The 87046-nt window shown below is 52.2% G+C and carries 57 protein-coding genes, 1 tRNA gene and 4 pseudogenes; 29 read left to right on the top strand and 33 right to left on the bottom strand.

Annotated features, from left to right (window positions below; all coding sequences use genetic code 11):
- Positions 1 to 605 precede the first annotated feature (605 nt).
- Positions 606 to 2618 carry a glycoside hydrolase family 127 protein gene (locus BITS_RS08180; protein WP_026642314.1) on the bottom strand — a complete coding sequence of 671 codons (2013 nt, stop codon included), beginning with the start codon at positions 2616 to 2618 and terminating at the stop codon, positions 606 to 608.
- A 119-nt stretch (positions 2619 to 2737) separates the two neighbouring features.
- Here BITS_RS08180 and BITS_RS08175 point away from each other — a divergent pair, with 119 nt between their 5' ends.
- Complete coding sequence (locus BITS_RS08175; protein ID WP_238556581.1) at positions 2738 to 3811, top strand: LacI family DNA-binding transcriptional regulator; 1074 nt, start codon at positions 2738 to 2740, stop codon at positions 3809 to 3811.
- Between the two features lie 42 nt (positions 3812 to 3853).
- Positions 3854 to 4618 (top strand): SIR2 family NAD-dependent protein deacylase, encoded by a 765-nt coding sequence (locus BITS_RS08170; protein WP_026642316.1) that lies wholly within the window; start codon positions 3854 to 3856, stop codon positions 4616 to 4618.
- 246 nt (positions 4619 to 4864) lie between these two features.
- Here BITS_RS08170 and ilvA read toward each other — a convergent pair whose 3' ends face one another.
- The 5 genes from ilvA to BITS_RS08145 form a co-directional block, all read right to left on the bottom strand.
- On the bottom strand, positions 4865 to 6130 hold the full coding sequence (gene ilvA, locus BITS_RS08165; RefSeq protein ID WP_162177544.1) for a threonine ammonia-lyase: 1266 nt from the start codon (positions 6128 to 6130) through the stop codon (positions 4865 to 4867).
- A gap of 210 nt (positions 6131 to 6340) precedes the next feature.
- On the bottom strand, positions 6341 to 8170 hold the full coding sequence (locus BITS_RS08160; protein WP_026642318.1) for a glycoside hydrolase family 13 protein: 1830 nt from the start codon (positions 8168 to 8170) through the stop codon (positions 6341 to 6343).
- Positions 8171 to 8460: 290 nt separating this feature from the next.
- Positions 8461 to 9318 carry a carbohydrate ABC transporter permease gene (locus tag BITS_RS08155; protein ID WP_034534066.1) on the bottom strand — a complete coding sequence of 286 codons (858 nt, stop codon included), beginning with the start codon at positions 9316 to 9318 and terminating at the stop codon, positions 8461 to 8463.
- 5 nt (positions 9319 to 9323) lie between these two features.
- On the bottom strand, positions 9324 to 10238 hold the full coding sequence (locus BITS_RS08150) for a carbohydrate ABC transporter permease (RefSeq protein ID WP_026642320.1): 915 nt from the start codon (positions 10236 to 10238) through the stop codon (positions 9324 to 9326).
- Between the two features lie 21 nt (positions 10239 to 10259).
- Complete coding sequence (locus BITS_RS08145) at positions 10260 to 11504, bottom strand: ABC transporter substrate-binding protein (RefSeq protein ID WP_238556583.1); 1245 nt, start codon at positions 11502 to 11504, stop codon at positions 10260 to 10262.
- 295 nt (positions 11505 to 11799) lie between these two features.
- Between BITS_RS08145 and BITS_RS08140 the strand changes: the two are divergent.
- A pseudogene (locus BITS_RS08140) lies at positions 11800 to 12987 on the top strand (ROK family protein).
- Between the two features lie 160 nt (positions 12988 to 13147).
- On the opposite strand, the gene BITS_RS08135 reads toward BITS_RS08140, so the two are convergent.
- A complete protein-coding gene (locus BITS_RS08135) occupies positions 13148 to 15382 on the bottom strand; it encodes an alpha-galactosidase (RefSeq protein WP_044259774.1) in 2235 nt (744 codons plus the stop codon).
- A gap of 186 nt (positions 15383 to 15568) precedes the next feature.
- Positions 15569 to 16021, bottom strand: a complete 453-nt coding sequence (locus BITS_RS08130) for a nucleoside deaminase (protein ID WP_026642324.1) — start codon at positions 16019 to 16021, stop codon at positions 15569 to 15571.
- Between the two features lie 116 nt (positions 16022 to 16137).
- Here BITS_RS08130 and BITS_RS08125 point away from each other — a divergent pair, with 116 nt between their 5' ends.
- Positions 16138 to 18213 carry a cation:proton antiporter gene (locus tag BITS_RS08125; protein WP_026642325.1) on the top strand — a complete coding sequence of 692 codons (2076 nt, stop codon included), beginning with the start codon at positions 16138 to 16140 and terminating at the stop codon, positions 18211 to 18213.
- Between the two features lie 266 nt (positions 18214 to 18479).
- Here BITS_RS08125 and BITS_RS08120 read toward each other — a convergent pair whose 3' ends face one another.
- Both BITS_RS08120 and BITS_RS08795 read right to left on the bottom strand, forming a co-directional pair.
- Positions 18480 to 19217: an alpha/beta hydrolase gene (locus tag BITS_RS08120; protein ID WP_026642326.1), complete on the bottom strand. Its 738-nt coding sequence runs from the start codon at positions 19215 to 19217 to the stop codon at positions 18480 to 18482.
- 96 nt (positions 19218 to 19313) lie between these two features.
- Positions 19314 to 20132 (bottom strand): hypothetical protein, encoded by an 819-nt coding sequence (locus tag BITS_RS08795; RefSeq protein WP_051264363.1) that lies wholly within the window; start codon positions 20130 to 20132, stop codon positions 19314 to 19316.
- Positions 20133 to 20945: 813 nt separating this feature from the next.
- On the opposite strand from BITS_RS08795, the gene BITS_RS08110 reads away from it, so the two are divergent.
- From BITS_RS08110 to dcd, 7 genes are all read left to right on the top strand, one after another.
- Positions 20946 to 22430 (top strand): BglG family transcription antiterminator, encoded by a 1485-nt coding sequence (locus tag BITS_RS08110; protein WP_026642327.1) that lies wholly within the window; start codon positions 20946 to 20948, stop codon positions 22428 to 22430.
- Positions 22430 to 22840, top strand: coding sequence for a PTS sugar transporter subunit IIA (locus BITS_RS08105; protein WP_026642328.1), 411 nt, complete (start codon positions 22430 to 22432; stop codon positions 22838 to 22840). Before BITS_RS08110 ends, BITS_RS08105 begins: the two co-directional genes overlap by 1 nt.
- 77 nt (positions 22841 to 22917) lie before the next feature.
- Complete coding sequence (locus tag BITS_RS08100; protein ID WP_026642329.1) at positions 22918 to 23379, top strand: PTS sugar transporter subunit IIA; 462 nt, start codon at positions 22918 to 22920, stop codon at positions 23377 to 23379.
- A 94-nt stretch (positions 23380 to 23473) separates the two neighbouring features.
- On the top strand, positions 23474 to 23785 hold the full coding sequence (locus BITS_RS08095) for a PTS fructose transporter subunit IIB (RefSeq protein ID WP_026642330.1): 312 nt from the start codon (positions 23474 to 23476) through the stop codon (positions 23783 to 23785).
- 44 nt (positions 23786 to 23829) lie between these two features.
- Positions 23830 to 24948 (top strand): PTS fructose transporter subunit IIC, encoded by a 1119-nt coding sequence (locus BITS_RS08090; RefSeq protein ID WP_026642331.1) that lies wholly within the window; start codon positions 23830 to 23832, stop codon positions 24946 to 24948.
- A 63-nt stretch (positions 24949 to 25011) separates the two neighbouring features.
- Positions 25012 to 25728, top strand: a complete 717-nt coding sequence (alsE, locus tag BITS_RS08085; RefSeq protein WP_026642332.1) for a D-allulose 6-phosphate 3-epimerase — start codon at positions 25012 to 25014, stop codon at positions 25726 to 25728.
- A gap of 407 nt (positions 25729 to 26135) precedes the next feature.
- Positions 26136 to 26717: a dCTP deaminase gene (gene dcd, locus BITS_RS08080; RefSeq protein ID WP_026642333.1), complete on the top strand. Its 582-nt coding sequence runs from the start codon at positions 26136 to 26138 to the stop codon at positions 26715 to 26717.
- Between the two features lie 221 nt (positions 26718 to 26938).
- On the opposite strand, the pseudogene BITS_RS08075 reads toward dcd, so the two are convergent.
- A pseudogene (locus BITS_RS08075) lies at positions 26939 to 29860 on the bottom strand (cation-translocating P-type ATPase); the annotation flags it as partial.
- 372 nt (positions 29861 to 30232) lie between these two features.
- Between BITS_RS08075 and BITS_RS08070 the strand changes: the two are divergent.
- Positions 30233 to 31255 (top strand): LacI family DNA-binding transcriptional regulator, encoded by a 1023-nt coding sequence (locus BITS_RS08070; RefSeq protein ID WP_081693552.1) that lies wholly within the window; start codon positions 30233 to 30235, stop codon positions 31253 to 31255.
- 59 nt (positions 31256 to 31314) lie between these two features.
- Here the strand turns inward: BITS_RS08070 and BITS_RS08065 are convergent, their stop codons facing one another.
- On the bottom strand, positions 31315 to 33846 hold the full coding sequence (locus BITS_RS08065; RefSeq protein ID WP_026642336.1) for a beta-L-arabinofuranosidase domain-containing protein: 2532 nt from the start codon (positions 33844 to 33846) through the stop codon (positions 31315 to 31317).
- Positions 33847 to 34222: 376 nt separating this feature from the next.
- On the opposite strand from BITS_RS08065, the gene rlmB reads away from it, so the two are divergent.
- Positions 34223 to 35218 (top strand): 23S rRNA (guanosine(2251)-2'-O)-methyltransferase RlmB, encoded by a 996-nt coding sequence (gene rlmB / locus BITS_RS08060; protein ID WP_026642337.1) that lies wholly within the window; start codon positions 34223 to 34225, stop codon positions 35216 to 35218.
- A 254-nt stretch (positions 35219 to 35472) separates the two neighbouring features.
- Here the strand turns inward: rlmB and BITS_RS08055 are convergent, their stop codons facing one another.
- Together BITS_RS08055 and BITS_RS08050 are read right to left on the bottom strand one after the other, a co-directional pair.
- Positions 35473 to 36867 (bottom strand): DUF4032 domain-containing protein, encoded by a 1395-nt coding sequence (locus tag BITS_RS08055; protein ID WP_026642338.1) that lies wholly within the window; start codon positions 36865 to 36867, stop codon positions 35473 to 35475.
- A gap of 171 nt (positions 36868 to 37038) precedes the next feature.
- Positions 37039 to 38165: pseudogene (locus BITS_RS08050) on the bottom strand (ABC transporter ATP-binding protein).
- 571 nt (positions 38166 to 38736) lie between these two features.
- Between BITS_RS08050 and BITS_RS08045 the strand changes: the two are divergent.
- Positions 38737 to 40056, top strand: a complete 1320-nt coding sequence (locus BITS_RS08045; RefSeq protein WP_026642341.1) for a sensor histidine kinase — start codon at positions 38737 to 38739, stop codon at positions 40054 to 40056.
- A 396-nt stretch (positions 40057 to 40452) separates the two neighbouring features.
- On the opposite strand, the gene BITS_RS08035 is transcribed toward BITS_RS08045, so the two are convergent.
- The 7 genes from BITS_RS08035 to BITS_RS08005 all read right to left on the bottom strand — a co-directional run bounded on the left by BITS_RS08035 (position 40453) and on the right by BITS_RS08005 (position 50693).
- Positions 40453 to 41355, bottom strand: a complete 903-nt coding sequence (locus BITS_RS08035; protein ID WP_026642342.1) for a cysteine ABC transporter substrate-binding protein — start codon at positions 41353 to 41355, stop codon at positions 40453 to 40455.
- 170 nt (positions 41356 to 41525) lie between these two features.
- Entirely contained in the window at positions 41526 to 42389 is an 864-nt protein-coding gene (locus tag BITS_RS08030) for an amino acid ABC transporter ATP-binding protein (RefSeq protein WP_034534059.1), read from the bottom strand.
- Complete coding sequence (locus BITS_RS08025) at positions 42382 to 43056, bottom strand: amino acid ABC transporter permease (protein ID WP_026642344.1); 675 nt, start codon at positions 43054 to 43056, stop codon at positions 42382 to 42384. The genes BITS_RS08030 and BITS_RS08025 overlap by 8 nt, the downstream gene beginning before the upstream one ends.
- Positions 43043 to 43696, bottom strand: coding sequence for an amino acid ABC transporter permease (locus tag BITS_RS08020; RefSeq protein ID WP_026642345.1), 654 nt, complete (start codon positions 43694 to 43696; stop codon positions 43043 to 43045). The genes BITS_RS08025 and BITS_RS08020 overlap by 14 nt, the downstream gene beginning before the upstream one ends.
- A gap of 622 nt (positions 43697 to 44318) precedes the next feature.
- The gene (locus BITS_RS08015; RefSeq protein ID WP_026642346.1) at positions 44319 to 45776 is read right to left on the bottom strand and encodes an FAD-dependent oxidoreductase; all 1458 of its coding nucleotides are present in this window, start codon (positions 45774 to 45776) and stop codon (positions 44319 to 44321) included.
- 167 nt (positions 45777 to 45943) lie between these two features.
- A complete protein-coding gene (locus tag BITS_RS08010; protein WP_026642347.1) occupies positions 45944 to 48256 on the bottom strand; it encodes a heavy metal translocating P-type ATPase in 2313 nt (770 codons plus the stop codon).
- Between the two features lie 442 nt (positions 48257 to 48698).
- Positions 48699 to 50693, bottom strand: a complete 1995-nt coding sequence (locus BITS_RS08005) for a S1C family serine protease (protein WP_051264364.1) — start codon at positions 50691 to 50693, stop codon at positions 48699 to 48701.
- Between the two features lie 401 nt (positions 50694 to 51094).
- Between BITS_RS08005 and tgt the strand changes: the two genes are divergently transcribed.
- The 4 genes from tgt (at position 51095) to BITS_RS07985 (ending at position 57109) form a co-directional block, all read left to right on the top strand.
- On the top strand, positions 51095 to 52453 hold the full coding sequence (gene tgt, locus BITS_RS08000) for a tRNA guanosine(34) transglycosylase Tgt (protein ID WP_026642348.1): 1359 nt from the start codon (positions 51095 to 51097) through the stop codon (positions 52451 to 52453).
- Positions 52454 to 52655: 202 nt separating this feature from the next.
- On the top strand, positions 52656 to 53351 hold the full coding sequence (locus BITS_RS07995; protein ID WP_026642349.1) for a nitroreductase family protein: 696 nt from the start codon (positions 52656 to 52658) through the stop codon (positions 53349 to 53351).
- A gap of 214 nt (positions 53352 to 53565) precedes the next feature.
- Positions 53566 to 53651, top strand: a tRNA-Leu gene (locus BITS_RS07990).
- Between the two features lie 407 nt (positions 53652 to 54058).
- Complete coding sequence (locus tag BITS_RS07985) at positions 54059 to 57109, top strand: glycosyl hydrolase (protein WP_044259768.1); 3051 nt, start codon at positions 54059 to 54061, stop codon at positions 57107 to 57109.
- A gap of 116 nt (positions 57110 to 57225) precedes the next feature.
- Here BITS_RS07985 and BITS_RS09160 read toward each other — a convergent pair whose 3' ends face one another.
- Complete coding sequence (locus tag BITS_RS09160; protein ID WP_154568816.1) at positions 57226 to 57366, bottom strand: hypothetical protein; 141 nt, start codon at positions 57364 to 57366, stop codon at positions 57226 to 57228.
- Between the two features lie 174 nt (positions 57367 to 57540).
- On the opposite strand from BITS_RS09160, the gene msrA reads away from it, so the two are divergent.
- A complete protein-coding gene (msrA, locus tag BITS_RS07980) occupies positions 57541 to 58596 on the top strand; it encodes a peptide-methionine (S)-S-oxide reductase MsrA (RefSeq protein WP_081693555.1) in 1056 nt (351 codons plus the stop codon).
- Positions 58597 to 58706: 110 nt separating this feature from the next.
- Here the strand turns inward: msrA and BITS_RS09275 are convergent, their stop codons facing one another.
- Positions 58707 to 58955 (bottom strand): hypothetical protein, encoded by a 249-nt coding sequence (locus BITS_RS09275; protein WP_026642350.1) that lies wholly within the window; start codon positions 58953 to 58955, stop codon positions 58707 to 58709.
- 144 nt (positions 58956 to 59099) lie between these two features.
- Here BITS_RS09275 and BITS_RS07970 point away from each other — a divergent pair, with 144 nt between their 5' ends.
- A complete protein-coding gene (locus BITS_RS07970) occupies positions 59100 to 59906 on the top strand; it encodes a hypothetical protein (RefSeq protein ID WP_051264365.1) in 807 nt (268 codons plus the stop codon).
- A gap of 2 nt (positions 59907 to 59908) precedes the next feature.
- Positions 59909 to 61627: a hypothetical protein gene (locus BITS_RS07965; protein ID WP_026642352.1), complete on the top strand. Its 1719-nt coding sequence runs from the start codon at positions 59909 to 59911 to the stop codon at positions 61625 to 61627.
- Positions 61628 to 61711: 84 nt separating this feature from the next.
- Here BITS_RS07965 and BITS_RS07960 read toward each other — a convergent pair whose 3' ends face one another.
- The gene (locus BITS_RS07960; protein ID WP_044259765.1) at positions 61712 to 62386 is read right to left on the bottom strand and encodes a DNA alkylation repair protein; all 675 of its coding nucleotides are present in this window, start codon (positions 62384 to 62386) and stop codon (positions 61712 to 61714) included.
- Between the two features lie 210 nt (positions 62387 to 62596).
- On the opposite strand from BITS_RS07960, the gene BITS_RS07955 reads away from it, so the two are divergent.
- On the top strand, positions 62597 to 63238 hold the full coding sequence (locus BITS_RS07955; RefSeq protein WP_202961139.1) for a GDSL-type esterase/lipase family protein: 642 nt from the start codon (positions 62597 to 62599) through the stop codon (positions 63236 to 63238).
- 175 nt (positions 63239 to 63413) lie between these two features.
- Here BITS_RS07955 and BITS_RS07950 read toward each other — a convergent pair whose 3' ends face one another.
- From BITS_RS07950 to BITS_RS07930, 5 genes are all read right to left on the bottom strand, one after another.
- The gene (locus BITS_RS07950) at positions 63414 to 64472 is read right to left on the bottom strand and encodes a LacI family DNA-binding transcriptional regulator (protein ID WP_026642354.1); all 1059 of its coding nucleotides are present in this window, start codon (positions 64470 to 64472) and stop codon (positions 63414 to 63416) included.
- Between the two features lie 172 nt (positions 64473 to 64644).
- Positions 64645 to 66813, bottom strand: coding sequence for a beta-galactosidase (locus tag BITS_RS07945; protein WP_026642355.1), 2169 nt, complete (start codon positions 66811 to 66813; stop codon positions 64645 to 64647).
- A 109-nt stretch (positions 66814 to 66922) separates the two neighbouring features.
- Positions 66923 to 67924: a carbohydrate ABC transporter permease gene (locus BITS_RS07940; RefSeq protein ID WP_026642356.1), complete on the bottom strand. Its 1002-nt coding sequence runs from the start codon at positions 67922 to 67924 to the stop codon at positions 66923 to 66925.
- A 99-nt stretch (positions 67925 to 68023) separates the two neighbouring features.
- The gene (locus tag BITS_RS07935) at positions 68024 to 68995 is read right to left on the bottom strand and encodes a carbohydrate ABC transporter permease (RefSeq protein ID WP_238556580.1); all 972 of its coding nucleotides are present in this window, start codon (positions 68993 to 68995) and stop codon (positions 68024 to 68026) included.
- Between the two features lie 147 nt (positions 68996 to 69142).
- Positions 69143 to 70492 carry an ABC transporter substrate-binding protein gene (locus tag BITS_RS07930; RefSeq protein ID WP_026642358.1) on the bottom strand — a complete coding sequence of 450 codons (1350 nt, stop codon included), beginning with the start codon at positions 70490 to 70492 and terminating at the stop codon, positions 69143 to 69145.
- Between the two features lie 746 nt (positions 70493 to 71238).
- Here BITS_RS07930 and BITS_RS07925 point away from each other — a divergent pair.
- Both BITS_RS07925 and BITS_RS07920 read left to right on the top strand, forming a co-directional pair.
- Positions 71239 to 74136: a beta-glucosidase gene (locus BITS_RS07925; protein WP_026642360.1), complete on the top strand. Its 2898-nt coding sequence runs from the start codon at positions 71239 to 71241 to the stop codon at positions 74134 to 74136.
- 298 nt (positions 74137 to 74434) lie between these two features.
- Positions 74435 to 75349, top strand: a complete 915-nt coding sequence (locus BITS_RS07920; protein WP_044259762.1) for a LysR family transcriptional regulator — start codon at positions 74435 to 74437, stop codon at positions 75347 to 75349.
- A gap of 115 nt (positions 75350 to 75464) precedes the next feature.
- Here the strand turns inward: BITS_RS07920 and BITS_RS07915 are convergent, their stop codons facing one another.
- From BITS_RS07915 to BITS_RS09785, 4 genes and pseudogenes are all read right to left on the bottom strand, one after another.
- Positions 75465 to 75794 carry a glutaredoxin family protein gene (locus BITS_RS07915; protein ID WP_026642362.1) on the bottom strand — a complete coding sequence of 110 codons (330 nt, stop codon included), beginning with the start codon at positions 75792 to 75794 and terminating at the stop codon, positions 75465 to 75467.
- A 317-nt stretch (positions 75795 to 76111) separates the two neighbouring features.
- On the bottom strand, positions 76112 to 80290 hold the full coding sequence (locus BITS_RS07910) for a Rib/alpha-like domain-containing protein (protein WP_026642363.1): 4179 nt from the start codon (positions 80288 to 80290) through the stop codon (positions 76112 to 76114).
- Between the two features lie 351 nt (positions 80291 to 80641).
- Positions 80642 to 81505 (bottom strand): LacI family DNA-binding transcriptional regulator, encoded by an 864-nt coding sequence (locus BITS_RS07905; protein WP_238556579.1) that lies wholly within the window; start codon positions 81503 to 81505, stop codon positions 80642 to 80644.
- 48 nt (positions 81506 to 81553) lie between these two features.
- A pseudogene (locus tag BITS_RS09785) lies at positions 81554 to 81676 on the bottom strand (LacI family DNA-binding transcriptional regulator); the annotation flags it as partial.
- A gap of 265 nt (positions 81677 to 81941) precedes the next feature.
- Between BITS_RS09785 and BITS_RS07900 the strand changes: the two are divergent.
- The 5 genes from BITS_RS07900 to BITS_RS07880 all read left to right on the top strand — a co-directional run bounded on the left by BITS_RS07900 (position 81942) and on the right by BITS_RS07880 (position 86739).
- Positions 81942 to 83189: an ABC transporter substrate-binding protein gene (locus BITS_RS07900; RefSeq protein WP_026642365.1), complete on the top strand. Its 1248-nt coding sequence runs from the start codon at positions 81942 to 81944 to the stop codon at positions 83187 to 83189.
- Between the two features lie 133 nt (positions 83190 to 83322).
- Entirely contained in the window at positions 83323 to 84273 is a 951-nt protein-coding gene (locus tag BITS_RS07895; protein WP_081693554.1) for a carbohydrate ABC transporter permease, read from the top strand.
- Positions 84273 to 85127, top strand: a complete 855-nt coding sequence (locus tag BITS_RS07890; RefSeq protein WP_034534063.1) for a carbohydrate ABC transporter permease — start codon at positions 84273 to 84275, stop codon at positions 85125 to 85127. Before BITS_RS07895 ends, BITS_RS07890 begins: the two co-directional genes overlap by 1 nt.
- 18 nt (positions 85128 to 85145) lie before the next feature.
- Positions 85146 to 86228, top strand: a complete 1083-nt coding sequence (locus BITS_RS07885) for a family 43 glycosylhydrolase (RefSeq protein ID WP_238556578.1) — start codon at positions 85146 to 85148, stop codon at positions 86226 to 86228.
- 94 nt (positions 86229 to 86322) lie between these two features.
- On the top strand, positions 86323 to 86739 hold the full coding sequence (locus tag BITS_RS07880) for an arsenate-mycothiol transferase ArsC (RefSeq protein ID WP_026642368.1): 417 nt from the start codon (positions 86323 to 86325) through the stop codon (positions 86737 to 86739).
- Positions 86740 to 87046 lie beyond the last annotated feature (307 nt).

Below are 87046 nucleotides of genomic sequence, written 5' to 3'. Positions count from 1 at the left end.
GCATCGGACTGGCAATCAAAAAAATTGACCGGACGGACAACGCACCAAAATGCGAAGCCATCCGCGTAAAACGTAGTACAACACGCTCTTGAGTTCTCAAACCACCACCACACACAAGAGCGAAACAACCGGACCCCGTCCGGCCCACCCGCTCAGCGGCAGCAAGAGAACAACCTACACCACCACCCCCACCCAACACAACCCACCGGCGTGTCGCACACACGGGAACACCACCAAAAGCCAACAAAAAAAGCCCAACACACCGAATATCGCGCTCACACCCAAAACAACAGAGCAAGTTTGAAAATGAGGCCTCACAAAGGCAGTTCACCAGTCACAGTGTGTATGTTTCTTTGAGAATCGACATGCAGTCTGCATGACAAGGTCGGTTCCGTTCCGGAATCTTCCCTCCGGAGCGAAACCGATCTTGTGGGCATAGCACTCGATCATTACAGCGGAACCCGCATTCATTCCGACATTAATTCCTGCAATGTTCGACATTCCTGCAATATCAGTATTCATCACTATTACCGGTTAGGCGGCAAATGCTATGCATTGTTTAGCACGCGAGTCCAACCCATATTTCAGCAACAATGCTTCAGAGTTCAATGCATCTCATCGAACCACACCTGCATCGCATTCTTCCCTCGGTTTGCCCAAGCCTGATATGGGATCATCGTCAACCTCGTATGCTGTTCAACCGCATTGAAACGTTCATTGGCCAGCGCATATAACGGAGCCTGCGCATCGTCATCAACCCGGCGAACGGCTGGGACCCTCAGAACCTTCAATCCGTCAAGAATTCCTGCGCCGCCTTCAACCTGGATATCTTCTTCAAGATTCCTATCGATGCGGTAATTCCACAATGGCTCATAATTATCAGTTCCTTCGGCGCAGTAGACCACAGGACCCCTCATAACCGCAATCTTGCCTGCATCATGTCGTACTGACGTATGTGCTCTCATCAGACGCACTGACATATCCAAGGACAATGTGATAACGGCAGTCTGCTGCACAGGAATGGCCACGAAGCCGTCAACAGGCTGCACAGCATCCTTCATATCGACGCCATTGACCAACAATGAATACGAGCCATAGCACCACGATGGTATGCGGATCATAAAGGTCACAGGGCGCGAGCCTTCCGGCACGTCTATGGCGAATCGAATCTCACCGCTATTGGGGAAATCGGATTCCTGCCTCACATGTACGCCGTCAAGCAGCTCAGCGTCATTGGCAATGAACTGATGCGCCGCAATAACACGCTCAGATTCGCGAACGGTGTACAAATACTGGTCCACAGAAGCGATCAGCCGCGCGATATTGGCCGGACAGCAAGCACAACCGAACCATTCGGCACGTTCACTGAGCACATGATGCCGATCTGGATTACGCTCACTCGCGTCTGGATCAACCTCCAGAGCATTCACATAGAAGAAATGCTTGCCATCCAGTGCGATGCCCGAAATCGCACCATTGAACAGCTCTTTTTCCAAAACATCGGCATATTCGCCACGAATCTCGTGCTCAAGCATCTCCCGAGCCACAAAACACATACCCACCGAAGCACAGCTCTCCGCATACGCGGTGCCATTCGGCAAGTCATAGTCATAGGTGAATGCTTCGCCAATATGCGTCGAGCCGATACCGCCGGTGATATACATCCTGGTTTGCACGATATTGTCCCATAGCCGCTGAGCTGTCTGTGCAAGTTCTTCATCACCACTCAATCGAGCCACATGCATGATGCCGGCAATCAGATACACCACGCGAACGGCATGACCTTCCGCCGTTTGTTGCTGCTGAATAGGCCGCGCCGAGAGGGTGTATTCGCTGCTCCAATTGTCCATTCCGGGAAATATCGAAGTTGCTCCGTTGGCGTGAAGCTGAGTATTTTGCTTGACATAAAATTGCGGATCCTTGCCTCGAACATCAATAAAATACTTCGCAAGGTTCAGATATCGCTGCTCTTGAGTCGCCTCGAACAGTCTCGCGAGCGCAAGCTCGATTTCGGGATGGCCGTCCGCCCCGGGAATCTTCCCCGGCTCATCACCAAAATATTGGTCAAGGCAATCCGCCATGCGTCGGGCCACATCTAGCGCCTTTTCATTGCGGGTCACCTGCCAATATGCAACTGCCGCTTCGATATAGTGCCCCATCACATACATTTCGTGACTTTGCTGGAGCTGGCCGAATCGTTCCCTATTTTCATATTCACCGGTTTTGATCTGGTATGGCGTATCCAGATACCCGTCTTCTGCCTGGGCCCGGGCAATGAGCTCAACCAGTCCGTCGCACAGTGTTTGCAATTGCACATTGGGCTCATATGCGAGCACATATGCCGCCTCTTCTAGCCACTTATACACATCGGAATCCTGGAACACCATGCCATTGAAAACGGCCTGTTCCTCCCCTGCGGCCACTCGGAGATTGCGCACGGCATGACTCCATTGACGCGACATCCCCTCACTTTCGCCGCCTTCATTCCCGGCTGATTCGAATGGAAGCTCAACAGCCCGTTCATCGTTGATGACTTCCCATTGATAGGGAACCATATCATGGGCCACACTGTCGCGATAGCGCTTCCAAAATGGGGATTGAATGGTTATGGCTGACATATTTCCGCCTTTCGCCGCCTTATTGCCAAATCGACTTCCTTGGCTTTAGGCTATGTCGATTTCCGGCGAGCATTCACCACGCATTGAGGGTGGGAAAATTTCCCCACTACTATGAAATCATGCGGAACAAAATAACCTTGTCTGATGTGGCTCGGGTAGCACACGTATCGCTATCTTCCGCGTCCAAAGCACTCAATGACAGTGGCAGGCTGAGTCAGACCACACGTAATCGCGTACAACAAGCGGCGCGCGAGCTTGGATATCGCAAAAGCAACAACGTATCAGCGAATCAAAGCGCCCCATCCCGCAATGCTTCCCAACGAAGTGGTCTCATCGGCATAATCACGAGTGACCACAATGGCCGTTTCGCACTCCCCATGCTGTCAGGGGCGGAACGCACTCTGAGGGCTTCTCACCGTGCCGCTTTGCTTATGCTTTCCCAAGGCGTGCCAGCCATTGAACGCAGCCATATCGACCGACTTATTGCACAAGGTGTTGAGGGCCTGATATTGGCAGGCGATACCGGAAATATCCGCGCTCCCCTAGCTAATGAAATAACCAATCAGCTGCATGTTGTGTATGCGTATGAAGCTTCTGTAAACCCTGAGGATTGCAGCGTTGTTTGCGACAATGTGGGTGCTGGCAGACAAGCGATTGAGTATTTGATCGGAATGGGACGCAGCAATATTGCCGTAATTGGCGGCAACGACTCCTTCCGCGCAGTCCAAGACAGAAGTCGCGGGGCTTTGGATGCCTTCCGATTGGCGGGTTTGCAGCCTTTATGCATGCTTAGTGATTATTGGAGCGAGGAATGGGGCGAGCGCGCCGCACGGCTATTGATCGAACGATACGAAGAGCTGGATGCCGTGTATTGCCTCAGCGATGAGATCGCCCGTGGCTGCGCGCGAGCTTGGCAGCCTTCGGTTTTTCCGTGCCGCAAGATATCGCCGTTCTTGGCCATGACAACTGGGGAGTACGTATGCCTGAATGCGCATCCGACTTTGACAACATTTGATAACAATATTGAACTTGTCGGCCGCAAATCTGCGCAGCTGCTCTTAGACAAGATCCACGGCAAAACCCGCCAAGGCACCACAACTGTGGAATGCACTCTGGTCAGACGCGAGTCAACTGATGCGCATATCCACAACGCGCTCCACGGATCTGGTTGGAGAATCGGTTTGGAGAATTGAGTTACGACGTCCTTCTTTGCAATTCGTGGTAAGCCTGTACTTATGAGCAGATCTATTGTTGTTCTTACCGGAGCAGGCATTTCAACTTCGGCCGGCATTCCTGATTTTCGTGGTCCGGATGGCGTATGGACCAAGCATCCCGAACAAACAAGCGTCTACGATATTGATGCTTTCCTTTACGACCAAGAAGCCCGTGAATATTCATGGCGTTGGCAGAAGGAATCTCCTGTGTGGAATGCACAGCCAGGGGTTGCGCATAAAGCATTGGTTGATTTAGAGAATGCTGGGATGCTGTCATTATTGGCGACGCAGAATTTCGACGCCTTGCATGAGAAGGCCGGAAATAATCCGGATCTCATCGTTAACCTTCACGGCACAATCGGCACTTCGCACTGCATGTCCTGCCATGCCAAATACGACACCGCGGACATTATGGCGAATCTGGATAACGAGCCGGATCCCCATTGCCGTCGAAAGTTGCCTTACAAAAGCAATATGCCTTGCAATGGCTTGATAAAAACCGATGTGGTGTATTTCGGTGAAGCACTTCCTGAAGGTGCCATGGAACGTTCAATGAGTGCAGCGGCAAAGGCAGACGAATTGTGGGTCATCGGCTCGACACTCGAAGTGTTCCCTGCGGCATCAATCGTACCGGTGGCTGCGCAGGCTGGGGTACCCATAACCATCATGAATATGGGCAGCACGCAATATGACCGCCTTGCCACCAATCTGATTCATGAGGATATTGCGGTCGCTTTGCCTCGACTTGTTGAGGAAACCGTGCAACGATATGGAAATCAACAGTAATCCGAAGGCAGCAACCAGCGCCGAAATCGGCGTGGCCTTAAACGACTCCGCAACTATGCAATGATCCTGCGGTGAGCGCATGGGGCATTTCAAAGCAACAAGCGACGGGACGATGTTGGCTTGTATCTGATCGACGGACAGAAACAACGCAGATTCGGCGACCCTTAAGGGCGGCGTGGAAAGTCATTCCCGCGCCGCCCCGACGCAGTTTGAAGTTATGATACTTATTTCGTGCCGCCAGCCCAATTAATATATGCGCTTTGGTTGGAATCCAGCATCAACCAAGGCCTTGAGTATGCGATCAATATGCTCTGGGCCGTTGGTTTCCACGGTCACGCCCAGAGACACCGCATTCGTATAGTGCCCCGAAGCCTTGAACTGATCGTGATCCAACTCGATGACATTTGCACGCTGTTCGGCCAACAATGTTGCCACCTTCACCAATTGGCCTGGCACATCCGGCAGCTCCACTTCAAAGTTCATAATGCGTCCGCGTGCGATCATGCCCTTCTGAATCACAGCGCCGATGGTAACCGTGTCAATATTGCCACCTGACATAATCGGCACCACCACATGCTTGCCCTGAGCCGCCGCAAATTTACGCGAACGCAGGCTCAAATGCTCCAAAGCAGCCAGGGACACGGCACCAGCCGCCTCAACAACCATCTTGTGCTTCTCGAGCATCAGCAGAATCATCTCGTTGATATCGCGCTCGCTGACAGTGACCAGATCATCAAGGAATTCATTCAGGATTGCAAAGGTCAGATCGCCTGGTCGCTTGACTGCCACGCCTTCCGCAGATGTCAGAACATGATCCGCAGGGACTACCCGACCAGCTGCGAATGAATCCTTGAATGCCGGAGATCCTTCGGGGATAGCGCCGATTACCCGCACTGCCGGACGGAACATTTTGATGGCAAGCGCCACGCCTGCACCCAGTCCTCCGCCACCCAACGGCACCACAACATCGGTGACATCGGGAACGTCATCCAAGATTTCCAAGCCGATCGTGCCTTGGCCGCACAACACCTCATAGTCGTCGAAAGGCGGCACGTACACCATATTCTGTTGCTCGCTCAGCTGGGGCGGCATATGCAGCCGATTCATCGAAGACATCGCCATGCAGCACCACATTGGCACCGTATGCTTGGTGGCATCCACCTTCAGAGGTGGAGTGCTCTGCGGCATAACGATGGTGGCTTGAGCCCCACGCTCCCGTGCCGCGTAGGCCACGCCTTGTGCATGATTTCCGGCCGAAGCGGTGACGATGCCTCGTGAAAGTTCATCTTCAGAAAGCGATGCGATTTTGTTGTATGCGCCGCGGATTTTGAAGGATCCCGTCACCTGCAGGTTCTCCGGCTTGAGCAGCACTTCATAACCAGTCATCGCCGATAAAGTGTCGGAACGAATGATATTGGTATGACGTGCAGTACCGCTCAAACGCTCAGCGGCAAGCTTTAATTCGGCGCTATGATCGCGCTGCAATGCGCGCAAGACTTCTTGTTGCTCCATGTTCAGCATTGTATGAGCCTATCCACCCGCTTTGCATCGGATGACCACATGTGGAACATATGAATGAGTTTCATCGCGCATTCATTACGGTAACGAGTGATTATTACTTGAGTTTTGAGCGAAATACCTCAAATAAGCCGTGTACACCATACGCAAAAGGCCGTCGCCCAAATCAGCAACGGCCTTTTGTATCGCGGAGCAATTCTCCGGTCACAACCGGACGGCAACGCCTTCCCAAGGAGAAAGACCGAGCTTGGCAAGAGATGCCGCGGCATGGACCGTTCCGTGCGTACCGATAAGCGTTTGCCGCTCGAAATCACCGCGTTCGAGACCTTCAATCAAGGCTGCGCTTTGTGCGGGCACTTCCGCTTCTTTGCCCGAAAGATTGACCATTACCAGCAATCGTTCGTCTCCAAGGCTGCGGGTGAAGGCATACACGCGTTCCGCCTGTTCGTCGATAACCTGCCAATCGCCTGCCGCGACCACTTGATTGGTGTGGCGCAGTTCTATTAGCTGCTTGTAGAAGGAATAGACGGAATCCGGATCATCGAATTCGGCTGCAGCATTGATATCCACATGATTTGGATTGACACTGATCCAAGGCTCTCTGTGCGCTTGAGCATCAGTAAATCCTGCATACTTTGAGCCATCCCATTGCATAGGAGTACGTGCATTATCGCGCCCGATCAGAGCCAAGGCATCCATCATGGATTCTTCGCTCTGCACCTTCGCCTCTTCTACGCGCTGCCGATATGCGTTCAATGCCTCGAGGTCACGATATTGGTCAAGTGTCGTGAAATGAGCATTGGTCATGCCCAATTCCTCTCCCTGATACACATACGGCGTGCCACGGTGCATATGCAACAGCAAAGCGAATGCCTTGGCAGAGGCAGCGCGACTTTCCTCGGTCGAGTCGTCGCCCCAACGCGAAACCACACGTGGCTGATCGTGGTTGCAGAAGAACAAGCTCGCCCAACCCGCATTCGCGACAGCCTTCTGTTGTTCACTCATTTCGCGTCGCAGATTCTTCACCTCAAAGGGCACGGTATCCCATTTGGATCCGACCTGATCAACGCCGACATGATTGAACTGGAACAGCATATCCAGCTCCTTGTTTGCAGGATCTGTAATATGCTCATTACGCGATGGAGTAACTCCCGGAGCTTCGCCCACATTGAGATATCCTTCGCGATTCTCGAATACCTCTCGCCTCATTTCAGCGAGGAATTCATCCACACGAGGACCGTCTGAGCAGAAGGGGAATGGGCTGGAATAGCCTTCAGGGCCGACCGGCTCATCCGCAATAAGGCTTCCTTCCTCGCCTGGCAGCTTCCCATTCTCGTCGATAACCTTCGAGATCTGGGTTATGACATCCATGCGGAAACCATCGATGCCACGATCCATCCACCAGTTCATCATCGCGTACACAGCCTTGCGCACCTCAGGATTCTCCCAGTTGAGATCAGGCTGCTTCTTGGAATACTGGTGGAAGAAATACTCGCCGCGCTTGGGGTCGTATTCCCAAGCCGAGCCACCGAAGTACGAACCCCATTGATTTGGCTCCGCCCCCGGCGTTCCAGGCTCATGGCCCGACTTCGCCGGCCGCCACCAGTACCAATCCGCATGAGGATCGTCAGAGTCACGGCTGGCTTGGAACCATACGTGTTCATCCGAAGTGTGATTCACAACGAGATCCATGATTATTTTGATGCCGCGCTTATGAGCCTCGGCAAGGAGCTCATCCATATCTTCCAGGGTGCCGAACATCGGGTCGATATCCTGATAATCGGAAATATCATAACCATTGTCATCCTGCGGCGATTTGAAAACCGGGCTCAGCCAGACCACATCGACACCCAAATCAGCCAAATAATCCAAACGGCTGGTGATGCCTTTGATATCGCCGAAACCATCTCCATTCGTATCCTGGAAACTCCGTGGATACACCTGATACACCACCGCATTCGACCACCATGGATTGGGGGTCGCACCATTGGTGCGGACGGCGTTGGATATGAGAATGCGTTGTGCAGTAACCATGAGTATTCCTTTCGCCAATTTCTTGTGCCGCTGATCAGCTGCGTTGCATCATCGCTAATGCACAACATGCCATCGGCGGGGCTCTGCCCCTTTGCTTGCTGCTCTTATGCTAAGAAACTCATGTTTATATTCCCATTTCGGGCGAGCCCACCCAGAATGGAAACAAAGTATGTGTGCGTTTGATGAATTGCCTGCCGTAATGAAAACGGGTCGCGACACCAGCCGCGACCCGTAGTCATATTGTTGAGACTCGAAAGCCTCATTTCGGAACCATTACTATTGCGGAACCATTACTTCACAGCGCCGCGCATAACGCCGCCAATCACCCACTTCTGTGCGAGGACATAGACGACGAGCACAGGAGCCATTGCCATGAGATAGCTAGCGAAAGCCATCGGATAATTCGTGGCGAACTGCGAGCTGAACACATACTGTGCCAAAGGAATGGTCTGGCTTGATTGATCGGTCAGGATAATCAATGGCAACAGGAAGTCGTTCCATGCCCACAACGCCGTCAGAATGGCGATCGTGGCGTTGATGGGGCTCATCAATGGGAAGATAATCTTCCAGAAGATGCGCCATGTGCTCGCTCCGTCAATTCGCGCTGCCTCTTCCAATGAAATCGGAATCGAGCGGATGAATCCTGTGGCGATGAACAAGTTGGTTCCCAGGCCGAGTGTCATGTAAAGCAGTATCAAACCAAGCTGGTTATCCAGATGCCACGACCCCATCTGCTTGGCAATCGGCAGCATGACCACGGGGAACGGCACGAACATGGCCGCGATGAAGAAATAATAGAGGAAGCGGAAGAATCGCTTATCCATATTCCTTGCCACGGCATAGGCCACGAAGGTGTTCGTCAGCAGGGTGAGCACGACTGCCGCCACCGTGATGATGGCCGAATTCAGGGCCGCTTTCGGATAGTTCACCTTTGCGGAAGCATCGGCGAAATTATGCCATTGCCAAGCTGTGGGCAGACTGAAGGTTCCAGCTTCGGCTGGTGTCTTCAAAGCGGTGACTATGGTGAAATACAGTGGAACCAGAACCGTAAGCGACAGCACTGCCACGGCGGCGGTAAGCCACCAATTGATATTGCGGTCCTTACGATATTTCTTCACCGGACGAGTGGATGTTATTGCAGCGGACATCGTTATCACACCTTTTCCTTGCTACCGAAGAACTTCAGCTGTACGAAGGCGATAATCGCCAATACGATGAAGAACAACACTGCGTTGGCCGTTTGATAGGCGTATTCGCCGCCGGTAAGGCCGCCCTTCCAAATCAGATAGGTCACCGTCTCCGTCTTTGAATTGGGACCTCCATCGGTCAAAGCGACCACCTGATCGAAGGTTCCCAATGCATTCTTCATTGTCAACACAAGGTTGATCGTGAAGAACGGCCCGATCAGGGGGAAGGTGATCTTCCAGAAATTCTGCCAAGGATTGACGCCGTCAATGGCAGCGGCCTCATAGATTTCCGAATCAATGGTTTGCAGACCTGCCAGATAAATCAGCACCGAGTATGCAACGCCTTGCCATACTGCCAAGAACACAATCGGCACCCAGGAATACTGCTCACTGGTGAGCAATGATTCGGAAAGCCAACTGATATTCAAGGCCTTGCCCAAAGCCGGCAACGGTGTCATGAAGATGTATTTGAACACATAGCCGATAACCAGTACCGCCAAGGTGTATGGCACGAAGAATATGGCTCGGAATCCATTCTTGAATGCTATTTTCCCATTCAACGCCACAGCAAGGAACATTGCTATGACATTGATCAGCACTGTTATGAGGATTGCGATGAAGAAGGTGAAAATATACGCATTCCCGACTCGATCATCCTGGAATAATGCGATGTAATTATTGAATCCGATCCACTTGAAATCGCCATATCCTTGCGAATTCGTAAAGGAATATGCAACGCCTTGGATGAATGGCACATACAGGAAGATGGCAAAGATTACAGCGGCTGGAACAGCCATCCAGTAGTATGCACGGTCAACTTTTCGGTTCGAGAACGTGGACACGCGCTTTTTCTTGGCACGTGTGGTGTTGGCACTTGACATGGTATTCTCCTTCCCTTGCTCTCAGAACGTCCTGGCCTGGACTTTGTCCCATTCGGACTGCATTGAGTTGATGAACTGCTGCACATTGCCACTGGTCACCGCACTCTGCAGATATCCGCCGATATTGATGGATGCGGGAATGTAGTGATCGCAGAAATCAACCACGCGGCTCTCTTCAAAGAAGGGACGCACGCCTTCAAGAGCCTCGCCGCCGAAATATGTGTCCTTCAATGGAGTGATGGCGTACTGTGCATCGGCGTATGCGTCCAGCTGCTCTTTTTGCATGAGGAACTTGATGAACTTCATGGCTTCCTCAGGGTGCTTGGTATTCGCACCCATGGTGAGCATGACATCATCGCCTGCGGTGAGCATCTGTTCGCTGGCATCATCGGTGGCCGGCATCTGCGCGAATCCTATTTCAATATCGGGATTGATCAGCGTTATCTGCGGAATGGCGTAGGTGCCGAGCGGAATGATGGCGGCCTCGCCCTTGGCGAAGTTCTGTGTGCCCTGCTGGTAGGTAACGCCCTTCTCGTTGTCGGCATAGGTGTAGAGTTCGATCTCTTTTTCTATGGTGTCGGTCCAGATGGTTTCGAAATTGGTTTCACCTGTTTTCAGCTTGGTGTATTCGCTTTCGGGCACCAAGGTTCCTGCCAAAGAAGACAGCGGCGCCTGAGTCGTCCAAGCATCAGCCAAAGTGGCTTGCACCGGATTGATGCCGGCGTCACGGAATTTCTGCAACATGGCAATAAATTCGCTCCAAGTTTGCGGAGGATTGTCTGGATCGACTCCTGCTTGCCTCCACAATGCCTTGTTGTAGATATATCCCGAAGCATTTCCGGCAAATGGCAAACCATACAAACGCTTCTTTGAAGTGTCGGTAGTTTGGACCAGATTCTTGGCGATCTGCACCATGCCTGGGTTGAGTTCGTCGACGATGGGATCGTCAGTGAAATCGTGGAACACTCCAGAAGCGGCGAACATGCCGAAATTGATATCGCCATTGAAGGTGATCACATCAGGCACTCGGTTCTTCACAAACCGTGTTCTCAAATCCGTCTGCGCATTGGCGGAGTTGTTGACATTGATGCGGATGCCGGGGTTTTGAGCCTCAAACTCCTGAGCCATCTGCTTGAACTGGTCGGCGGCTTCAGCCTTGAACTGGAAGAAGTCCAAGGTCACCACCTGAGCGCTTGAAGCACCGCATCCCGCGATGCCGATCCCGATGGCAGCTGCGCATATGGCCGTCACCGCTCGGCGCAACATCCGCGTTATCGGACGGCGCCCAATATGGGAATCTGCTGTCATTTCATAGACTCCTTTGCCTCTCCTTGTCTACAGCATCCTCGCTGTATTTCGTTGGCTCTTCGAGGGTAACGCTTCGCACATTTCATTCCCACCATCTGCGAGTCCAGTAGCCCCAGCAAGAAAATGCAGGTATTTTTTATATTGAGGAAAGAAATTAGCAGAAACTCGTCGCACAAGATGCATGATTCCCTGTGGAATCAAGGATATGTTCGGAATGGGCCGTCATATTGCACCCTGTCGCGGAAAGGATCCTATGAGCGAGCAGTCAACACCACAATGGTTCACCGGTTCCGAATACACACACCGCGTGGCTCAAGCCATTGCACAATATGGTCCTATTGCACGCACCACGCTCTCGCAGCTTCTCGGGCTTTCGCAAGGAGCGCTTTCCAGAATAACCAGCGATCTGATTTATGCCGATGTCATAGAAGAGACGCCATCTCAGCCCAATACTTCAAACAAACTCCCCGCCGGATTCACGGCCAAGGAATCCACGGAACGCAGAGGCAGGCCGCAAACCGCCTTGCGTCTGCGTGCGGAACAACGATCTTTCATAGGCGCGAATATCCACGGCAGCGATATCAGCATGATCGTGACCGACGCCCTGTGCAATCCGCTATGCGAATGCATAACCGAAGCCTTGACTTCCACCAAGCCAAATGATGTGGCACAGCAGCTGAGCGATCTCGCGAGGCGATGCAGTGCTGGAATCGATCCCAGTCCGGTAGCCATGGGGCTGAGCATCGGCGGGCATGCCGATAAGGATCGTTTCGTCACCTATGCGCCTTTTGCATTGGGATGGCAGCATCGATCTGGGTGGCATGATGGAGGAATATGGCGGGATTCCGTGCGCTATTTTCAATGATCTGGATTCTCTGCTGTTCCATGAGAGCTGGTTTGGCGAAGGAGTAGGCCTGTCTCGTTTTGCGTGGTCACCATTGGTTCCGGCGTCGGGTACTCGCTCTCGGAAAATGGGCGACCAGTCGACTATCCGGATAAAAGCTATGGTCTGGCAGGACATGTGCCACTGGATCCCGAAGGACCGCGTTGCTATGCAGGGCATATCGGATGCTCGCAATGCCTTACGAATGATTCCCTCGCGGAGGAATATTCGACCATGATCGGACATCTTGCCAGCTTCCAGCAATTTGCCGACGACGCCATGGCCGGTGAGGCACAAGCGAAGCAATTGGTGAATAAGCTGTGCTTCCGCCTGGGAACCCTGATCGCAACCGCATCGAATTTCGCCATGCCTTCCAAGGTATTGATTAGCGGCGAATCCTCATTCTTGGCACGGCTGAATACGGAATCCATCCGCAATGGAATCAGTTGGTACCGTCCCAGCCAGGCCGCCAAAATCGATTTCGAGATATTGGATTTTGATTGGGCGGACTGGGCTGAAGCTGCGGCAGCTCGTGCGATAGCAAGATATATCGGCTGACTTTTCGCATATATGAAGTGACCGTCACCGCATGCACGGATGCACTGCAATGACGGTCACTTCGCGCGTGAGGGTTATGTCCGCCCGGGACAGTCACTCATCCCACCAAGGGAAGGCTACTCATCCCCGCTTTGCACAATCCCGCAAAGCACAGTGAAGCTTACACGCGCTCAACGCTGAACAACACCGCCTGAGCCGGATGCAAACTTGGCAAGCGAACACCATACGATTGCAATGTTGCGCCTGACAGGACGGTGCCAGACTCATTCCACCACCCCAGCGGGGTTTGTCCATTCGCAATACCGCTCGCTTCCAGATCGATATTCACAGACAAAGGCACGATTTTGTAGGTCGCCTGAGCTTGCAGACCTGGCAATCGCACCGGTGCAGCAGGATAGCTCACCGATGTGGTCAACTGGGTAAAGCGATACACAGCGCGGCTGCCATCCTCGCTCACCACACCGTCCACACGCACTGAAGGATCGGCGCAATCGGCATGCACGGCAGTACCTGCGGCAAAGTCGGAACGATACTGCTTATACGCATCCACCCATGTATGGAGTTTGTCGATATTGGCCTGTGGCTCCTTGAGCAGGTTCCACTCAATGCCCATATGTCCGAAGAACGTCATGGCCATGCGCATTTCCTGGCTCGTGGCACGATGGGTCGAGTGCGCAGGGCTTGCACCCACATGTTCACCAATCATCTCCGGTGGAACTAGAAGCGAGGTATACCGCTGAATATCGGCGCGTTCCACAGGATCAACGCAATCCGAAGCCCAGATACGATCAGCAACCGCCAGAATGCCCAGATCCACGCGACCGCCACCTGAGGAGCAGCTCTCGATTTCCAATCCGGGATGTGCAGCCTTCAAATCGCGGAATATCTTATACACTGCCAAGGTCTGGTTATGCACCGCAGGACGGCCGGAATAAGGAGACACCGCTTCGGTAACCAGCTTATTGTGATCCCACTTGATGTAATCGATTCCTAAATCGCTGACCAAAGCATCCATTGCCCCATATATGTATGCAAAAGCCTCAGGATTCGTCAAATCCAGAACCTGCTGCATACGGCCCTGCATAGGCAGACGGCTAGCGGTGGGCTTGAGCACCCAATCAGGGTGGGCACGATAGGTATCGGAATCAGGATTGATCATTTCCGGCTCAAACCACAGGCCAAACTCCATGCCACGACCATGCACATATTCGGCCAAGGACTTGAGGCTGCGCTCGCCATCAGGCCAGGCATCCTGAGCAACCCACCAGTCGCCCAGACCCGAACTATCATCTCGGCGGGAGCCGAACCATCCGTCATCCACTACGAAACGCTCAACACCGCTTTCCACGGCCTTATCGGCAAGCGCCACCAATGTGGCATAGTCGTGGTCGAAATACACAGCTTCCCACGTGTTGAGAATTACAGGCCGGGGCTTAGCTGCAATACCCAATCTTGCACGTTCTTCTTCATGTACGCGGCGCAAATAGGAGTGGAAGCGAGCTGCCACTTCGTTCAGGCCTTCGCCATAGGATCCGTACACCCATGGAGTCGTGTATGCATCATCTGCGGAATTCAGGACTATTTCCCACCGACGCAGCACCTCTCCGCCACCGATAAGTCCTTGGGTGTATGGAAGTCGCTCTGCTGACAGCACGCTATTGCCACTCCACCCCACATGCACGGAATACACATCTCCATGCTCAAAACCGAAACCCGGTGCGCCTGCGCTGAGCAGCAACGATGCGTCAAAATCAGGACGTCCGACCATCGTCGGTTTCTCAAAACGGCCGACATTGAGCATCTGGCGCTGCGGCGAGCGCTCACGCAGATGATGACCGGTTGTAGTCATGATTTCCACGGCATTTGCCGGCACTGGGAAACCGAGCTCGACTTTGCCGACCTGTAGTTCTCCTGCCTCGCGATTCTGGATCGTGGCATGCTGGCGTACCAAGCCGGAAGGATCCAGTTCACATTCCCATTGCAGAGCAACGCCCTGCTCCACGTCCAGCGCGTCTACACTGATCCGCGCATTGTCAGGATCAATGCGGATGTCCTTTACTTCAAAGGAGCAGAATGCTTCGATGCCGTTACGGCGAAGTTCCAGTCGCGGTGCGCCGATCCAGGATTCCGCCTGGGTGGGGAGCACACTGGGCCATGGGGTTTCATCCAATGCACCTGACACTCGTTGAGGGCGCAAGGCATCATACAAATTCACAATGGTTGAGCTGTCAGCCAGAGGCCGTCCCCAATGCACGATGTGAGGAAGCTTATTCCCCGCAAAAACCAAAGCAAATGCCACTTGAACATCCGCACGTTCGATATAAAAAGCTTGTAATGCGGTACCGTCAGCTGCGACCGCTTCATACTGGTTCAATGTTGCTGCATGTATTGTCATGGGCGCATCCTTGCTCCTCATTATGGATTCTTTTTCGGTACAAGCGTGAACTTGTAACTAAGAGCCAGCATATCCATGCGATCTTTTATTGACCGAGGCAAGCGTGTTTGCATTTCAGGCAAGAAATAACGGCATGATTGCGCTATCACGATTTTGGGAAGCCTGCGTATTGCTTGCTCTATTGCATTACTTGCGTCGTTGGGCAAAAAACTCTGCCAATTGCCTGCTGCAAGCACCTTCGTGCACGCCGCCTATCACTTCAGCGCTGTGTCCGATATGAGGGTCCCGAAGCAAATCCCATACCGAGCCACAAGCCCCTAGCTTGGCATCCCATGCACCGAATACCACACGTCCCACATGCGCTTGCAACACTGCTCCTGCGCACATCGGGCAAGGTTCCAGAGTCACTACCAGAGTGCAATCCTGCAAATTCCAACTATGATGATGCGCTGCTGCCGTGCGCATTGCCTCAACCTCTGCATGAGCCAGCGGATCATGTTGCGCTTCGCGACGATTGCGACCGGTGCCAGTCACTTTGCCCTGAGCGTCCAGGACTACGGCTCCTACGGGAACCTCTCCATATGAGGCCGCCTCATCGGCCAAATGCATTGCCTTTTCCATAGCCTCAGCCACGTTCATGCGAACCTCCTATCCATATACGCATTATGGTATGCGGGCATCGATAACAGCGTAATCGAATCCGTCTTACTGACCCGGCAATATAATGCAAACTGGGCCTGGCGGGAGGTTTGTGCGTGGAAGTATTCAATCTGGTGCTGTGCATTATCGGCGCTGTCGTGGTTTCCTCATTTCTCAGCCGCTTCATTCCCAGAATCTCCACCCCGCTTGTGCAAATCGCACTGGGAGCATTGGTTACCCAACTGCCCATTTTCTCCAGTGTCGAGCTTGATCCTACGTTGTTCATGGAGTTATTCATTGCTCCGCTGCTCTATCTGGAAGCTCGAGAAATCGATAAATCCAGCCTGCTGAAGACCCTGAAGGTATCCCTCTCTCTTGCCATCGGGCTTGCGTTGGCCACTTTATTTGCAGTCGGTTTCGTTCTGCATGCCGTGTGGCCAATGGTCCCTTTGGCCGCGGCTTTCGCCCTGGGCGCAGCACTCGGCCCCACCGATGCGGTTGCGGTGACATCACTCAGCAATGAAGCCTCGCTGACGAAGAGGCAGCATAGCGTATTGCAAGGCGAATCCCTGTTCAATGACGCTTCAGGCATCGTGGGATTCCAGTTTTCCATAGCCGCAGCCGTCACCGGCGTATTCTCACTTACCGAGGCCGCAGAAGAATTCGCCTCTGCTTTTATTGGCGGCATTGCATTAGGCCTTGTGGTCGGCATCATTATCAACTGGGTTTTTGAGACCATGAGATCCTTGGGTTGGGAAACCACAACCAGCCGAGTGCTTATGGAGCTCTTCCTCCCCTTCCTTATTTATATCGATGCGGAAAATATCGCGCATGTTTCCGGCATTCTTGCCGTAGTTGCCACAGGATTGATCACGCAATTCGACCGCACAGGCATTGGTCCTAATGTGGCCCGCACCAATATTGTGGCCAGCAGCGTATGGTCTGTGCTGTCATTCAGTCTGAACGGCATGGTTTTCGTGCTCTTGGGGATGCAATTGCCCCGCGTGACCAATGCCAGCTGGGGAGACCCGAGCGTGAGCAACAAACTGCTGGTGATGATCATCCTGATCGTTTCGGCAGTGGTGATACTTATGCGGTTCGCATGGGTGGCTGCCACGTTGAAACTGACCAAGGACGCCACAACCAGAAAGCGCCGGCCCATGACCAAAGGGCGCTGGATCTCCGCTGCCGTGATGACTTTCGGCGGCCCCAAAGGCACCATCACCCTGTCTTTGATGTTCACCATCCCCTACACCATCGCATCGGGCGAAGCCTTCCCCTTGCGTGACGAACTCATTTTCGTCGCATCCGGCGTCATTCTGGTGACGTTGTTATTGGCCAATTTCCTGTTGCCGCTATTGGCGCCAAATACCGACAACGTCAGCGCCAAAGAAGTCAATTCCATCACGATAACCGTGCTTCGGCGCACTATCGAAGAACTGACCAGCCGTGTGACTCAGGAGAACAGGCGTGCCATTCTCAGGGTTATCGATTCCTATACCAAACGCATTACGCGCCTGAAGCATCTCGTAGGCGATGACATTGACCCTCAATCCTTGGAACGGCTGCAGATAGAAGCGTTGCACTGGGAGAAGGACTATCTCAAGGAACGACTGACCCAAGCAAAACAGCTGCCAGAAGGAACGGTTGACCGCGAATTGCGCATTGAGGCCTGCGAGCGCATGCTCGATCAGCTCATGAACACTTTGCGGCATATCAGCGCCATCCGCTCGTATGGGAAGACCGTTTCCCAAGTTCGCGGCCGTCTACGTGCCGTACAACGGCGTATCACGTTACTCGCCAGACGGGTCAGCGCCAAGATTCGACGCACCACTCCTTTGGTAACCGAAGATCAGATTTTTGCATACATTCGTCGAACCCAGATCGAAACCATGGATTATGTGATCGACAGATTGTATGAAGAAATGGGACGCAATGAATACAGCACCGAATACTGCTCGGCTCTGATCCTGGATTACCGTCGCGCAGAAGCCTCTCTGCGTATGCTGCCGGATGTCGGCGAAAGCGCTGCCGCCATCGCACAGATAGAAGAGGTCAAGCGTGAAAGCTATGCCATTGAGCTCAGCGTTATTCGAGACATGCTTGATAACGGCGATATCACGCGATTGCAAGCCAAGGAGCTGCGCAAGAACGTCTATGTGATGCAGGTGGATGCCGATTCAGAAGCATAGTCGCCGCGGGGCATACGCCTATGGACGGCAGCCCATTACTATCTCGCAACGGGAAGCGCTGCATGCGAACCGTTATGTCAAGAGCCTTGCCCGCACAACCTACATACGCGATGGCACGCGTCTGCATACGAATCGTTAAGCTAAGTACTTTTTCTCCGCACAACCAGCATATGTGACGGCAAGCGTCTGCAAGCGACGTGTATTGCCATGAACTTCCCACACTATCCATGCGTGCGAGGGCAATATTCCTCAGGCCAATCGTTCCGTTAGATAACGCCTGAAGAGATGTTATTCATAATAAGCCACTGCTTAATATCGTTGAATTCCGGCACACTTACGGCATGGTCCAGATGACGGTACGTCTTCATGGTCAGCCACGTATGCTCCTCCAACCATGCCGCAGCGGCGTTGAGTTCATATCGAGGAATGACCGCATCGGCCTCGCCATATCCATAGAATACGGGTATTTCCAGTTCTTCGAGCTTCTGATCGGCAGGCGCGGCGCCCTTGACCATCCCCGGAGCCAGAAATCCTGACAGGCTCACCGCCGCGCGATACCGTTGAGGATTCACCCTGAGCAGGTGAACCGCCAAAGCGCCGCCTTGCGAGAATCCCAAAGGAACCACATCACGGTCTTTGGCAATATGCGCATCAACCCACTCGTCGATGGCGACGGCGGCGGCATACATATCTCGATCCAGATCCTCTCCGACAGGGACTGAATCATGGAACCAGCTATATGCCCCCGGCATGATGCCCTGTTCCTGCAATACCAAAGGCGCACGAAGCGAAGCAAAATCGTTGAAAGGAGCGACATATCGCATAATCTGCGCGATATCATCCTCATTGGATCCCCATCCGTGCAGGCACAGGAATATGGGCCGCTGAGGGTATGCCCCGCCATCTTTGGGCGACATGTAGGCATACGTGACCTCTAACGGCTCACCAAAACGCCCCGGAACCACAGTGGACTCGCGACCGAGGAAATCTCCAGCTTCATTCATACCCACAATATACGGCACGATTGTGCACTTTGTTCGGGTATGGTCAAACCTGCGCCAAGTGTTTTGCCGTTATTCGCCAATAGCGTCAGGAAACGTCTACTGGATGTCCTCCAGCGTGCCACCCCACTGTTCTTGGAGCTTTTCCATCACATCACGTTGGCCGACGACCATCCAGGTATCGCCGTTCACTACGCTCCATTCGCCTTGCGCCTCTGCGTTATCGGCATTCTGCGAAAGCAGGTTCTGGACCTGCGATATCACCAAGCTTCGGTACATGCTCGCAGCCGCGACGGTATCGAAGGTCACATATGCCACTTTGGCGTCAGTGCACAAGGCCACTGATTTGACTCCCGGATAGCCGCTGACATTCTGCTCCTGCCATGTGCTGCAGGTTGCTCCCGCTACCTGTTCCAAGCCTTGCTGCATGGATGAATCATCATCCGCGGGCGCTTCGTCACGGACACTTGGAGTCACAATGCCATCGGGGAACATATTCGACGCCAAAGCCACTCCGCCCGATAGCACAGCCGCGAATACCAGAGCTACCACAGCACCGGAGGCGACTGCCCTTCTGCCGATCCTACGACGTCCCATCACTTTGGCCACGATCGTGAGCAGCAAAGACGCTGCCCAGCAGACTATGGCAGCAACAGTCCATGCCAAAGTCGACCCCTGTTCCAATGCTGGCACCATTCCCGGTGCAAGCAGCAGTATGCCGATGACGACTACACCTGCCACACTCAGCCAGCCGAACAGCGTGGCAAAACGACCGATCCAACGAGCAGCGGAGCTGACAGGCTGCCCGCCGCCCGGAGCCGGGGCATAACCCTGCGCAGTCGGGGCGTAACCTTGAGTGGGCTGATTTTCAAAGAAATCGTAGTTGCTTTCCCCATGCACATCATTTGAGCGAGCCATATGCAGACCTTTCGCCGGGACTCAAGCTATTCATCAGCTTTGGATTCATGCGTCCTCAATAACCTTACCCTCTTCGGTTGGGGTTCTCTATGCGCAGCAATAGTTCTCGACCATCTCATCTGCATCGACCTAAGACCTTCTTTACCGCTCGTCGCGCTCGGGATCGATGCACGGGAAGGCGGTTTCGGCATCAGAATAGGATGAGCGGGACAAGCATACTGACACGCCGCATTAGACACACATTTTGTCCATTAACCTCGAAAATCAGCCTAAAGCACCACAAAAGTTCCTATAGGCTACATTGTCCATTAACACCACTGAGACGACGTTACGAAGGATCGAAAAGCAAAACCCCGACGGGGTTGCCGCCGGGGTAGAGAAAGGAGAGAAGAAGGGTTCAATTGTCGGAAACTGCTGCTGCTTCCGGTCAGCTTGTGCTGATGTCTTAATATAATCACCCATTCCTTGACGACAATAGAGTGTTATCTGATAAATTCCTGAGAATCTAGATTGCTGCCTCAACATCCAGCATATTTATTTGATAAGAGGCATCCGATTGAATATATCAGCACACTTCAACAGCCATAGAGTACACGAATCAGCTGCCCCAAGAATCCACTCACACATATCGAGTTTGATGCGTAATCCCAATATTCATAGTATTGGATATCCCAGCATTGGCATCTTTCATCGAATGTTCGGGTTCACCGGATATGTTGCCATTGTCCGTTGCCAACGGACTTTTTCATGTGCAAAGGACAGGCTTTTCTCCGCCGCGCCACATTAGCATGGAATATGCAAGGAGGCACGGCAATGACGAACGACTACATGGACTCGATGGTGAACTACCTGTTGAACCGTCGCGATTTCGTGTCCGGCCAAGAACTTGCACAGGTACTCAATGTTTCCACAAAGACCATTGCACGCGCGGTAAAACAGGCCAATGAATCCGCCGGAGATGTGACCATAATCGAATCTCAACGCGGACGCGGATACCGATTGAACTTCCAAAACTATTTCAGCCAGCGCGACAATATGCGTCGACCTGAAGGCATGGGCGGCATCACTTCCGCCGAGCGACGAGATGAAATCATCAAGCGACTGTTGATCACTTCTCCTCAGCAATACAGGATGGATGATATCTGGGGAAAGTTCTATCTCAGTGACTCTGCCATCGCTTCGGATATGCGTGCTCTGAGAGTCATGCTGGACAAGTTCCGCCTCACACTCAACCGCGTTGGCGACCGCGTTTGGATAGAAGGAACGGAAACCGATGTGCGTCGAGCCATCGCGCAATTGGTGAAAACGGACGATGTTGCCACCGATCGTTTCCTCCAGCCAAATCAAACCATCAAACAGCGTGACGCTTCTTTCGTCACTATGCAATTGGATTTGGTGGAACGCATGATGCACGCGGATATTCCCTATCCTTACAGCGTCAACCTGTTCACCCATCTGTACATTCTTATTGAACGCTTCCGTAATTCAGTGGCTCTTTCCGATGGCGAATTCACCGAAGCAATGCGGTCACAGATGGAAGAGCACCCGTCTATCCGCGAAGTGTGTGAGAAGGTCGTTGAAAATCTCAGCACTTATCTGGGAACGACTTTGCCAGCTGTGGAAGTGTATTTCCTCTATCAATACCTGACTTCCTCCAGAATTCATCACCATAATGCAGACTCGCATGAAATCACCGACCAAGTGCGCGTTGTCACCGAATTCCTTATCGACAAGGTCATTGAGGATCCGGAATATCGCTACATTAATCGTCAGAGCCTGCTTATCAGCCTGTCAAAGCATATGAAGCCATTGATGAACCGTTTGGAGAACAATATCAAGGTCAATAACGCATTGCTCGAGCAGATCAAGCTTGAATATTCCCACTTGTTCAATGCGGTCACCAAGGCGACGGTCCAACTGTCGGAACATTTCCACTTGGCAACCATCGATGATGAAGAAATTGGCTTCATCACTGTGTATTTTGCTCAAGCCGTGGAAACCAGCGCAGCCCCACTGAATGTGCTGCTCGTATGCACCACGGGCTTGGGTACTGCGCAGTTGCTCCGCTCCAAAATCGAGAAACGCTTACCGAGTTTCCATGTGGTCGAAACACTTGCAGCCCGCAATCTTGATAGTGAAATTGCGAGGTATCCGCATGTGGATATGGTGATATCCACCATCCGTCTGCCTGAAACCGTGACCAAGCCAACCGTCGTGGTAAGCGCCATGCTTACCATCGAAGATCAGGAGCGTCTCGAGGAAGAGGCCGACCGCGTAAGGCAGGGGGCGATGCTGTGATGGAACGCATTATCCTATGGCATCCAAAGCCGGCACATACTAAGGCTGAACTGCTGCGTAAGGTCGTGCAAGAACTCGAAAGTCGTGGCTTGGTCACTGATTCTGCTGAAATCATTACTTTGCTGCACGAACGCGAGAACTTGGGAAGCACGCTGCTTACCGAACGCCTTGCCATTCCACATGCACAAAGCGAGGCAATAACCAAGGCTGCGATAGTGTATGTCGCCACCGAAGATCCCATAGCAGATTGGCAATCGGCATCACGATTCATCTTTACTTTCCTGCCTGAAGCACCGGATCGTGGCGATGCCTATGCCATACGAGATTTCTTCATACGTCTTGCCGATGATGACGTTGCCGAAGCACTTGGTGAATGCGATGAAGAACAGGTGCTGGAACTACTGACCTAAATCCACCGCCCCAGTCCTCTTTCCACATGAAAAAGCCTCGAATTTTACAGATTGTTTAGCAAAAGAAAGGAAGAACCATGCCCGAACTCACCCTGAATGACGTGCTGGATCGCTCAACGATCCTTACGGACGTCCATGCAGAGAGTAAAGAGGAAGTATTCAATATCCTCATTCAACGCCTTTTCGATCAGGGCTATATCGGCTCTATCGATGAGTTCACCGAAGCAGTGCATAACCGTGAAAAGGAGGGAGCCACCGGCATAGGCGGTCATATTGCCATTCCACACGGCCGCAGTGAAACCGTGACCAAGAACGGCGTGGCCATCGCGATTCTCAACCATGAGATTCCGTGGGAATCACTGGATGACACCGGTGCCAAAATCGTCGTGCTCTTCACCGTGGGCGCCAGCGGAGAAGGATCCAATGACCACTTGCGTCTGCTTTCGCTATTCGCACGCAAGATGGCGAAGGCGGAGGTTGTCACCGCATTGCAGCAGGCGACTTCCATTGATGAGGTCATAGAAGCCTTCCAAGACTGATTTCACGACGTTGCTGTCGAAGATTCGGCCATATTCAATCCACATTTAACAACCCCAATTATCAAACTGCACACCACTACAAAGGAGTATCACCATGTTTATTGCAGGAGTCAGCGCATGCACCGTCGGCATCGCACACACCTATATGGCTCAGCAGAAGCTCGAGGACGCCGCCAAGGCTGCTGGTGACGATATCAAAATCGAAACCCAGGGCACGATCGGCATCGAAAACGCTCTGACCGCAGAAGACATTGAGCGCGCAGACATCATCATTCTTGCCGTCGATATCAAGATTGCAGGCGACGAGCGCTTCGAAGGCAAGAAGGTGGTCAAGGTATCCACTGAAACCGCCATCAAGTCACCGAATAAGTTGATTGCCAAGCTCCACGAGATCGCTGGCAAGTAAAGAGCCAATAAGCATCCACCAATTTCAAAGAAGAAAGAACAACCATGAAAGACTTTTGGAAGAAAGCCAATTTTAAGGGCCATTTGCTCACCTCCATTTCATACATGATTCCTATCGTGTGTGGAGGCGGTTTCATCATTGCCATCGGCATGGCATTCTCCGGCACCGCAATGGATACGCTTGTTTTCGGCCAATTCAGCTTCTGGCAGGCGTTGGCAACGCTCGGCGGCAAGGCGTTGGGCATGCTCCCAGTGATTATCGCTACGGGCATCGCCTTCTCCATCGCAGGAAAGCCCGGTATCGCACCGGGTTTTATCTCCGGACTGGGTGCAATCGCCATTAGCGCCGGCTTCATCGGCGGCATCCTCGGCGGTTATATTGGCGGTTGGCTAGCCTTTGCAGTTCTGCACTATGTCAAGGTTCCTAGCTGGGCCAAGGGCTTGATGCCTACTCTGATCGTGCCATTCCTTGCTTCACTTGGTTCCGGTCTCATCATGGTGTACATCATCGGCACTCCTGTCGCATGGTTCACCGAATGGCTGACCGGTGTGCTCACCAGCCTGAGCGGAACCTCCAATGCAGTATTCGGTGCAATCGTCGGCGGTCTGAGCATCGTCGACTTCGGAGGGCCAATCAACAAGACCATGTATGCTTTCTCTCTCACCTTGCAGGCACAGGGCATCAACGGTCCGGTAACCGCTTTGCAGCTGACCAACACCGCCACCCCAATCGGATTCGGTTTCGCCTATTTCGTCGCAAAACTGATGCGTAAGAATATCTTCACCCATGAGGAGCGCGAGACCCTGAAGTCAGCAGTGCCCATGGGCGTGGTCAATATCGTCGAAGGTGCCATCCCGATCGTGATGAACGATCTGGTTCGCGGCATCGTTGCAGCAGCCTGCGGCGGCGTGGTTGAAGGCGCTCTGTTGATGGGCTTGGCCAACGGTGACGGCGCAACCGTTCCATTCGGCGGATTCCTGATGCTGCCAACCATGGGCGCCAATTGGTGGGTCGGCCTTGTGGCCATCGCCGCCAACATCTTGGTAACCGGCACCGTGTACGCAATCATCAAGAAGAATGTTCCGGAAAACGAGGCACCAGTAGCCGTCAATGCAGCCGATGCCGAAGAGGAACTCGATCTGGACGATATCCAAGTCATGTGATCCCGCGCTCAATAGAGCGTATCTCTTCAACCAACTCAAATCCATACTGAAAGGACATCGACGATGAATCGCCAAATATCTCTGTCCCCGTCATTGATGACGATGGACCTTGATCAATTCAAGGAGCAGATCACCTTCCTCAATTCACGAGTGAATTCCTACCATATCGACATTATGGACGGCCATTTCGTGCCGAATATCACGCTTTCTCCTTGGTTTGTGGAGCAGGTTCGCAAGATTTCCGACACTCCCCTTTCCGCCCATATGATGGTGAATGACGCTCCCTTCTGGGTCAAGGAACTCATCAAGGTGAAGTGCGATTACATCTGCTTCCCGTCTGAGGTCGCCAACGGTGTGGCGTTCAGCATGATTGACGATATTCATGCCGCAGGCCTAAAGGCTGGTGCCGTACTGAATCCAGAAACCCCGATCAGCATGATTGAGCCATACATTGATTTGCTCGATAAGGTCACCATTATGACCATCGATCCAGGTTTTGCCGGTCAGCGCTTCCTCGAAGGCACACTGCGCAAGATCGTGGAATTACGCAAGATGCGCGAAGAGCATGGTTACGGCTATGAAATCGAGATGGACGGCTCGACCAACAAAGCCCATTGGAAGATGATTTCCGACGCCAACCCCGATGTGTATGTCATCGGGAGGAGCGGCCTGTTCGGTCTCACCGACAATATCGAAGATTCCTGGAATCAGATGGTTCGGGAATACGAGGAGTGCACAGGCTTCGCATTCGACAACGGACTTGTCCAGAGCGCACGTTGATCGAGGTAAGGCTACAGCGCTGAACCCACCGTATTCCCGATGATTGCGCAATACGCAATCCGGACGGCATTGAAGCGATTTGGGAGGATTGCTTCAATGCCGTCCTTTTGTATTATCCCTCAATCGTACGAGGGATGCATGCGAGAGGTTCTCTGGAAATGATTTCATTGGCTTGAAGTCGTTCCCTGTCGTTGGATTTTCCATGTCGGCAATTGCATTTGTCCATATATTCAGGGTCGTTCTCAATCGTTGCATTCCTTTCATGTGCAACCCCCGTGCAACTTCAACTCTGTGATTGTTTTCCTTGCGATGCTCGTATCGAACTACTTCTTGCTAGACTGAACAATAGTTAGTCCTCAATGAAAACCAGCCAAGACGGCGCGAAAGCCGTCAACCAAGGAGATGCCATGCTGCTATCCGACCGCGATATTCTTGCCGCACAAGCAGACGGTCATATTTCGCTTGATCCGTGGACCCCTGAGATGGTGCAGCCAGCGTCAATCGATGTTCGTTTGGATCGTTTCTTCCGACTCTTCAATAACCACGCATATACCTATGTGGATCCGGCAGAGAATCAGGGTGCTCTCACTGAGCAGTTCGAGGTCGCGCCTGATGAGCCTTGGATTTTGCACCCCGGAGAATTCGCTTTGGGTTCCACGTGGGAATATGTGAAACTTGATGCGTCTATCGCCGCACGACTTGAAGGCAAGAGCTCTTTGGGACGTTTGGGCATTCTGACGCATTCCACTGCCGGTTTCATTGACCCGGGGTTTGAAGGTCACATCACTTTGGAACTGTCAAATGTGAGCACTTTGCCAGTGAAACTCTGGCCTGGCATGAAAATCGGTCAGATGTGCTTCTTCAAGCTGAGCTCCCCTGCAGAGCATCCTTATGGCTCGCAGGGCACCGGCTCGCATTATCAAGGCCAACGCGGACCGACTCCGAGCCGCAGCTATGAGAATTTCTATCGCGCTGAAATTCGTGACTAATATTATTCGGCCAGCATGATTATTCGTCATGCTGGCCGAACTGTTTATACAAACGCTCTGTTGGGTATCGCGATGGTATCGAAGCTGCAGCAATACCCAGATAATGTCCTTGCTTCGGTATGATTGCAATCTCATAAATGGCTGAAGGCCTCCACGGAATTCACCGTAGAGGCCTTCAGCCATTTATGTCACCGAGACGATGACTCATGCCATATCAGCGCTTATGCCTTGTTCTTAGCCATTGCCCTGAGCACGACCTTTCGCAATTCGGATGCAATCAGTACGAATAGCGCCAAGTCGATGCACTCAAGCCAAGCCCAACCCGGCAACGGAGTGGTGCCGAATGCCTCGTTCAGGAATGGCACATAAATCACCACAACCTGCAGTAGCGTCGACAAGCCGATCGCTCCCCATAGCCACTTGTTGGAGAACAGGCCGACGAACACGCTTTGCAAGTGAGAACGTGAGGACAATGCATTGAACATCTGAGCGAATACCAGAATGGTAAAGCCCATGGTACGCGCCTCGACCATTTGCGCCTCATGGCCAATTGCTTCCACAGAACGGTCTGTGAACAAGCCACCTGCCAAGTGCAGATCCATGCCAATCAAGGTCACCACAGCCATAATGATGCCGATGAAGATGATATCTCCCCACATTTCGCGGTCGATCACTCGATCGTTCACGCCTCGCGGCTTGCGGTTCATCACATCGTCGGTTTGCGGATCCACGCCCATTGCCAATGCAGGTGCCGCATCGGTGAGCAGGTTGATCCATAGCAGCTGAGTCGCCAACAGCGGCACCGTCACGCCTACGGTTCCCGGTTGGGTAATGCCCAAGAATCCAGCGAGCACAACGCCGAAGAACACGGTGAATACCTCGCCCACATTCGAGCTGAGCAGGTACCGCAGGAACTTACGGATGTTGTCGAAGATACCGCGTCCTTCACGCACTGCCGCAACGATTGTGGAGAAGTTATCATCAGCCAGAATCATCTTGGCCGATTCCTTCGTCACCTCGGTTCCGGTAATGCCCATGGCGACGCCGATATCGGCGGATTTCACAGCCGGTGCATCGTTGACGCCGTCACCGGTCATGGCCACGATATTGCCTTGACGCTGCAGGGATTCAACAATGCGCAGCTTGTGCTCAGGAGCCACTCGTGCATACACGGAGACTTCAGAAGTCGCCTTATCGAAGGCATCCTTGTCGGTCAGCGCATCCAATTGGTCACCGGTCAGGGCCTTGCCGCCCTTGTCGATAATGCCCAAATCAGTGGCGATACGAGCCGCGGTAAGCGGGTGGTCGCCGGTGATCATTACGGTGCGGATACCCGCGCGGTGCGATTCTGCAACGCTGTCACGAACCTCGGTACGTGGAGGATCGATAATGCCTACCATACCGGCCCAGATCAGGTCAGATTCGATGGTTTCGCTTTGGTCGGCGATATCAGTGACTTGACCGGCGGCATTGGACATAATGCCCGGTATTTGCGCGAGCGAATTCACCTCCAGCGGACGATATGCCTGACCCAAGGTTCGATACGCTTCATTGGACAAGCGCTCCACAGAAGCCAGAATCGACTGACGATCTCCCTCGGTCATTGGGCGAACTGCATCATTGACCAAAATGCGCGTACAGTAAGAGAGCAGCACATCTGGCGCACCCTTGGCAAAGACGCTCAGGTTGCCTGCGTCGCTTTCGTCCTTGGCGATTATGGACATACGCTTGCGTTCGGAAGTAAATGGCACTTCAGCCACACGGGTGAAGTGGGCGTGGCTGCGATCAGCCTTGGTCTTGCGAGCGGCAACGATAAGCGAGACTTCCGTCGGATCACCGACGCTTTCCCACATGCCTTCCGCGTCCTGACGCAATTCGCCATCATTTGCCAGAGCACCGGCACCCAAAGTGGCGATGACCTCGGTACGGATATTAGTGGGCACATGAACTTCGCCCTGCTCATCGGCATTGGGAGCCACCATATGGCCGCTTGGTTCATAACCTGTACCGGTGATCTGCACTTCACCACTGGCGGTAACCACGCGCTCGACCGTCATCTCATTACGGGTCAAGGTGCCGGTCTTATCGGAGCAGATAACAGAAGCAGATCCCAGGGTTTCCACCGATGACAGCTTCTTGACGATGGCATTGTGCTGAGCCATGCGCTGCACGCCCAGGGCAAGTACCACAGTAAGAATAGCGGCAAGACCTTCAGGCACCGCCGCCACGGCCAAAGACACTGACAACAGCAGGGAGTCGATAATATCGTGAACACTATGGAAGCCCTCGAGGATTGCCAGAGCGGCAAGCACAACCACTGCAATAATGCAGACGGCAATACCGAGGATCTTGGAAACTCGGATCATTTCCTTCTGCAGCGGTGTGGCTTCATCCTCCGTTTGGGAAAGCATATCGGCGATCTTGCCGACCTGAGTGCTCATGCCCGTGCCGGTTACGATTGCGCGGCCGGTTCCTTGAGTGACCGAAGTACCGTTGAACACCATATTGGCACGGTCACCAAGAGCTTTAGCTTCTGCCAAGGTTTCAGGCTTCTTACCCACTGCAACGGATTCACCTGTCAAGCTCGCTTCGGCAATGCGCAATGAAGCGGCAGCAAATAAACGGCCATCCGCTGAAACCGAATCACCTTCGGCAAGCACGAGAATATCGCCGGGAACGATCTGTGAAGTGTCAATGCGTTCCACTTTGTCGTCGCGCAAAACGGATGTTTGCGGCGCGGTCATTCGTGCCAGAGCATCGACGGCTTGCTCCGCCCTTGCTTCCTGGATGTAGCCCAGAACAGCATTGACGATAAGAATAAGCACAATGACGATGGCGTCAAAGGGAAGCGCTTCCCCACCCTCTGCGCCGGGTTGCGCATTGGCACGTTCAATGAACCATGCCACTAATGAAATGCCGGTAGCCGCCAGCAACAGATACACCAGCGGATCTTGGAATTGTTGCAGGAATTTCTTCCACTTCGGAACAGGCGGCGCGCCTGCAAGCTGATTAGGCCCAAATTTCTCAAGACGACGAGCTGCTTCCTCTGAGCTCAAGCCACGCGCAGGATCAACATTCAGCGCCTTGGCAACATCTTGGGAATCAGTGAGCGAAGGATCGGCATTGGCCAGCAATGCTGCCTGCTCATCGGGCGAAGTGGATTGATCAAGATTCTGATCAACCATAATGGTATTCTCCTCAGTCAGCCGCGGAGTAGTCAGCCCTCGCAACGCTTCTCACATTGCTTTGACTGCGCGGTTATGGACGTTCCGACACCGGTCCCACCGGTGCGTACTTGACCCATTATTCCATAAGCCACAAACGAAATACGCGGATTTGACGAAGTTTTGTAGTTGGCGGAATTCGCGAAATTATGCATACCGTGAATCTCGAATGAGAATACTTGAACCGGGAATATCACGCTTCGATCTACGCATCGAAGCTCATTCCAGCAACGTCTCATGCTTGATGCCACCCGTATAATCGAAGCTATTGGCTTTAGACAGTAAGGGGTTATGATGCCCACGCTTGACGATGTTGCACGACTGGCCGGCGTATCGCGGATGACCGCGTCCAATGCATTACGCGGAAAATCGTATGTTCGACCCGAAACGGCGGAAAAGGTGCTCCAAGCTGCCCGGCAGCTCAAGTACCGCCCCAATCTGGCCGCGAGGCAGCTGAGTTCCGGCAAAACAAATGTCATAGGCTTTTCCACCGTTGAACTTGATTATTCGCCATTTTCCGCCGATCTCGCAGCAGCGATATCAGACCAGGCACTGGCGATGGGTTACCAAACGCTTATCCAGCAGACCAGACACGAATTCCGCACCGAAATGTCCATGATGTCGGAAATTTCTACGCAATTTTGCGATGGCACCATTCTTGCCGCGCCCACTTTGCCGGTGAGCCACATCATAGAACTCAACCAGCATTACCCTCTGGTGATATTCGACGGCCCTGATCTCAATGGTGAAGTGGACAGCGTGCTCAGCCCTAGCGAAGAAGGCAGTATCGCCGCTGTCGAACACCTGATTTCGCAAGGATGCAGGCATATTCTTGTGCTTGGCGCTCAATCCGGTGACGAAGCGGCACTGAACCATAATGCTGACAACGGGTCACTTCGCCTTCGAGGAGCCATCCGAGCCATGGATAAACACGGCTTGAAGCTATCCATGGAGTATGTTCAAGCCTGTTCCTGGAAATACGAAGATGGATATCAGGCATTGAATGATTGGTTGGACTCGCATCCTGATTTAGAAATCGACGGAATCTATTGCATAACCGACGTGGTTGCAATAGGAGCAATGCTGGCTTTGCAACAACGAGGCATCCGCATTCCACAAGATGTGGCGGTGATTGGATTTGACGGTCTCGAGGAATCCCGCTTCACCAATCCACCGCTCAGCACAATTGCGGTTGACGTCCAAACCGTGGCCGCTCAATGCCTAAGGCTGCTGACCAATCGAATGAATGACGGCCCTCGCGAACAGGTGACTTTACCCTACGGACTCATTGTGCGCGACAGCAGCACTCGATAATTCGACGTTCTTGCGAACGTCACGGTTCTCCGGTTCCAACACTCAGGATGCGGGCATATTCACGCTTCGCTTTTCATCACGGCAACGGATATGAAAAGCGGGGTTGCCGCATCTACTGCTTCAATGCGAATACGGGAAGCCATTTCCTCTCCTCGACCGACGTTCCCGCGCTCAATGGCATATCTGTCAACAGTTACGCCGTTCTCCTTCACCCGTTCCGTGCGCCTCATGAGATTATCGTTGATGAACAGCTTGTATTCATTGCCGACACGTTCACTATCCGCATCCGCAACGCTTCCGGATCCAGCCATCCATCGCACTCGGATCGAGTCACCACGCCGTTCCCAATCTCGCAGCATATATGAGAAATGACCACTAGACAGCGCTTTTCGATAGCGGATTTGCCCTTGATGCCCTTGCTCGTCATGCTCTCCCTGATATTGGTGATCGACTTCGGATTGCTGCTCGCCACAACGCACTTCATCGCATATCAAAAGCTCCTCGGAGGATTCCGCGGCGTCAATCTCCTGAAGATTTTGCATGACAGATTGTACATCCCCATTCTTCGCCCAAGGAAGGTACACCGAATATCGGGACGCCTCGATTGAACTGAACGGCACTAAGCGGAGCACACGGTTTTTCATCGCACCCGCGAGAAGGTCCCGCTGCACAGCTCGCACATCAACCGTTCCATCCGATCGCGATTGCGGAGCAACAACCTCTTCACCTGAGCCTGATATCACAGGCAATCCACTCATCGGACGCATCGGGCCTGAGGCAATATGACCAGCGCGAGAGGAGTCGCTGACCAATCCATCCAAATCCATATCATCACCACGAAATGCCATGACTTTCGGACCGCGCAGCACGCTTGCCCACGCCGAGCCATCGGGTAGCGGCTCAAACGACACCGCCACGCAGTGACGCACAATCACCCGAGCCGCGCCCTTACCCTGCCACTGCAATCGCACGGTGTCATAACGCACAGGTCCGGTATGTTTCGCCACTTGATAACCATCATGTTCTGCATGCGATTCGGTTCCCATTGTCACGGCACCTTCGCAACCTTCGAAAGCGTATTCTGTCTTCTGGCACCACCAAGGTCGACGAATATGCACTGTTATCAAATGCTCACCCGCATACTCGCTCGTGAAGCTCAGCATGCCTTCATTGCACTGGCCTTGACGAGGAGCATACCGTTGGACCACCGTCATCCCCTGAGAACGCCACAAGAGCTGTGAATCCATGAATAGATTGACCGACAATTCATTCTCACCATATTGCGCATCGTCATTTTGCCTGTCCTCATACGCATAAATCAACCGGCCATATCGCGCATGATTTTCCAGACCCGAGCCCACGCAACACCAGAAGCACTCCTGCGCCGACGAATACACTCGATAATGCTGCGGTCTCATCGGAGTGAAATACACGAATCCCTTTTCATGCACACCAATGGTCGATACCAGGTGGTTTTCCAATACCCTCTCATAGAAATCCAAATATCGACTCTCACCCGTCTGCATGAACAATCGCTCGGCAAGTTTGCTCATATTGTAGCTATTGCAAGTCTCCACACCTTGTCTGGATGACATCATCTCGCCGAAGTCATCGACCGCATGGAAATGCTCCGCCACCGAATGCGCACCAATCGACACGGACCGTCTGCCGGTTACCGAATTCCAGAATGTTGCTACCGCATTGCTGTATCGAGAGTCATCCTCTATTTCGGCAATACGCTCGTAACCCAATACTTTGGGGATTTGCGTATTGGCATGAAAGCCTGTCAACTCATCTTTGCCATCGGCCAGGGGATCAAAAAACACTGCATCGGTAAATCGCTTGGCTTCCTCAAGATATCGTTGCTTTCCGGTGAGCTCATAGAGTTGCGCGAAGGACTCATTCATGCCACCAAATTCGCAGGTCAGCATGCGCTGAAATGCCTCATCGCTTACACGATCGAAGAGCTCGCACCACCAATGCGCGAGGTTGAGCACGATGGCCTTCGCTCTCTCACTCACCGCTTGTGCCCGAGAAACCACATCCGGCATGACTGGAGTCCGGCGCATCTCGAGATCAGCATCGCCTTGTTCACTATTCTGCGGCGCAAAGGCCGTCCAGCAATCAATCAAGCCCGCAAACAGCTTATGGAGGTTATACAGCGGCACCCAACTGCCATTCAGATCGAAGGATTGCGCACGAATATCACCATTTGCAAGCTCTGCAAACAGCTCTCTGCTCTGTGGAATTCCACCCACATAACCATTTTTGCCGGCAGTCTGACATTCCAGCAATCCCCTGGTCATCCGTTCAGCTCGTTCAAGAAATTCCAGACCTTCCGTTATGCCCCAATATCCTGCAAGAGCAGAAAGGTAATGGCCACCGATATGACCGCCCATGCCCATGCTTTCCCAATTCGGATACGGTTTCGCTTCGCCAGAGACCCCGCTTTCCTGACGATATGGGGCAAGCAAACGTTCAGGATCCAACGACAACACATATGCGGCTCCCGCATCCTGTGCATCCGCATATTCGCTTCCCGGAAGCAGCGTCACATCGCGGTCGGGGAATCGGTGAATCTTGCGAAGCATATTTCCTCCTAGTCACAACGTTGCGTTGGCAAGCCGCCTTGTATGGTGCCCTTCATCGGGCATGTGCTGAAGCGACTCGACTTCAATCCATGCGACCGCTTTATGCGCACTTTGCCTGCGCGATTCACATCTCATTTCCACACAATATTATTATAGCGCTACAATACAGTAATACAGCGGATAATACAACATGACATATTTATCATGCTGGGAAATTCTTTCGCAATATGACTGGCCGGTTCTCGTACGCTTTGCGATGTCAAACAACGATATTCACTCAAGATCGGTCCATATTGGCATATCGACGTTATGCTGCCCGCTTCACGCCTTATTCCCTGCATCCTATTGGTTGGGGGGTGCTGGGACAATATCGGATATGGCATTGAAGAAAGGTCCGACCAAGGGGTCGGGAGGAAAGCATCGCAATAAGCTTAGGGGCAAGGGACCGACCCCGAAGGCTGAAGATCGCGTGTATCACAAGGCATACCGCGAAAAGAAGGCGGCAGATCGACGTAAAATGTCCGATCCAAGACTGGCTGCACGTCGCCGCGCAACAAAATTCGTTTCCGATTCCACAGATTTGGTAATCGGCAGGAATGCAGTGCTCGAGGCATTGAAGGTCGGGGTGCCGAGTTCCCAGCTCTATATCTCCACACGACTGGAACACGATGATCGTACGCGCGATATTGTTCGTATGGCAGGCGCCCAGGGCTTGCACCTCTTAGAGGCTGACCGTCTGGAGATGGACCGTATCGCACGATCCGGCAATCACCAAGGCGTCATTCTCAAGGTAGATCCATACGAGTACTACTCCTTGCAGGATTTGGCCGAACGCGCAGACAAGAAGTCCCGCGCCATGGAAGCTGCCAACTCAACGGCTGCACGCATCGCCGCGAAACCCTTGTTCATCGCATTGGATGGCGTTACTGACCCTCAGAATCTCGGTGCAGTTATTCGATCCGCAGCCGCATTCGGTGCAAACGGCATCATTCTGCCAGAACGACGTTCCGCTTCGGTAACCGCCGCAGCGTGGAAAGTGTCAGCAGGCGCTGCTGCACACCTTCCTGTGGCTCGTGTGGTCAACCTCACCAAGGCCATAGAAGGCCTGAAAGAGCGCGGCTATTATGCGGTCGGCCTCGATGGCGGCGGCGACAAACTGGTCGGCGAAACCGGCTTTGAAACGGACCCACTCGTGGTGGTATTGGGTTCTGAAGGCAAGGGTTTGAGCCGTTTGGTGCGCGAAAGCTGCGATGCCATTGCGGGTATCCCGATTTCCAATAGCGTGGAATCCTTGAATGCTTCTGTTGCCGCAGGCATCAGCCTGTATGCTGTGGCAAATGCAAGGCGCAAAGCTGGGGAGCAGGCCGAGTAGCGAAGGCTATTCGCTGTCTTGATTAGACGCGAGTCAACAGTCCTCAAGCCATGAGCCTGTCATCCTGCTCCTGCACTCTACTGTGAATCCGAACAGGCTGAAGGCGGACGGTCAGCGTAACAGACCGCATAGGTTCGCGTCGAGCGCCGAGTGCCGAATATGGAAATGCCCTTGGGCAGAACAGGAATTGAATATCGATAACCTGCCAAGCCCAAGGGCATTTCCGTATCGTAGCTTAATGCGTAATGCGCACCCTAGTGACTCCACACCGCAGCATCAGGATCATCGGAGATCACATCATCGCCGTAGGTGTACTCATCATCCACCACGCCAGCGTCTGCATCAGCAATGATTGCATCCATAGCCTTGCGGTCGATTTTGTATTGAGGCAGCACATTCTCGATATAGCTGGCCACGGCTTCGCCCATAGGCACGTCGTGACCTGCCTTTTCCGCAAGGAACCAACGATGGTCGAGAATCTCGTGGAAGAACTGCGCCGGCTCAATTTGCGTGCGATATTCACGCGGGATCATGCGCACTGTTGGCTCGAATTGCTCGCGCATCCAGTCCGTAGCCACAATCTCCAGATCCTCATCCTGACGCCATGTCGAAGCACGATAAGCATCGAGATCATTGAGGAGGCGCCGGGCTTGATTCTCCTGAACATCAAGACCTGTCAGACGCAGCAGCTTATGCGAAGCATAGCCAGCATCCACCACGCGAGGACGCACCATAAGCCTATTGCCATCATCAGAGGTCTTCATCTCAAGTTCATCGACATAGAAGCCCAGCTCATTGAGCTTATTGACGCGCTTTTCGATCTTCCACATCTCATCGGGCTTGAAGCTATCCACATCAGTCAATGTGCTCCACAGCGAGTGATAACGCTCGACCAAACGGTTGCCGATCTCAATTTCATCGACCTCGCCAGGCAAAAGCTGACCTGAGCTCAGATCCATCAATTCACCGATGATATTCGTGCGAGCCAAATCGATATCGTATTCGCGCTGTCCCTCGGTCAAATTCATATGCAAATCACCGGTTTCGGCATCGACCAAGAATGCCGAGAACGCGTCTGCATCACGCAGGAACAATACGTTGGAAAGCGAGACATCACCCCAGTAGAAACCAGTCAAGTGCAAACGCACCATCAATACCGCCAATGCATCGATCAGTCGCCCAGCGGTGTCAGGGCGCAGATTGCGGGCAAAGAGTGCGCGGTACGGCAGTGAGAACTTCAAATGCTTGGTGACCAAAATCGCCTCGAGCGGCTCGCCATTGTCATCATGGCGTCCGGTAACCACGGCAATCGGAGTGACCGTTGGCAAATCAAGTTTCTTCAAACGACGCAGAAGCTCATATTCTCGCTCAGCAACAGGCCGAGTGATTTCCTTCATGGCATAGACTTCGTCACCAACATGGACGAAGCGCACCACGTGACGAGAGATGCCTCGAGGAAGATTGGCAAGCAGCTCTTCAGGCCAGGTTGCAAGCGGCTTGCTCCATGGCAAAGTGAACATCTTAGGATTCGAACTAGCCGCTGTAATCTTCAACGCCTGTGGCTCAGCAGAAACACCCTCGTCCTGAGCCTGCACCGAGGTGGCCTTCGCAGCACGCGGATCCAGCTGCGGCATATCAGTTAATTCCATATGCTCTAATGTACCCGTTCATATGCACGTTTCCCGAATAGGGATAACGTGATGTGCTGTATATAAAAAAGAACCCCGCACCTACGCGGGGTTCTTCCAACGAGGCCATAAGAGAGGAAGAGATCGCCTCGTTTAATAGTTGACGGAGCCGTGAAGCTCCGCCAAGTGTTACTAGTTCAGACGCAACTCGGTCGACGGAGCGAACAGGTGCATCTTGGATGGATCGATCTTGATCTTGACGACATCGCCGACCTTTGGCAGCGCACGCGGATTCACACGAATCGTGGTGAGCTTGTTCTGGTCGGACATCATCGTGGAGGCTTCTGCAGCCGAGCCATCGGTGAGGATGTTGCCGTAGATGAATCCATCGGAGCCCAGATCCTCGACATTCACGACCTTCAGGGAGAAGGCGTTCGGGTCATCGGAAGTGGCCAAGCTCGCATCTTCGGGGCGGAAACCAACGACGATCTGGCCGTTGTCCTCTGCGGTCAGCTTGTTCACAGCCTCTGCAGGCAGTGAGATGGTGTCCTCACCGATCTTCGCCTTGCCATCAACCACCGGGTGGGTGTTGATGTTCATCGACGGAGAGCCGATGAATCCAGCGACGAAGACGTTGGCCGGACGATCGTACAGCTCGGTCGGAGCGCCGACCTGCTGCAGGATGCCGAGCTTGATGACGGCGATGCGATCGCCCATCGTCAGAGCCTCGGTCTGATCGTGGGTCACATACAGGGTGGTGACGCCCAGCTGGCGCTGCAGAGCAGCGATCTGAGTACGGGTCTGCACACGGAGCTTTGCATCCAAGTTCGAGAGCGGCTCATCCATGAGGAAGACCTTTGGCTCACGAACGATTGCACGGCCCATGGCCACGCGCTGACGCTGACCACCGGACAGAGCCTTCGGCTTACGATCCAGATACTCGGTCAGATCGAGGATCTCAGCGGCCTTCTCGACGCGCTTGCGAATCTCATCCTTAGGAGTACCTGCGATCTTCAGAGCGAAGCCCATGTTATCGGCAACGGTCATGTGCGGGTACAGTGCGTAGTTCTGGAAGACCATTGCAATGTCGCGGTCCTTAGGCTGCATCGTGGTGACATCCTTGCCACCGATGAGGATACGGCCCTTGTTGACCTCTTCGAGGCCTGCGAGCATGCGGAGGGTGGTGGACTTGCCGCAGCCTGAAGGGCCAACGAGCACAAGGAACTCACCATCCTTGATTTCCATATTCAAATCATCCACAGAGGCTTATCGTTGCCCGGGTAGATACGAGTGACATGGTCGAATACAACTTCTGCCATGATTGACATCCTTTCATCGGCAGGTACGTGCCGAACGATCCGTTGTGAAGGGTTCGCGTTCACTCGTAGCGTCCCGACATCGGAAAACCGCAAGCTTCAGCGTTTACTTGTTGTTCGGTCCATTGAAGGTTCTCTTCGTTGAGCCATGTCCCACTATACACGGTTACCTCATTCCGTCAAACAAAACACTCAGATATTTTGTCAATCGGTTGCCGCAAGGCATTTCACCTGCTCCGAGCTCATACGCAAGAACAGCTCAGCGGCATTCCTCACCCAGGAACGCAACATAAAGTATGTTCTGCTGTGAGCAAATCGACAGCAACTGCGAAGGCTTTCCCAAGTTTCGCATCCCCTGTGTCGAACCAACGAATACCAGCATCAGACAAATCCTGCACGCATTCACCGCCAGTTCAGCTGCACCAACGCCGGTCTCCCCCAGGCTCGCATCAAACCCCACCCTCGAAATCTCTCGCACCGCCAGCCAGCCCCTCGACTATACTCTCCACATAACGCATGGAAAGTGAGTTTATGCAACGATGCCTTTGCCAATCCATAATGTCGGTGGTGCACGATGATAACCAACGCCCTGCCTGATATCCCAAGGCTTTACACAGCCATATGCGAATGGCTTGCTTGCATGGTGTATGTCGCCGCGATATATCGCCGCATTCCCTTGCATCGCACCTTTATCACCGCAGCAATAGGCTTGATGGCGATGATCGGCATCCAATACGCTGCGGGGTCCATGCCCATATCCTTGTGGATTTTTGGAATGCTGATGGCCTTTGGTGGGATGTTCGTGCTCATAGTTTTGAGCACCGGTTGCGGCAAACGCGAAGGGTTGTATATTTCCGCCCGTGCCTTCGTGCTCGGAGAGCTGGTGGCTTCGTTGCACTGGCAACTGGTCACTTTCACTGGCACCAATCAGCTCCCGCTGAATCACCCATGGCTTTCGGCATCGATTCTTGTGGGCACATACGGCGCATGCTTTGCCTTGGCGTATTTGACTGAGCGGTCGAATTTCAGCAGTACTGAGGCAACTGAAACGACGGTGTCCCTCACCACATCGACGGTGATTATCACCATCGTCACCTTCGCCATGAGCAACCTGAGCTTTGTCACCACGAATACGCCATTTTCCAGTCGCATGGGATATGAGGTGTTTTATATCCGCACGCTGGTGGACTTGTGCGGATTCGCGTTGCTCTACGCCCAGCAGGAACAGGCTCGTCGTCTTGAGGCCAATGCCGAACTCGTTTCGATTGAAGCGCATCTCGCAAGCCAGCATCAGGAATATCTGCAATCCAAAGACAATATCGAGGCCATCCGGCGTATGGCTCACGATCTCAAGCACCAGATCATGGCCTTGCGTGCCGAGCTCGACCCTGAACAAAAGGCACAGGGATTTGCCGATCTGGAAGCATCCGTCCAGCGATACAGTGCGCAGAATCATACCGGCAATCCGGTTCTGGATGTTATTTTGACCGCCAAATCCAGAAGTTGTGCCGATAAAGGCATAACACTCACCGCGGTGGCAGATGGCAGCCTCTTGAAATCCATGTCTTCTATGGATATCGCAACGCTTTTCGGCAACGCTTTGGACAACGCCATAGAAGCTACGGAAAAACTACCCGATCCCGCGCAACGACAAATCAAATTGGCGCTGTATCAACAGCAGCATTTCATTGTGATCCGCGTTGAGAATTTCTTCGATTCAAAACTGCGCAAAGACGGCGCCGGCAATCTGCGTACCACGAAACGAAACGACACCCGTTCTCATGGTTTCGGCGTCAAATCAATTCGCCATATTGTTCGCCAATATGACGGCGAAGTCAATGTGAAAACCGATAACCACTGGTTTGTGCTCACCATGCTTATCCCGGTTCACTGATGTTCAGTCGCTAAGCAAATAAGGCTTATATGCATACAGCTCAAACACTGGTCTCGCGTACGGGCTGTGGAATTCGAATATATAGGGCCTGTGCTGACAATATTGCGATGCCAGCCAACCGGAAAAACGGAAAACCAGGAATCTGCAATGCTGCAATGCTGCAATGCCAGGATAACGGCAAAGAGGATTGCCTGAATACCAGAATGCCGGAATACCGGAATAGCCATATGTGCGACAAACCGTCTTCCAAGACGACTCAAACTAATCAAGGCAAGAAAAATGGCGGCCATGCACACGCACAACCGCCATCACTCTAATGGTTGGAAGTCTTAGTTGATGATCCTACCGAAACGCAGCACACACATCAGCATCAGCTACATCAATCCCGATCGAGAATCAGAGCTCGCCACCTTCGACCACGATCTCATCGGGGTTGACCTCATCGCCGTAGACAGGCTTCAGTGTCTCTTCGTAATCCTTGTGGAAGAACTGTTCCTGGCCGAGCTTCACGATTTCGTCGTTGATGAAGTTCAGCAGCTCAGTATTGCCCTTCTGCACAGCAGGTGCGATGGTATCGGTATCGCCCAACTCGGTGATGCCCACAGTGAAGCCCTTGTTGGCCTTGGCCCATGCCAACACCTCGGTGTTATCGGTGCTGAATGCGTCTCCACGGCCGTCCAACAATGCGTTGTATGCATCAGCGTATTGGTCGTACTTCTGCAATGTCACCTCGGGGTGGTTCTGCTCGAAGTAGGTCTCAGCCGTGGTGCCCTTGGCAATAATCAAGGTCTTGCCCTTGAGCTGGTCCACATCGGTGATCTCCGCTGAAGTCGGGGAAACCACACCCAATGCCACCTTCATATATGGCTTGGCAAAGTCAACCTTCTGAGCACGCTCATCGGTGACCGTGAAATTGGCAAGAACAACATCGACCTTATTGCTCACCAGCACATCCACACGGGCAGCCGGGTCAACGGCAGTGTATTCAGGCTCAACACCCAAATCCTTGGCCAGACGCTCAGCAAAGTAGACATCATATCCCTGATATTTGCCGTCCTGATCCACATAGCCGAATGGTGCCTTATCCGAGAACACTGCGACTTTGAGCTTGCCTGACTTCTTGATCTCATCCAAAGAACGGGCTGTAGCCGTTGCGGTCGAACCGCTATTGGATGAAGACTGATCCTCGCTCGGGGTTGCGGCGGTCGGTCCGCATGCAGCAACCGTTGCCACCATCATGACTGCAGCACCCAACGATGCCACCAAGCGAGTTACGCGACCAATTAGAGTCGTTGCCATAATCCTCTCCTTATTTGTTCTTACATATATGGCTTGCACAATGTACACTTCGAGGGCTTGCACATAACTGATCTCGAAGCGAATATTCCTTATATGCCCCAAAGGGCATGCTTATTCGTCTCGGCGGCTCAGCCGAGACACTGGAATATGCGCAGCCTCAAAACCATGAACTACCGGTCGCCTTCCTGCCGGTTACGCGAATACGAGAAGGTCTTCAGGAACTGCTGAGCACGTTCGGTCTCAGGATGTTCGAAGAATGCTTCCGCATCGTCTGACTCTTCAACGATTTTGCCACCATCCAGCAACAAAATGTGATCTGCGATGGCTCGAGCGAATGCCATCTCATGCGTCACGATCATCATGGTCAAGCCTTGATCGGCGAGTTCCACAATAACGTCAAGCACTTCGCGCACCATTTCCGGATCCAGAGCAGCCGTGACCTCATCGAAGAGCATGATCTGCGGGTGAAGGATCAAGGCGCGGCAAATGGCCACTCTCTGGCGCTGTCCACCGGATAGCTCGTGCGGCCAGGCATCCTGACGGTCCGCCAGACCAACGCGCTCCAACAGCTCGATAGCCTCTCGCTTGACCTCTTCCTTGTTGCGCTTCTGCACCAAGGTCGGGGCCATCATCACATTGCCAAGCACCGTTTTGTTGGGAAACAGGTCGTAGCTTTGGAACACCATGCCCACTCGGGTGCGCAGTTCACTGCTTCTGGATTGACCTGCGACTCCGGCAGCTCCCGCACGACGCGATTTGCCGGATGCGGGATCGCCTTGGCCAATCACCTCATCGCCCAGAACGATCTCGCCACCCTGAATGGGCTCAAGACCTGCAATAGTGCGCAACAAGGTGGATTTGCCGGATCCAGAAGGTCCCAGCACAACAAAGACTTTGCCTTTGGGCACGCTGAAGGAGATATCGTTCAATACCGGCTTATCGGCATTGTCATATTGCTTCAACAGATGGCGAATTTCTAACTCCGGGCGGTTTGCCTCAGCCGATGCCACGGCCACATTGAGACGCTCAGTCATGCGCCCACCTCTTTTCCAAACGACGAGCCACGATGGACAGCGGCCAGCACACGAAGAAATACATAAAGAAAATCACGCCGTATATCCACAACGTACCAGTCGGGAATTGGAAGCGATTCGCATCGATGATCTGCTGGCCGACTTTGATCACTTCTACGACACCCAACAACACGACCAAAGACGTGGTTTTCACAATACGGGTTGCCAGATTCACACTGGCCGGCAGCATTCGGCGAATAGCCTGCGGCAAGATGACCCTCGTGAAGGTCTGCCATGAACTCAATCCCAGCACATATGAGGACTCATATTGCGAACGCGGAATGGATTCCAAGGCTCCTCGCACCAAATCGCCAAGTTCGGCACCACCCCACAGCACGAAGACCAGCAAACTGGATGACGTGGCATCCAGATTGAGATTCCATGCTCTGGCGAATCCGTAGAACACGATGAAGAGCAGGGCCAGCTGAGGCATTATTCGGATGAAATCCAGATAGAGCCGCATGATGAATCGCACAATGGGATTGCGCAATGTCATGAGCCAACCCACTGCCAAGCCAACCGGAATCGACAACAGCACGGATACACCGGCAATCCATATGGTGACCCATAGGCCTTGGAAGAGCCTTGGCCAGACGCCGGGTTGCAGAAGAATTTCAGCGCCTTGCATAGTCAAACCGCCTCTCCAGCACAGTACCGATTATGGAGATCGGTAGCAGTATCACCAAATAGGTGATGACCAGCAAGACCAAAGCTTCATAGGTGTCGTAATACATGCCCATCAGGTCCTTGGTCACATACATCACGTCGGCAAGTGCGATGGCCGATACCACAGAAGATTCCTTGATGAGGAAGATGATATTAGCGACCACACCTGGAATTGCCGTGCTTAGCGCCTGGGGAAGGATCACATGAGAGAAGGTCTGCACCCGGGTCAGTCCCAGCACATGCGCCGATTCAAGCTGCACGCGCGGCACAGCTTCGAATCCTCCACGAAGTGCTTCTGACATATATGATCCACCAAGAAAAGCCAAACCCACGATTGCGCAGGCCGGAGATGACAACACCACACCCAGCTTGGGCAACCCAAAATACAGGAAATACAATTGCACCAATAAAGGCGTATTGCGAGAAAGCTCTATATAAGCCCTGACGATGCCGTGTACGACCGGAATTCTCCCAACTTCAACAGCAGCACACAAAAGGCCGACCGCAATGGCCAGCACAACCCCCCAAAACGAGATGAATACCGTCATATAGGCGGCATTGACGAAATATGGTCCGTATTGAGTTACGAATGACCAATCCACCTCATTCCTTTCATCTCGATACACACGGCCTCGCGGCCTCTGGGGCAATACTAGACATAGGGTCTACCGCAACTTGGCCGACACGCTATCTGAATAATTTATATACCGTTAGTGCATCCGCTATTTTCCGCTGATTCCAACCATTGGAATGCAATCATTCGATACGCCGATAGAGAACGCGATGCATACGGATCAAATATTCGGCATAACCGCGCCGAATGCATAGATGCAGAGTGCCCGCAAGGATTAAGGTGGAGGCGTGCGATTTCCTGAACGGTTAAACGCAGTCGCAATAACCGCACAAGATGAAGAAACCGCGTTTGAGACATTCGTGTTAGCCCGATTCACACAGCATGAATGCAACATGTGCGGTTTGGAAGATGAACGAAGAAAGATCATACCGAGCAGTTGCCTGTCAGCCATCTGTCATTCGCCTGTTGTGCTGCACAATACAAAATCCCGGTGATGCATCCATGCAAAATACATGTGCATCACCGGAATAAACCATTTTCGCAGATCAGAGGCTGATTAAAGACTCATTAGCCCTCTATTCAAGCCGTGATTGTGCGCCACATAAGTGAGCTACGAAGACTGCGGCTCGCCAAGAAGCCTCAAAACACAATCACTCTCCAAAGGCGAGGCTGCGCATCTGATCAGGCTCAACAACCTTCTTGTGTTCGCGGCCTTCCTTCGCGCCTTCGGAACGCTCGAAAGCATCGATTCGCTTCCATCCGGCGAAATCGATGGGCTTAACGCCACGCTCTGCCAGCAGGCGATCAATGGATTGCGGATCACGATCGGCAGCCACACGACCGCCCTCTGCTGCCTTGGCGAGGTCGCCCAGCATATTGGTCACGATAAGCAAGGCATCCGATTTGGTGGATCCGATCAAACCAACAGGACCGCGTTTCGCCCAACCAGTGGAATACAAGCGCTCTCGCACCTCGCCATTCTCTGCGGAGGTCAAAATGCGCCCGTCTTCATTGGCCAATGTGGTGCGGCGTTCATCATAGGCAATACCAAGCGCCGAGGCGGGCTTGTAGCCTATGGCGTGATAGACGGCCTGAACGGGGAATTCCTCGAATTCGCCGGTTCGGTGCATGGTTCCATCCGCATCGGTATGCGTGCGCTCAACACGAAGAGCGGTCACTTTGCCGTCTTCGCCGAGGACTTCCACAGGGGCGGCATTGAAATGAATGTAGTATCTGCGGTCGGCAGGGTTGCCTTCAAAGTCAACATCGCCGTTATCTTCCATATCTTCGGCCATTTCGCGGATGACAAAGAGCTCTTCAACCATCTGACGGGTGAGCTTATCCTTGCCGGCCTCTTCGATGGTCTCCTCATCAAGCTCGAAATCCTCTTCGTTGATGATGAGTTGCACGCCCGGGAGCTTCTCCATCTCACGCAATTCCTGCACCGAGAACTTGGCCTGCGCCACGCCACGACGGATGAACAGATGCAATTCCTTGGCCTGATTCTTGCCGATTCCTTCGTACACGTTGTCTGGAATATCGGTACGCTCTTTCAAATCGTCGGCATTGCGCACAAGCTCACGCGCCACATCCATGGCCACATTACCGCCGCCGATAACGGCAACCGACTCGGCATCCAAAGGCCATTCGCGAGCGCCGGTTGGATAACCGTCATACCATTCCACGAATTTGGCAGCGCCATGTACACCTTCGAGATCCGCGCCCGGAAGCATAAGCGGATTGTCTTCCACTGCACCTGTTGCGAAAAGCACGGCATCATAGCGTGCAAGCAGGTCTTCCAACATCACATCCTTGCCGAATTCGACATCGGCATAGAGGTGAATATCCGGATTATCCAATGTCTTTTCCAAGGCATCTGCGATGAATTTGATGCTTGGGTGGTCAGGGGCCACGCCATAGCGAACCAGTCCAAATGGCACCGGAAGCTTTTCAAATATATCGATGCGAGCCTTGGTGCCCAATCCCAGTTCCTCACCGGTTTTGCGCAGTTGACGCAGGAATATATCCGAGGAATACACTCCTGCAGGGCCCGATCCTATTACTGCAATCCGCAGTTCTTTCGTATTTTGCTCTTGTTGCTCAGCCATGCGTTCCACACTAACGCAAACCCGGCAAATGTGACAGAGTGCGAAGGCTGTGATTCACCACAGCTCCACGTGTTGCCGCCCGTTGAAGTGTCCCTATGTGACCTCCTTTGATGGCGCATAGGGACACTTCAACCTTGATCTTTGCCTAGGCATTCAGCAGCAACTCTTCACTTGCCATCTCCTGGGCGTTCCACCAGGACCAATAGAGACCAGAGGATGGAGATTACATCGATTGCTTCTTGCACGAAGGCTCCGACCACCACAGGAATGAGATTGAAAGCGGCGGCAATCATGCAGGCGAGAGCCAGCCCCAAGCCGATGAGCACCGACTGCAACATCACTCGTCTGGTGCGCCGAGCGATCCTTACCGCTTGAGAAACCGCGCCGATATCATCATTCATAATCACCATTTCGGCGGATTCACTTGCCGCGGTGGATGTTCCATCGCTTATGGCGACGCCGATATCGGCTGCTGCAAGCACCGGGGCATCATTGACGCCATCGCCTACCATCATGGTGATATCGCGGCGGGAGCTGAAAGCGGCATCCCACTGCCGACGCCATGCCGGCAATGCTTCGGCTGCAGCGTGTGCGGCATCGCGCACCTCACGAACCGCACTCACCTTATCTTCGGGGAAGAGCTCCGCCCTGACATCATCAATACCGACTTCCCTTGCGACGATTTGCGCCGATGCAGCCTTGTCGCCAGTAAGCATGGTGATGTTCTGCACCCCAAGATCACGCAGGGTTTGCAAGGTTTGTGCGGCATTGGGTCGTGGCACATCACGCAATACTATGCGTGCCACGATTTCCCCATTGACCGAAACATATGACGCCATTTCATCTGGACTCAAGGCGGCAAAGCGGCTACGCGCCGACCGCGCGGAATTGGCCGACCCAGTGCCTTGACTGCTTCCAACCTTGCTCACCACCGGTTGGAAACCATCAGCCTTATCATTGGCAAATCCCAAGCGACCCACTCGTATGGAGTACCCGTCCACTACTCCACTCACGCCTTTTCCTGCTTGTTCGTTGATATTGGAAACCACAGGGTATTCATGGCGGAATCGAGCCGTGGCCGTGCCTGTTTTTCCACGATGGTCAACGTGGCAATCATTGCGAAGACGACCGTATGCCTCGCCGCCGGCCTTGGCGATGCCTTTGGCGAGAATATGGACCGAATAGGTCTCCACAACGCCTGCCATCATCAAAATATGATCCTCATCGAAATGCTGCTTGGTATCAGGCAACATATCGACACGAATAACCTGAGGCTGTTTCACGGTGAGTGTGCCGGTCTTGTCGAAGAACATATGGCTGACCCGAGCCAGGCTTTCCAAAACCGTTTGCGTCTTCACCACTATGCCGGCCTTGGCCAACCGCCCCGCACCTGCGACGAAAGCCACGGGAACTGCGATCAACAAAGGACAAGGCGTTGCCAGCACCAATACCTGCGCAAACCGCAGAGGCACGCCACTGACAATCCAAGCCGCTGCGGCGATGATCAATGACAACACAGTGAATGGGACTGCCATCACATCGGCTGCGCGAACCGCCGCACCTCGAGAATCGCGTGCAGCGCTCACTAACTGCACAATGCGCTGGTATTGAGAGTCCTGGGCCAAGGCCGTGGCACGCATAAGCAATACGGCAGAACCGTTGACCGCTCCTGAAACGATGCGAGCGCCGGCATACACCTCGCGAGGCATCGGTTCGCCGTTGATCGCGCTGAGATCCAGTGTGGCCGACCCCGAGAGCAATTCGCCATCGACAGGCACCCGCTCACCCGGCAAAACGACAACCACATCACCGATCTGCACATCCTCAACGGGCACTGTGTGGAATCGGCTGCTGGCTTTCATAGCATTGGTATTCGGGCTATGCTCCGGATTTGCCACACGCCTGAACTGCGATCGGCTCGAAGGCACTGCACGCCCAGACTGATTGGACGCTGCATTCGCGTTATCAAGACCAGCACCTTCTGCAGGCTCGGCGGCTTCCTGCGCGGCCTCTTGAGCGGCTTCTGCCTCCTCACGCGCGACCTGTTCTCGCCCTATGCCAGGCAGATTGGAAATATGGGCTTCCTGAGGTGACGCTTTCAAGAGTTCGCTGATATTGCCCTCGGCCTTATTTTGCGCATAATTTTCAATGACCTCACCGGAAACCACCATAAGCACCACGGCCCAGCTCGCCCACAGCTCTCCAACCGAAAGCGTTGCCAGCATGGCCAATACCGCAAGCAGGTCGACGCCCATTTTGCCTTCGCGGATATCGTCGATGATGCTCTTGACAGTGACGATCACCATATACAGCACAAGAATGATGACCAGCCACTGCCCAACTCCTGGATTGCCAAGCAACGGCAAGGATATTGCGTCACCCCATGGGCGCCAGGAACCGAAGAGCGCCATGCACAGGGCGGCAGCCAGCACGACTATGAGGGTGGTGTGTTCTTTACAAAGATTGATGAAACGGCTCATCAGATCTCCTTACGCTCGCATACCGGTTTGCGGCACCCCACAAACCAAGTACATTCACGCCTTGTTAACCCATCGGCTGCGCTGCCTTGCGGCGTGACATGCTCGATACACGGCGTAAAAAGATTTCAATGAATATTCAGTTATGTTGTTCAGTTATTGAGGATTCCCACGAGGTCTTCCTGAAGAACTCCCATTGTACCGGTTATGTCAGACCCATGCACTCCAATGCGTGGCGTTTCACCCTAAGCAATGGCCAGCGAATTCACGGAGCGCAATGCAATAACCGTAGTAACTGCAGTAACTGCCTCTACAAAGCAAAATAACGGGCCTGCACCATCTTGATGATGGACAGGCCCGTTACGCGAAGGCATTGCAGCTGACCGGGAAATTGCGGGGAATGCAGAGCCAAAGCCCCGCGTCCCCAGTCAACTGCAGTCAGGATTTACCACAATCCGAATGGATCGCTGAATCCGTTGCCACTGTCATTGTCGTTGTTCTGGTTATCGTTTTGGCTGTTACCGCTGCTTGAACTGCTCGTATTGGATTCCTCCTGATCGAGTGTTACGTCGATTTCAATGGTCTTGCCATCGCGCACCACTGTCAGTTTCGCCGTATCGCCAAGCGCAGCGGCTCTCACGAATCCCAACAGTGCGTAGTTGTTGGTCACCGAGTTTCCGTTGAATGCCACGATGGTATCGTTGACCTTCAGACCAGCCTTCTCGGCTGCGCTTCCGGAGACAACCGAAACCACCTGCGCACCGCCGCGGGTGACGCCATCCGCTTCAACCGTGGTGCTCTGAATCCTCACGCCCAGAGCCACATGCTTGACTGAGCCATCCTTCATAATCTCCTCAACCACGCGCTTGACGAGATTCGAGGGGATAGCAAAGCCGATGCCGATAGATCCCGATGTCGAAGAATCGGAAGAGGTGCTTGTCGAGGCGATCGAGGAATTGATACCGATCACCTGTCCGGCACCATTGAAGGTCGGGCCACCAGAGTTACCTGGATTGATGGCAGCATCAATCTGCACTGCATTGGTCACGATTTCCGAATTATTATCATCCACAACCGAAACAGGACGGTTCAATGCGGATACGATACCGGTAGTCGCCGTATCGTCATAACCCAGTGGGTTACCGATGGCCATTACGGCCTCGCCGACTGCCAGATTGTCTGAATCGGCGAATTCAACGGCCTTCAAATCGCTTGGCGGGTTATCAATCTTGATCACTGCCAAATCAGTTGTGGTATCAGTACCCACAACGGATGCCGAGTAGATCTGCCCGTTTGACAAGGTGACCTGAATGGACTGCGCACCGGAAATCACGTGGTTATTGGTGACGACATATCCACTTGCATCAACAATGGCGCCGGATCCCTTTGCTGTGCCGTTGCTCAGCTGAGTCTGGATGGACACCACTGAACCGGAAACGTTCTTGGAAACCGTGGTCCAATCAACAGCCTGCCCGCTTTCAGCCTTGGCAGTGCCGGATCCGGAGGTATTGGAAGAAACGCTAGACAAGGAGCTGGATCCCGGAACGGTCACCCAGCCATTGGTCAAAGCGGCATATCCCAATCCCAAGCACAGAGCCGCGGAAATAACTGCCGCAACCACTGCCACCACGACATTGCTTGCCGTCCTGCGCTGAGTCGCCACACCTGGACGACCTGCCGGAGGCATTCCGCCATTGCCGAAAGGCGGCATACCCGGCCCCTGGGGACCGTTGCCATTACCGTTACCGCCGCCATTTCCTGCATTGCCATTCGCTGCATTTGTCGAACCGGCAGCAGGGTTGGCGAAGGGATTCACACCAGAATTCCGTGCATCATTTGAGGCTCCTGCCCCATATGCTCCGTACGCACCGCCGGCAGCTCCCGCCGCACCTGCACCATTCGTCGATCGCCCGTCACTCGCTGAGGAATCAGCGCCGGGGAAGGCATAAGGGTTGTGATCCTGTGGATATTGAGCGTTTGCACCCTGTCCATATTGCGAGCCTTGTGCACCCGTCCAAACCGGCAAAGGCTGTGTTGCGGATCCCATAGGCTGCGTCTGCGTTCCAGTTTCTTCGCCATTTGCGCTTGTCGAGGTTGGCGTCGGCCCATATGCTCCGTATTCTGGTGCGGGACGATACAAAGGTGCCGTTTCCTGCGTTGCAGAGACGCCGTCCTGATCATTGTGCTCATCATGAGCGCTTTGCGATTCCTGGGCATGTCCAGACGGGAATGTCAGCGGGTCAAGCGACTCAGTGGCAGCTTCCTGCGGCTGTTCCTGAACTTGCTCTCCTGCAGCATTATTGGTGCCTGCATCTTGTTCTGCTTGCGTCTCGTCATTCTCAACGGAGTTCCCCGCCACGACTCCGTCAGCCTTATCCTCATGCGCATCATCAAGCTGTCCGGACTGGTTATTCCAGAAACCGTTATTGGTCTCAGCCATCGATACTCCTTTTACTCATGTGGTAGCATCATCATTCCGCCGCCACCACTTTCTATGTGCAATTAAGAGTAAAGATACCCATTCTGTACATTTCCTGAATGTTTATTGGAAGCTACGCATTAATATTCCTCGGGTTAGCCGAATTTTAAGGGGAAATATCACATTCTGTGACTTTCCCCACCAAATGCACAGCATCTCAACATGAGAAAGGCTCCTTATACATAATGGAACCACCGGCACACTTCACCACGGCAGCGGCTTCATCTTAGGCATAGGAATATGCGTATTCACGTCAAAGAAGTGGTTTCACATACAGTAGAAACCAAGCGATAAGTCTTAGCGAACCGATACAACAGCCACATACGAAGAGTAATCATGAGCTTATATAAGGAGGCGCAGGAATGACATCCGACAGTGCAGAGACCACCGGCGTGCAGCACGCACATATCGGCACTGCCCCAGCTGGCCTAATCGATCATCCCCGAGGCGCCGAGCCCGGCAAACCCGGAGACCGCGGCGCGTTTTCCTTTGAAACCATCACTAGACTGCCTGATTCAGCTGATGGTAAGGGTCGAGGAGGCGCTCGATACGGACGAACAGGCATATTGCATACTCCACATGGAGATATTCGCACTCCGGCCTTCGTTCCTGTCGCCACACAAGGAGCCATGAAAGCCGTTCTGCCTGAAACCATGCGAGAAGCCGGTGCACAATGCCTGCTTTCCAACGCTTTCCACCTCTATGAGCGCCCAGGCGAAGAGGTACTCAACGAAGCTGGCGGATTGGCTCATTTCATGAACTGGGACGGCCCCACTTTCACCGATTCAGGCGGATTCCAGGTGCTCTCCCTAGGTGCCGGATTCAAAAAGACCCTGGCGATGGATGTCTCCGGCATGAAATCCGATGACGTGATAGCCGAAGGCAAGGAGCGCATGGCCTTTGTGGATGAGGATGGCGTAACCTTCAAATCTCCGCTGAATGGTTCTTTGCATCGCTTCTCTGCAGAAATATCCATGCGCATCCAGCACAATATCGGCGCGGATATCATGTTTGCCTTTGACGAACTCACTACGCTTATGAATACGCGAGGATATCAAGAAGAATCCGTCGAGCGCACATTCCGCTGGGCCCAGCGTTGCGTTGCTGAGCATAAGCGCCTCACGGAAGAGCGTATCGGCAAGCCATATCAGGCTTTGTATGGAGTGGTGCAAGGCGCCAACTATGAAGACCTCAGGCGTCATGCCGCCGAACAAATCGCGTCATTGGATTTCGATGGCGTAGGCATCGGTGGCGCCATGGAAAAGCGCATTATCGGGGATATCTGTGCATGGATTTGTGATGCCATGCCAGAGAGCAGGCCACGACATGTGCTGGGCATTGCTGCTGTCGACGATATTTTCGCATGTGTGGAGAACGGCGGCGACACCTTCGATTGCGTTGCTCCTGCTCGCTGTGGCCGCAATGGCGCTATTTTCACGCGCGATGGCCGATACAACGTCAAACGAGCCGAGTTCAAGCACGACTTCCGCCCACTGGAAGAAGGTTGCGAGTGCTACACCTGCAAGGATTACTCGCGCGCATATGTGGATCATCTGCTCAGAGCCCGAGAATTCAACGGATTCACGCTTGCGACCATCCACAACGAGCATTTCTTCATCAAGTTGCTGGATGACATTCGCGCTTCCATTGATGGCGGATATTTCGACGAATTCCGAGATGCCACCCTCGCACGCTTCTATGCCAACGGATCTCGTGGATGAAGCCTAGGAATGTGACCGTGGGCGCTTGATTGCCGGCTCTCATGATTGCTGCCGATTTTCGTGTTTACTGGTTCCCTCTCACTGCCGCGCGGACGCATGCCGCTTCGCGATAATGCAAGTGATAAGCGGTCACGCGGATACAATAGGCACAAGCGTTGAATGCGAAGGCAAGACAGGCTGCGTGATTAGGAGGCCTAAGGCAATGAATCTTGTTGAGGCGATGCAGGCACGACATTCCGTCAGGATGTATACCGACGAGCCGGTTGAAGAGGCAGTGTTGGATGTGCTGCGTTCCGAAATCGATGCCATCAATCAAGAGTCAGGCCTACGCCTTCAGTTGGGCAGCGGTTTGGAAGATGCATTCTGCGGATATGAAACCCATTATGGTCGGTTCAAAGAAGCCCATAATGCCGCCGTGATCCTAGGCGGGCAAGCTGCGACTGCACGGCAGGATATTCCACTGCAATTGAAAGTCGGATATTACGGCGAACGTCTGCTCTTGCGCATGGTGCAAATGGGGCTGTCCACTTCATGGGTTGTGCTCGACGATACGGCTGAAGGTTGGTGGGATCTTCTTCCCGATGAGCAGGCCATCTGGTTGGTCACATTTGGACATGCTTCAAGGATCATTGGCAAACACCGCAGCAAACCGATGGAAGAGTTATGCCGGATTGAAGGCGGCGTACCCATGCCGGAATGGTTCCGCAAAGGTATGGAAGCGGCAATGCTGGCACCATCCTCGCTTGGAAAGCAGCCCTTCACATTCGTATTGCACGAAGATGGCACTGTGAGCACGGAGCTTGCCGATGAGTTATTCGCTGCCGTTGGTGCTGGTTGCGCACGATATCACTTTGAGATTGGTGCCGGCGTAGACGTGCAGTGGAGAGCAGCGCTCTAATTGACTTAACGGCTGGCTAATGGGCGTTTATGCCTACATGGGTCGGTAGTGCAATCTCATTGCTTCAATCTGCTTACATAGATATTGCCGTCCCCGTTGCAACATGTCGAATATACCAATTGGCAGTGGCATATTCCGCACGATTCCGACCTGCCCTTGGACAACACGCCGATTTGCGCGATATTACGCCAGATGGTAGTTTAGTCCTTTGTCTGCGAGCGTGGCGGAATGGTAGACGCGCTGTCTTCAGGTGGCAGTGAGCGTATGCTCGTGGGGGTTCAAGTCCCCCCGCTCGCACCATATTTTGAATCCCGAAACCGTTGAAATATCAAGGTTTTGGGATTTTTCATATCTCGCCAAGACGCGAAAATGTACTAAAAATGCAATACTTCCCATTGAAATCCGCTTTCACAGTGAGCATTTCGGCTCCTTCGCCATAAACTCACCACAAGCAGGTTTAGCAACTCACGCATATTGCGGGACCGCTGGCCAAATTGCATGTCCAATCACCTGCAATGACGATACTCGCCTCCCATCTTGCCACTTCGACAGTCACCGCTCCCCGCAAGCAGCACTGAACATTTCATATACACGCCCTGTTGTACTTAACCGTTTAAGCTAGTACGGTTCACAACCATGGCTCCCGCAATCGCAGATGATTGGGGACCATTCAAAACCACATTGGTCAAGAAGAATTCAAGGAAGAAATGAAAAGAAGATATCTCACCGCACTGGCTTCTGGCCTCGCCTTGTCGGTACTGTTTGGCTCGGCGGCTCTCACCGCATCAGCGGCTCAAGATTCAGCACAACAGACATCCGATGTCAATATCAGCGATGCACAAGCAACGGCAGAAACCCGCGCATTATTCGCGAATCTTCGGGACACTCCAACCGAGCATATCCGTTTCGGGCAACAACATGCGACCGATGAAGCAATCGGCGCGGATGCCACGCAAGGCGATGTCTTTGATATGACGGGGAAATACCCTGCCGTATTCGGCTTCGACGCAGGACTCGCGTTACGCGGTGACGAAAAACCAGGCTCCGGATCAGATCAGAGTGCAAACGCCACGGCACTCGCCAATGCAATACAAGACGCCGATTCCAAAGGAGCGATCGTCACCCTGTCAGCGCATTGGTACAATCCAACAACAGGCGGCAGCTTCAACGACACAACAGAAACGGTTGCAAACATATTGCCTGGCGGCTCCCACTCTGCAACATTCAATGCCATGCTCGACGGCATTGCGCAAACCGCTCTTCAGGCCAAACGCTCTGACGGAACACTGATCCCAATCATCTTCCGTCCCCTCCACGAAAACAACGGTTCATGGTTCTGGTGGGGCGCCACCCACGCCACAGCGGCCGAATACAAAGAACTCTACCGATATATCGTCAACTATTTACGCGATATCAAAGGTGTGCACAACCTGCTGTATGCCTACTCGCCAGGAGGCAAGTTCAATGGGGATTCAACGGATTATTTAGCCACATATCCAGGCGACCAGTGGGTGGATGTACTCGGATACGACGATTATGCAGACGATATTCCTCCCTGGATCAATGCAGTTGTCACTGATATGACCATGGTCGGCAATGAAGCAAAGAGTAGAGGAAAAATCGCGGCTTTCACGGAATTCGGCAGAAAGAATATCCCCCAAAGTGGCAAAGACTACGGCAACTACGACTTCTATGATGCCTTGTGCAAGGCATTGATCCAATCTGTGCCGAACATCGCCTATATGATGACGTGGGCTAATTTCGGTGGATCAGGCACATCATTCCAGTCATACACACCGTGGAAGGGGTCCGATGGCGGAAGCGAATTCGTGGCATTTGCCAACAGCGATGACAGCCTTATGGCATCACCCGAAAATGTTGATTACAGCGCAACCACTTCTGCCGTATCACGCACCGGCAGCGCCCGAATAGTGACGCCAGTGACCGGATCTCGCATTACGTCTACGCCCCTCCAAATCCGGGTAAAAGTAGACGATGTCCAAATATCATCCATCAATATGGATACCGCTTCGGTAAGCATTATCCACGAAGGAACCACCGTCGCATCCGTCCCGATGACTTATTCATGCAATGGCTATTTCAACGGCACAATAAACCTCGCAGATTACGGCATTGCTCTTGACCAGACATCGCTCACTTTGACTCCGCAATTCGCCACTCTGGATGGCACAGCCATATCTCCGCTCATCGGCGAAAGTGGAAGCATAACAGTGAAATTGGGAGACAAACCTCAAGATGATGCCAATGTCATCGACACATTTGATACTTACGATTCGGATGAGGATTTGCGCAATACCTATTCACCCAACAACACCACTCGCGCGAATATCAGCCTGACCAATGCACCTGGGAAAGGCGAAGGCCAAGCACTGCAGTTGAATTATGATTTCCCTTCATACCCGGGCTACAACGGCTTCGCACGCGCATTTTCTCCACAACGAGATTGGTCCGCCTATTCCGCCATGTCGATGGTTCTTCAGGCAGATGGATCAAACCACAAATTCGTGGTGCAGATCAATGCCGGTGGCGTTACTTTCGAAGCGTATCCTTCCTTGCAAAACACGGATTCTCAAGAACTGACACTCAACTTTGGAGACGCTGACGGCAACGGCAGCGATTTCTCCTCCGCTTCATGGGATACGGCGAATGCAGGTCGAAAACTCAATCAGCAGTTGCTCAGCAATGTTGGATCATTTGCTTTGTATGTCAACGATAATGGTGCAGAACTTCCCCGCTCTGGAGCGCTGATTATCGATTCCGTCTCACTCACAGGCGAACGTGACCCATACTCCGCAGAGGGGACTCCGACTCCAACTCCAAGCGAGGACGCTGAACCAATCAATATCGATGACTTCACTTCCTATACAGACACTGAAGAATTGCGAAGCGCCTGGAGCAACCGATCACATACAGATGTTCTGAGCCTGGCGGAAGGACCTTCAGAAAATGAAAAATCCATGCGATTTTCATACGATTTTTCTGGCGGTGGCTGGCTCGATGTGGCTAGATATCTCGCGAATGACGAGACTCTTAGCAACTGGTCCGATCAGCGCACTCTGAGTCTGGATGTGCAAGGCGACGGCTCCGGCAACGCCCTATCGTTGCAATTGGGCACCTCGACCGGCACCTATTTCCAGCACGATATCAAGCTGGACTTTACCGGCTGGAGGCATTTCGATATCGCTTTGCTCGACAATGCTGAATTGACTCAGACATGGCCGGATAACAGCAATAAGGGAACCCCCATGACTGCAAGTGATCTCGTTTCAATGAAGGAAATCGTATTCGCTTCAAATCAGTGGAACCCGGAAACCGACGACATCACTTTTGCTGTCAGTAATCTGAAGGTCTCGCCTAACTCAGGCAACGCCGAGGACGATTCTGTAGCACAGGGAACCCTCAATCAAGCAAACGCCAATACTGATACTGGCAATGCCTCTGATGTCAGTATCACAACTGAACATGAAGGCAAAATTGCTGTCGCTCACGAAGAGTCAGACGAGACACAAAGTGCAGATGTTACCAATCTGCCCGCATCAAGTTGCCCCATTGCAAATACTGAAATCTCTGGCGATAACGGAGGACAGCCTCAGACAACGGCGAAGGGGAAGAAACAATCCACTGAACTCGCCAAAACAGGTTCTAGTATCGCCGGTATCGCTGCACTGGCATTGATCTGTGCCGCTGTATCAGTGATAACCGTTAGCGCTAGGCGTTTGCACATGTCTGACGAATAACACTAATACGTAAGAACCAAATACGATACCCCGCATTCAGCCGTGGCAACAAAGATATGTGAATCTTGTTCACCAGATGAATGCGGGGTTTATACTCTCGCAAAGACGAACCGCAGTCATTCCATTGCAGCCTCAATCAGATCATGCCCAGTGGTAAACCTTCCGGTTTTATGCACCGCCAAGAAAGTCTCTGCCTCAACAGCAGTATCAGGGGCTTCAATATCAGCATCACAAGAGCAGTCTGGATCGAGTTCCATAACCTATATACCTAGAACTTTCTTTTTGGCTGCAGCAAAATTCATGCTGGTCAATAACTCCTTTGTATAGAGGGAGCACACGACGTTGCCCTACTAGCCCAATGAACTAAGCCATAACATATGCCTCAAGCCCAATTCACTGACTTTTGCAAACGGCAGTGCCATACTTGGCATATGAGTGAACAGATTGACCACAATAGCAACGCCAAATTTGAAGATGCTGGGGTCGCAAACTCCACCACCACACCGGCAACCACGCCATCAACATCTTCTCGATCAAACGCCGAACCACACGAAACCGCATATTTTGCAGGCGGCTGTTTCTGGGGATTAGAGAGGTATTTCCAAGGCGTGAATGGCGTAGTCGACACCACTGTGGGATATGCTCAATCCACCATGCCGAATCCTTCATATGCACTAGTTTGTTCCGGAGAGCCGGATGCCGCCGAGACCGTGCGTGTGGATTTTGACTCTCAAGTTGTTTCACTCCGCACTTTGACTCTGCTCTTCCTCGACGTTATTGATCCATTCTCCGTAAATCAGCAGGGCGCCGACCGAGGACGCCAATACCGCTCCGGCCTATTCTGGCTCAATGAAGATCAAAAATCTGTGTTTGCGAAGGCCCTCGAGCAGCTCCAGCATCGTACGGGACAGAGCCCAGCCGTTGCACTGGAGTCTTTGCGCAATTTCTATCCTGCAGAAGACGACCATCAGGATTATCTCGAAAAGAATCCTGGAGGCTACTGCCACATACCATTTGCCGCAATAGCCAACGTGTCTCACCGCCAGAAATATATCGATCGCATATGGGATCTCTCCCCCGAGCAATACGCAGTCACCCAAGAAGCTGCAACTGAACGACCATTTTCCAATGAATATGATCAGAACTTCGAACCAGGTGTCTATGTTGATATCGTCAGCGGGGAGCCTCTGTTTCTTTCCACGGACAAATTCGATTCCGGATGCGGTTGGCCGTCTTTCTCCAAACCCATTGATAATTCAACACTGACCGCCCATGAGGATTACACCATCCCTGGTCGCCCGAGAATCGAAATCCGCACAGCCGATACTCAAATTCACCTTGGTCATGTATTTGACGATGGTCCCCGCGACCGTGGCGGATTGCGCTTCTGCATGAATTCCGCGTCCTTGCGATTCGTGCCGAAATCTCATATGGCAGAAGAAGGCTACGCGAATCTTCTGCCAAAACTGGAGGAAAACGAGAAGTGAATTCTCATTGAACTCAGATTCACTTATCCTGCCCTAATACAATCCAAACGCTTGGTTTGCTCATAAACACTGCAAACCAAGCGTTTTTTGTTGACACAGCGTCTATATCTCTAGGATGCGGTGGTAGGCTGTGCATTGGGTTTATCATTCCAGCGAGGCATGGCATGAAGAAGACGGACGATTTGGGGATTGTGCACACTGTTGTTGCATCCTGTCCGCCTGCCAGTAAAGCGTTCAGCAACGTCGTTGAGATTGATGCCCACACGCATAACTTGTTGAGGGGAGAGATCATTTTCGCATCCATACATTGCAGAGAATACTGAACCAATTATTTGACCAAATGGGGGAGCCTCTGACATTGATGACGGACTAGCTCTGTCTCATCAGGGACATTGACGCCCATAAAGGATTTGGTCTTGTGACTCAATCCAGCACTGACTCGTTCATGCTGATTTCACAAGCAATATTGTTCAGATTTAAGAGAAATTGACGAAGGAGACGTTATGTCTATTTCCGCAACCATCAAGCGTTGTGTTGCCCTGCTGTCAACCGTCGCATTGACCGCTGCAGCATTTGCCGGCATTGCAACAACCGCACAGGCAGATGAAATGCAACCTTCTGATTACAAGGTTGTTAGCAACTATTCATACAAAGCTGGGACCAGCATATTCACCCCACCTTTCACCGCAAGCGGCACTGTTGACCTCAGTGGCACCATAGAACCGTCACAGGCACAGCAGGTAGAGGGAAGCTCGGATACTTATGCAGGAGTGGTCACTGGCACAGTCGAAGCAGCCGATCTCTTTGCCGGAGCGTATAAAATGTATACGGAAAGCATGCAAAAAGGGGTCTGGGGCGGGGCTCCGGTCGAGAACTTAGTCATGTACTCGAAAGCCAACAACAAACTTGATTTCCCGTACTTCACTTATACCCTGAAATTCCCCACCGGGTTCAAGATCAATGCTGATGCAATAACATTTTCTGAAAACACAGACACAATCAGTAAAATCAGCAAATCTGACATAGATACCGCCAATAATTCCGTAACGTTTACTTTCTACCTCGGAAACTGGAATGATTACAAAGGTTTCTTTGCTCTAGTCGCCAAAGAGGCCGGACAAACGGGACATCGCATTACTGTCAACGTGCCATACACTGTCTCTTCTGATAGCGCATCACAATCTCTCGGGACGGTAATCGGCTCAGGAAGCTGCAGTCTGTATAAGGGCGGTAACTGGTACAACGGCGCAGAAATAATTTCGGTTACCGCATCCGATGTATCCATCGACGTGCTCAAGGTTCAGGAGTGAAAATGAAAGGTAAACAATACATTCGAGGATTATTGTCCCTCGGTACTGCCGCCACACTACTGATGGCGATGTCAATTCCGGCTTCGGCGGCAGATGCAACCGATGATATTTATCTGCCCTATCTGTATTCATATGGCACAAACGGTATGCCCACAGGACAGTTGTATGACCAGACCCAAAGCGCAGACTATTGGACTGATCTACAGAAGTTCACAGTATCGGGAACGAAACCTATTTCTAGAACATATACCGGTCTTCTCCCCCAGCACTTGCTTACGCCTGACCAGACAGACATTGCAAACATTCAGAACACCGTCACGGGGACTAACACCACCCCGAGTTCCGGTATTGTGACGAATAATGTGTGGCCATCATACAATTACATGCCTGACCCTGGCGGCGTGACTGTGGATAGGTATACGTATCATACGGGAACCGGCACGTACTTGGACTACAATCCATTTGGCTTTGCGCAAGATCAACTGCCCACAAAAGCCGAATTAGGCGATGCAGAAAATGCGTTCACGATTTTCGGCGATTTGAAATCCTCAGAAAGTGATGACTCCACAACAGTCGGAGACTACACATCCGGAGCTCCTATCGATCTTACATTCTCGTTGAATGCCACTGCTTTCAAGAGATATTTCAACGCAAATACCATGCTGGGACTTCGAATGGGTACACCAACCGAAGAACAGGCTGAGAATTATGCTGACACCAAGTTGATAAAGGCGGATGCACAAATTGCATTGACTGTGGATATACCGGAAGGCGTTACGGTGTCTGACCCGCTACCTCAGGCAACGCTTACCGGCCTGCCAGGGTTTACGGCAACTACTTCGCTGACAGACAATGGCAGCAAACTCTTGGTAAATATCCGCATGGATAATCACGGTGGTATCGAAAAGATACGCGACCGGGTCACCGAAGTGAATTCTCTGGATTTGAGCAATGTCCAAGTATCCATTACAGGTCTGTCTGTTGCCGATGATGCAAGCACAGAAAGCCCAATCACTATTCGAGGAACCGCTGCAGGTATCTATGATCAGGCACGAGCAAATAGCGAAGAAGAGCTGACCAGCAATACCGACAATGGCGATCGTACATATATGTTCTTCGCTGCAAAGCAAAGCGACGAAGGCCGTGATGCCGGAGCCGATGCCGCAAAGCCGAACCAGATCTCTTACACGTTCAATGTGACTGAGCCCGAGCCCACCGTCGTGGACCCGTGGAAGATCGAACCCGAGGCCTCCGACCCCGCAGACTGCGCAGACAACCCGTACGTCAAGACCGCCACAACCGAAGGCGTCACCTACACCGTCACCGACTCCAAGGGCAACGACCTCACCGCCGACAGCCAGGGACGCTACAACTACCAGTACGGCGACACCGTGACCGTGACCGCCACCGCCAATGACGGCTACGCCTTCCCCGAAGGCACCACGGCAACCCGCACCTTCACCGCCCAAAAGGCCGAAAGCTGCAACACCAACAACTCTGGCAACAACGGCAATTCAGGCACTCCTGAAACGCCAAAGGGCGATGACACTACGAGCAACAACAAGCCCGCCGCCAAGCCGACTAAGAAGCCTCATGCCGAGAAGTCCTTGGCTCGCACTGGCTCGGCTCTTGCCATGCCGGTAGCAGCCGGCATCATGCTCGCCATTGCAGGTATCGCTCTGACGGTTGTGAACAAGAAGCGCGAGTCTGCTGACCGCTGATAACAACAGCCTCAATTTGGCTAATCGCGCATAATTCAATGGCCTCTGCATCACATGAAGCAGAGGCCATTTTGCGTGCGACGGTCACACATATTTGCTACCTTCTCGAATGCTAAGCGCAGCAAGCTTGTCACCGTGCCGCTCAATAAACGCACTCACCCACGCTGGATTCGTCTTGGAATAATCACGCAAAGCCCAACCTATCGCCTTGTTGATGAAGAATTCAGATCCTCCGACATTGTCAAGGATGATACGTTCCAACAGCGCCTCATCGGTTTCGGCTTTATATCCCAACTGATGCTCAATCGCCATGCGTCGCACCCACATATTCTCGTCAACGCTCCACGTAACCATCTTCTCCGAAAAATCCCGATGCGCACGCACCACCCGACTCACAACCCCCTGCGAGTCCATCAACCGTATCCCACCACGCTTAACCTTCGCCATTTCAGCTACGCGATCCAGATCGTCGGCATCCAGCCACTTCACCATAGCCAATAAGTAATCTATGGCAACATATTGAAGCTCCCGATATTCGCAATCCCAACATTTGTGAATGAAGAGCCAATCCACAGCCTCGTTCCCACGAGAACGGCCGTCATTGCGCGCTTCCCTCAGCACTGGCCTGGTCGATGCTCTGCGTACCGGAGTAGCAACCCCTAAGAACTCAAATTGATCTCGCATATACGCACGCATACCCTGTGCTTTGCGCTCATCAGCATGTGCCTGCACCATTGCCAGTACCGCGTCAAAATCCATGAGGACATTATATGGCCGCCTAGGATGCCGGCTGCATTTCAGGCGGCGATCAGAATAAACTCAATATCCTTGCGTAAGTCCGCATTATCCTTGCATATAGTTCTTCAGATACATCCACACTGTCACCTGAACCAGCGAAACCTATAAGATTGCGCTCATTCCAAAAGCACAGAATACCGGTAGTCTCGCAACCTACCTAAGGTAATAAGCATGAATATTGCAAAGAGAGGGATGTTGCTCGCACAAGCAGCTTGGGTCGCGAAAACCGTGCATCTGCTGCCGGAACCTCAAGGGGATCGGGATGGAATCATCAATCCTGAAGGAGAAATGACCAAACCATCGACCTCAGCCATCCGGTTTGTCGCCGTGGGCGATTCCCTTATCGGCAGCTCAGGGGTCACCGACCAATCACTTGGCCTCACACCGCTTATGGCACAACGAATAGCGAATGCGACCGGCAAATCGGTTCAGTGGAGCACTCACGCCAAGCTTGGCTCAACAATGCGTCGAGTGAGGTACCGCTTTATGGATGAGCTTGAGGACGACATCGACCTGCTATTCCTGTGCGCCGGAACCAATGATGTGCTCGCCCGTCGCAACTTGGATGATTGGCGCGATGACCTCTCCGCAGTACTTGATATCGCATCAACCAAAGCAAAACGAGTACTGGTGGCTTCCTCTGCGCAAGCATTCCGCTCCCCCAGAATTCCGGGCATGCTTAGCGAAGAGATTTTGCGCCGCATTGACAAGCAAACGGAGATGTCTAAGCAACTCTGCGCCTCGCGCAATATTGCATACATTGATATGGCCCACGCTCCTCTCGATATCAACGAGGAATTCTGGGCTTCTTGATGGTTTCCATCCTTCTGCGCATGGCTATGTGATTCTTGCCGATGCACTCATCGAGCATATGGATTTCCTATCGGAACTGTAAACAAGGCACAAAATCAGGACGTTACGCGACTTCGCAGCATACTATTCTTTCCGGGACACCAGATAACTGGAATACCGCACGCAACGCCGCAATCTAGCGCGTGCTTGCCCTTGCAATAACCCGTGATTCCACGGTAATAAGTTCAGGTTCCGTAATCGTCCCACGAATGCGCCCCAAAATACGATCCACAGCAGTGGGTGCAGTCCATTCCAATCGTGAATCCATAGTAGTTAAAGGTGTCTGCAGGTATTCGGCTTCTTCAATATTGTCGAAGCCGATAACCTGCACCTGCTCAGGTATTTCGATTCCATACGCACTCAGCGCCGAAATCGCGCCGATGGCCAGCTGATCGTTGAGCGCCACGATACCGTCAAAAGGAATATTCCCTGAAATCAATCGCTCAGTAACCCGATATCCCGAACCTATGGACCAGTCCTGACCGGTCCTGCCCAAAAGCCGCTCATCAAGCTCAACTCCACGCCGGTGACATTCCTCGATTATGCCGCGCAGACGTAGCTGGGCATTCCCCTCTGAAGCCTTCGCCATAGTAACTAAATCATGTCGGTCATCGCGCACGCCAACCACCGCCAAATGCTGTGCACCATGATCGAACAAGTACCCTGCTGCAAGCGCTGCCGCCCTCACATCATCCGGGGTCACATGGTCCGCTATGCCCCATGTTGTTCTTGCGCCAACGCATACCAGTGGATAGCTTGTCTTCAGATATTCCGGCTTGAAATCTTCCACCTCGCTCATGGAGAGAATCATGCCGTCTGAAACGGTGGTATTGAAGTCTTCCAATAGTTTTTTTGCACCTTGTGCCGAACCTTCTGCATATGTGGTTACATATACCGAATAATCCTTCTGCCTTGCTGTATCAATTACTCGATTGGCCAATTCAGCAAGATATGGAGGAGTCAGGCTGGGCACAGCGAGAGTGATAAAACCAGTATGATTTCGGCTGAGATTTCGGGCGGCCATGTTGACTCGATATCCCAGCCGTTCAATGACTTCTTGCACACGCAAACGGGTCTGCTCGGACATTCTGCCTGAACCGTTGATTACATTGGAAGCAGTTTTGAGCGATACACCAGCTTCCTGAGCTACATCGCGCAACGTAACACGTTTACGCTCTTGGTTCGCTCCATCCATACACCGACTCTCCTCCGCTTGCTCGGCGGTGTCAGCATCTGGCAAGAGCTGCCGGATGCCCGCGCAATGGCAGGTTGCCGCTCATATGCCGCTCACATGCTTTAACCGCCGATCGTTATTGGAACCGGATCACAGTTTTTCTCATCGGTCGCCAGCGACACACCAATCGTCATCATGCTTGCCGCTTCGTAATCAGAATACCATTGCGCTGCAATGCATACCGAGTCTGGTGATCCGGCTGCGCACTTGAATCGGCTTGCGTGCAATGCTGAGCAACCAGCACTGTTCCAGCTTCCACAGAAACTTCAACAGGGCTGTTGCCGCGCACAATATAAAAATCGAATATGCCGTTCTCTCCTTTGCGCACGGTGTGCAATATCGCATTATTGACAGAACGGTTTGCTCCGGCGTCAATATCCTCAAACTCAGAAGTCGCATAATCAATGCTCGAGGATGTATTCGTCAATACTTCGCTGAGTTCTTTGGAGATTAATCGAGCGATATCCTCGCATTTCAAATCGCACCCAACGAATATTGCCTTTCCATCGCCATATGCATGACTGGTTATGGCAGGGACTCCCTGTAACTCCCATTCCTCTGCACCTTCGCCTTCATATGTGGCCAGCACATCTGCGTCAGGAACAACATCGATATCGTTTTGCCACAGACGTGTCACCATGCCGTTGGAAAGCGATATTTCACGTGTTTCACCTTGTGCCTCGTCTCCGAGAATATTGAATTCTTCACCACGAATGCCGAGCATGTCACGGAGTACTCCATCACCGGCACCTGGATATCCACCCAATCCCACATGGAATTGTTCATCCACCAGACCGGATGCATAACCGACTATGACTGTGCCGCCCGCAGCTGCAAACGTTTTCAGCCTATACGCATCCTCATTGGAAAGCACAAGCATGGTAGGCAGCACAACCGTCGAATAGCCCTCCCAATGTGCGGAAAGCGGCACCACATCGGCACGAGAACCCGCATCTAGGAATGCCCGATACCAGTCCCTAACATCATGCCAGTGATTGAGTTTATTGCTTGGCAGAGTTTGGCAACGCGTCGCCCATTCGGATTGGGCGCTGAAGAGAATGGCCGTGCCGGATGATACGAGTGTACTTCCGGGAACGCCCGCAGAACTGAGCATATCCAAGGCTTCGCCCAATTCACATACGCGCTCAAAGAGTTTGCTGTGCTCACCAGCGTGTGGAAGCATAGCTGAATGGAATGCCTCGGCGCCGAAAGCGGATTGTCTCCATTGGAAAAAATTAATCGCATCGGCGCCCATAGCCACATGAGCCAATGAATCACGCAATAGCTCTCCATGCCTTTTGCGCGCATTGAGCGGCTTCCACTGCACTGCAGAAGTGGAGTGTTCCATCAAATACCACGGATTGCGTTCGGCAATCGAACTGACCAAGGAATCCGAGCAGGCCAATTCATCCAGGTGGGATTCACCTTCATGGAAGTAATGATCATTGGAGACGAAATCAACTTCCCTACCCCATTGCGCATAATCCATTGCGCACTGATCAGTCGAAATCATGAAATTGGTGGTGCAAGGCTTGTCCGGGCTGATTTCGGCAATAACATCACGCTCGGCTTTATAGAATTCCAAGAGCATATCATTACCGAAGCGTTCAAAGTCCAGCTGCTGCGATGGATTCACCATGGAATCAGGACCCATATGACGCGGCAAAAGCACGTCATCGAAACTGTGCACTTCCTGCGACCAGAAACTCGAGCCCCAAGCCTTATTCAATGCATCGATGCTGCCATATTTGCGAGCGCACCACAGGCGGAACTCACGCAAAGCATCATCCGAGTAGTCCTCACGGTTATTCCAACCATATTCATTGCCGATATGCCATGCCGTAACCGTTGGATTATCGGCATATCGTTCTGCCAAAGCTTTGCATAAAGCCAATGCGAATCGTTTGAATACCGGGCTGGTAGGTCTCCAGGATTGACGCGAACCGGCATTGATTACGTGACCGTATTTGTCTTGCGGCAGCACCTCCGGATACTTGTTATACAGCCATATGGGTGCAGACGCGGTAGCCGATGCCAAATCCACGGATATGCCCGCATCACCCAGCTTGTTGATTATTCGATCCAGCCATGCGAAATCCCATTCGCCCTCAGCCGGTTGAATACGATCCCAGCTGAATATCCCCAGCGCAACGACATTGACCTTGGCTTGTTTCATCAGTCGGATATCTTCGTCCCACACTTCTTCAGGCCACTGGTCAGGGTTGTAGTCGCCGCCAAAGGCGATTCCTTTGCCGTTTGCCGTAAGCAGTGATGGCCAAGTGTGTTTGCGTTGCATAGACATAATGAGTTCCTTTGGTATTCGGCTCCCAAAAGCTGGCTTGTGTGAAGCGTGCATTCTGGGAAACCGATATATTGCGATACTGGTTGTTAATTATGAGACCAGTACATGTTTATTCTTTGACGGCTCCAGCGGCCAGCCCTGACTGCCAGTATCGTTGCAGCATTAAGAAGGCTATGACCAATGGGATTATGGTAATTAATGAGCCTGTAATGACAAGATTCTGAATTGCTTGACCTCCTGCAATGCTTGCTTGGTCTTTCCATTGGTTCAAGCCAATGGTGAGTGGGTACCAATCAGCATCCTTCAGCATGATGAGCGGAAGGAAATAGTTATTCCACGTTGCCACGATTGTGAACAAGGCCGTGGTTACAATACCGGGGGCCAGCAGCGGTAATGAAACCTGGAAGAATGTACGCAGCTCTCCCGCACCATCTACTCGAGCTGCTTCGAGCAATTCCGTCGGCACAGCTTGGTCGGAGAACACCCACATCAAATACAGTCCAAAAGGCGAAATCAGTGAGGGTATGATCATGGACCATGGCGTATTCGTCAACCCCAGTTTGGCAAAGAGCAAGAATTGAGGGACTGCCAATGCGATACCGGGCACGCTGATCGATCCGATTATGATTGCGAATATTGCCTTACGCCCTGGAAACCTGAATTTGGCCAACCCGTAGCCGCCCATAATGGCAAGCAGTGTCGCTCCTCCCGCTCCCACAACGACATAGAACAAGGTATTCAGCAACCAGCGCGAGAATATACCGTCCTGATAAGTGAAAACGGTGACGATATTGTCCCAGAGCGCAAAACTGCGACCTGGCCCAAGTCCGAAGGTCGATGTGAAATCAGCCTGCGTTTTGGTGGCATTAATCATCAAATAGATGAATGGGAACAGGCAGTACGCTGCGAATAATGCGCATAGGAGTGTCAGCAGTTTGCTGCGCCTAGGATTGGCCACATTCACGAACCCACTGCGTTCCGAACGGCGACGTTCCTCGGACTCATCATGCGCCACTCGCTTGGTACGTTCTTTTTCGGCCCTTCTCGATGCGCGTTCCAATTCTCGGAGCTCGCGTGCACTGAGACGCTCTTCAGCGGTGACCATCGACATTTCAGACCATCTCTTTCATTATTGTGCGAATACTTACTTCGGCGGATATATTTGCAAATCCGAGGCTGTAATCCCCCTCATGCACCGACAGATTTTCCCTCATTTCATCTGCTCCTTCATTCCGCGCAATTGGACCGCATATGCAACCGCCATGGTGATCAATGCCATAACAATCGCAAGCGCAGCCGCATAATTACTTTGGTTGCCAGAGAAGCTCAAATTGTATGCATACATATTGGGCGTGTAGTAGGTGGTTACCGCATTGCCTGGCACCATATTCTGCAAAATACTCGGCTCATTGAAGAGTTGGAAAGAACCAATGATTGAGAAAATCACCGTAATTGCCAACGATCCACGCAGTTCCGGCAATTTGATGCTCTTAATCACCTGCCATTCAGAGGCTCCGTCAATCGATGCTGCCTCATATAGCGAATGCGGAATTGTGGAAAGTGAGCTATAGAAAATCAACATGTTGTATCCCGTATATCCCCAAGTGACAATATTGCCGATGGATGCGAGTAATACCGATGGCGAGAGTACATCCACCTGCCAGCCGAACCAAGAATTCATCGAGCCAACCAAGCCATATTTCGAGCCGTATACGAATCCCCAAATCAGAGTCGAGACCACGGCTGGCACTGCATAAGGCAGGAAGGTTGCAATACGGAAGAATTTGGTACCGTGCAATTTCATCGAGTCAATTGCCAATGCCATGGCAGCTGCCAAGAAAAGCATAATTGGTACCTGCACAACTGTGAATATGGCCACGCGACCTACTGCACTCCAGAATTGTCCATCTGCGAAAAGGCGTTGATAATTAGCCAAACCAACAAATCGATTGCCGCCTATCATCCTGTTTTGGAAAAAAGATATCCAAATCGCATACAGCACTGGCACAATGAAGACCAATACGAAAACAGCCGCAAATGGTCCAATAAACTTCCACCCACGCCAATCGCGTCGATGCGCATTGAGCGGGACATCTACCCTAGCTTGTTTCGTCGCATCTCGTTGTGCTGAGAGGGAGATGCTCAAGCCGCCCTGCGCGACCAGCTTCGCTTGCCCTGACATTGTGTTCTCCATTCACGTATTACTTATTCGACTTTGAAAGCCTTAGGGGGTATGCAGCTCGCAAGGCGGTGGCGAGACAAAATACATGTCATCAATGCTCGTCACTGCCCCGCGATGACTACATCTGAGCAATCAGCCCACACACCTTTAGTCGTTATCGGTGACGCTGTATCCCTGTTGCTGACCGTGCTCAGCCAATGCCTTGCTGTAATTAGCAAACGCCTCACTCAGCGTAATTTCCTTGGTATATGCCTTGGAAATCTGATCACCAAAGGTGGTCTGGGCATAGGGGTTATAAGGCAAGTACTGAAAGTCGGTGACTTTGCGCTGTGCCGCCTCAGAAAGCACTTCGTTAACGTTTTGTCCGCCAAAGAAGTCATTCACCTTTTTATTGGCTTCAGAGGTGGGATCGGTGAAGGATGAAGACTCCAGAATTTTCTTCAAGCTTGGGAAAGTACCGGTCTCAGCCATGGTCTCCGCACCTGCACCATGAGTGAGATAATCGATGAACTTATATGCTGCGGCCTGTTGCTTCGACTGCTTTACAATTGCCAAAGCAGAACCACCGTCTTCGGCGGAAATCTCCTGGCCTTCCTCCCATTGAGGAAGCTGAGCCACCCTCCAGTTTCCTGCTTGATCAGGAGCACCATTCATAAGATTCACCGGCATCCAAGCGCCAATGGTTAAAGAAGCCAAGGTACCGTCATTAAGGGAGCGGTTCCAATCGTCTGACCAGTTGGCAATATTAGTATCAATGAGGTCCTCATCGATCAACTTCTGCTGGAATTCAATATATCGCTTCATTCCAGCATCCTTGGTCATATCGATAGTGATACTTTCGCCATCAACTTTCCACGGCTGCGCACCTGCTTGCCAAGCCTGCGCGGTGAAGGGTTGGTATTCCATCGAAGAACCGGAATTATTGGTAATATATGAGCCGATCGCACGGATTTTCTTAGCAGCCTCATAATAATCATCCCAAGTTTTGATGGAGTCACCATCAACTCCTGCCTTGTCGAATACTACCTTGTTATAGAAAAACACTTCTGGACCCGAATCGATAGGCAATGCGAAGGTTTGGCCATTATATTGCAACTTATTCCAAGGGCCTGCTGCGAAATCATTGGCATAATCGGCGGCGCCCATATCACTCAAACTCACCAAATCGCCGGTTACCGCAAATTGGGTTACAGTCGGATCTTCAAGCATTACTACATCAGGTGCACCGCTTCCCGCTGCAATCGCGTTAGTCAAAGCCGTTTGGGTGTCCGACGCAGTGCCGGTGTTGTTGAATTTGACCGTGATTCCAGGATTCGCTTTCTCGAAATCGGCTATCAGATCCTTCATGGTATTGCCAGAATCCCAGCCCCAGAACACCAATTCCGCTTTATTGGCATCTCCTGCAGATGCCGACGCATCCGAACCACCGCAGGCCGCCAAGCTAGCCAACATAGCTATTGAAGCTGTTGCAGCGAGAATCTTTGTCGCGTTTTGCATATGGTCTCCTTCCGACGCCGCCATTGCGATCTCTCAATATGTCGCATTCAAACTTTGATCGATACCGTTATCGATGAGTCCGACGGCAGCATCATCACCTACATTTCAGGTGATACATCTGTGTACCACAAAAATGATGATACTCCGGTGTACCAAAATGTCAAATACCTAAATAGCCAACTTTTACAGGTCAAGTTATTGCTGAAATGAATACTTGGAAACTGTACAAATGGCATGCTTGCGCTTTTTGCACACTTCAGTCAGCAGCCGTGTACTTCTTGGGACTTCTCAATCCGCTTTAGCGCTTTATTAAAATTGGAAGGAAGCCGTCAATCGCCTTACAAACTATTGGACCAAGCATTCAATAAATACCCATGGCTTCGAGCTCTCCACTGACTGTTGTCGGGTCATTGCCATATCTCATATCATCCCATCCAGCGTGTCCACAGTGACCATTCATGCCATCAAAGTGACCACGCAGGCCTTACAACACGCATATACGTCACCGAAAGAGCGCAGGTCCACTCTTGCAATTTTCGCACCATTCCAATCTTTTCTGCGCTCCCGACACCACAACCATGCCTACAAGGCATAGCAATTATGAATGATGGGACATTGGTTGGTCGCATTCCTTGACATCACAATGAAACCACTCCAAGGCCCGCATGGCAGCGGACACCTGACAGTAAGGAAGCGAATGCAACGCCCCGCACGGCAGCGATCGGCATTGCAAGGAAGGACCGACGATGTTAGAAATCAATATGGATGACGTCATTGCAGTCATCCAATCCATAACACCGCAGCTCATCGCCATTGCCGTTGCAGTGGTTTTGGGCATCGTGATCACTATCGCAGTGAACAAGCACACCGTCGCAAACACGGCAAACCGCAAACTCATCCACTCAACCAGCTGGGTCGCAGTAGGCATTGCCGCAATAGTGGCCGTGGCGCTTATGCTCGCAGGCCCACTGAATAGCATGATTACCATGGCCACAGCCACCAAACACGAGCTGTCACAGGATACCATCAACTCCACCAATGAGCTGGCAGTCAATATCGAACGCGAAGGCATCACGCTTTTGCAAAACAATGACGATATGCTGCCGATCAGCAATCCCGGCAATCTCAATGTGTTCGTCTGGGCTTCCACGAACCCCATTTACGGCGGAACCGGCTCCGGAGCACTCTCCGACGCTTATGACACAACGTCAATTCTCGACAGCCTGCACGACGCCGGATTCAAAACCAATGACGAGCTGACCAAGTTCTACACCGACTATTCGACCGAACGCGGTGCCATAACAGTCACCTCAGCCGATTGGACGCTGCCCGAACCTCCTGCTCAAACATATGGCGACAGCCTCGTGCAGGATGCCAAGGACTTCTCAGATAGCGCAATGATCGTCATCGGTCGTATCGGCGGCGAAGGTCTTGACCTTCCCACCGATATGAATGCCGAGGGCACCACATATAACGAAAACTCCAGCGATTACAAGGATTTCCCGGAAGGGACCCATTATCTGGAGCTCAGCCAGTCCGAACGCGATATGATCGACCTGGTCACCTCCAACTTTGACAATGTGGTACTCGTATACAACGGCGCCAACGCTTTTGAGCTGAATTTCGTCAATGATTATCCGCAGATCAAGTCTGTGGTATGGGCTCCGCACCCTGGTCAGGCCGGCTTCCAGGCTCTTGGCGAGGTCTTGAATGGCGAGGTCAACCCCTCAGGCAAGACTTCGGACACCTTCCTCAATGATCTGACCAACACTCCTAGTTGGAATAACTTCGGCAACTTCCCCTATGACAACGTGCAGGAATTTGAAGTCGAGTCCGCCCGTGGCGTCCGCTCGCCTCGATTCGTGAACTATGTCGAAGGCATCTATGTGGGGTACCGTTTCTACGAAACCGCCGCGGATGAAGGCCTGATCAACTACGACGAAACCGTGCAATACCCCTTCGGATATGGTCTGAGCTACACCTCGTTCAGCCAGTCCATGGGCGACGTGACCTACAATGACGGCAAGGTTTCCTTAGACGTAACGGTAACCAATACCGGCAATAAGGCAGGCAAGGATGTGGTCGAGGTCTATTCCAATCCTCCATACACCAATGGCGGCATCGAAAAGGCTTCTGCCAATCTGGTCACCTTCGAGAAGACCAAGTCCCTGAACCCTGGAGAATCGCAAACCATATCCATCTCCTTCGATGACGATGTTTTGGCATCCTACGACTACAAGAACGCCAAGGCCTACGTGCTGGAAGCCGGCGACTATGGCATCTCCATCCGCTCGGATTCACACCACGTGATCGATTCGAAGAACATCACCGTATCGGATACCGTGACCTACGACACCGACAGCAATACTCATAACGGCGACAAAACCGTGGCCACCAACGTGTTTGACGAAGCCAATGGAGACGTGAACTATTTGAGCCGCGCCAACCAGTTCGCCAACTACGCCGAGGCGACCGCGGCTCCGACGAACTACTCCATGCCAGATGACGTGAAGGCCACCTTCACCAATAACGGCAACTACGACCCGACAAAGTCCAACAACGCTTCGGATGAAATGCCGACCACAGGCGCCAAAAACGGCGTGCGTCTCATCGACTTGCGAGGCAAATCCTACGACGATCCTCAGTGGGATTCCTTGCTTGACGAACTCACATTCGACGAGATGGATACGCTTATCGCCAACGCCGGTTATCAGAATGCCGCCATCAAGTCCATCGGCAAGATTCGCCTTTCCGATGTGGATGGCCCGGCAGCGCTCAAGGATAATTTCACCGGAGTGAGCTCAATCGGCCTGCCTTCGAATATTGTGCTCGCCTGCTCTTGGAACAAGGATCTCGCTCGCGAATTCGGACAGAATATCGGCGATATGGCTCATGAGATGCAGGTTTCCGGTTGGTACGCACCTTCGGTGAATATCCACCGTTCCGCATTTGGCGGCCGTAACTTCGAGTATTTCTCCGAAGATCCAGTGCTGACAGGTGATCTTGCTGTACAACAAGTACTTGGCGCTGACGATCGTGGCGTCTACTCCTTCACCAAGCACTTCGCCTTGAATGAGCAGGAAACCCAGCGCAATGGACAGCTGTGCACTTGGGCCGACGAACAGGCAATCCGCGAGATCTACCTGCGCCCATTCGAGACCATCGTCAAAGCCGATGGTGATGCGCAGGCCATGATGGGCGCATTCAACTACATCGGCAACCTTTACGCCTCGGCTCATACCGGATTGAATAACACCGTATTGCGCGGCGAATGGGGCTTCCGCGGATTCGTGGAAACCGATTACTTCTCCGGCACCAACTACGGCTACCAGACCGGAGATCAGGCAATCCGCGGCGGCACCGATGCAATGTTGGCAACCACCAGCACCACCAACCACATCACCGATAAGTCGGCGACCTCAGTGAAGGCCATGCGCACAGCGGCTCACAATATCCTCTACACCACTGTGAACAGCTGGCGCTATGCCGATGGCGAGCCGACCGAGTCGATGGCAGCTTGGAAGGTTGCAGCAATCACCACCGGCGTTGTGCTCGGATTGCTGTTGGCAGGATTGGAAGTACTCGCAGTCAAGCGATTCCTCTCCCGCCGCAAGAAAACGGTAGAAGTATCCTCCGCCCAGTAGCCACAAATAAATATCCATTCGGATCGCACGATTCGATAGAGAGGGAGCGTCAATCCCTGTCCAACATGGCATGAACTCCCTCTCACCTATTCTTGGGATTCTCGGCGACTCTCCTCCCGAATTTCCCAATCACCATAAACCAGCGGGGTCCGGCAATTCCAGTGTCCGGACCCCGCTGCTTTGTTGCAGGCAAACGATCTGCCCGCTGTTTCCATCGCGCGATAGTATGGAAAGTACCTGAAAGCCGCAGCCCACAAGACCGCAGCCGGGCAGGCACTACCCAGAGAGAAGGTCAAACATGGCCTCTACATCACGAGGCAACAACCGAACCGGACTTGATTTGCGTGTTCTGCGTTATTTCATTGCAGTCGCAGAGGAAGGCAATATCACATGGGCAGCGGATTTATTGCAAATCTCACAGCCCACATTGTCTCGGCAATTGCGCGGCATGGAACGTTCCCTCGGCGTTCGTTTATTTGATCGCAGCACTCATGCAATGACGCTTACTGCTGAGGGACGTCTGCTCTACGACCGCGCCAAAACACTAGTCGCTTTAGCCGATAAGACGGTTCAGGATGTTCATAGCGCCCAAGGTGGATTATCCGGAACAGTGACTCTTGCCTGCGGAGAAACCCGTAATCTGCCCTGGGTCCTGGATCGAATGGCGTCCTTCCGTAAGATCAACCCAAATGTGCAATTTAGCGTCCTCACATACACTGCCGATATTGCCAAAGCTCAGCTGGACCAAGGCATTCTTGACCTTGCCATATTGGTTGAACCCGTATCAGTTGAAAATTATGACTACATTCGTCTGAACAAGCATGACATATGGTGCGTTACCGTACCTGAATCCAGTCCTTTGGCGCAACTAGATCATATTGAACCGAAGCACCTCTCAGGCCAAACGCTATTGTTGCCTGCAAGACCTGAGGTGCAGCGTGAAGTGATGAATTGGCTGGGTACCTATGCCGATAGCATCAGCATTGCCGGCACATGCAATTTCAATCTCAACGGCAATCTGATGGTCGCCGCGGGGCTTGGAATGCGTATCGGTTTTGATATGGGCCATGAGGTTTACGGCACTAAGAATATCCCCTTGAATCCGCCTGTCGAAACTACTTGCCTACTTGCCTGGCGACGCGGACGCATCCTTGCTCCCGCAGCATCAGCATTCACTGAGTACGTATTCGAAGCATTGCATCATGATAATTGAGGCTGTTATTGCCACTCCCACATACTTACGGCTCCGCTCTCCAAACTAGAACAGCGAAGCCGCTTATCAAGGGATATTTTTGAGAAAATACAATGGACTAATACTTATAGTGCGCTCAGTGGCAGTCACCATCGATGCTGCAGGCACCGCCTGCTTCGCCACCACCGATTCCAGCACCTATGCTTGCACCGCCATTGGTGGTGTCAACGGAAAATTCCTTGGCCAAAAAGTCGATGATGTCCATTGATTCATACAATGGCTCTCCGTCGATGAACAGGCAAGGAACCTGACCCTTGCCGCCAACAGCAAGCAAACGCTCACGATTGGCAGGATCAGTGATGACATTGCACATTTCCACGCTTATGCCATGCTCATCCATAAAGTCCATGACTTTGTGGCAATACGGACAATCGTCCTTGTAAAACAGCTCGAGCTTCTTTGCCATATTGTCTCCATTCAACGATTGGTCGGGCTTCTCGCGCAGCCTGAAATAATGTCAGCAATTGCAATACTACGAAATTCAATTCATGAACGACGGTGTTCTTTCGCTGTAGGCAATGTCGATGAAAGTATATTCATCAAAGAAGGAATGCAAATATGCTGAAGCGGGACCGACCCCCAAAAAGTGCCTGCCCCGCTTCATACGCGTTAGTCATAACCAACGCCCATCGCTCTAGCAATGCTTATGCCTTATGGCATCTGATCTTGCCAAGTATTGTCCCTCAATGGAGGCCGCAACCCGGTAAGATCAGACACACAGGCTCAGCGCTCGTCTGACTTACGACGCCTGTTGACTGCGATCACACCGGCGATGCCTGCTGCAAGACCCATCACAGCCACGACTGCTGCTGCAGCCATGTCAGAACCGGTCTTTGCCAGCTTGGCGCCGCGCTTGATCTGTGCCTTGGAGACACCACCAACGGTGATCGTGAACTGATCAATCACGTTGCCGTTGCCATCCTTGACAGTCACGGTGATCTTGTCGCCAGGCTTGGCATCATCGTCGGTGACAACGGTGATGGATCCGTCAGGATTCAGCGTTGCCTTGCCTGGTCCATCAACGGTGACAGTGGAGCCGTCAGGCACCTTGCCGCCGTTATTCGGGATCGTGGTGGAACCGCCAGGGGTTACCGTGCCATCATTCCAATCCGGACCCTTGTCAGGCTCGGTGACGGTGACAGTCACGGTATCAACGGTGTTGCCATACGGATCCTTGACGGTCACGGTAATGGTATCGCCAGGCTTGGCGTCACCATTCGGAGTGACCGTGATGGAACCATCAGGGTTCAAGGTTGCCGTGCCGGGACCGTCAACGGTGACCGTGGAACCTTCAGGAACCTTGGTGCCGTCATTGGTGTTTGGCAGGGTGACAGGAACACCAGGCTTGGTGGTTCCGTCATTCCAGTCCGGCAAGCAGGAAGCCGCTGCCATGGACTTGAACTTCCACTCGATCTTCTGATCGCCGGAGAACTGGTAACCAGCAGCCGGGGTTGCGGTGACGGTCACTTCTTCGCCGTATGCGTAGACGTAGTGTCCGTTAGCATCCGCGGTGATGGTGTTGCCCTTCGAGTCGGTCACAGTGTAGACCACACCGGTGTCGCTAGGCAGAGTCACATAAGGTGCCACTGCGCAGTTAGCCGGGTCATCCGCTGATGGGTTCACAACGAACGGGTTGCCGTTCGGATCCTTGCCATCCGGATTGAAGGTCGGAGTCGATTCAGCTGGGTTGATGGTGGCCTTGCCTTCAGCAGGATCGGTGGTCTTGCCGGTGGTCTTGTCGCCATCAGGCTGGTTGTAGTTGATGACTACCTGATATGGCTGATCGGTCACTGCTTCGGTTGGGGTACCGGAGATGACGCACTTGCCGTCCTCATAGGAGGCAGTCAGACCTGCTGGCAGACCGGTTACTGTGCAACCGGTAATATCGGCCTTGCCTGGGTTGCTGATCGGAACCTCAACAGGGGTGATCGGACTGCCGACAGTTCCCGTGATAGTTGGTGCATCGTCATCAGTTACTGACGGGGCGATTGTGCATCCATTTCCATCAACAGTTGCACCTTCAGGAGTGTTGGCGCACTGATCCTTGTCATTCGGAACGCCGTCACCATCGTCATCCTTGGACTCGGCCGGGCTGATGGTATAGGTACCGGTTGCAGGATCGGTGGTTGCTGCTGCGCCATCGGCTGGCGTGTAGCTAATGGTCACCGTGTAGTTGCCGGTTCCCTCTTCGGTAGGAGTACCGGAGATGGTGCACTTACCATCCGCGAAGGAAGCAGTCAAACCCGCTGGCAGATCGTTGACCTTGCAGTCAGTGATGGTGGCCTTACCAAGATTGCTGATCGGAACCTCGATAGGAGTGATTGGAGTGCCGACGATACCATTCACTGCTGGGGCAGAGCCACCAGCAACGGACGGAGCCACGGAGCAACCGTTTTCGTCAACTTTTGCACCTTCAGGAGTGTTGGCGCACTTATCCTTGTCGTCATCCACGCCGTCGCCGTCTTTGTCCTCGTCCTGGTCAGTTACCGTGACTGGGACAGACACAGTGTCGGTAGAACCGTCCTTGTAGGTCACCTTGATGGGGATCTTGTAATCACCGGTAGTTGCGTCATCATTCGCGGTAACAACGATAGAACCATCTTCATTCACCGTGATGGTTCCAGGGAAGTCACCCCGAGTTCCATCAGGCAGAGTGACCTGTCCATCCTGAACGAATGCGTCTGAGTCAGCCAACTCAGGAGTTGTGGTCTCGCCTGCAGCATTCTGGAATGTCGGCGCAGCAATGGTGGTAGTTCCACCCTGAGGAACACGGTTAGGTCCTCCGTAGACAGGGGTGTTGTTGTCGGTGATTTCAGCCTTCTTGAAGTTCACGAAGAGGCTGGCGGTGTTTCCGGTAATGGAAACGGTTTCGCCATCCTTCAGCTGGCTGTCATCAGCAATGCTGTAATCCGTGCCGTAATTTAAAATGCTTACGGTGTAATCACCCTTCGGGAAGGTAGCCAGACCGAAGTTGTGCACAACTGGATAGTCCTTGGCGCCAAGCCAATTGGATGCATCGCCAGCATTAAACACTGTGCCTGCAGGAACGGTTACCTGCACACCTTGGTTATTCGTGTAAGTCATATCGGACTTTGCAGTGAGGGTCACGGTAAGACCGCGCAGATCCGCGGGGAGCTCCGAACCACCGTCAGTGCTATCGCCGTTGGACTCAACAACAGTGCCGTCAATCTTGACGCCCTGGGTCACATGCTGGTAATCAGCGGTGTGGTCCGGATCGTCAGGAGTGCCGTCATTGTTGTTGTCAGGATCCGTTGCATCTGGGTCGCCATCGTGATCAGTATCCTTCAACACGATGAAGGAATCTGCGGATACGTCATTGCCGCCGGAAACCAGAACTGCGGTGATGACAGAGCCGTCAGCAATATCATCTGGAACGGTGTACGTGCATGAATCAGCTTCGGTCAAAGAGGTCAAGCCCTTGCCATCTGCATCGCAGGTCGCTAGCACCTTGCCCTTGCTGTCGCGCCATTCAATCTTGTTGTACAGAGGAGATAGCGCAACGCCGGTGAGCTTGAGCTTCGCAGTGTCTCCATTGGTTGCAGGATTATCGGTGACATCGTAGTTGGTGATGTTCAGGTTTACTGCAGTTCCGAGAATCAGACCAAAACCTACGTTGTACCATGCGCTAATCAGCGGTGCTGCAACTGGGTTGGTTGCAAACGTTGTGCTGTTTGGAGCGCGGAACAACGGAGCTGTGTAAGAAGAATAACTTTCCACAACATCGCCTTCAGGGTTCATTACGAAACCGTAGAAGTAGTTGCCATTGCTCCATGTACCTTCAGGGAATGCGAGCTGATAGTTTCCGTCGCTGTCGGTCGTGGTGTACACGGTTGCAGCGATATATTCAGGATGCTCGGTCAACAGTGTTGCAGCTACAGCAGATTGCTTTGCCTGTGGCTGCGATTCAACCTGAGACTTGTAAGCGGCCGCACCTTCAGCGGTCAGTGATGAGAACACCACCTTGTAACCGACAGCTGCCGGATCACCGCTGTTCTTGCCAACGCCGGTTGCGGAGTTTGCATAATCACCGTCGCCGGTTTCAAGCCATACCCGACCCTTTATTATGCGATTGCCCGTCAGCGTAGATTGGTTGTTGGTCCCATCAATCCACTCTGCCTCAGGCTTGGTCATGACACCCGTCTTCGGCATCACATACATGAAGACTGCAGTCTTCTGCATATTGGTTCCAAGCAGCGGGAACTGTCCAAGATTGCTGCCGGTTACGGAATTTACAAGGCTACCCGGGAACATGCCGCCCGCTTGGCGGAACATAGTTACGGTGTTACCACTTTCGTCCTGATAATCCTGGATCCACAGGCGGTAGTACTGACCAGCCACAGCGTGATACAGATGCTTCGTACCAGCTGCATCAGTCCATCCAGCTCTCAAATCGAAGCCATAGTCACCCGGTCTGCCATCACCATTGGCATCGACGTCATCGTGGGTGACTGTTTTGTAGATAGGGGACACCGCATTGTCGGTATCAATCCATTGCATATAAACGGTTGTGCCATCAGGAACGGCACTCAAACCACTGGAGAACGAGCTAGGACGTCCATAATCAGTCACGTATGCTGCACCAGAGAGCGTATTCCTTGCGTTCGATGCATCCGTAACACCCTTAATCCAGCCATCAGCAATTGCATCAGCTTCGATCACAGTCGCATTGGTCTCGTCCACAGTGGAACGATCGGAAGTGGCCGTCGATGCTGCAGAAGCATCCTGGCCATCCGTGTCTTGAGCCAAGGCAACGCCACCGACGCTGCCGCCCAACAACATGGCGCCGGTTACCAGAACGGCAGCCAGCTTTCGTGTTGGTATTTGCACTTTTACATCCCCTTTCACTACCTGGTAAGAGCCCACACCTTCCACTGCGGGCATAACTCACCTTTTCGGTCAGCAGAAACTATAAAGCGGAGTAGGGGGGGGGGGTGTCAAACTCACGGACATTGTTGAACGCTGCTTCCGATTACATAAATGAAAATTGAACAGGTTCGACGAAATCAGTATCGATATCCCGTATATCTTGAAATCTCACCGATTTATGAGGCGGTTCCAATGTAATTGCCAGCTCAGCATGCTTCATATTTGATATTTGATCAATTTCATTCCAGATTGTGAGCAAAGTCACAAATATCAAGGTTCTTAATTCCAAATTATGAACACTTTTCGACTAATTCCGGCCATATCGAATTCCCATCCGCAACTCAACAATGGGCTTTTGCCCTTTGCCTACAATGTAATGCGCAAATCGCTTCTCTCCGTCGAAGACCGTTTCACAAGCTTAAAATCTGCTGTCAATCTCTGAGGTTCAGAGATTTCACCATCTTCTTCAATCCGTCGCAGCAACAGATTTACCGCTTTGCTTGCCAAATCGGACAAATCTGTGCTTACTGTGGTGATCGACGGTATGAAATATTCGGTTTCATTAATGCCATCAAACCCGACAACCGCCATATCTTTCGGAACACTAATTCCACAATCTGCGAGACCTCGTATGAAACCCATGGCAATAGTATCAGTCATGCAAAATACGCCGTCATACCGTCGCCCAGATTTCGCAACTCGGTGGGCAAGATCTCGGGCTTCTTCGGGATTCCAGAGCACATGAAGAAAATTCTCCGGCTCGACTTCAATGTCATGCTCATCAAAGGATTTCAAGCATCCATATAAGCGCCGTGCCGAAACAGATGTGCTCTGCAAATCCTCGGTCAGGCTTTCGTAGTGTGCGCCCACAGCCAATATATTTTTGCACCCAATCTCAATGAGATGATCTATCGCAGCTTGTGAACCTGCTTCACACGGAGTATTAACCGTATCAAACACCGGATCCGGTGAAATATCATCAAGCAACACCATCGGCTTTCCTCCCGAGAGCTGACGGAGCTCCTCATCGTTCACATTGCCGGGGCTAAAAATCATCCCATCACAAAGCTGACTAGTTACTTTTTGCAAAATGGCTATTTCACCCTCTTTGGAGTTCGAGGTCTCTTGGACTATTGTCTGCAAACCGTGGCGGTTTGCCTCGCGAGATATGGCGGCGCCCATCTCAGAAGGATATGCACGGTCCAACTCAAAAATAGCCAGACCAATCACTCCATTACGACCTGATCTCAGTGATCTGGCAGACAGATTCGCCGTATAGTGCAGCGCCCTCGCAGCTTCCCGAACCTTGGCAGCAGTCTGCGGCACTATACGAGGATCTCCGCGCAACGCATACGATGCCGTGGCTCTCGACACTCCCGCTGCTTTCGCCACATCACTCATCGTGACCATTTCGACCCCTTACTACATAGCAGCAACGCACCCATCGCGATTTGGATTCCGCATCATCGCCTTCCACCAAGTCCTCGATGTGTCGCATTCAGTGTACAAAAGGATTTGACACGATTCAACTTTTGGGTGTATAACAAACATACACCTTTTGAATCGTGTCAATAAATCGATTCAAAATAGATTGGCATCGCAGCCATATCGAACGAGGTAATGGTCACACAACAGTCACAGACGACATAACCCCAAGGAGAGCGACATGAACCTCACAAAACGCATCAAACAAATCATCGCAGCCGCTGCTGCTGCATCAATACTGCTTCCACTTGCTGCATGCGGAAGCTCCTCTGACTCAGGCAAAACAAAAATCAGTTTTCTAAGCTGGGATAACGAACAAATAATGCAACCATTCATCGAAGAATTTGAAAAGGGAAACCCAGATATAAGCATAGATTTCAGCTACGCCCCTCCCACTGCCGAATATATTCAAACACTGCAGACAAGATTGGTGGGAAATCAAGCTCCAGATGTGTTCATCATCACTTCTGAAAATAAGGACGATCTGATCGACAATGGCTACGTACTGGATATGACTGGAAAGTCATATACGGAAAAGCTGTCGCAAGCAAATATGGATTTCGTTTCAAGAGACGGAAAACTCTACGGCCAATCCACTTCATCTTGGGCGGCAGGCATAGCGTACAACAAGGAACTCCTGCAACAAGTGGGCTACGACACTGTTCCATCAACTTGGGACGAATTCTTGGATCTTTGCAAGAAGCTTCAAGATGCAGGAATCAGCCCCTATATTGAAGCAATTGGCGATGGCGCAGACCGCATCCCTGATTCGTTCACGGGCGCAATACTCGCAAAACAGGGTATCGGCGTCACCACACTTGCATCTGAGAATCCACAAACTCCTGGAGAGCACGAAAAAGAAGGCATAGCTGCCTGGATGAAGGTGTACGAGCAAGGCTACGCATCTCGCGACAATGTGGGAGTAAGCGGCGATGATGCAAAGAGTCAGTTCGCTAGCGGACAAGTGGCTATGTACACCACAGGCGCTTGGGACTTCTCATCCTTTGAACAAGCTGGCTTCGATTGGGGATTCGCGCCAATTCCCGCACTTGATTCCGACCATGAGCAATATGCACAAGGGCCGCCATCCCCCGGCCTTGCAATATATTCCAAACTCACTGGCGATAAGCTCACGGCAGCTGAAAAATTCCTTGACTTTATGGTTTCCGATTGGGCTCTGAACCAAAGAAGCAACAATGGCGATGCCGTAACCGTCGAAGGATTCACCTCTGACGTATCCGAGCAGTACAAAGATGTCTACGAAAATAACGTCAAAACAGGTAAATATTTCCTTATGACCAACTTCTATTCAAATCCGGATGTATTGATTTCAACTAATACCGCCGAGATACAGCAGCTGGTCCAAGGAAGCATCGCGGTCGATCAATGGGCGAATAACGTTGACGCAAAAATGGCATCTGCACAGTAGCATCTAACAACTTATCAGCCCCGCATCCTTGCCTCCCCTCACCCCAACGGGCAATAGCAGGGATGCGGGCTACGCACCGGTCTTTCAAAACACATCCGCCTCATTATTATGCCCGAAAAGGGAGGGCTTAGCCATGAACACTGCGACCGCGGTACAACAATTGCCGCAATTAGATGAATCCACATACCGAAAGCGCCGCAGATCACGTGCAATCCACGATGACATCACATCATTGTGGTTTCTACTCCCAATCCTTGCACTCTTTGTGGCACTTTTTCTTATACCACTGCTCCGGACGCTCTATTATTCATTCACTGATTTCAACGGCTATAGCATGGATATGCATTGGGTTGGCCTAGAAAACTATAGGAAGGTATTCACGGACTCTTCGACCCTTCAAGGTCTTGGCTTCACGATTCTGTATGCCGTCGTAGTAATGACCGGTGTCACGGTCCTTGCCATTCCCCTAGCTGCGGTGCTCAACAGAAAATTTGTCGGCCGCAACTTTGTACGATCGATATTTTTCTTCTTTTCCGTGCCTTCTCTGGCAATCATGGGCATGGTATGGAAATACATATTCTCCCCCATGAAAACGGGTGTCGCGAATTCAGTGCTTTCACTCATAGGCATCGACCCAATCCCTTGGCTTAGCAATAACGCACTCGCCAAATTCTGTGTCATTTTCATCGCTATTTGGGCACAAATTGGCTGGCATGCAACGCTATATCTGGCTTTCCTGCAGGCGATCCCCTCTGACTTATACGAACAAGCGACAGTTGATGGCGCAAATAAGTTGCAACAGTTTGTCCATATAACTTTGCCTCAACTGACTCCGGGAATAGTAACTTCAACATTCTTACTGATGTCAGGCGGATTGAAAGTATATGATCTCCCATACACGATGACCAAAGGCGGACCAGGATATTCCACTTATACGGTCACTCAATCCATCATTCAACAAGGCATTGGCCAATCTCAGTATGGCATCGGTTCGGCATTGGCGGTCTTGTTCTTTATCGCAACAGGAATTGTTGTTTTCCTGCAAATAAGTTTTTCCAATTTGATCTCGAGGAGATTCCAATAATGTCTCAGCACGCACACGGCCTTACGCCAAAATCACGCAAACGATTGGGATCCGCAGCGACCAGCATCATCATGATTGCGCTTACATTACTGTGTTCGATTCCTCTTTGGTACATAGTCATAAATACGTTTAAAACCATTGCCGATATGAACACCAACCCACTCGGCCTACCTAAAGAATGGACACTTGATAATTACATCAAGGCGTTCAAGACTGTCCCTATTCTCCGCTCACTATGGAATACGGCCATCGTGACATTCTTTGGCGTTGCCATCCAAGTAATCGTCGGAGCCCTTGCCGCATACGGCATGATCCTCCGCAAATCCAGATTCACCGCAGCAATTGGTGCAATACTGATGATCGCATTCGTCGTGCCAGCACAATCCACACTGATTCCGCTCTACCGTATGGAAGCCAATTTACATTTGGTCAACACATTTGCCGGTCTGATCCTCATCTACTTGGGTGGTGCAGTATTTTGCTACTTCCTGATTGTCGGATATATGCGTTCATTGCCCTTTGAGCTTATTGAAGCAGCACGCATCGATGGAGCCGGACCATTGAGGATTTTCTGGAATATCGTCATGCCACTCATAAAGCCTATTCTCACCACAGTCATTGTCTTCCAAACCATGGGCACATGGAATGACTTTATGAATGCAAATATCTTTATCAGTTCTTCAGAACTTCGGACCATAGTGCTGCAGGTTTATAACGCAGTAGGACAGTTCTCGACGGACTGGCCGAGCTTTATGACCATTACTGTGCTCGCACTGCTCCCAGTGTTTATATTCTTCATTTTCTGCCAGAAATGGATTGTTTCCGGTCTGATTGCCGGCTCCGTTAAGGGCTAACACGTGAAGGATTGAATTATGAATATACAGGGATTAATGAAACCTGACTCTGGTGGAGATATCGAGTTCCCTAGAACAACAAACCGAGCAGGGGCAGGTAAGCTATCCCACAAAGTGGAAATCACCAGTCAAACGGATAAACATACGAGCGCGAACCACGTTGGGCAGCAGTCTAATATCCCTCGACGGGAAAACAATACCGTTCTACATACCAATCCTTTGAGGCGATATTGCTCAGATCCGAACCTGGCTATCTTCGATAACCGATACTTTCTCTACTGCACGGATGATGGTCTCGACGAATGGAGTTCTACCACATTCAGCGTGTATGTTTCTGACGATTTAGCCTCTTGGCAACGATACCCCGCATTGGATTTACACGACGTTCCTTGGTGGAAAGGGGAAGGCGGAGCTTGGGCTCCTTCGATTGTCCGCAACGCCGATGGACGGTACGTCTTCTTTTTCGTTGCTGATTCCCAAATCGGTGCTGCTGTCGCGAATAGCCCATATGGACCTTTCTCTCCATTTCCTGAACCACTAGTGAGGCAAGGCACTTTCAACTGCCACACCATCGACCCCGGTGTTTTCATGGACGATGATGGTACCTCATATTTTCTATGGGGCAACGGCAGAGCTTGGATTGCGCCATTCTCGGACGATTGCACCACCTTTGACGCAAGCCAAGCATTCAGTTGGATTCCAGGAAATTTCAGAGAAGCAATATGGATCCACAAAAGAAAAGGCATTTACTATGCGAGCTGGTCTGAAAATGACACGCGGGATCCCGAATATTGTGTGAAATACTCGTCTGCAACATCTCTAGACGGTCCGTGGAGCAAGCCTTGCATTCTCGTGCAACAGGATCCCACGCTGCATTTGTACGGCACTGGACACCACAATATCGTGAACATTCCGGGTACCGATGAATGGATTATTGCCTATCACCGCTTCGCATTCCATCCGAACGGACGTTGGGTTGGTGGTGATGGCTGCCATCGCGAGGTGGTATTTGCACCATTGCATCATCTACCTGATGGTTCTCTCGAAGAAATCCACCCCCAAGTCGGATCTTATGCAAGATTGTTGTTGGAGAATCAATGAAGTAGTTCTGTAGTCCCTTCCTGCTTTTGGACTGATCTCCATGCACCATTTACCATTAGATGAAGCAATCCCATAACATCATGGAAGGTTCTCGGTGAACGATTTGGAAACATCATCACTGACCATAATGTTTGCATGTCGTCAAAATGCAGGTCGTTCTCAAATGGCCGAAGCCATTGCCAAATCACTTGCACCAGAAGGTGTAGAAATTCTCTCGGCAGGCTCCGAACCAGCAGATGAGGCCCATCCTGTAGTTGTTGAGGCACTGGCGGGCATCGGGCTCAAACCTTATTCACAGCCAAAACAGCTCAAACGTGAAAACGTAGAGGTATCTGATTGGGTAATCACCATGGGATGTGGGGAATCTTGCCCATATGTTCCGGGAGTTCACTACGAAGATTGGGACATTCCTGACCCGCATGGCAAAAGTCTCGAAGAGGTCAGCGCCATCAGGGATCAGATCACCGAGCGCGTGCATGATCTGCTACGGCGTATTGCCGCGATTCGTTAATCAATACTAAAGCCCGCATACCGTGCAACGATATGCGGGCTCAATCATTAGTATTCCAGTTATTACTCCTTGAACCTCTTTCGGAGGCTGAGAACGGGGGTTAATGGACAAAATGTGTGTCTGATGGTTGGCGTCGGGGTTTGTGCTTGTTGGTGTGTCGGGGTTGTTTTAACGGTTTTGGTGTTAATGTCCGGGTTCGTTTGCTTTTTCGGTGTATGTGTGCTGTTTGATTGCTGTGCATGGTCAAGAGGAAATCGTCCCGTGCCGCGTTGTGTGAATTGTGCGGCGGGTCCGATGCGCAAGAACG

This window comes from Bifidobacterium tsurumiense (genome assembly GCF_000741765.1).
Classification (GTDB): Bacteria; Actinomycetota; Actinomycetes; order Actinomycetales; family Bifidobacteriaceae; genus Bifidobacterium; species Bifidobacterium tsurumiense.
The sequence above is the reverse complement of the archived record's forward strand: the minus strand, read 5'-3'. Positions and strand labels throughout refer to the sequence as shown.

Bases quoted from the DNA above. Each gene is read 5' to 3' on its own strand.
- BITS_RS08180 (WP_026642314.1), bottom strand. From the start codon at position 2,618: ATGTCAGCCATAACCATTCAATCCCCATTTTGGAAGCGCTATCGCGAC.
- BITS_RS08175 (WP_238556581.1), top strand. From the start codon at position 2,738: ATGCGGAACAAAATAACCTTGTCTGATGTGGCTCGGGTAGCACACGTA.
- BITS_RS08170 (WP_026642316.1), top strand. From the start codon at position 3,854: ATGAGCAGATCTATTGTTGTTCTTACCGGAGCAGGCATTTCAACTTCG.
- ilvA (WP_162177544.1), bottom strand. From the start codon at position 6,130: ATGGAGCAACAAGAAGTCTTGCGCGCATTGCAGCGCGATCATAGCGCC.
- BITS_RS08160 (WP_026642318.1), bottom strand. From the start codon at position 8,170: ATGGTTACTGCACAACGCATTCTCATATCCAACGCCGTCCGCACCAAT.
- BITS_RS08155 (WP_034534066.1), bottom strand. From the start codon at position 9,318: ATGTCCGCTGCAATAACATCCACTCGTCCGGTGAAGAAATATCGTAAG.
- BITS_RS08150 (WP_026642320.1), bottom strand. From the start codon at position 10,238: ATGTCAAGTGCCAACACCACACGTGCCAAGAAAAAGCGCGTGTCCACG.
- BITS_RS08145 (WP_238556583.1), bottom strand. From the start codon at position 11,504: ATGTTGCGCCGAGCGGTGACGGCCATATGCGCAGCTGCCATCGGGATC.
- BITS_RS08135 (WP_044259774.1), bottom strand. From the start codon at position 15,382: ATGACAATACATGCAGCAACATTGAACCAGTATGAAGCGGTCGCAGCT.
- BITS_RS08130 (WP_026642324.1), bottom strand. From the start codon at position 16,021: ATGAACGTGGCTGAGGCTATGGAAAAGGCAATGCATTTGGCCGATGAG.
- BITS_RS08120 (WP_026642326.1), bottom strand. From the start codon at position 19,217: ATGAATGAAGCTGGAGATTTCCTCGGTCGCGAGTCCACTGTGGTTCCG.
- BITS_RS08795 (WP_051264363.1), bottom strand. From the start codon at position 20,132: ATGGCTCGCTCAAATGATGTGCATGGGGAAAGCAACTACGATTTCTTT.
- BITS_RS08110 (WP_026642327.1), top strand. From the start codon at position 20,946: ATGACGAACGACTACATGGACTCGATGGTGAACTACCTGTTGAACCGT.
- BITS_RS08105 (WP_026642328.1), top strand. From the start codon at position 22,430: ATGGAACGCATTATCCTATGGCATCCAAAGCCGGCACATACTAAGGCT.
- BITS_RS08100 (WP_026642329.1), top strand. From the start codon at position 22,918: ATGCCCGAACTCACCCTGAATGACGTGCTGGATCGCTCAACGATCCTT.
- BITS_RS08095 (WP_026642330.1), top strand. From the start codon at position 23,474: ATGTTTATTGCAGGAGTCAGCGCATGCACCGTCGGCATCGCACACACC.
- BITS_RS08090 (WP_026642331.1), top strand. From the start codon at position 23,830: ATGAAAGACTTTTGGAAGAAAGCCAATTTTAAGGGCCATTTGCTCACC.
- alsE (WP_026642332.1), top strand. From the start codon at position 25,012: ATGAATCGCCAAATATCTCTGTCCCCGTCATTGATGACGATGGACCTT.
- dcd (WP_026642333.1), top strand. From the start codon at position 26,136: ATGCTGCTATCCGACCGCGATATTCTTGCCGCACAAGCAGACGGTCAT.
- BITS_RS08070 (WP_081693552.1), top strand. From the start codon at position 30,233: ATGATGCCCACGCTTGACGATGTTGCACGACTGGCCGGCGTATCGCGG.
- BITS_RS08065 (WP_026642336.1), bottom strand. From the start codon at position 33,846: ATGCTTCGCAAGATTCACCGATTCCCCGACCGCGATGTGACGCTGCTT.
- rlmB (WP_026642337.1), top strand. From the start codon at position 34,223: ATGGCATTGAAGAAAGGTCCGACCAAGGGGTCGGGAGGAAAGCATCGC.
- BITS_RS08055 (WP_026642338.1), bottom strand. From the start codon at position 36,867: ATGGAATTAACTGATATGCCGCAGCTGGATCCGCGTGCTGCGAAGGCC.
- BITS_RS08045 (WP_026642341.1), top strand. From the start codon at position 38,737: ATGATAACCAACGCCCTGCCTGATATCCCAAGGCTTTACACAGCCATA.
- BITS_RS08035 (WP_026642342.1), bottom strand. From the start codon at position 41,355: ATGGCAACGACTCTAATTGGTCGCGTAACTCGCTTGGTGGCATCGTTG.
- BITS_RS08030 (WP_034534059.1), bottom strand. From the start codon at position 42,389: ATGACTGAGCGTCTCAATGTGGCCGTGGCATCGGCTGAGGCAAACCGC.
- BITS_RS08025 (WP_026642344.1), bottom strand. From the start codon at position 43,056: ATGCAAGGCGCTGAAATTCTTCTGCAACCCGGCGTCTGGCCAAGGCTC.
- BITS_RS08015 (WP_026642346.1), bottom strand. From the start codon at position 45,776: ATGGCTGAGCAACAAGAGCAAAATACGAAAGAACTGCGGATTGCAGTA.
- BITS_RS08010 (WP_026642347.1), bottom strand. From the start codon at position 48,256: ATGAGCCGTTTCATCAATCTTTGTAAAGAACACACCACCCTCATAGTC.
- BITS_RS08005 (WP_051264364.1), bottom strand. From the start codon at position 50,693: ATGGCTGAGACCAATAACGGTTTCTGGAATAACCAGTCCGGACAGCTT.
- tgt (WP_026642348.1), top strand. From the start codon at position 51,095: ATGACATCCGACAGTGCAGAGACCACCGGCGTGCAGCACGCACATATC.
- BITS_RS07995 (WP_026642349.1), top strand. From the start codon at position 52,656: ATGAATCTTGTTGAGGCGATGCAGGCACGACATTCCGTCAGGATGTAT.
- BITS_RS07985 (WP_044259768.1), top strand. From the start codon at position 54,059: ATGAAAAGAAGATATCTCACCGCACTGGCTTCTGGCCTCGCCTTGTCG.
- BITS_RS09160 (WP_154568816.1), bottom strand. From the start codon at position 57,366: ATGGAACTCGATCCAGACTGCTCTTGTGATGCTGATATTGAAGCCCCT.
- msrA (WP_081693555.1), top strand. From the start codon at position 57,541: ATGAGTGAACAGATTGACCACAATAGCAACGCCAAATTTGAAGATGCT.
- BITS_RS09275 (WP_026642350.1), bottom strand. From the start codon at position 58,955: ATGTCAGAGGCTCCCCCATTTGGTCAAATAATTGGTTCAGTATTCTCT.
- BITS_RS07970 (WP_051264365.1), top strand. From the start codon at position 59,100: ATGTCTATTTCCGCAACCATCAAGCGTTGTGTTGCCCTGCTGTCAACC.
- BITS_RS07965 (WP_026642352.1), top strand. From the start codon at position 59,909: ATGAAAGGTAAACAATACATTCGAGGATTATTGTCCCTCGGTACTGCC.
- BITS_RS07960 (WP_044259765.1), bottom strand. From the start codon at position 62,386: ATGGATTTTGACGCGGTACTGGCAATGGTGCAGGCACATGCTGATGAG.
- BITS_RS07955 (WP_202961139.1), top strand. From the start codon at position 62,597: ATGAATATTGCAAAGAGAGGGATGTTGCTCGCACAAGCAGCTTGGGTC.
- BITS_RS07950 (WP_026642354.1), bottom strand. From the start codon at position 64,472: ATGGATGGAGCGAACCAAGAGCGTAAACGTGTTACGTTGCGCGATGTA.
- BITS_RS07945 (WP_026642355.1), bottom strand. From the start codon at position 66,813: ATGTCTATGCAACGCAAACACACTTGGCCATCACTGCTTACGGCAAAC.
- BITS_RS07940 (WP_026642356.1), bottom strand. From the start codon at position 67,924: ATGTCGATGGTCACCGCTGAAGAGCGTCTCAGTGCACGCGAGCTCCGA.
- BITS_RS07935 (WP_238556580.1), bottom strand. From the start codon at position 68,995: ATGTCAGGGCAAGCGAAGCTGGTCGCGCAGGGCGGCTTGAGCATCTCC.
- BITS_RS07930 (WP_026642358.1), bottom strand. From the start codon at position 70,492: ATGCAAAACGCGACAAAGATTCTCGCTGCAACAGCTTCAATAGCTATG.
- BITS_RS07925 (WP_026642360.1), top strand. From the start codon at position 71,239: ATGTTAGAAATCAATATGGATGACGTCATTGCAGTCATCCAATCCATA.
- BITS_RS07920 (WP_044259762.1), top strand. From the start codon at position 74,435: ATGGCCTCTACATCACGAGGCAACAACCGAACCGGACTTGATTTGCGT.
- BITS_RS07915 (WP_026642362.1), bottom strand. From the start codon at position 75,794: ATGGCAAAGAAGCTCGAGCTGTTTTACAAGGACGATTGTCCGTATTGC.
- BITS_RS07910 (WP_026642363.1), bottom strand. From the start codon at position 80,290: ATGCCCGCAGTGGAAGGTGTGGGCTCTTACCAGGTAGTGAAAGGGGAT.
- BITS_RS07900 (WP_026642365.1), top strand. From the start codon at position 81,942: ATGAACCTCACAAAACGCATCAAACAAATCATCGCAGCCGCTGCTGCT.
- BITS_RS07895 (WP_081693554.1), top strand. From the start codon at position 83,323: ATGAACACTGCGACCGCGGTACAACAATTGCCGCAATTAGATGAATCC.
- BITS_RS07890 (WP_034534063.1), top strand. From the start codon at position 84,273: ATGTCTCAGCACGCACACGGCCTTACGCCAAAATCACGCAAACGATTG.
- BITS_RS07885 (WP_238556578.1), top strand. From the start codon at position 85,146: ATGAATATACAGGGATTAATGAAACCTGACTCTGGTGGAGATATCGAG.